Genomic DNA, 115,343 nt, shown 5'->3' with positions numbered 1-115,343 from the left:
AAAGTGTTCGCTATATTTTTGTTGCTGGTGGCGTTTGTCCCTACCGTACAAGCCCAGCGCAACGAAACCCCTAACAGCATCGGCATCCGCCTGGGCGATCCCCTGGGCGTGAGCTACAAGCGCTACCTGCCTGCCAACAAGGCTTTGGAGTTTGTACTCGGTTCCGGTGTTCACGGCTGGTACCGCTCTTACTATAAGAATTCGTTCGATCATTTTTCCCGCTACGACGGCGATCGTTACCTCAGCCACCGGGTGGAATCCACCTTTACCCTGCTGGGGCGTTATCTGTTCCACTATAACATCCCCATGGACCCGCCGGCCTCAGAGGGTACAGTCGAATGGTATTGGGGCATTGGTGCTATGCTGCGCAGCGCAAAAGTACGATATCACTACCAGGAGAATGCTCCGCCGCAGTTGGTTAAGAACGACACCCGCAACGACATTACGTTCGGCCCCGAGGGCATCATCGGTATGGAATATACCTTTGAAGATATACCCCTCACGCTTTTTGGTGAGGTCAGCTTGCTCATCGAAATTGCCGACCGCCCGGGTGCTGTAAAATTCTCTGGCGGTACCGGCGCCCGGGTTAATTTCTGACATCCAGGTCGGCATCGGCCTTCTTCGCCTCGCGCTCTTGCAGCACCTGCTTGTCGTATAGCTCCTTGTACACGCCGTTGTGCGCCAGCAGCGACTCGTGCGAGCCTTCTTCTGTCACCCCACCGTCTTCCAGCACGATGATCTTGTTGGCCAGCTTGGCCGATGAGACGCGGTGTGAGATGATGATGGTGGTCCGGCCTTTCATGATCCTGCGCATGCTGCCGAGAATGTTGTTCTCCGTCTTGGTATCGACGGCCGACAAGGCGTCGTCCAGCATCAGGATCTTCGGCTCACGCACAATGGCCCGGGCGATAGACACCCGCTGTTTCTGCCCACCCGACAGCGTAATGCCGCGTTCCCCCACGCGGGTTTCAAAGCCCAGCGGAAACTCGACGATGTTATTATATACGTCCGCGTCTTTGGCGGCTTGCGTGATGCGTTCTGCATCCGGATTCTTTATACCAAAGCCGATGTTGTTAAAGATCGTATCGCTGAACAAGAATACATCCTGCGGCACATAGCCGATCTGGCTGCGCAGCGAGGTAAGATTGTAGTCGGCAATCGGCACATCATCGATGAGGATCTGTCCGTCGCGCGCATCATAAAGCCGCGATACGAGGTTGGCCACCGTGCTTTTGCCCGAGCCGGTCGTACCGATGATCGCCAGCGACTCGCCGGGGTTGATGGAAAATGAAACGCCTTTCAATGCGCGAATACCGGTATCCGGATAGGTAAAGACCACATCTTTGAACACTACTTTCCCCTGGATCTCGCGCACCAGCTCTTTCTCCGAAACGATGTTGGTCTGCGTGCGCAGAAACTCGTTGATCCGCTTCTGCGAAGCTTCCGCGCGCTGCACCAGGCTGCTGGTCCAGCCCAACGACGTTACCGGCCAGGTAAGCAAGTTTACATAGATGATAAACTCGGCAATATTGCCAAAGGTCAGGTTGCCATTGATCACTTCCGTGCTGCCCGCATATACCGTCAGGATCGTGCTGATGCCGACCAGGCCCATAATGATCGGGAAGAACAAGGCCTGAATGCGCGTGAGCTTGAGCGATTGATGTTTATAGGCCTCCACCTCTTTTTCAAAACGCCCCATCGACTCCTGCTCGCGGTTGAACGACTTCAACACGCGTATACCACTGAAGGCCTCTTGTACGAACGTCGATAGCCGCGACTGGTGTTTTTGGATCTGCTCCGACCGGCGCTCGATTATGTTGTTGACAAAAAAGATGCTGATGGAAAGTAACGGCAGCGGGCTGAGCGCATACCACGTCAGTTTCGGGCTGATGCTGAACATGATCGGGATCAGCATCATGAAGAGCGTGAACAACGTCAGCCCATACATGATTGCCGGGCCGAGGTACATCCGCACCCGGCTTACATCTTCTGAAATGCGGTTCATCAGGTCACCCGTATTGTTCTTGCGATAGAAGCTCAGCGGCAGTGTTTGATAGTGTTCGAATACTTCGTTCTTCAGGTCGAATTCGATCAACCGTGACATGACGATGAGCGTCTGCCGCACGAAGTATAAAAATATACCGCGCAGAAAAGCCATCACTAAAATAAGGCCCGCGTAGATCAGGATGCCGAAGGCAAAGACCGAGAAGAAATCCTGCTGTACATCGGTATGGCCCAAGCCCCGGTACATGCGGATGTTGTCTACCACCAGGTCGATCGCATCGCGCACGAGCTGTGCCGGAATGATTTGAAAGACGTTGGAGAGGATGACAAACACCAGGCCGAGCACCAGATGCCACTTGTATTTATACAGGTATTTATTGATGTACTTCAGTTCTCGCATGCAAAAAAATTTGGCGACCCCCCGGTTAAACGAAATATCCTTCCAATAGTTCCTGCAAACGTTTGAAACTGGCTAATTTTGCTTAAATCCTGGCCGAAAGGTATCCCAAGAACGGGGGATTAAAACTACAATAATCAAACGTAAATGTAATCCGCATGGAGATCAAAGAACTGGAAAAAGTGCAAGAAGGAAGCATCTTTGGAACCCTCACACAACTGGGTCACGAGCAGGTTGTATGGTGCCACGACCAGGCCACCGGTCTGAAGGCCATCATTGCCATTCACAACACCGTACTCGGTCCGGCACTGGGCGGTACCCGTATGTGGCATTATGCTTCGGAACAGGAAGCATTGACAGACGTATTGAGATTATCACGCGGCATGACTTTCAAAGCCGCCATCAGCGGCATCAACCTGGGCGGCGGAAAGGCCGTCATCATGGGCGACGCCAAGACCATGAAGACGGAAGCATTCCTGCGCCGCTTCGGCAAATTTGTCAATAGCCTCAACGGCAAATACATTACGGCCGAAGACGTAAACATGAAGACCGCCGACATGGAATATATTTCCATGGAGACCAAACACGTTACCGGTCTGCCCGAATCGATGGGTGGCGGTGGCGACCCTTCACCGGTAACCGCCTACGGTGTATACCTCGGCATGAAAGCCGCTGTGAAAAAAGCCTTTGGCAGCGACAGCCTCGCCCATAAAACCATCGGCGTACAGGGCGTAGGCCAGGTAGGAATGCACCTTGTCGAGCACCTGGTAAAAGAAAATGCCAATGTGTTCATTACCGATATCTCTGAAGACCGCATGAAGGAAGTGGCTGCCCGGTATGGTGTGCGCACCGTGGGCCAGGAAAAGATCTACGACCTGGACATGGACATCTATGCACCCTGCGCGCTGGGCGCTTCGATCAACGACGAGACCATCGGCCGCCTGAAGTGTCAGGTCATTGCCGGTGCCGCCAACAACCAGTTGAAAGATGACGTGAAGCATGGCTACATGCTGGTAGACCGCAGCATAACCTACGCCCCCGACTTCCTGATCAACGCCGGCGGTCTGATGAACGTATACCACGAGCACCTGGGCAACTACAACCGTAAACGTGTGCTGGAGCAAGCCGAGAACATTTATGCCACGTGTTTGAACACGCTCTCGTTTGCCGCACAAGAGAAACTTTCGCCGCAAGAGGCTGCCATGCAACTGGCCGAAAAGCGCATCCAGGACATCGGACGCCTCCGCATGTCGCGTTAAGCACGACAGGAAAGACACAAAAGACCCCTCCAGGCTTCCGGTGGTATACTGGCCATCGGGAGCCTTTTTTTTGATCGGCCGGTATTTGAGTTGCCCAACCCCCCGCGATATTCTATTTTTGCGCCTCAGATCACTAGAAGTCGTTCTTTACCATGCTCAACCGAAGAAGTCTCCGTATTAAAGTTATGCAAAGCCTGTTCGCGCTCGAGCAGTGCAAAGAGGCCAACTACGAACTCTGCCTCGAACAGATCAGCGATGCTTTTGCACCCGATCTGAACTCCATGGAAGTTCAGGACAAGGCAGCTCTTACCCAACAAAAGAAGACCGCCACAAAGCTTTTTGAAAAAGCCTTTAAGCAATTCGAGAGCTCGGTTGACCACGAAGACCCGCGCATCAAGAAAGCGGTGAACGATTGCTTTATCTTCTACAACAAGCAGGCGAAGAAAGACACCGACTTCTTCCTGAAGAACACCATCAGCGAGATCGAAAAGATCTACGACCACTACATCGCCGTGCTCAGCCTGCCCCCGGCCTTTGCCGAGCTGGCGGAAGCCGACAAAAAAGTGAGTCACAAAAACTTTGTCAGCAACTCGTGGATCAACGCCCTGCGCCAGCACGAAGGCCTGCGCAAAGACGCGCTGAAGCTCGGCCGGCACTGGCAAGACAAGCCCGACAAGATCAAGGGCTGGTTCCGCGACGTGGTGCGGCAGGATAATGAATATCTCAATTATCTGGATAAAAAGAGCCCCACGCTGGACGACCAGAAAAAATTCATCAACCACCTCTTCAAAAAGGTGATCCTGGGCAAGACCGTCATCAACGAATTCTTTGAAGAAGAAGTGCTGCGGTGGGCCGAAGACAAAGAGATCGTCAAAGGCCTGGTGGAAAAGACGGTGAAATCGTATGACGGCACACCCGCCAGCGCGGTGCAGCTGCACACCCTGTCGATCAACTGGGAGGAAGACCGCGAGTTTGTGGAGAAGCTGTACAACAAGGCCTGCGACCTCGAGCAACCCTACAAAGAGCTGATTGCAAACAACACCCGTAACTGGGAAGTCGACCGCCTGCCGCTCACCGACCGCATGATCCTGGAAATGGCTATCGCCGAGCTCCTGGAATTCCCGGGCATTCCCGTGAAGGTCACCATCAACGAATACATCGAGCTCGCCAAAAACTACAGTACGCCGAAGAGCCGCCAATTTATCAACGGCATTCTGGACGTGATCGCTAAAGAGCTGAAAGACACTGGCGTAGTGAAGAAAAGCGGCCGGGGTCTAATGGACAATAAATAGAGGCTGCCGCACTGAAAATTATCGTGGCCCTTTGTTAAAAATTGTTAAAATTTTGAATTTGCGCGAAGTCGATAACTAACTTTGAAAGTGCTATGAGCAAAAAGAGTGGAAATTTTCTGATGGCGTTCCTGGCTGGCGCCGCTACCGGTGCAATTTTGGGCATCCTGTACGCGCCCGACAAAGGATCAAACACACGCGAGAAGTTGTCTTTCCAACTGGACAAATACCGCAAGATCCTGCAAGACCTCATCAACGATTTTGTCGATGGCAAAGAGACCCCGCTGACCAGCGAAGCGAAATCGCAGGGCCAGAAGGTGGTGGACGAAGCCAAAAACAAGGCTGAGCGTCTCCTCGAAGACGTAGACGATCTGCTGGAACAGATCCGCGGCGGCCGCAAAGAATAAGCACATTCAAAAAAATCAATAATCAAGAAGGCAGGGATATGAAAACAGCAATCTTTAAATCGATGCTATTTTTCGCAGCGGTGTTGGTATGCTTTACGGCATGTAAAGATCGCGCCAGCGAAAAGCGAATAGCAGAACTGGAAAGCCGACTGGCAGAAGTAGAAGGCAAGAAGGCCGCCGGTACGACCGTACCCGCACCGAACCCGACCGTTGCAGCCCCCGAAGAAAAACCCGAAGGCCCGCTACCGGTCATCCAGTTTGAAACCACTGAACACGACTTCGGCACCATCAAAGAAGGCGACATCGTAGAATACACGTACAAAGTGAAAAACACCGGCGAAGCTCCGTTGATCATTCAGGGCGCACAACCCTCTTGCGGTTGCACCGTACCGGATTTTTCAAAAGAGCCGATCCCCGTGGGCGGCACAGGCTATGTAAAGGCCAAATTCGACAGCAACGGCAAACAAAACGTTCAAAACAAAACCATCACGGTAACGGCCAACACCTGGCCTAAACAAACCGTGCTGCGTTTCAAGGCGATGATCACGCCGAAGGCTGGCAACGCCCCGGCTGCACACTAAGAAATTTTAGTTCAATACTATCAAAAGCCATTCGCCAGCCAGCGAATGGCTTTTTTGTAGTATCATCTCCCAGGCCAAAGCCCGGTTACAGCATAGATAAAGCACTGCCTCAGGATCGTTGAACCAGTGTTAGACCGGCGCACGCATTTATGGGTCGCTATATCCGTGCCGGAACTCTGCCGCAACAGTGCTACAACACTGCTACAACCGTGCCTTTGATACGCCTCTGAGGTACTGGCCGTGCCTTTGGATACAATCCGATAGCCTTTATATAGTGCTTCGATAGCACTTTGATAGGGGTTTGATACGGGTAATCCTCCGGAAAGCCCGCTCCATTCCCAGGCTTCACCCGGGCCAACGCCAGGGATTACCCGTATCAACCTTATCCCATAGCTATCCATGACATATCCCCGACATACAGCAACCTTATACAAAGCTTGCCCCAACCCGCAAACTTCCCGTACTTGCACGGATGTCCATCCTGATCCCACCGCCCTTAAAACCCGGCGCCCGGGTCGCCCTCGTCGCCCTCAGCCGCAGAGCCTCCGAAGAGCACGTAAGCCATGCCCGCCGGGTACTGACCGCCTGGGGCCTGACCGTTGTCCCCGCCAATAATTTGTTAAGCCAGGCCCATGCCTACCTGGCCGGCACGGACGACCAGCGCCTTGCCGACCTGCAAGCCGCCCTCGACGATCCTACGATCGACGCCATTCTCTGTGCCCGCGGTGGTTATGGCAGCGGCCGCATCATCGACCGCGCGAACTATGCCACCCTGCAGCAACACCCCAAGTGGATCGTCGGCTTCAGCGACGTCACCGCCCTGCAGCTTAAGCTGCTAAGCCTCGGCATCGCCAGCATCCACGGCACCATGCCCGTACTCTTTGCCAACCCCGCCAGCATACCTTCCATCGAAAGCCTGCGCAACGCCCTCTTCGGAAAACCCGATGCCATCACAGCACCGGCAGCACCCGCCAACAAACCCGGCCGCGCAGAAGGCGTACTGGTCGGCGGCAACCTGTCGTTGTTAGTGGATAGCCTGGGCACCGCCAGCGAGCTGGATACAAACGGGAAAATACTGGTGATCGAAGAGATAGGAGAGTTGGTCTACCGCGTAGACCGCATGGTCAACCAGTTGAAGCGCGCCGGCAAGCTGGCGAACCTGGCAGGACTCCTGATCGGCCACATGACCGACATCAAAGAAGATCCGAGCCTGGCCTTCGAGGAGACCCCCGAGCAGATCATCCTGAACCATACCCGTGCGTACCACTATCCGGTTGCCTTCCGCTTTCCTTCCGGCCATGAGAACCCCAACCTGGCGTGGGTACAGGGAGCCCGGGTGTCGTTGGAGGTGACCGCAGCGCAGTCGATCATTACACCCCTTGTATAACCGAAGCGAGATACTGTCCCAGCGCATACAATCCCAGGCCTGTCAGTAACAACCCCGGTAGCCGTCGCAGCCAATGACTTTGCTGCACATATACCGCGAGCCGCCGGGCCAGATGCGCCAGCAGGAATAACAACGCAAAGGCGCCCAGCGTCACGCCGGCGAGATAGCTGTGCAATGTAACGGTGCTGGAAAGATCGATCCACTGCTGACCCTGCAGGTACGTGGATATGCCGAGCCAGTATATAAATGCCAGCGGGTTGAGGATCCCCAGTACGATGCCCTTCCGAAAGCCGCTTTTGGGCGAGCGCTGTACACGGGCCGGCGGCGTTGACGCCGACACGATGCCACACACACCCAGCGTGATCATAACCAGTGCCGTAGCCAGGCGCAGCTCGTTCAGTCCGCCGGTGGACGTCGTGATCCATTCACCCGAGACGGCCGCGAGCCATGCATAGGGATACTCCACCAACGCCGCGGCTATTGCAAACCGACGCGCCGCCACGAGGCGATGCTCCAGGCCTAACTGTATAATGGTCAGGTTCAGCGTGCCCGGCGGTATAGATCCTGTAAAGCTAAAGGCAAAGGCCACCAGGAAGGCGACAAGGGCTTCCATCAGACTATCGGCGTCGTTTTTTGTTTGAACTCCCGGTAATATGCCACGGCTTGTTTCCAGGGCATGTAGGAAACACCGCGCGCCGTATTCTCCCGCGCGATGCGGAAGATCGTATGCCAGTGCCTGAACAAGATACGCAGTGCCCGTGACAACGGGAAGCCGGGGTGGTATATATGCGCCGGCTCGGCGCCACAGCCGTTCAGCTCCATCACCAGGAAACGTCCCGCATACAGGTCTTCCACCGTGGCGCACCGCAGATCGAACCGTCCGAAGTAAAAGCCTTCAATCTGTTTACTCACGGTATCGAACGTTTCCGACAAACGGTCATTGATCAAATGTGTACCGTCCAGGAACTTCGTCCCCAGGCAATGATTGCCGATCGATACCAGCTCGATGGATTCTCCCGCAGGGACCACGTCGGACAAACGCCCGGCAAAACGCTGTTGCAACGCCGGCCACTGCAGCCGCGCCCTGTCTTTTTGTAGTATCAGTGCTTGCAATGTCTGTACGCCGTCTCCCGTGACCGAAAGCATTTCTTTTATGACCACCGAGTTGACATGCCCCTGGCCCGCCGAAGGCAGGCGCACATAAAAAACACCCATCTCCACGGGCAGGTCTACCAGGTCCTGGATAATAAAATCGTGCGGCATCTGAGCCAGGTATAGATCGATCTCTGCCCGCGAGGAGATACGCTTTACCATAAACCCGCGTTCGCCGATGTCGGGTTTGAAGATCACCGGAAGGGAGAAACCATATTCTTCCAGGCAGTGTACAACCGTTTCTGTGGTAGCGGGACCTTTCACGCGGGCCGTCCGGGGCCGGTTCGCGGCCGGCACTTTCATCAGTACGTCATATTTGGACTCTCCAAACATACCCCCCATGGTAATGCCGGGGTTCGACGCTGTAAAGAAGGTGAACGACCGGGCGCGCAGTGCCAGCCAGCCATAGTATATGAACAGCGGAAACTGTACAATGCCGAACGGCCAATACTCCCAATGCCGGGCTTTCGTAAAAAAATTACTTTGCGCGATACGCGACTTCAACGCCATAAAAGAAGATCTAATGAGAACATCACGCCACGGGCACAAGGTCTTTTACCAGGGGCCAGACCAGGTCCGGCTCAAACCCCTTTTGAATAGCATAGCGGGCCAGCTTATCGCGCGTTACGAAGGGGTTGGTCACATCGAGCTGGGCGAGCTTGCGTGCCAACACATCGTGGAGCACGCGCTGGTAATCTTCCTCGTCGATCTCTTTCAGACCCAAGTTGATGCAGTTCTTCGTCAGGCCGTGTGCTTCGAGCTCGTGCACGATCTTTACCCGTCCCCAATGTTGCATGCGGAACTTGCCCCCGGCAAACGCCTTGGCAAAACGTTCTTCATTCAGAAAGCCTTCGGTAATCAGGTGTGACAAGATCTCGTCGACGTCGCTGGTATACAGGCCGTATTCGTACAGCTTGTCGCGTACCTCCTGATGTGACCGTTCCTGGTAAGCACAGTAGCGGTATATCTTTTGTTTGGCAGCCGCGGGAGTGAGTCTTTTTCCGTGCTCCATACAGCGCGCTGCTATTTCTTCGGCTTCACAAGTCCTTTCTTCTCGAGGATGCTGGCGACAAATTTCCGCTCGTTATCGGTATTAAAGATCTTGAAGGGCCAGTAGATGATCTGCGCCTTGTTTACGAACAGGGCAAAAAAATCTTCGCCGATCTGCGCTGTTTGAATCTGCTCCCACTTCAACGGCATGCCTTCGCGCGGATTGATCTTCATCAGGATCTGCTGGCTGCTGATCTCGTAGTGGAACTTCTCGAAGAGCATCTTGCCTTGCTCCAGCTGCGTAACGCCGTAGAACTGTACCCACCAGAACAACAAGTATAAACCTAACCCGACAAAGGCGACGATAAACCACCAGATGCTGGCGATCCATATATAGAGCAGACAGATGGCTACGGCCGCGGCCGCGGCGATCCATCCCTGCTTCTTGAGCACGCTTTTCAAGGCCAGGCTGATGTACGTCTTCTTTTCGAGCTTGTAATTTTTGGTTTTAACGATCATATGCTAAGTCACTATATTCAGTTCAAACGTATTGTCTAGGCAATCGCCTTCAGGCTTAAGTCCATGCTTTTCATGGAGTGGGTCAACGCACCGACCGATATAAAGTCCACGCCGGTCAGGGCGATGTCGCGAATGGTCAGCTCGGTCACGCCACCGCTGGCTTCTGTTTTACACCGGCCGCCGATCAGGGCCACCGCTTCCTGCATGGCCGCGAGGCTCATGTTGTCCAGCATGATAATGTCTGCGCCACCCACGCGAAGGACTTCCTTCACCTCGTCCAGGTTGCGGGTTTCCACTTCGATCTGGAGCGTTTTATTGCCGGCGCGAAGATACTCTTTTGTTCGAATGATTGCCTGTTCGATGCCGCCCGCCATGTCAATATGATTGTCCTTGAGCATGATCAGGTCGTAAAGGCCCATGCGGTGGTTCTGACCACCACCGATGAGCACGGCCCATTTCTCGGGCAACCGGAAGTTGGGTGTCGTTTTACGGGTGTCGAGCAGACGGACGGAGGTGCCGGCCAGCAGGGCCGTCAGGTTGTGCGTCTTGGTGGCGAGCGCGCTCATGCGTTGCATGCAGTTGAGCACGAGGCGCTCGGCCAGCAGAATAGACCGCGCGGGACCGCTCACCACAAAGGCTACGTCGCCCGGTTTTACCGCGGCACCGTCGTGCAGAAAGACTTCGATCTTCAGGCTCCTGTCTACCTGGTGGAAAATTTCCAGCGCGAGCTCCACGCCGGCCAGAATGCCCGCCTCTTTTACGAGCAGGTGGGCGCGGTGCGTGGCGGTGGCCGGAATGCTCGCCAGTGACGAATGATCGCCTTCACCGGCATCCTCTGCCAGGGCAGCGGATATGAATGTTTTCAGGAAATCGGGGGTGATGTAGGCTGGTCTCACCCTGCAAAAATAGGCGAGTAATTCAGAGTTATCACTCTTTCACAAAGGATATCTCGTGTACGAGCTGCTGGTTGCCGACGGTTTTGATCTTCATAAATACCCGGTACGTCTCGGCGCCGCTTTTGTACTGGCCGATGGCAAAGGGTTGTCCACCCTTGGACGATCCCTGGTGGATGATGTTAAACTCGTTGGCCGGATGCTGACGGAAAAAATCACGGAAAATAAACTCCGCCTGCGCCTTGCTGTAGGGCTGCATCTTGTCATCGATGGTTACGTCTACCGTCTGATTCAGGTATTTCGAAAGTTCCTTGGCGCTTCCGGCCTTAATGGTTTCTTTCACCTGGCTGATGACGTCGCTCTGGGCAAAAAGCGTGATCACCTGCAAACAAACCAGCACCAAGACTAAATACGTCGTATTTCTGTTCACCTTCATGGCAACTTTTATTGGGGCCAAAATTGTGCCACGTCTGCAAGATAAGGAAATTATTATGGTAACATGATGCGTCTAAATCGTTTACAGTACATTGAAAAAATACCGCCATTCGCCTTTTCCACCCCCGCAAGCTGCAAATCCTCGTTATATTTGCGCCGCATATTACATCGCGAACTAAAAAATCGATTTCATGAACAAGAAAGTACTGCTGATGATCCTCGACGGCTGGGGCATCGCCACCAATAAGGCTGTATCGGCTATCGACAAAGCCAAAACCCCCTTCATCAGCTCACTCTACGGCAAGTACGCCAACAGCAAACTCGAGGCCTCTGGCCTGGCCGTGGGCCTGCCCGCCGGCCAGATGGGCAACTCCGAAGTAGGCCACATGAACATCGGTGCCGGCCGCGTGGTGTACCAGGACCTGGTGCGCGTCAACAAAGCCGTCGAAGAAAAAGAGCTCGACAGCAACAGCACGCTGCTGGACGCCTTTGCCTATGCTAAAAAGAACAACAAGAATGTGCACTTCATCGGCCTGGTTTCCGACGGTGGGGTACACGCACACATCGAGCACCTCAAAGGCCTGCTGACCATCGCGCAGAACAACGGCCTGCAGAACGTATTTGTTCACGCTTTCACCGACGGCCGCGACACCGATCCCAAGGGCGGCCTGGGCTACCTCAAAGACCTGTTGGCCCATATGGAGAAAACTTCTTCCAAACTGGCCAGCGTAGTAGGCCGCTACTACGCCATGGACCGCGACAAACGCTGGGAGCGCGTCAAGCTGGCGTACGATCTGCTCGTAAAAGGCGTAGGGGAAAAATCAACGGATGCCCTGAAAGCCGTTCAGGCATCCTACGACGCGGGTGTGACCGATGAGTTTATCAAGCCCATCGTGATGGTGAACGCCCAGCAACAACCCGTCGCCACCATCCAGGAAGGCGACGTGGTGATCTGCTTCAACTTCCGCACCGACCGCGGCCGCCAGATCACACAGGCGCTGACCCAACAAGACTTTCCCGAGCAAGACATGAAGGCCCTGCGCCTGGATTATATCACGCTGACGAACTACGACGACTCGTTCAAAGGCGTGAAAGTGATCTTCGACAAAGACAACCTGGAGAAGACCCTGGGTGAAGTCGTATCGCTAGCGGGCAAGAAACAGATCCGTATTGCCGAGACGGAGAAATATCCGCACGTGACGTTCTTCTTCTCGGGCGGCCGCGAGACCGTCTTCGAGGGCGAGTCGCGCATCCTGTGCCCGTCACCGAAAGTAGCCACGTACGACCTGGCGCCCGAGATGAGCGCCAACGACCTGAAGGATAAGATCATTCCCGAGCTCAACAAAAAAGAGCCCGACTTCATCTGCCTGAACTTCGCCAACCCCGACATGGTCGGCCACACCGGTGTATTCGAAGCGGTCGTAAAAGCGGTCGAGACCGTAGACGCCTGCGCACAACAGGTGACGGAGGCCGCCTTGAAGAACGGTTATACCACCATCATCATTGCCGACCACGGTAATGCCGACATGATGATCAACGAAGACGGTACTCCCAACACGGCTCACACCACCAACCTGGTGCCGTGCATCCTGGTAGACGACAGCTACAAAGGCAAGCTCAAGAACGGTAAGCTGGGCGACCTGGCGCCGACTATCCTGACGTTGATGGGGATACCGGTGCCCGCCGAAATGAGCGGCCACATATTGTTGGAGAACTAAGATCGTGACACGACAACGTTTTGTTACCGGGTGCCTCCGGCTTCTGGTCGCCGCCGTACTAACGGGGGGCCTGTTCGCCTGCTCGCAGCAGGCGCGCACGCCCGCGCGGTACTACGCGATCGACAGCCTGGTACAGGCGCAGATCCGGTTCCTCGCGGCGCGCCATGCCGTCCTTACAAAAACGGCGACGCTGGGCGCGCAGCAGGACACGGCCACGTTTGTCCCGGCCGACTCGGTGGCCTGGGCCAAAGAGCTGGACCTGTTCCTGGAACTGAAGACCCTGAACAAACCGACCAACGTGGGCGCCTATACGGTCACCGACGACCTGCCCGACCCGCACAGCAACCTGCGCATCAAATCCATCGAAACACAGCAGTCACTTCCCGTGCGCTCCCTGAAAGTGTTCTACCACGGTACGCCTGCGCGGGTGCGTCGCATCGAAGCCCAGTTTCAGGAAGACAATTCGCTGTACCACAGCGCACGCTTCCTGACCATGGAATTTTACGCGCTGCACGAGCAGCCGGTCTTACAGGCCTATGCCGTTACCGGCGGGCAGAAGATCTTTATGGGTGACACCGTGGCCTATACTGTTTCTGCAAAAGTTTCCTTACCGAATTAATACTAAACAACGCTTCCGCCCCGGCGGTGGAATGGACGACGAACTATGGCAAAACAAGTTAAAGAGCCTTTGAAAGAGGAAGACAAGCGGAAGCTGAACAAGGCCAACCTGAAGAACCTGGCCAGCGTGCTCCGGTTCATGCTGCCGTACAAGGGACTTTTTATTCTTGGACTGGTTGCACTGGGACTCTCCACGGTTACGCTGCTCGCCTTCCCGCGTCTGTCGGGCGAGTTGCTGGACATCGCCAACGGCAAGCCCACATACTTTCAGACGATCAACCAGGCGGCCGTGGCGCTGATCGTCATTCTGCTCATACAAGCCGTCTTCTCATTCATCCGCGTATATACCTTTGCGATCGTCAACGAGCGAAGCATGGGCAGTATTCGCAAAGCCATCTATGAGAAGGTCATTTGGCTGCCGCTTACATTCTTCGACAACCGCCGCGTGGGCGAGATCATGAGCCGTCTCACGTCTGACATCAGCACCCTGCAAGACACGTTCAGCACGACGCTGGCCGAGCTTTTGCGCCAGATCCTGACGTTGGTCTTCGGCACTGCCATTCTCTTTTACATGACACCCAAGCTGGCAGCGTTCATGCTCCTGACGTTTCCGGTATTGGTTATCTCCGCCCTGATCTTCGGCAAATTCATCCGCAAACTATCGGGCAAGACACAAGACAGACTGGCGGCGGCCAATGTTATAGTAGAAGAATCGTTGCAATCCATCCCCGTGGTGAAAGCCTTTACCAACGAAGCCTTCGAGACCAGGCGTTATAGCAATGCCATTGAGGAGTCGATGCGCATCGCCATCTACACGGCACGTTACCGCGGGTTCTTTATCTCCTTTGTCATCTTTGTTATCTTCAGCGGCATCGTAGCCGTAGGTTGGTATGGAGCCAGCCTGGTGCAGTCGGGTGAAACCACGACGGGCGAGCTGTTCTCCTTTGTACTATACACCTCGTTCATCGGCTTCTCCATTGCCGGCTTGGGCGACATCTATACCCAGCTGCAGCGGTCCATCGGTGCGTCCGAACGGGTGTTAGACATCCTGCACGAAAAAGAAGAGGACACCTCGCGCACCACGGCGCCTCCCATCAAACTGTACGGAGGCATCCGTTTCAACAATGTATCGTTCGCATACCCCACGCGGCCCGACAACACGGTGCTGAGTGGCCTAAACTTCGAGATCCGCCCGGGCGAAAAGGTGGCGCTCATCGGCCGCAGCGGCTCGGGCAAGTCTACCATTATTAATTTGCTGTTACGCTTTTATCCGTTGTCGGAAGGAACGATCACCATCGACGGTCAGAACATCGAAGGGCTGAACCTGTCGGCTTACCGCCAGAACCTGGGCATCGTGCCGCAAGAGGTCATCCTCTTTGGCGGCACCATCCGCGAAAACATTGCGTACGGCAAGCCGGGCGCGACCGAAGCCGAGGTGCGCGAAGCCGCGCGTCGCGCCAACGCGCTGGAGTTCATCGAGCGCTTTGACGACAAGTTCGATACCCTGGTGGGCGAACGCGGCGTGAAGCTATCGGGTGGTCAGCGGCAGCGCATCGCCATTGCCCGTGCCATCCTGAAAGACCCTGCCATCCTCATCCTCGACGAAGCCACCAGCTCGCTGGATGCACATACGGAGGCGCTTGTGCAGGAGGCCCTGGAGAAACTGATGGAAGGCCGCACGACCATCATCATTGCTCACCGCCTCAGCACGGTGAAGAAAACCGACCGCATTTTTGTGATCCAGGATGGCGCCCTGGCGGAAACCGGCTCGCACACTGAACTTACTCAGCACGAAAACGGTATTTATAGTACCTTGCTGAAGCTACAGCTGCAATAACTACCCGTATGAATGTTGCATCCGATCGGCTCCTGAAAAACTTCCGGCTGCGTTCCACACCCACCCGGCAGGAGATCCTACACCTCTTTCTCCGGCGTACATATGCCCTTTCGCATGGCGACATCGAGAAGGAGATCAACAACGATTTTGATCGTGTAACGGTTTACAGGACACTTAAAACCTTTCTGGACAAAGGGCTTATCCACAAAGTACTGGACGATGAGGGGAGTCTGAAGTACGCCTTGTGTAACGAAGCCTGCAACACGGCCGGGCACCATCACGACCACGTGCATTTCAAATGTACGGCGTGTGGGCAAACCAGCTGCCTGAGCGTAGAGATCCCTGCGGTCAAGCTGCCCAAAGGCTACCGCGCCAGTGAGCAAAACCTGTTGATACAAGGGGTTTGCGAACGTTGCTCGAAATAGTGTTAACAGCCGTACGGTTTTTTTAAAACGGTTATAAATTCCAGAAGGCTAAGTTTTTGAGATTGAAATATATTTGTAGTTTTGGCATTCACAAATTGCCAAAGATGTGATTTTTTGATGTTTATAAAAGCTTTTAATCATTAACCGGAATACTCCCCCTTGTTATCAGCCCTGAACATACTCCTTTTCTCCCTCTTCAGAAATCAGAGTGAACGGGAGACCATTCTTTTTGGCGTCTTTGCTATCATCATCATCCTGTTCCTGGTGCTTGATCTGGGGCTCTTTCACAAACAGGCCCGGCGCATTTCCACCAAATCGGCGTTGTATCAATCCATTTTCTGGGTTTGTATCTCCACCCTCTTTGGCTTCTTCATTTACAAATACGACGACAGCGGTGCAGAAGGCGCCGTGGAATACTTCTCGGCTTACCTGACCGAGTATGCGCTTTCCGTCGATAACATCTTTGTCATCCTGCTTATCCTAAAGTACTTCCGCGTAAAGGAAGAATATTATCACAAGACACTTTTCTGGGGGATCCTGGGCGCGATCGTGTTCCGGGGTGTATTCATCTTTGTGGGTGCGTACCTCATTCACCAGTTCCACTGGATTCTGTACATCTTTGGCGTGTTCCTGATCTATTCCGGCATCCGCATCTACTTTGAAGACGGCGACGAGAAGATCGAGCCGGAGAAGAACCCCATCATGAAGTTCTGTCTGCGCTTCCTGCCCATGACCAAGAACGAGCACGGCGGCAGCTTCGTGGTACGCGAGAACGGGCGGCTGGTGTTCACCCCGCTGTTCCTGGTGATCGCCCTGGTCGAAACCACCGACCTGATCTTTGCGGTAGACTCCATCCCGGCGGCGTTTGCCATTACGCAGAACGAATTCCTGATCTATACTTCCAACATCTTTGCCGTGATGGGCCTCCGGGCGATGTTCTTCCTGTTGGCCGGCATCATCGACAAGTTCTATTTGCTGCAGAAAGGACTCTCGATCATCCTGTTCTTTATCGGTGCCAAGATGTTGCTCGAGATCTTCGACATCGACGTGGGTGTATATACTTCGTTCTCGGTCATCATCGCCACGCTGACGCTGTCGATCATCTTCTCCGTACTGGTACCGCGCAAAGATGAGCCGGAAGAAAAGGATGAGGTGAGCAGCTGATCACAGCGCGCTCCTCCACCCCTTCGTTTCCATATCTTTCGCCGTAGTTTCTACTTTCACTTTCAGCGATTCCTTAAAGGCATCGATGCGTTGCCCCAACGCCGCATCGGCGGCCCCTACGATCTGCGCCGCCAGTATACCGGCATTGCGCGCGCCGTCGAGCGCTACGGTGGCCACGGGTACACCCGCAGGCATTTGCAGGATCGATAAGACCGAGTCCCACCCGTCGATGGAGTTCGATGATTTTACCGGCACACCAATTACCGGCAGCGACGTAAGCGACGCCACCATGCCCGGCAAATGCGCGGCACCACCGGCGCCGGCAACGATCACCTGTATGCCCCGGCCACGCGCCGCGGTGGCGTACTCTACCATGCGCAGCGGCGTACGGTGCGCCGATACAACGGTGACCTCATAGGCCACTTTCAATTCGTCTAATACTTCGGCCGCCTCCTTCATGATCCGCAGATCGGACTGGCTGCCCATAATGATCCCTACGACAGGTTTACTCATACTTATGATGCAATAACTTTTAAAGTCTCTTTTACAAACATGGTCTTCTCGCGCAGGCGCGCCAGGTCGTTATCAACGATCGTTACATGCCCCATCTTGCGAAAGGGCTTGGTAAAGCGTTTGCCATACAGGTGTACATGCACCCCCGCGAGCCTGGCTACCGCTTCAAACCCCTGGTACTTCGCCACGCCTTCGTGGCCCGGCTCTCCCAACAGGTTTACCATCGCCCCGGGGATCACCATGGATGTATCGCCCAGCGGCCAGTTCAGGATCGCGCGCAGGTGCTGCTCATATTGCGACGTGATGTTGGCTTCTATGGTCTGGTGGCCGCTGTTGTGGGGGCGGGGCGCGATCTCGTTCACGAGCACTTTGCCGTCTTTCGTCACAAACATTTCCACGGCCAGCAGGCCTACCATCTTCAGGCTGTCGATGATCGTGCGGGCGATCGCGTCGGCTTCTTTTGCAATCGCCTCGGGCAGCGCTGCCGGGGCGAATAAATATTCCACCAGGTTCTGCACGGGGTGAAACACCATCTCCACCACGGGGAAGGTTTTTACTTCACCCTGTTCATTGCGGGCCACGATCACGGAGATCTCCTTCTCAAAGTCGATCAGCTTCTCCAGCAGCCCGGGTGCATCAAAGGCGTTGGCCAGGTCTTTCTCCGAACGGAGGATCTGTACGCCGCGGCCATCGTAGCCTTCGCGGCCGAGCTTGTTCACGGCCGGCAGGAAGTCCGCATGCCGGCGTACGTCTTCGGCATTTTCCGTCAGCACAAACTCGGCGGTGGGGATGCCGCTGTCGCGGTAGAAGATCTTTTGTGTACGCTTATCCTGTATCAGCTCGATGACGTCGGGCTGGGGAAAAACCTTCTTGCCTTGTTTGACAAGCTCTTTTAAGGCCGCCGTATTGACGTTTTCAATCTCGATGGTGATGATGTCGCAGGGCGCGCCGAACTTCATGACCGTGTCGAAGTCCGTCAGCTTACCCGTCTGAAATTCCGCCAGGGCCGAGCACGGCGCCTGCGGGTCGGGGTCGAGAATGGAGAACGGGATATTAAAGTCTATTCCCGATTGAATAAGCATACGACCAAGCTGGCCACCGCCCAGGATGCCCAGCTTGAAGTTCTGTTGAAACGAAAGGCTCAAAACGCGCTGTTTTTGACGCAGCAAGGTAGAAAGGATAACCTTACGGCACCAGCGCAATACGCACTATCTGGTCGCCCACCTCCACGGTATCGACCACGTCCATGCCCGAGACAACTTCTGCAAAGATCGAATAGCGACCGTCCAGGTGCGGCGTGGGCGAGTGGGTGATAAACCATTGCGTGCCCTCGGTATCTTTTCCGGCCGATGCAAACCCTACACTGCCGGTAGTATACCGGCGGCCCGAAAACTCCGAGCGGATGGAGTAGTCTTCGCTCCCCCAGCCATCGCCGCGGTTACATCCGGCCTGGATCACAAAGTTGGGCACGACGCGGTGAAAGAATTTTTTGTCGAAGTAACCTTGTTGTAACAGCGCCACGAAGTTTGCCACCGAGCCCGGCGCTTCTTCGACCAGCAGCCGCACCACGATGTCACCCTTTGTTGTTTGAATGCGTACCTTTTGATCGCGCGCGATCGTCCCGACCAATGCCCAATCGATGGGGTGGTTAAATTCATTTTTCACCGCCGGCGCTTTACGTCCTTCGAAGTGTGCCAGCGCTGCTTCCAACGGTTGGATCGCCTCGTTGTCGCGTGGCAGCGACAGCTTCTCCCGCGCCGCGCGCAGGAAAGAAAAATCTTTCACCACTTGTTTATACCCCAGCGCAGAGTCTGCCAGCACGCCGGCCACGATTCCGATCACGGCGGCATCGCCCGTGTTGATGGCATCTTTATACAGGCCGGCAAACACAGGCTTTAACTTCGCCGGGAAGTCTTTGTGATCATTCAAGCCTATCAGTGCTTCCGCTGCCGAAGAACGCACCACGGGTGTATCTGCCGCGAGCAGCTGCTGGTGCAAAAAGGTATAGGCGGTAAGCGACTGCCCCAGGGCACCTATCAAAAATGCTTTGTGATACGGATCGCTTTCTTTCTTTGCCAGCTCCATTACTTCCTGCAATACTTTATCACCGGCACCTGCCACGAGCGCTGCCTCGTATAGATTGGCTTTCACGCGCGCATCTCGCGCGGCCCGCGCCGACTCTGCGATCACCACGGCTTGCTGTTTGGCCGCTACCGCGATCATTACCTCCGATGCCGCTACCTGCACCTGCAGTGACTGATCCAGCAATGCATTTTGCAACGCCGGCCAGGTGTGCTCCAACGGAAACGCCTGTAATGCACGCACAGCGCTTACGCGCACGCGATAATCTTTATCAGCGGTAATAATACCGGTTAATACCTTTACGATGGTATCGGCTTTTGCTTTCTTTAATGCCAGCGCGGCCGACATGCGCACAAGCGCGTCGGGATCGTGTTTAGCCGCTGCTATGAGTCGGTCGGTATACCGGCCGGCAGGTGTTGTCGGCCGTGAGAAATATTGTGCGGCACCAAACCGCGCCCACGTCGGCGCGCCGGCTTCCAGTAAATTATAGGGTATCACACTGTAGGTGGTATCGACCTTATTCCGGACCGCCGCGCGGTACAACGACCACACCATGGCCGAACCGAGTGTAGTAGTGTCACGAAAAGCCTGCGGATCTTCCAGTGCCTTATATCGCGCGGCTACTTTGCCATATGCTTCCAGCATCACGGCCCGCACGCTGTCATCTTTTTCATGTATGAAGCCGCTTAGTAATTGCGCACTTCCCCGCGACACCGTCTGCCCCAACGCATACGCTGCCGCCAGGCGCACGGACACTTCGGCATCCTTCAGGCTTGCGCCTAACTTCTCTACCGCCGCGGAATCCTGCACAGAAGCAAACGCCAGTGCCGCGGCCTGGCGGTATCCCGCGTGGTCATGCGCCAGGTATACCAGCAAACTGTCGGTTTGCCGCCGGTCCTGAAGATCGGCGATCTTCACGAAAACAGGGTCGGTGAATTTATTGACGGACGTGTCGGGTGATTCTACGCCACGTGTACAACCTGCCAGCGCGACGGCGGCAGCGAGGGAAAAAGAAACTATACGCATACAAGGCTCGATAACTTACAGGATCACCGGCATGGCCTTCGCCACATTTACCACCGCATCAAATTCAAGCCCCGCCGTTTTAATGGAATTCAACAGTAACCGTATTTCTTTCAGATGTACCCGGCCGTCTACTTCCGACAGGCGATACAACACACCGAACGTACGCAGCTTCTCTTCGTAGCTACACGCGTTGATCAGGTCGATGCCCGCGGTGTATAACTCCTGGTACGACAGGCCCCGCGCTTCCTCCTCAAATTGTTCAAAGATCTCTTCCGGGATGTTTTCGCGGTCTTTGATGGCCTGCAGGGCGGCAAGCTCCATGGTGTCGGTAATGCCGTCGGCATCGATCAGCAGCCTTACCAGGTAAAGCAAGCCCAGGTGGTAGTTAGCGGTCATGGGGAGAGGGTTGTTTAGCCAACGAAGATAATCATTTCCTTCATCCTTACCGCAATACCTGGTACACGATAAATGCCGATACATACGCCAGCGCGGTCATATATGCAAATTGCAGCAAGGGCCATTTCCAGCCCTTCGTTTCGCGGTATACCACGGCAATCGTACTCATACATTGCATGGCAAACGTGTAGAAGATCAACAGCGAAAAGCCTACCGCCGGCGTAAACCGCGCCTCGCCTGTTTCGGGATTGACCTCTTCGCGCATGCGTGTCTTGATGGTCGTTTCGTCTTCGTCGCCCGCGCTGCCGATGCTATAGATCGTGGCCATCGTACCCACAAACACTTCGCGGGCCGCGAACGACGTGATCAGCGCGATGCCGATCTTCCAGTCATAGCCCAGGGGCCGGATCACCGGCTCGATGGCCTTGCCAATAATACCGGCATAGGAATACTCCAGCTTGCGCGCCGCGATGCGATCTTGTAAACCTTCTTCGGTCAGACGAAGGTTGGCAGACTCCTGCTGCACCGACGCCGTCGCACGGGTGGTAATATCACCGGGGCCGTAGCTCGCCAGCACCCACAGCACGATCGAGATGGCCATGATCACCTTGCCGGCTTCAAACACAAAGGCCTTTGTCTTTTCCAGGATGGTATAACCAACGTTCGACCACTTCGGGATTCGGTACGTCGGCATTTCCATCACGAGGTAGCTACGCTCGCGCACGCGGATGATCAGGTTCATGATCCATGCCGACGTAATGGCCATGACAAACCCCAGCAGGTAGAGCGCCATCAGGGCGAGGCCTTGCAGGTTGAAGAAACCAAGGGCGGTTTCGTCCGGCACGATCAAGGCGATGATGATCGTGAAGATGGGAAGGCGGGCGGAGCAACTGATCAGCGGCGTGATCATGATCGTGATGGTACGCTCCTTCCAGTTATCGATCGTGCGGGTTGCCATGATGGCCGGGATAGCACAGGCTACGCCCGAGATCAGCGGCACCACGCTCTTGCCGTTCAATCCAAAGCGGCGCATGATCTTGTCCATCAGAAACACCACGCGCGCCATATAACCCGATTCTTCCAGAATAGAAATAAACGCAAACAAGATCGCGATCTGCGGTACAAAGATGACAATGCCACCGAGGCCCGGTATTATACCTTCCGCCAGCAAGCTGGTAGCGGGACCCGCGGGCAACGCAGAACCAACCCATTGGCTGAGGTCGGCAAACACGGCATCGATAAAATCCATCGGTACCGTGGCCCAGGCAAAGATGGCCTGGAAGATGAGCAGCAACAGTCCCAGGAAAATAAGATACCCCCACACCTTGTGGGTGAGGATCCGATCCAGCTGGTTCGAATGTTTCTTCCACGAGTGATCGGTTGCCCGCAACGTAATGTCGTTCAGCAGGTCTTGTATGAAGCTGTACCGCTGTATCGTCTCTGCGCCCTGAAACTTGCCGGGATGGAATTTGTGCGCCGTACGGATACGATCGACGTTGTTCTTCCGGTCTGCCGGCAGGAACTTGAGCGAGTCGGGTTGCTCCAGGAACAGGTATGCTTCGTAGTCGTTGTCGACACCCAGCGTGTCGCGCAGCTCTTTTACCGGTGCCTTCGCTTCTTCCCAAATGGTAAAGCACGGCCGTTGTGAGACGGCCAGCGGCTTGCTCAATTGTTCCTTGAGCTCTTTGATGCCTTCACCCTTGCGCGCGTTGACCGCTACTACCGGTACGCCCAGGCGCCGGGACAGCGCGGTGAAGTCGTAGCTGATGCCCGCCCTGGCCACGAGGTCCATCATGTTTAAGACCAGCATGACGGGCAACCCCATGTCGACGATCTGTGTGAGCAACAGCAAGCTGCGTTTCAGGTTCGTGGCGTCGGCCACAACGACGATCTTATCGGGAAGTGCCGCCGAGCGGTGATCCAGCAAGATCTCCGACACGATGCGCTCGTCGAGACTGCGGGGATAAATACTATAGATGCCGGGCAGGTCTACAATCTCTGCAACGGTACCGTCAGGCAACGTCGTGAAGCCGGATTTTTTGTCGACCGTAACGCCGGGAAAATTTCCAACCTTTTGGTTGAGACCGGTAAGTTGATTGAACAGTGATGACTTGCCCGAATTTGGATTACCGACTAACGCAATCTTTGTTTTGGAAGCAGACGCCATTAATTGAGGATTGAAATGGTAGCCGCTTCTTCCAACCGAAGAGAGAGCTCGTACCCGGCTACGCTGATACAAATAGGATCGCCCAGGGGGGCGGCAAAATTAAATCGAACGGGAGCACCCGGCAAGCAGCCCATCTCCATCAGCTTGATTGACAAATGATCATCGGTAAAGCCCGACACCACACCCACCTCTCCAGGCTTCATCTGCGCTACATTCCTGACCAGCTCCATGCTCTATTTAGATCAATTTTAAACAAGGCAAAGATATACGCGGTTCCCCTGCTGCGCAATGATTTTAGCAGATTATGAGGTGGTTGATTTTACACGCGGCGGCGACGATCTTTGATCGTATGAAAAAGAAGAAAAAAGCAGATATGAAGCCCCAAAAGGCGGAAACACCACCGGCGGCCCCGGCGCCACCACAGGAACAGCCGGAAGAAAAGCCGTTCGACTTTGGCGGTTTGCCGACGCGCGACTTAAAGAAAAATCTGGGTTGTGGATAAAAGGTCTTACCAGCTGGTCACGCTCTTGACGATGATGCGCACGCTGACGAGGATCACCATGATGCCCACGAAGATCATCATCTTTTTCAACCGCAGACGGCTGGAGAGGTATGCCGCGATGGGTGCTGCAATAACGCCGCCCGCAATGAGCCCGGCGATGATCTGCCAGTGGCTGATGCCGATCACGGCAATAAAGGTGAGTGAGCTGGCCAATGCCACGAAGAATTCCGTGAGGTTCACCGAGCCAATGGTGTAACGCGGGTGCCGGCCACCGGCAATAAGCGTGGAAGAAACGATCGGGCCCCAACCGCCACCGCCGATGGAGTCCATGAAGCCACCGAACGTGGCCAGTTTGGGAATGTTCTTGGTCTTGATCTTGCTACGGCTACCGGTGATCGCCTTGCGGATGATGACAATGCCCAGGTACAGGGTGTACACGGCAATTACGGGCTTGAGGTAGTTGTTGTATTGCTCCAGCGACGATAGCACGTACGCACCCAGCGCCGCGCCTACCACGCCCGGAATTAAAAGCGTCTTGAAAAGCTTTTTATTGACATTCTGAAAGCGCAGGTGCATCAGGCCTGATACCCCGCTGGTGAAGATCTCGGATGTATGAATGCTGGCGCTCGCCGCGGCGGGCGGAACACCAAACGAAAGCAAAAACGTAGAAGCGCTCACGCCGTAGGCCATGCCCAGGGCGCCGTCGATCATTTGCGCAATAAAGCCCGCCAGCATAAACAGGTAAAAGTCGTTATCCAGCGATTTCACCCACCCCCCCACAACATCCAGCAGATTGTAAGAATAGACGATCGTAGCGGCCGCAACGAGCAAAACAAGCGTGATCAGCGTTATGTATGCATATCGCCAGCCAACGGATTCTTTTTGCTCAACCTCAAACGATCCTGGAGTCTTTTGTATCAGCTCTTCACCTTCCATGCTAAAACGCTATACGGCTATATTCTCTATTGAAATAATAGACAAATATGCTACGGCAAGTCCAAAACCCCAAAGAGAAAACCAAAAAAGTGATGAAAATGGCCAAAAGTGGCATCAGAGGCGCATAAACCGCCACGAGGGGTAGCTTTTTCAGATGCCCTCGGCGACAAAAATGCGTTTTATGCGCTCGCGGGTATTGGTCAGGATCTCGTACGGAATGGTACTGATGCTCCGGGCGACCTCCTGAATGGGCAGTGCCCCGCCAAAAAGGATCACCTCGTCACCCTCCCGGGCGCCGATACCGGTCACATCCACCATGGTCATGTCCATGCAGACATTGCCGATGACGGGGGCGCGCCGGCCGCGGATCAGCACCTTGCCTACACCGCGGCTGAACGCCCGGCTGAAACCGTCCGCATAGCCAATGGCGATCGTGGCCAGCGTCATATCGGCCGTAGCCCGGCCACGGCGACCATAGCCAATGCTTTCGCCGGCGCGGATGTGCTTTAGTTGCGAGATGATGGTTTTTAAGGTGGCCACCGGGCGTAGCCCCTGGGTGCCTTCTTCCGTCGGGTCGATGCCATAGAGGCCGATGCCCAGGCGCACCATGTCGAATTGCAGTTCGGGCAGGCGCAGGATGCCCGGCGAATTCAGCATGTGCAACACCGGCTTCTGACCGATCGCGTCGGCCACCGTCGTCGCCCACGTTTTGAACTTGTCTGCCTGTTCATGTGAGAAGCTGTCGTGCTCGTGCTCATCGGCACCTGCCAGGTGGCTGAACATCGTCGCCACCGTCAACTGCGGATTGGCTTTCAGGATCGTGATGAGCTCCTCCAATTCGCCGCCGTCAAAGCCCAGGCGACGCATGCCGGTATCGAGCTTCAGATGTATCCGGCACGGTTTGTTGTTAAGGAATTTGAGCAATGCGGCCAGGATGCGGAAGCTATAGATCTCCGGCTCGAGATTATACGCCAGCAAGGTCGCAAAGCTTTCTTCCGAAGGATTCATGACCATAATGGGCAATGTGATGTTGTTACGCCGCAGCTCTACGCCTTCGTCCGCATAGGCCACGCCCAGGTAGTCTACCTTGTGGTATTGCAACATGTTGGCCACCTCGTTGCTGCCGCTGCCATAGGCAAAGGCCTTTACCATCACCATGATGCGGGTCGCCGGTCGCAGCCGTGCGCGGAAGAAGTTCAGGTTGTGTACCAGGGCGCCCAGGTCTACTTCCATGACCGTGCCGTGCACTTTGCGCTGCAGTTGGTTGACGATCCGCTCGAACTGAAACGGCCGCGCCCCTTTCACCAGGATGATCTCCTCGTACAGCGTAGAGGTATCAAACTGTTCCAGGAAGTCTTCGGTCGAAGAATAGAACAACGAACCCGCGGGAAACAGCTGCTGATAGGCGTGGAACATCGGTCCGACGCCGATGAACTGTTGTATATGATGTTTCGCCAACAGGTCGGATACCTGCTCGGCCAGCGTCGCCTCGGCCAATCCGGATTCGAGAATGTCGGAGAGTATCACGCGCTTGCGCGTGCGCTGGTGCTGGTGCGCCAGGAATTGAAGACTGATCTCCAGTCCACCCAGGTCGTTGTTATAGGTATCGTCTATCAGCTGGCAGTGATTGATGCCTTCTTTGAGCTCCAGGCGCATCGGCACAACCCGCAGGCTGTTGATCGCCTCCTGCACCTGGTGCAGGCTATAGCCCATCCACACCATCACGGCCACACAGTGAAAACAGTTCTCCACAGACGCCTGGTCGGAAAACGGCAGGCGCAACTCGCCGACCTGGCCACGATAGGAAACCGCATAGCCCCCTTGCTCCGACGGCACCACGAGTATGTCCACACCCGACGAGCGCCCCCAGGAAAAAGTCGTTCTATGCAGCGGTGTGATGGCAGCGTCTATCGCCTCGTGATCTTTACAATAGACGATCACCGAGGCATCGTTAAACAGCCTGAGCTTCTCGTGGATCTTCTCCGTCATCGAAGCAAAGCCTTCGTCGTGCGCAGGACCGATGGTCGAGAACACACCGATGGTAGGCCGGATGATCGCGGCCAGCCTTTCCATCTCACCGGGACGGGAGATGCCCGCCTCGAAAATGCCAAGTTGGTGATGCGCCTGCATCTGCCATACCGACAACGGCACACCTACCTGAGAATTATAGCTGCCGGGGTTCTTTACGATGCTGAGATACTTCGACAGCATTTGAAACAACCACTCTTTAACGATCGTCTTGCCGTTGCTGCCCGTGATGCCCACTACGGGTATCGGGAACTTCGCGCGGTGATGCGCCGCCAGTCGCTGCAAGGCGTCCACCGCTGCGGGCACCTGTATGATATTCGCTTCCGGGAAAGCGTGTGTCGCTACGGGCTGCTCGACTACAAATTGTCGAATGCCCTTTTGGTAGAGCTCAGCCAGGTAGACGTGGCCATCGTGGCGTTCGCCGCGAATGGCAAAGAAGAGCGTGCCTTTACCGGGGATAGCCTTGCGGCTGTCGAGTGTCAGAAGTGTTATGCCTGCATCTTCCGACAGCTGCAGGACGGTGCCGCCCAGCAAGGCCGGAAGCTCGGAGAAAAAGATCATGGTTTAAAAGAGACGTGCACCGTTGGGCACTTTTTTATCAATACTACTCAAAACAACATTTTTTTGTTCGTCCGGAAAACCTGTCACCAAAACTTCCGAGATAAAATTTGCGATCTGTTTCGGTGGGAAATTCACTACGCAGATCACCTGCCGGCCGATGAGCTCTTCCGGTGTATAGTGCGCGGTGATCTGTGCGCTGGATTGTTTTATACCGAGCGCTGCACCCAGGTCGACCCAGACCTTGAACGCAGGTTTTTTTGCTTCTTTAAATGGCTCCGCCCGGACGATGGTTCCCGCCCGGAAGTCTACTTTGGCAAAGTCGTCCCAGCTGATCATGCTGCAATTTGTTATTGAAATGTTAAAAAGTATATAAATACCTCCATTTTGGCCATAAACCGACAGAAGTTATCTCAAATAGCTGGCAATCCAAGTTTTATTTTGTACTTTGAGCCGGAACAAAAAATTATATTCGGACGTTACCTCAGACATCTGGACAAGGAACATGAAGATCAGTTTGTACCATATCGTCTTCACCTTAAGTCTGGCCATTCTGACTCCTTCCGGAATCGTTTGCATAAACGCTCAGGACTCCGGGTACTTCAACGAAGGCGGCAATGACAGTGACAGCGAAACGAAAGAACGCAGCCACTACAGCCCCGGTGGAGAAGGAGAATCGATGACCAGCGGCACCACCCGTGTGCACACGCCTGTCCTGTCCCGCGACTCTGCCCGCACCGCGCCGATCAAATCCCTGGCAGTACCTTCCAGCAGCACCGACGCCAACAAAAACACTGCCCGTCAGAGCAACGACGAAGACGACTCCGTGCTCTCGTTCAATTTCCTGTATTACATCATCCGGAAGTACAAGCTTCAGGATATCATGGATTGATCTAGATCTCTCCGCGAAGCGATTTGGAGATCACCTCCGCCTTGCCGTGTACGTGCAGCTTGCGATAGATATTCTTGATGTGGAAGCGCACCGTTTCGATGCTGATGTCCATGCGGTCGGCAATAAGCTTGTAGCTCAGACCGTCTACCAGGCCTACCACAATCTCTTTCTCTTTGGCCGACAACGGTGATGCTGCTTCTTTCTTTTTCTCCGGCTGACCGAAGTATTCAATCACCTTGCGGGCGATCTGCGGCGACATGGGCGAGCCCCCGTGGGCCAGCAGCTCGATGCCTTCCTTGATCTCTTCCAGCGGCGTGTTCTTCAGCAGGTAGCCCGTGGCACCGGCGCACAGCGAATCGAAAATGCGCTTGGGGTCGTTGTACACCGAGAAGACAATGATATCGATGTCGGGATTTTTCTCTTTTACGAGCTTGATGCCTTCAATGCCCGACATGCCGGGCAGGCCCAGGTCCATGATGATGACGTTGGGAATGCTGCCCTGGTTGATGCCTTTCAACAACTCTTCGATGGAGCCGTAAACATGCTCGCTCGAAAAGCCGGGTTGACGACTCAAGAACGTCTGCACGCCCTTGCGGATCTGCTCATCGTCTTCTACTATACTGACTGATATCATAGTGCAAAGTAACAGAAGCCTGGTCTTGTCTGAAACACCTTCCAATCACATAAACATGTGGGAATCATTCCCACCACCGATCACTTACAGTTCTTCTTGATGATGGCCTTCACTTCAGTCGATCCCAGCTCTTCCGCTTTTTTGAAGTCAAGGCACGCGTCATACTTGTTGTTCATGGAAAGCTTTACAAGCCCACGTTGATAATATGTTTCCGGATCCGTGGGATACAGCTCGATCGAGGATGAATAATCTTCTACCGCACCCGCGTAGTCTTCTTTTTCCGTCTTGCACAGCGCCCGGTTGTCGTAATACACGGGATTGGTCTCATCCAGCTCGATGGCCTTGGTGTAATCGGCAATGGCGCCGTCGTGGTCTTCGAGGTTGAACCTGGCCACGCCGCGCAGGTTATAGGTCTCGGCCTGCGTGGCATCGAGCTCGATGGCCTTGTTAAAATCTTCCAGCGCCCCTTTAAAGTTCTCTTTCGCATTCTTCGCCAGCGCACGGTTCTCATACTTCAGCGGGTCTTTGGGATCGAGCTTGATCGCCTGATCATAGTCGGCGACGGCCTGGTCGAGGTTGCCGGTGTTGTAGTATGCCACGCCGCGGTAGTTATACAATCCCGCGTCGGTCTTGTCCAGCTCGATAGCTTTGGTATAGTCGTCGATGGCGCTGATGAACTCACCCAACTCCGCCTTTACTACGCCGCGGTTAAAATATTTGTCGGCGTCGGCGGGGCCCAGGTCGAGGGCCTTCGAGAAATCCTGGTAGGCGCCTTGCAGGTCTTCGATGTCGTATTTGGCCAGGCCGCGGTTGGTATAGGCCAGCACCAGTTTGGCGTTGAACTTGATGGCTTTGGTGAAATCGTTAATGGCGCTCTCGTCGTCGCCGAGGGCGATCTTGGCTTCGCCGCGGTTATTCCAGGCTTCGGCAAAGGTAGAGTCCAGCTCCAGGGCGAAGTTGAAGTCGCCGATGGCGCCGTAGAAATCTTCCAGGCCCATGCGTGCCTGGCCGCGCAGGTTCAGCGCCAGCTTGTTGCGTGGGTTGGCATCGATGAGCTTCGTAAGGTCTGTCTTGGCCCCGGCAAAATCATTTGCCTGGATCTTCTTCCTGGCACCTTCTACTTGCGCGTCCTGGGCACACACCGTTACGGCGACAAGGCAGCCCAGCACAAAAAATACCCATTTTCCCATGAGGTCGTGTTAATATCACGGCAAGGTAAAAATAAAGCCTGACATCAGCTTGCTGCCCGTCATCAAATACCGGCCGGTGACTGTAGACTTTTTCGTGTATTTTCACGCAAAAAGCTTTTTATGATGACGAGAATATACCCGATAGCCTGGGCCGCGCTCTGCAGTATCACCGTGGCGTGGGCGCAGGAAAAACCGTTGGACCAGAAAATGGACTTTGAAGAATACGATCCGCCGTCCACGCTGGTGGTGCCCGAGCATCACCTGACCCGGGCGAAGTTCCCCTTCATCGACGTGCACAACCACCAGTTCAACATGCCCAGCCAGGACCTCAACGCCCTGGCCAAAGAAATGGACAAGCTCAACATGCAGGTGATGGTAAACCTCAGCGGCCGGGGCCGCGGCAGCACCGAGCACCTCGAACGATCGCTGGAGAACGTAAAGAAAAACAACAGCGGCCGCTTCATTGTTTTTACCAACATGGACTTTGCCGCCATCGACGACCCGCAGTGGCAGGGCCGCATGCTGAAGCAATTGGAGGATGACGTGCGCAAAGGCGCCAACGGTCTGAAGATCTATAAGAGCCTGGGCATGTTCACCGAAGACAGCAAAGGCAAGCGTGTACACATCGACGATCCGCGCATCGATCCTATCTGGGAGAAGTGTGGTCAGCTGGGCATACCCGTGCTCATCCACGCGGCAGACCCTAAGCAGTTCTGGCAACCCATCGACGAGAACAACGAGCGATGGCTGGAGCTCAAGCTGCACCCGGGTCGCCGGCACGACAGCGACCCCGTGTCGTGGGAAACGATCATCGCCGAGCAGCACAACATCATTCGCAAACATCCCAAGACCACCTTCATCGCCGCCCACCTGGCCTGGTATGGCAACGACCTGAAGAAGCTGGGCGAGCTGCTCGACCAGTTCCCCAACATGTATACCGAGATCGGCGCGGTGATCGCCGAGCTGGGCCGCCAGCCGCGTGCCGCCAAAGCCTTTCTGACCAAGTACCAGGATCGCGTATTATTTGGTAAGGACTCGTGGGTGCCGGACGAATATGAAACGTATTTTCGCGTGCTCGAAACGGCAGACGAGTATTTTCCGTATCACAAGCGTTACCACGCCTTCTGGCGGATGTACGGCCTCGATCTGCCCGACGACATCCTGAAAAAGATCTATTACAAAAACGCCCTGAAGATCATTCCGCACATCGACGCATCACAATTTCCGAAATAACACAACATTCATTTTTTATTCACACACATGAGCCAAGAAAGAGCTGATCTTGTTAATACCCTGATCCGGAACCGCCGTTCTGTTTTTCAACAACAATACACCGATGAGAAGGTGGACGACGCCATCATCCGCCAGATGCTGGAGAACGCCAACTGGGCGCCTACGCACAAACTGACGGAGCCGTGGCGCTTCATCGTCTTTACCGGCAACGGCATTCAAAAGCTGGCCGAAGAGCAGGCCGCGCTCTATCGCCAGGTCACTACGGCCAAAGGGACCTATAGCGAAGACCGCTATCAAAACCTGTTGACGAAACCCAAGCTCTCGTCGCACATCATTGCCGTGGCCATGAAGCGCGACGAAAAGAAATCCCTGCCGGAAATTGAAGAGGTAGGCGCGGTGTATTGCGCGATCGAGAACATGTATCTCACGGCCACCGCCTATGGCGTGGGTTGTTACCTGAGCACCGGCGGCATTACCCACTGGGAAGAAGCCAGGGCCCTGTTCAACCTCGGCCCGGACGACAAACTGATCGGCTTCCTGCACGTTGGCAAGATCAAAGGCGCCGTGCCCGACAGCCGTCGCAAGCCTGTCGACGAAAAGGTGACATGGGTTGAAGGATAAGCACCGCAACAATAAAGGCATGTGGAACGTGTGCGTGAGACCACACATTCTGCCGCCTTTGGTCGAACCCACCCGTTATGCACCGACCTCCTCGTGTTTTTGCCCCCAGGGTATCGATTTGTCTCCTACATTTGTCTTTCCGACGGTTACTATTCCCGTCGTTTAAGACATTCACTCCTAAACACAATTGTATGAAACACTTTGTACTGTCTCTCGTCATGATGATTATGGGTGTTGTGGCGCATGCCCAGGTCGTTGGCAAGATGTTTCCCGCCATGGAAGCCGAGAGTGTTGAAGATAAAAAAGTAAAGCTGCCCGACGACGTCAAAGGCAAGTATACCCTGCTGGGCCTGGCGTACTCCAAAAAATCGGAAGACGAGCTGAACTCGTGGTTCCAACCCGTGTTCGAGAAGTTCATTCAAAAGACTACCGGCCTGATGTCGGGGTTCGGCTATGATGTGAACGTATACTTCGTGCCCATGTTCACCGGCGTGAACGCGGCCGCTACCGGCACTGCCAAACGCAAGGCCATGAAAAACATCGACCCCCAATTGCTGCCCTACATCCTGTTCTATCGGGGCGAGCTGAAGCCGTACAAGGAGGCGCTCGACTTCGAGAAGAAAGACATTCCGTACTTCTTCGTGCTGGACGAAACGGGCAAGATTGTCTACGCCACGTCCGGCAAATTCTCGACCGCCAAGCTCGATAAGGTAGAAGAAGTCATCGAATAAAAGCCTTTTGCGTCTGTTTTGACTGGAATTGACGATTTAAGAGTACCTTGGGTCGTCAATTTCCTTTTAAATGGATCCTTTCAGCCTGCTGGCCCTGGCCGTCGCACCCGGGGTGGCCATTGGCCTGTACATATACTTAAAAGACCAACACGAGCGGGAGCCGGTCTCCCTGCTGCTGATCAGCTTTTTCTATGGCATGCTCAGCACGGTGATCACGCTGGTGATCAGTTTTCCGCTAAACATGTTCCTCGTCACGAAGTCCCACGATGTGGTAGGCGAGTTCTATAATGCATTCTTCAAAGTGGCGCTGGTCGAGGAGCTGAGTAAGTTCCTCTTTGTCCGTTTTGTGTTGTTCCATAACAAGAACTTCAACGAGCCGTTCGACGGTATTGTCTATGCCGTCATGGTGAGCATGGGGTTTGCCACGCTCGAGAACATTGTGTATGTCTATGACTTTGGTGTACGCACAGGCATCCTCCGCATGTTTACGGCCGTGCCTGCGCATGCCATCTTTGGCGTGTTGATGGGATACTTTGTAGGCAAGGCACGGTTTGCGCCCTACCGGCAATTCTACTACAGTGTGATCGGCCTTGGCGCTGCGGCGGTATTACACGGGGCATATGACTACTTCTGGTTCATGTCGCACCTGCCCGCCCTGTGGGTCGGCGGCGTGGCATCGCTGGTATTGGGTTTTGTGCTGGCGCGGAAGGCGATACGGCTGCATCAGCAGGCGTCGCCATTCTTAGTACGGGAGGAGTCGGAAGAAAAGCAGGAATAGGCGTTTCGCGCATCGGGCAATACCAGCCACCAATACCGCAGCCGTTATGGCGTCACCTGAATCCGTTTGAGAATAGCGACCTGTCTGAACTGGCCCTTTTTCAAAAGGCCGAGCAACTGCGCAGGGTTCGGGTCGATCTGGTATAATTTCTTGCCCCTGACAACCGACGAGTCTACCTTGATCTCGCGTCCAAAATTCCGGATGAACGCAGGAAATTCTTTTTCCTCCGCGCCCAGCATGAAGTAGGCGATGTCTCCGTTGGGCTCGAGCCGCATCGCGCGCACCAGCCATTCGGGGTTGTTGTACAGGTTGATGAAATAATATCCTTTATAGTAGCGCAACAACAGACTGTCGCCCAGCACGCGCTTGTCGCCCTTGTCGCTCAGGGCAAAATAGGTATGGGCCTCCACCACCAACGTGTCGCGTACGGCGCGGTTGTCTTCCGGCAGCAGGTAGTGTCCGCGCAGGGCCTCGGGTATCTCCGCCAGGGTGTTTACGCCCCTGGGCTGCGGCTCGCGGTACGTAATCTCCTGGCAACCGATGAGACCCAGGAAAAACAAGCTGATACAAAGCACTCTCATAAGAGTGAAGGTACAAAGCTTTGGCGGAAGTGTATAAACTAAAACGATTGAAATTTCATTATAACAACCGCAATGCTTCTTCCATCCCCGCCGCCAGCGACGGTGTTTCTCCGTTCGTACCGTGCTCCTCGGGGGCGACGGCTATGCGCAGGGCGCGCAAGCCCGTGGCGCCGGGCAGCGGCTCCAGCTCCAGCACTTCCACCACGCCCTCGATCAGGTTCCGGGCCCGCAGGTAGTGGAAGTACCGCTCGTATTCATCTTCGATCTTCACCTGGTTATATACAATGGCGATCTTGCCGGGTTGGGTCAGCCGCTCGCCGGTGTTTTTGATACAGGCTTTATCGATGCGTTTCTTGACGATCTCGTAGCGGATGTCATACGCACCGTCTACGTCGAACTGGCGCTCGTCTGGGCGGAACCGGATCGACAGGGGCTGGTCGTGCACCAGGATGAGCTGCGTAATATCCAGCTGTGCCTTCAGGGTGGCTTTTAGCGATGTCACCTTCCGCGCGATGTCCACCATCGTCAGCAGCTGCCACAACCGGAAGTTCTGCAGGCTATAGGTGTCGAACTGCCGGTCTTTCAGCAGCGAGCTGCCCAGGTATAGGGTGAACTCCACCCCGTCGGTTTTATACTTTTCGAAGTAATGCGGAAACATCTTTTGCGCCTCGTCGTCGGCATCGTCCAGGCAGGCCCCGATGGTATGGTTGATCTGTTGCAGGCTTTCTTCAAACGCCTGCCGGCGCGTGTATACCACACCAAAGAACGGATCCAGCTGCGCGCGGTAATGCCCGATGGCGGGCTGCAAGGAGGTTTCGCTCTCAAAGCGCGCCAACAGCGGGTGGATCTCCTGTTTCAAAAAGTCGAGCACATCGCTTTCGTCGCTCGATACCAGCCCGCGGCTCAACCGCGCAAAATGTTCTTCTATCTTTACCTGCGCGGCATCCAGCAACGGCAAGGTCATGTGCTCCTGGAACGTGTGCAGCAGTGTGCCCGCCAGCACCAGGTTCTCTTGCAGATCGCGCTGAATGGCGACGTTCCGCTCGATGGAAGAATTGCGCACGTCGGCCATGCCGAACAGTGGGTATACATCTTTAAAAACGATCTCTTCCAGAACGGCCTTGTCGTTTGTGCGGCGTTTGTTCATCAGGTTTACACCCGCCTCAAAGAAACGCCACTGCACCGTGGCGTGTATGGCCGTACACTCTTCCTGGATCAACGCACGCACTTCTGTCGACAGCTCTTCCTTCACACGCTTTACGGCCGTGGTAAACATCGGCAACACATGTTCCATTTTGTGGGCACTGACGGGGTTAAGCTGACCCGGTGCGGGCGATACAAGCTCCAGCATACCGATCGTTTCTCCTTCGTCTACCAGCGGCGCCAGCAGGACACTCCGGACACCCTCTGCGAGCAAATCCTCTTCGATGCGCGACCGGAACGGATACTCTTGCAAGTTCTCCACCGTAATGTTGCGCTGCTCGCTCCAGCTGCGCTCGTACACCGACCCCGACCGTTGCGTTCCCTGCAGGTCGCTGACGGTATGGAGCAGCGTCGTCCACCGCTCGGTAGCGGGGTAGCTGATCACCATGCGATTGCTGGGATCGAGATACGCTATATTCATGCGAATGTCGGGCAGGCCAAACAATGAACGCACTTTGTACTCGATGCGATTAAAGCTCTCCGGTTGCATCAGCGCCTGGCGCTCCAGCAGATCGTACTTGATCGACGACAACATCTCCTGTTCGGTCACATCGATCATGCGCAGGATCAGGAAGCCCTGAAACGTATAATCTCCCGGCCGGAAATATTGCAGCCACAGATCGACGTCGTAGAGCTTTTCGATCAGGAATTTGATAATGCCTTTGTCGATCGGCTCGGGCGTTATGTGGGGTATGATCTCGCAGAACTGATGACTCAGCTCTGCCTTGTACACCCGGTCCAACCCCGTAACGTTATCTTTCAGGGTGACGAGCACCGGCTTGGGGTTACTCGACACGATGCGGCCGTCCTGGTATTTTTCCAGGATCATGAGGCAGGCCCGCAGGGTTTTTCCCAGGGTTATGCGACCGCCCGGCACATTGGCTACCGCCTGCTCTTCGAAGTTGGCCAGGTCGACGTGGGCGTTAAAGGCCGGCGTGGTATAAATGGCCCTGAAGTTAAACGGCTCAACCACCGCCATCAGGTCCGTAGAGGCGGTGGCCAGCGGAATGGCCGCCGTCATCAGGAAGTTGATGAACGTGCGGTGCTTTTCCAATACCGCATAGTCGTCAATAGGCTGACGCAATTCGGGGGCCTGGTTGATGTACGCCAGCAGCTGCTCGGCAAAGGCAGGCACCTCGCCGCTCCGGATGCGCTCCTCCCAGTATTCCACCAGCAGCCGCAGGCTTAATACGGTTTTAAACGGGAATGCACGGTGGTGGGCGCTCGACATAAAGGGAAGGTTTCGCAGGTAATACGCGACAGCGTGTGCAGGGTTCTGAAAAAGAGCCGGAAAACACGATCGGTCTGTTATGAAATATGTATGAAATGACACGTATGGGTTGCCAAAAAATGCTCCAAAACCTTATTTTTGAGGACTTTGCAACCTAAAAGTGCGTGCATGTGTCTATACAGACAACGCAGGAAAAGGACAATGAAGTCGAGAATTTTTATGATCTGGGTAGGTATGCTGTTGGCAGCATGCGGCGTCGTAGGCGAGCCGGAGCCGGCCGATAGTGGGCTGGTGATCTCTACTTTTTTATTTGATTTCAGTAAGGAGCAATACGACTGGCAGGCAGACTTTGCCGATTATCCCGTCGATTCCGCCAAAGCCGCCCAATATGAGCTCAGCTCGCAATATGCAGCCCGCCCCGAAAACCTGGGCAACGTCAGCGCCATCATGCTGACCGGCAACAACCAGGGCGAAAAGCTTTTTATGTACATCAAGAAAAAGATCACCGGGCTGGTACCCGATGTGAACTACACCGTCATCTTCGATATCGAGCTGGCCTCTGAGCTTCCCGCAAGAGGATTGGGGAAAGATGTGTCGCTGAAAGCCGGCGCCACCTATTCCGAGCCTAAAACGCTGATCGACAACGGCAACTATGTACTGAACGTCGACAAGGGCGAAGCCTATTCACGCGGCGAAGATATGATCCCGATCGGCAACATCGGCACGACGGAAGGCACCAAAGATTTTCAGCTCATCACACGTTCAAATGGGGAAACACCCGGCCCCTTCATCGCCAAGACCAATAGCAAAGGCGAGCTGTGGCTCATGATCGGAACCGAAAGCACCTTCCAGGGCGTCACCACTGTATACTACAGCAAAGTGAACGTTGTGCTGAGCAGCAGCAACGCGCAGTAAGCAAAGGCTGCACGATGTATACTACCGAACAAAAGTAAGCCCACGTACCGTACACGGTTGTGATTAAATTTCCCGCCGGGTGCTGAGAAGTCTCCGAAAGTATTCTGATTTTCACATCTCAGAACCTAATCGGTTACTATATGAAGCATTCAAAAATAGCCATCATCGGAGGCGGAAACCTGGGCGCGGCCATTGCCGAAGGCTTACTTAAAAGTAAGTTCATCACGCCCGACCACCTGACGGTTACACGCCGGAACACCGATGCCCTCGGTACCCTCGCCCAGCAAGGTGTACACACTACCAGCGATAACAAAAAAGCCATACACGACAGCGAAGTCATTATCGTGGCCGTAAAGCCCTATAACGTTCGCGAGATCCTCGAGAGCCTGAAGGAGAACTTCGACCCCGCGCGCCACATCGTGATCAGCGTGGTAACGGGTGTATTCCTGAAAGACCTGCAAGGCATTGTTAAAACAGGCGTACCTATTTTCCGCGCCATGCCCAACACAGCCATCGCCATTCAGGAGTCGGTCACCTGCCTCTGCCACCAGGGCGCCAGCGTCGAGCAGGTATCCTATGTCACCGAGTTGTTCGATCAGCTTGGCATCACCATCAGCATCGACGAGAAGCTGATGGATGCGGCTACCGTGCTGGGCGCGTGTGGCATTGCCTACGCGCTGCGCTTTATCCGCGCGTCTACACAGGGCGGTATCGAGATCGGCTTTGATGCTAAGACCGCGAACCTCATCGCGGCGCAAACGGTGAAGGGCGCGGCCGAGCTGCTGCTCAAACTGAACCGACACCCGGAAGAAGAGATCGACAAAGTAACAACGCCCAAAGGCTGCACCATTGTGGGCCTGAACGAAATGGAACATCAGGGCTTCAGCTCATCGCTCATCAAAGGCATCGGCGCGTCGTACGATAAGATCGTAAAATAAAAACGGAACGGTCCGCGGCTTAGAATCTGACGCGGACCTCGTCTTTATACTTGACCGGTACTTTTAGCGGAAAGCCATGATAGTTCACCTTGAGCATGCCTTCGTAGCGCACTTCGAACTTCTTTCCTCCCAACACGCTAAAGATCGTATCCAGGAAGCCTAGTTCCTGCATGGCGAGCTTTACTTCCAGCGGCACGGTAAACTCGCCCCTGGCGGGAATGATGGTGTTCAGCTCCTGGTCTACGGTGCCTGCCTTTTTGCCGTCGACAAAGATCTCGACGTTGATGCGCTTCAACTTGCCATGCTGGGGGTTGGGGTTAAAAAAGATGGCCTGTGCTTTCAGCATGGGTGCCGTGGTGCCGTCCACCACAACGTCTTTGATCTGGCGCAGGACAATGTCTTCCTTGGGCGTTTTACACGACGATGCCAGCACCATCAACAGGCCGGCCACCAGGAATTTTAACGTAGCTCTATACATAATAAACAAATTCGTAACATACTACCCGCAGCAAGGATCGAACCATATCGGGCCGTTTACCGTTAGAAGGTGTGTAGGGGCTTCCCCAGCCTGACGATTTACCGTTGCAATCAGTTGTTGATAATAATTGATTCCGCCGACCCATTCCATGTTTAATGAACCATGATCCGGGCAAGCACAGCGATATTTTTTGAATATAGCGGCCACAAATATGCAGGAATTGGCTGAATTGCTGATATTTAGATGTCAAAATAACCTGGGGCATTTTTTTTGACTCCTACACCCCAACTAAAACAAGCTCACCATGAGCAAAAAGACAAAAAACACAAAGATCAAATCTCCGAAAGGAACGAAGACTCCCAAAGGGACTAAAAAAGCGAAAGGCAAAGACCTTCGGAAATTCTTTCAACAGGCCATTCTCAACATGCTCGATAATTCGGGCGAACGGGGTTACAGCATCAAGCAGATCCTGAAAAAGCTGGACCTCAAAAAGCGGGACGATATCAAACTGGCCACGCTCACCATCTATCAACTCGAAGACGACGAACAGATAAAAGAGCTCAGGAACGGCAGCTTTGTCAGCAACCGTGCACAGGAAGAACTCACGGGCATTGTTGACCACGTCAGCTCACGCTTCGCCTACATCCGCCTGGGTGAAGGCAAGGACGATATCTATATCAATGGCCGCGACCTCGGCGGCGCCGTGGACGGCGATACCGTGAAGATCACGCTGCTGGCAACACGACATGGCGACCATCAGGAAGGCAAAGTGACGGAGGTCATACGCCGCAGCCGTACACGCTTTGCCGGTAAGATCGAGATCTCCAAGAACTTCGCCTTTGTTAAGCCTGACTATCGCAAGATGCACCAGGACTTCTTCATTTACCCGGAGAACGTCAACGGTGCCCGTACGGGCGACAAGGTGATCGTAGAGATCACTTCGTGGGCCGCAGACGACCGGAAGCCCGAAGCCAAGGTCATCGAAGTACTCGGCCGGGCCGGCGAGAACGAAGCCGAGATCCACTCGATCATGGCGGAGTTCGGGCTGCCATTCCGTTTCCCGCAGGAAGTGGAAGCAGAGGCCAACAAGATCAAAGAGGGTATTACCAAAGAAGAGATCAAAAAACGCTGGGACTTTCGCGAGATCACCACGTTTACGATCGACCCGTTCGATGCAAAAGACTTTGACGATGCGCTGTCGTTTCAAACGCTGCCCAACGGCAACTATGAGATCGGCGTGCACATTGCCGACGTGACCCACTATGTAAAGCCCGACTCCGAGCTGGAAAAAGAAGCATACGAGCGCGCCACGTCGGTATACCTGGTAGACCGTACCATTCCGATGTTGCCCGAGCACCTATCCAACGGGTTGTGCTCGCTACGGCCGCACGAAGACAAGCTTACCTTCTCGGCGGTCTTTGAAATGGACGCCTCGGGCAAGATCAAAAAAGAGTGGTTCGGGCGTACCGTCATTCACTCCGACGTACGCTTTACCTACGAAGAAGCACAGGAGATCCTGGAACGCGGCATGGGCAACCTGTCCGAAGAGCTGAAGATCCTGAACGACATTGCCAAGAAGCTGCGCAAGCAACGCTTTGCCAAAGGCGCCGTGAACTTCGAGACGACGGAAGTGAAGTTTAAGCTTGACGAAAAAGGCAAGCCGCTGGCCGTTATTCCCAAGGTGCGCAAGGATGCCCATAAACTGATCGAAGAGTTTATGCTGCTGGCCAACAAACGCGTGGCCACGCATGTATACGACCTCAAGAAAGGCAAAGACAAGAACACCTATGTATACCGGATCCACGACTCGCCCGATCCGGAAAAGGTTCAGGATTTCGCCACATTCGCCAAACAGTTTGGTCACAAGATCAACATCGACGACGCATCCATCAGCCAGTCGCTGAACAAGCTGATGACCTCCATCGAAGGCAAGCCCGAGCAAAATATACTCGAGCAGCTCGCCATCCGTACCATGGCCAAGGCCAAGTATTCTACGGAAGCCAAAGGACACTTCGGACTGGCGTTCGATCATTACTCGCACTTTACGTCGCCGATCCGTCGTTATCCGGACATGATGGCACACCGTCTGCTGCAGCACTATATAGACGAAGGCAAGTCGGTCAACAAGAACGAGTATGAAGAGAAGTGTGTACACTCCTCCGAACGCGAAAAGCGTGCTGCCGATGCCGAGCGGGCGTCTATCAAATACAAACAGGTAGAGTTCATGGCCAACGCCGAGGACCGTGTGTACGAAGGCCTGATCTCCGGCGTGACCGAATGGGGCCTGTATGTCGAGATCGTCGAGACCAAGTGCGAAGGCATGATCCGCCTGGCCGATCTTTCCGACGACTTCTACGAGTTTGACGAACGCAGCTACCGTGTGATCGGCCGCAAGACAAGGAAGATCTATACACTGGGCGACAAGGTAAAGGTGAAGGTGAAAAAGACCGACATCGACAAACGCCTCATCGATCTGGTCTTCGCCGACGGCCGGGCCGAGAAGGGCGACAAGGGTGAAAGAGCCGACAAAGGCGGACGACCCGAGAAAAGTGGAAGACCCCGGAAAGGCGGAAGAGCCAGAAAGGGTAGCAAAAAAAGGTTTGAAGATTAGCGTATAATTCGCTCTCTTAGCAGCCTGGTAGCCTGTGCTACCAGGCTTTTTTTATACGTATACGCATGGAGCAACAGGTAAAATCGTACTTGGCATTACTGGAAAAGGAAATAGCCCGCCACAACTATGGCCGGCAGCCTGCCTCGCTGTACGAACCCATACGGTACCTCATGGGCCTGGGCGGTAAACGACTGCGCCCCATGCTCACGTTGCTGTCGTACTCGCTGTACAAAAGCGACGTCAAAAGTATTCTGCCCTATGCCGCTGCGGTAGAAGTATTTCACAACTTCACCCTTATGCACGACGATATCATGGACAAGGCACCGCTGCGCCGCGGCCATGCCACCGTGCACGAGAAGTGGAACACCAACACCGCCATCCTCTCGGGCGACGTCATGCTCATAAAAGCATACGAGATGTTTATGGGCCTGGAGCCTGCCGTGCTGAAGACGGTACTCCGGGCCTTTAACCAATGCGCCGCGGAAGTATGCGAAGGGCAGCAATGGGATATGGAATTTGAGACCAGCCCTACCGTAACGGAAGCGGCCTACATTCAAATGATCCGGTTGAAGACGGCCGTGCTGCTCGGGTTCGGGTTAGAGCTTGGCGCCATCCTGGCCGACGCCCCCGAACAAGACCGTAAAGCGCTCCGTGCGTTCGGCACCAGCATCGGCATCGGCTTTCAGCTGAAAGACGACCTGCTCGATGCGTATGCCGACCCGAAGAAGTTCGGCAAGCAGGTTGGCGGCGACATCATTGCCAACAAAAAAACATTCCTGCTCATCAAGGCCCAGGAGCAAGCCAAGGGCAAACAGAAAAAAGAGCTGCAAGCCTGGCTGGAGGCAACACGCTTCAGCAAGAAAGAGAAAGTAACGGCGGTCAAAGCGATCTACGACGATCTCTCCATTCCGACACTTACCGAAAAGAAGATCAACAGCTTCTTCACCAAGGGCTTTAATCAATTGGAAAAGCTCTCCGTGGCCGCCGCGGCCAAAGACACGCTGCGGGGATACACGCAAGCGCTGATCGAACGGCAGTCGTAGCGCACAACACACACGCGCACAACGGTCGTTGGGCACAATAAATTATGCAAGTGGTCTTCGTTGCTACGGAGCATCCCTGTATCTTTCTAGGCTCGTAAAATTAATCCGTCCTATGAGGTCTACTGTCTTTGTTAAACTCTCCGCCATGATGCTCCTGGAGTATTTTGTGTGGGGCGCCTGGTACGTTACAATGGGAACGTACATGTCTACTGTCCTTAACGCCAGCGGCGTGCAGATTGGCGCGGCCTATAGTGCCCTGGCCATCGCCACGATGATCTCGCCGTTCTTTGTCGGCATGGTGGCCGACCGGTATTTCGCCGCGCAACGTATCATGGGCGTGCTGCACCTGCTGGGCGCCGTGCTGCTGTTCTTCGCTACGAAGATCACCGACAACACCGTTTTCTATTGGATCATCCTTTTTTACTCCCTGCTGTACACACCCACCATCGCCTTGTCGAATAGCATCGCCTTCCAGCAGATGACCGACCCCGGGCGACAGTTTCCGTGGATCCGCGTGTTCGGTACGGTGGGTTGGATCATTGCCGGTCTGCTCATTGGCTACCTGGCGTTAGAGAGCTCGGCTGACAAACTGCCCTTCACGTTCCAGATGGCCGCCGGTGCATCGGCCCTGCTGGGTGTCATCAGCTTTATACTGCCCAACACACCGCCGAAGGGCAAGTCGTCTGATGCCAGCGCCTCTAGCGCACTGGGCTCCGACGCATTTGTTCTGTTCAAAGACAAACCCTATCTCATCTTTTTTATCGCGGCCATCCTGGTATGTATTCCGCTATCATTCTACTACGGCTTTGCCAACCTCTTCCTGAAGGAAGTCGGCATGAACGAAGCCGCCGGTAAAATGATCCTGGGTCAGTTCTCGGAAGCCGTTTTTATCCTCGCGATCCCCTTTCTCTTTAACAGCATCGGCGTGAAGCGAATGCTGCTGCTCGGCATGGTGGCGTGGATCCTGCGCTACATCTTCTTCGCCTACGGAAACTCCGACGCCAACCTTTGGATGCTCTACGCCGGCATCGTGCTGCACGGCATCTGCTACGACTTTTTCTTCGTGACCGGCTATATGTATACCGAAAAGAAAGCCGGTGAAAAGATCAAGAACGCTGCACAAGGCCTGTTCACCTTTGCTACCTATGGTGTAGGCATGTTCATCGGCACATGGTTCTCCGGCTTTACGGTCGACCACTATACCTCCGCCGACAAAGTACACAACTGGACGGGCATCTGGTTCGTACCCGTGTACATCGCCGTGGCCGTAGTACTCTACTTCATACTCTTCTTCAAAGAGAAGAGTGAGATCAAGCAATCATCCTAAAACAAAAAAATATACCGCACTATGAATATCGCCATGCTCGGCTCTGGATTTATCGGGAGATTTTATGCCGACTCCCTGCAAGGTTACCGGAGCAAAGACAAAGTCGTCACCATCTATTCGCGCCGCGAAGAGAGTGCTAAGAAATTTGCCACCGACTACAACGTGGCCTTCGCCACCACCAACATGGAGGCCGCCATCAACCGCCCCGAAGTAGACGTGGTTTGTATCTCCCTGCCCAACAACCTCCACGAAGAGGCTGTCATGCTATGCTGCAAGCACAAAAAGGCCGTGATCACCACCAAGCCCCTGGGCCGCAACGCCGAAGAAGCCAAGCGCATGCTCGAGGCCGTAGAGAAAGCCGGTATCTTTAACGGCTACCTGGAAGACCTCGTGTATACCCCCAAGTTCATCAAAGCCCTCGAGAGCGTAAAGAACGGTGCCCTCGGCCGCATCCTCTGGGCCAAGTCGCGCGAAACACACCCCGGCCCGCACAGCGACTGGTTCTGGGACATCGAGCAAGCCGGCGGCGGATGCATCCTCGACCTGGGCTGCCACTGCGTGGAGATCACCCGCAGCTATATCGGCAAAGACATCAAACCCGTAGAGGTAATGTGCTGGGCCGATACACAAGTGAAGCCCATCGACGCAGAAGATCATGCGATCGGACTGGTAAAATATGAGAACGGGGCCATCGGCCAGTTCGAAGTGAGCTGGACGTTCCGCGGCGGCCTCGACCTGCGCGACGAGGTCATGGGCAGCGAAGGCACGATCTGGATCAACAGCTTCCTGCGTACGGGCTTCGACATGTTCACCACGGGCAAAGGCGCCGACTATGTAGCCGAGAAAGCCGAGAGCAACTCCGGCTGGTTATTCCCCGTGGGGGACGAACTGAACGAGCTCGGCTACAATCACATGTTCATGGACATGTTCGATTCGATGGAGAAAGGCATGGCGCCGAAAGAGACGTTCTATGATGGCTACGTCGTAAATGCCATTCTGGATGCCGCCTATCGTTCTGCCAAGTCTAAAATATGGGAGCCGGTAAAACTCGACATCTGGCGCGGCAAAACCGGCGTGACAAAAGACAGCCACCTCACCGAGTATGACGCCGATCATTACCTCGTGAAGGAAGAGGTGACACACTACGGCGCGAAGAAAGTCATTGTCAAGAATAAAGCCACCGGCAAGATTTCGGAGAAGGTATTGGAATAGCTATGAGACAATATATAGTATTCGCGCTTAGCATACTGGCGATCACGTCTTGTTCTATTAAACGCACCGGCGAGAAGGCTGGCGAAGTTGTAGGCGAGTTTGTAAAAGGTGCGTCCAGCGGCGTCCAGCGACCTTTTAAAGTCGAGGTAAAACTCAGTGACCCGCTGAAGCAAAAGGGTCTGACCCTCGGCAAAATACTCATCGCCAGCGACACCCTGGGCGTAGATAATCTGGTCAGTGTATACTGTATCTTCAAAGAGAACTTCCAGGACACGTTGGTATTAAAAGCCTTCGACAACGATGGACTCGAAACCGGCCGAAGCAGACTTCCCATCACCGCGCAAAAAGGTGGGGCAGGATATTATGATTTCCCCTTCGACCGTCGCACCAATCTCGATGCCACCGACTGCCAACTGGTTTTAGAACAGCAGTAAATGTAGCGTCTGGTTCAAGTCGCCCTTCGGTCGGAAGACTTGGAACTACACAAATGGTAGTCTTCAGACTGCCGACATAGATGCAAAAAAAACAGAGGCTCCACTCAAGGGAGCCTCTTTTCATTTATAGCACTCTATAAATTTAAATACAACCGCCACGTGAGTCTCCACACGTTTCATTATTTTAGTGCTGTAACAAAACCCTCTAAACATGATACAAAAAAATTTCCCCTGGCGCGAGGTATTTCTTGAATTGGCAGTACGATCACTACGAAGATTAAACTACGAATTTGCTCCATGGACCATGGGCCAAAGTCTTCACCTGGATGTAACCCCTCATTTAGGTATGATCAATAGCAGCGATGGACTTAAATATGTATTGGAAACGGAGGTATGCTCTGCCATTACACTTGAGTTTATGTACTCAGGATTTACCAATGGAGCATGGCTTTTTGAGGACGTCAAACGATACGCCGTAGATAGAGAAATTTTAATTGATGGCAAACGAATTGACCTATTTGTAAACAGGTACAAAATCAACGAGAAAAAGCAAATAGAATATTCTGCCCATCCTGTTCTAATTGAAGCGAAACGCGTTGATTATTTTACCCCTAACCTTAAAGAGGGAGAAAGCCGAGGGTCCAGCAATTATGAAAGCATTAAAGATGATATTAACAAACTGAGATCCGTAAGAACCTTTGTGGAAGCTAGAGGAAAGATGAAAGGATATGAAGATTTTGATTTTGAAGGAGCCTTCATACACGCGATGTTTTGGGGATTAACCAAAAACCCAAAAGAATTGCGATCACAAATTATCAGTAAACTGGAATGCTCGGAAGACGATTTTAAAAAATGTATCATAAAGTACTTCCCCAGTAAATGGGACGAGAATCAGAACGGCCCCGAAGTAACGGAATGGGGCTGGGTTTGCCTCTATGAAATTGACCCGCCTACACCCATTCAACCGATCTTTAAGATACTGGAAAAAAAAGAGTTATAGACCTGCGAGTACGTTGGCCGATTTGAATTCAAATAAAAGATATGAACTAGGAATTCATTTAAAAAAAAGGCTCCCATCAAGAGCCTCTTTTCTATTTACAGCATAAAAGCCTACAAATTCTCCACACATAATCATACATCATCGTATAAAGGTGTAGACCCACCCTGAATACCATGGTGCTTATCCGGATAATAGAATGACCGGAACTTCTTACCCGCATCAACCAGAGCCGCAGTAGCAACACTCCTTACGCCGGCACAAGCTTCGTCACGATCCCGATCCGATTCCAAACATTAATCGTAATAATCGCCAGAATTACCTGCGCCAAATATGTTTCATCAAGGACTTTAGCCGCTTGCGCATAGGTTTCATCAGATACCTGATTGCTGATAAACGTCACCTCCTCCGTCAGCGCCAGAATTGCACGCTCCTCGTCAGAAAAGAATGTCGTGTCCCGCCACGCATTCAGTGCATAAATGCGCTGCTCTGTCTCACCGGCCTTGCGCGCTTCTTTGGTGTGCATGTCGATACAAAAGGCGCATCCATTTAGTTGGGAAGCCCGAATCTTAATCAGGTCCTTGTGCTTTTTTGTCAAGGGTGTACTTTCGATAAATTTTTCGAGGCCTAGCACCGCGCTATAGCCTGCCGGTGCGATCTTGTCAATTCTAATTCGTGTGCTCATAAATCATGTATTAAGTCTCTTACTTTTTGATGCGACCGGTCTATAGATTCTTTTAAGTTTTCGCGGTCGGAAGACACGCCGTTGATCGCCACAATGTGAATATCCCGGATGCCGATGATGGCAAAGACGGTCTCTAAATATGTGCTTTGAAAATTCATATGCTCGTTATACCCCCCCGGTTCATACCCTTGAGAGCCCCGCGAAAGCAATAACACCAACGTTTTATTTTCGAGCAGCCCGACGTACGGGTTCAACGGATCGGTCGGATTGACTTTCCAGGTCTCGTTGACGCGGAGTATCTGGTCGATATATGCTTTCAGCGCGCTGGGAATTGACCAATTATACATGGGCGCACCCAGTACGATAATATCCGCTTCGCGCAATTCTGAAATATAGGTGTTGCTTAGGCTCAGGGATGCCGACTCGTCGGCAGACCGGGCAGCTTCGGGTTTGAACGCCGCGGCAATCCATTTTTCGTTAATGTGCGGTACGTTGGTATTTCCCAGGTCACGAAACCTGATCCGGGTGTCGGCGTACACACGTCTCCAGTGCTCGACAAACACTTCCGTCAGCCTTCTGCTTTGCGAACGAAACGTTCGCGCACTCGAATTAATGACCAATAGTTTCTTCATCGCCGTATTTTTCTTCAAAAGTATACTGCCTCCGGGCTACCTTTGCAGACCAGATTTCATAAAAGCCACAGCCCAGATGTTGCCCTACAAATCATTGATCCAGATCGACCGGCATGCGTCCGTCGCCCTGCACGTGCAGGTGTGCAATAGTTTCATATCACTGATTACAAAAGGCACACTTTTACCGTCAGAAGCCTTGCCCAGCTCGCGCATCCTCGCGGAGCTGATCGGTATCAACAGAAACACGGCGAAGCTGGCTTATGAAGAGCTGATCAGCCAGGGATGGGCCGAATCTATCGAGCGAAAAGGTGTATTTGTACTCTCGAACCTACCCATCCTGGAAAAGATAGCGTTGCCAAAAAATGCTTTCGACACCAGCCATAGCGCATTTTCCTGGACAAATCATTTTGCAAAGGCCGTACTCAGCAAGAGCCTTCAAAAAACCAAACTGGCGATCGACGACGGCTTCCCCGATGTTCGCCTGGCGCCGGTTGATGAGCTTATGCGAGAATACCGCAGCATGGCCCGGAAGTTTTATGGAAAGGGATTCCTGAAATACGGCAGCGCCAAAGGATCGGAAAAACTTCGCGCGGCCATTAGCCGCTATCTCTCCGACACCCGCGGCGTGACGGCGTCGTCCGATCATATCCTCGTGACAAAAGGCAGCCAGATGGGAATCTATCTGGCGGCTCAACTGCTGCTAAGTCCAGCTGACACCATTGCCGTGGGGAATTCAAACTATCGGCTCGCCGACGATGCGTTCCGTCATACCAACGCCGCCCTTTTGCGCATTCCCGTCGACGATAGCGGAATGGATATCGACTACCTGGAGAAGGCTCTTCAGCACCAGAAAATAAAAGCGGTATATGTCATACCCCATCATCACCTCCCAACCACCGTCACCCTCAATAGTGAACGACGACTAAAGCTCCTGGCGCTGGCCCGCGAACATCGCTTTGCCATTATCGAAGACGACTACGATTTCGACTTCCATTACAACAACAAGCCCTACTTACCTCTGGCCAGCATCGATCACCATCAGAACGTGATCTATATCGGCTCGATCTCCAAAACCTTTGCCCCCGCATTGCGCATCGGTTTTATGGTAGGCCCTCCCGTTTTTATAGAAGCTGCCGCCGCCCTGCGCGAGCTGATCGACCGGCAAGGCGATACCCTGATGGAAGAAGCTTTTGCCGTGATGTTCGACGACGGCGAGGTAGATCGGCACTTTCGGAAATCATTAAAAATCTATAAACAACGCAGGAATCTATTCTGTGAAGTGCTCCGAACCAGCTTTGCCGATGCGATAAGCTTCAAAACACCCGAGGGCGGACTGGCTGTATGGTCGACGTTTGATAAAAAGATCGACCTCCAAAAAATGTCCGATGCCGCGTTACAGCACGGATTATTTATCGATAACGGTGATTTTTATAAGAACGAAAGTTTCTCCACGAATGCCATGAGAATGGGATTTGCATCGCTCGACGAAGACGAGATTATCAGAGCCCTGGAGATCTTGCGAAAGACTATATAGTCGACTGTCTGGGCTACCCCTTATTTTCATGTTGGCCTGGTCCGCATAAAACCGGCCGCGCTAGGTTTGTAAGAAAAAGCTATGAACAATGCCTATCACATTAAGCCGGTTAAAACGCCTGGTGAAATTCAGCAATGCTGGGAAGTTATATCGTTACTGCGACCGCATCTGAATAAAGATACCTGGATCGATACGGTCTCGCGGATGATGCAACACGAGCAATATTTCATCGACGGAATTTTTGACACCGGTCGGTTCGTTGCCTTTGCCGGATATCGAAACATGACAACGCTACACACCGGCAACTTCATCTACCTGGACGATCTCTGCACGCTGAATACGTATCGCGGAAAAGGATTAGCCTCTCTGTTATTAGAGCATGTAAAAGCCGTGGCCATCAAAAATAATAAAGATGCCGTTGCGCTGGATACCGACTTTACAAACAACACCGCCCAAAAAGTATATCTAAAAAACGGGTTTAAACTCGCCGCTATTCACCTTTTATGCGATGTTAGAAGGTAGGATAAAGGCATACTGGTGACTGCCGGAAAGGGTCACGTAAATTGCGGCAATCTGCCAGGAAGAAGCTTCCATTAGGAGCCTCTTCCTGGCGATAACTTTATGTTTTACTACAAGCTTTCCAGCACGTAGTCACACATCATCGTATAAAGATGCAGACGCGTCGGCCCGCCCAGAATGTGGTGATCTTTGTCAGGATAATAGAACGACCGGAACTTCTTGCCGGCGTTGATCAACGCTGCTTCCAGCACAACGGAGTTTTGAAAGTGCACATTGTCGTCACCGGTACCGTGGATCAGGAGGAAGTTGCCTTTCAGATTCCCGGCGTACGTTGACGGTGAGTTGTCGTCGTACCCCGAGGCATTCATCTGCGGTGTCTGCTGGAAGCGCTCGGTATAGATGTTGTCGTAAAAGCGCCAGTTCGTTACCGGCGCAACGGCAATACCCATCTTGAAAACACCGGCCCCTTTGGTCATCGCCAGTGATGAAATATAACCGCCAAAGCTCCAACCCCAGATGCCGATGCGGGCCGGATCGATATACGGCAGGCTTGCCAGGTATTTAGCGCCCGCCAGGTGATCCTCTAATTCATATTTGCCAAGCTGCTTGTAGTTGATCTTTTTAAAGTGCTCACCCCGGGCGCCGGTACCCCGCGGATCGATAACCGCCACGACATATCCCTTTTGCGTCAGGATCTGGTGGAAGATGAAATGCCTGCCGCCCCAGGAGTCGGTTACTTCCTGTGAACCCGGTCCGCTGTATTGATACACCAGCACCGGATACTTCTTGCTGGCATCGAAGTTGCGCGGCTTCAGAAAGAATCCGTCGAGCGTCGTCGTGCCGTCGGCCGCTTTGAAAGAGAAGAATTCCTTGTTCGCAAAACCATATTCCTCCTGCGCCTTCGCCAGCGTTTCGTTGTTCTCCAGCACTTTCAGCAGGGCATTGCCTTTTGTTTTATACAGGCTTACCACCAGCGGCTTGGCCGACTGTGAGTAATAATCGATGTAGAACTGATAGTCGCTGCTCATGTTGATGCGGTGCGTACCCGGCGCGGCAGTAAGACGCGTTTTCTTCTTACCGTCAAAGGAGAGCGAGTAAAAATAACGCTCGCGCGGCGATACTTCCGTGGAAGTAAAATAAAGCGTTTTACCCTTTTCATCTACACCCACAACGTCGGCAATTTCGAAGTTGCCTTGTGTCAGCTGACGTACCAGCTTGCCGTTCATGTCGTATAGGTACAGGTGTTTATAGCCACTGCGCTCGCTGGCGTGGATGAACTGTGTGCCGTTGTCGAGGTATAGCAGGTTGTCGATGAAGTCGAGGTCCACGTAGGTGTCGCTCTTTTCGTTCAGCACGACACGCGAGGCACCGGTGGCAGCGTTTACGTGCAGCACGTCGAGGCTGTTCTGCAAGCGGTTGAGGCGCCGCACCGAAAGCAGTTGGGCGTCGTGTGTCCACTTGATGCGCGGTATATAAATATCGGTTTCGGTGCCGATGTCCGCTTTTACTTTTTGTTTAGAGGCTACGTCGTACAGCCAGATCTCTACGATGGAGTTGGCTTCGCCGGCTTTGGGATATTTAAAGCGATAGTCGGTGGGGTATAAGGTTTTGCCCCAGCGCTGCAGGTTGTACTCACGTACGCCCGATTCGTCAAAGCGATAGTAGGCCAGCTTCTTGCTGTCGGGCGACCACTGGAAGCCGTCGACAAAGCTGAACTCTTCTTCATATACCCAGTCGGTCGTACCGTTGATGATGTGGTTGAACTTGCCATCGGTTGTTACCTGTACTTCCTGCATGTCGGCCAGCGTGACGTAGAAAACGTTGTTGCCGCGTACGAACGCTACTTTGCTGCCATCGGGTGAGAAGGCGGCGTACGATTGCTTGCCGTTGCCGGACAACGGCTTTACGGTCTTCTGTGCGATATCGTATACAAAGTACTGCGCCGTGAACGAGTGCCGGTATATACTTTCCACGTCTGTCAGCAGCAATACTTTCGTCTCGTCGGCGCTCAGGGAATAGTCATCGATCTGCAACGCCGGGCTGAGGCCGGCGCCGTCTACGATGGTCTCCACCGGCTGCCCCGTGGTGATGCTGTACTTAACAACCTTGTTGTTTTGCAGCGATGAATAGAACTGGCCGTTCTTCATCCAGTTGATGCCGTATACGGACTTTTGCCCAAACGTATTCCGCACGGTAAAATCCTCTACCGCGATCTGGCGTTGCGCGCCGGCGGCGTAGAAGGCTACGACTAAACAGCTTATCAGAAATAGTCTCATAAATAGGTTAATAGGTTAATTCGTTATTCTGTTACAAGGATAAGAAAGTTAGCAGTAAACTCCTTGGCGAAATATTCCGGGCACGCGAAGAAAATGATGAAAAGCTGCGCCCGCGTGGTGTTTTCTGCCATCTTTGCCAATCATGCAAGACACCTACGACCTCATCATTATCGGGGCCGGGCCCATTGGCCTGGCGTGTGGCATTGAAGCCCGGAAAGCGGGGCTGCGGTACCTGATCATCGAAAAGGGATGCCTGGTCAACTCGCTCTATCACTACCCGCTCAACATGACGTTCTTCTCTACGTCCGACCGGCTGGAGATCGGCGGCGTTCCCTTTGTTTCCCATCAACCCAAACCCAACCGCGCAGAGTCCCTGGAGTACTTTCGCCGTGTAGCCACCAGTTGGAACCTGAATGTGCACCTATACGAAGAAGTGCTGTCGGTAACACATTCGCCCGACGGCCACCACCACACGGTCACGACACCCAAGGCACAATACAACACCCAGGCACTTGTACTCGCGCTGGGCTTTTACGATCGCCCTTACCTGTTAAATGTACCGGGCGAAGAGCTGCCGAAAGTACGCCACTACTACGACGAGCCGCATCCTTACTTCGCGCAGAAGATCGTCGTTGTCGGCGCCGCAAACTCTGCCGTGGATGTAGCCCTCGAAACATGGCGCAAGGGGGCCGAGGTAACGATGGTCATTCGTGAGAACGGCATCCGCGACAGCGTGAAGTATTGGGTGAAGCCCGATATCGAAAACCGCATCCAGGAAGGATCGATCAAAGTATATTTTCGCTCGACGGTAAAAGCGATCACCCCCACGGCGGTACAGATCGCAACACCCGAAGGCGAGGTGCTCGTTGAAAATGATTTTGTGCTGGCCATGACAGGCTACGAGCCACCCTTTGCTTTTATGCACGACATGGGCATTGCGTTTCAGGACGACGGCTTTCGCACGCCGGTGTATAACGAAGAGACGATGGAGACCAACGTGCCGAACCTTTACCTGGCGGGCGTGGTATGCGGCGGGTTAAAAACCAACAAATGGTTTATTGAAAATTCGCGTGTGCATGCCGATATGATTATGGCCCACATACTGAAAACAAAAAAAGCCGCTCGATGAGCGGCTTTTTTTATATCGTTGTTGTTGCGAGTTCTTAGTAGTTCGAACCGGCACGGATCATCGCGCAACGGAAACCGATGGTAGCCGTAGCAGAGTCCTGATCCAGGAAGCGACGCGTACCGGGTGACATCCAGTAGGCTACGTCTTTCCACGAACCGCCTTTGAATACGCGGGCCTTGTCGGTAACAAGCGAAGTGAAAGATTCCGGGTTCTTTTCCGAGTCGCTGTTGTAACCCGCAGAAGGATCGAGGAAACCGTCACGACGGATCGGGTTCAGATCGTCAAAATCTTGATAGGTAGTAGGACGGTAGATGTCTTGCACCCACTCGCTTACGTTACCGGCCATGTTATACAGACCGTAGTCGTTCGGGGGGAATTCGTAGATGTACGAAGTGATCAGCGCACCGTCGTTCAGACGACCGGCGATACCGGCATAGTCACCACGACCGCGTTTGAAGTTCGCCAGCATGAAGCCCATTTGCTTACCGTAAGGGTTACGCACGGCGTGACCGTCCCAAGGGTAGATGCGTTGGTGGGTTTGCATTTCTTCCAGCCACTGCGTGCCGATGAGGGCTTGAGCGGCGTACTCCCATTCTGCTTCTGTCGGCAGGCGGTACGCCGGTACAACGATACCCGATTCCAGGGGAATACGGCCGTCGCTTTCAGCATACTCTTCACCGGCGTTTTCAGCCAGCTTAATGTTCACCGCGCGGGTTCTCCACACAGCGTATTTGCTGGCCTGGTTCCAGGTTACACCCACGACAGGGAAGTAACGGAAGCCCGGGTAACGCAGGTAGTGATCTACGTACGGATCGTTGAAGGCCAGTTTACCCACCCACACCGTGGTGTCGGGAAGGGCTGCCTGGTAAGCTTCCTGCGACGAGTCCTTTGCCAGGTAGTGCAGGTATTCCAGCCAGTGAATATTAGCGATCTCCGTTTCGTCCATATAGAATGACGCCACAGAAACTGTTCTCTCAATGTTGTCGCGATAAGACATAACATCTTCCTCGAAAGAGCCCATGACGGCACGGCCACCTTCGATGAATACCATGTTCGGCGCATCCGGCTGCCCTTCGTAAGGGTTGACCATAAAGCCGCCCTGATCTTCGTCATTATAAGCCAGGCCTGTTGCCGAACTCATCTGACCGGGGTTTTGGGCTGTAGGCTTGCCGCCCTTGCCTCCAAAAAGTGAGCAGGAAGACAGTGCCACTGACCCTCCGGCTACGAACAAAAGAACCCTGAAAGAATACTTTATTTTCATTTTCTGATATTAAATCAAATGCTAATTAAAAGGATAATACCATGTTTTCCAAGTAGTCGCAAGTTATTCGTGAATCTTTGATAAAAGCCAGCGAGTATGTTTTATGGACGTTTTTGATATGTTTTAAGAACGTTTAAAACAGCCTGGAATTGTTTCGGGAATACGGCATCCACTTTTGGGAAGGCCAGCCGTCAAAAGCACGGTTTAGTGAACAAATTCAGCGGTTCAAGAAATGGCACACTATTTCGAACAGTAGCGTGCAAAAACCAACCATGTTAACACTAGACGATTTTCGTGTAATGCCTTTTGAGCGAAAATGCGACGTAATTACCTTCCATGGAAATTACCTGATGCAACGCGTGCTCGCCGACTGCAAAGTGTTCCTGTATTTCACGGAAGGATTCTTCATCGAGGTGTTTTATTCACCGAAACACCAGAAAGTACTGATGATCAATGCCTTTGACAACACCCAAGGCCTGAAGCCTTATTTGGACAAGATCTCTTTGGCCGACCTGCTCTCCTGACCGGCCATCCGGCCGAGCAGGTCGATCGCTGCATCGACCGTTTTGATCGCATCCACGATAAGCATCGCTTTACCACCGCTATCTTTCATTTTACACTGCTTCGAGTTCTTTTGGACGAACGAAAGGACCTGCCCGAAGATATCGGAACTGAAATACGTGTCGTTCGTGGAGATGAAATAGGCCCGCAGCTTTTCACTTTTCAGGCTTAGTTTCTCAAATCCCAGTTTCTCACCCAGCCAGCGTAGCCGCACCGTGTTGACGAGCTCTTCTACCGAAGCCGGTAAGGGCCCGAACCGATCGCGTACTTCGTTCGAAAACTTCGCCAGCTCGTCTTCATTCTTAATGTTGTCGAGCCGCGAATAGAGCTGCAGGCGCTCCGTCGTGCTGGCCACGTACGTTTCCGGGATCAGTATTTCCAGGTCGGTCTCGATCACACAATCCTGTACGATCAGCTTTGCCTTCTCGGCGAGGTCTGACGCAAACAGATCGCGGAAATCTGTTTCCTTCAATTCCTGGATCGCGTCGTCGAGGATCTTGTGATAGGTATCAAAGCCCAGGTCGGTGATGAAACCGGTCTGCTCACCGCCCAGCAGGTTGCCCGCGCCGCGAATGTCGAGGTCGCGCATGGCCACTTTAAAACCGTCGCCCAGTTCCGAGAACTCTTCCAGCGCACCCAGGCGCTTGCGCGAGTCGGCCGTGAGCAACGACGCCGGCGGTGTAAGTAAATAACAATAGGCTTTCTTATTCGAGCGCCCTACCCGCCCGCGCATCTGGTGCAGGTCGGAGAGACCGAACATGTGCGCCTGGTTGATCATGATCGTGTTGGCATTCGGAATGTCGAGACCCGACTCGATAATGTTGGTGGAAACCAGCACATCGTATTCGCCGTCGATAAACCGCGCCATCACCTTTTCCAGCTTGTCGCCTTCCATCTGTCCGTGGCCAATGCCAATGCGCGCATCGGGCACCAGCTTATAGATGGTATTGGCCATCGACTCGATGTCGCTTACCCGGTTGTGTACAAAGAAAACCTGGCCGCCGCGACGAAGCTCGTTGCTGACGGCGTCGCGTATAACCTCCTCGTTAAAGGTATGCAGCTCGGTCGTTACCGGCTGCCGGTTGGGCGGCGGTGTCGCGATCACGCTCAGGTCGCGTGCGCCCATGAGCGAGAAGTGCAGCGTGCGGGGAATGGGCGTGGCCGTAAGCGTCAGTACATCCACGCTTACCTTCAGTTCTTTTAAGCGGTCTTTTACTTTCACCCCGAACTTTTGCTCCTCATCGATGATCAACAACCCCAGGTCCTTGAACTTGACGTCCTTGCTGACGATGCGGTGTGTACCGATCAGGATATTCACTTTTCCTTCGCCGGTATCCTTGATGATCTCCTTCACGTCCGTGTCGCTCTTAAAGCGCGATACATAGTCCACCCGCACGGGGAAGCTGGCCAAACGATCGCGGAACGTGCGGTAATGCTGCATGGCAAGGATCGTCGTCGGCACCAATACGGCCACCTGCTTTCCTTCCGAGGCTGCCTTGAACGCTGCGCGCACGGCCACTTCGGTCTTACCGAAGCCCACGTCGCCACATACGAGGCGGTCCATGGGGTGGGGGTTCTGCATGTCGCGCTTCACGTCTTCTGTCGCGCGCGCCTGGTCGGGTGTATCTTCATAGATAAACGACGACTCCAATTCCGCCTGCAGGAAGCCATCGGGCGAATACGCAAAGCCCGGCGCCGACTTGCGCTTGGCATACAGCTCGATCAGCTCCTTGGCAATATCCTTGACACGCCGTTTTACTTTCGACTTTTTCGTCTCCCACTCTTGCGTGCCGAGCTTGCTCATGACCGGCGGCGTACCTTCCTTGCCGGAATACTTCGAGATCTTGTGCAGCGAGTGGATGCTGATATACATCAGGTCGTCGTCGCGGAACACGAGGCGGATCGCCTCCTGCTCGTGCCCGTTCACATCGCGCTTCTCCAGGCCGGCGAACTTGGCAATACCGTAGTCGATGTGCGTGACAAAGTCGCCGGGCTGGAGCGTTTGCAACTCGCGCAGGGTGAGCGCTTTCGACTTGGTGAACTTCTCCTTGGCACGGTAGCGGTGGAAACGCTCAAAGATCTGGTGGTCGGTGTAACACACCAGCTTCAGGTGCTGGTCGACATAGCCCTGACGCAGCGCAAATTCCAGCGGCTGGAACTTCAGGCTGATGTTGATCTCCTCCAGAATGCCTTTGAGGCGGTCCAGCTGACGCGGCACATCGGCCGCGATAAAATTACTATAGCCCTGGCCCTGCTGATCGTACAGATCCGTGGCCAGCATTTCAAAGTTCTTGTTGAACGACGGCTGTGCCGACGAGGCATAGTCGAACGTAGCGGTATGGTGGAGGATCGCGCGGCTGCCGAACTCTACACGCACAAACGAATCGATGCGCTTCAGAAAGGCGTCGCGCGTATCAAACAGCTTCTCCGGCGCGCTGACAACCTGGGCGCCACTCGCACGAATGATCTTGTCGAACGAGCCCGCCGCTTTTTCAAAGCTCTTCTGCACGATGTCCGCCGTGAGCTGTACATCCTTAAACCACACGCGGGTTTCCGGCGGCACAAACTCAAACAGTGACTGCCGTTCCTCCTGTACGAGCTTGGTCTGCACATTGGGAATGATGCTGACCTTGTCGAGCTGATCCACCGACAGCTGCGAGCCCGGCTCGAACGTACGAATGCTGTCCACCTCGTCGCCAAAAAGCTCGATACGACACGGCAGCTCGTTGGCGAACGAAAATATATCGATGATACCGCCACGGATGGCAAACTGCCCCGCTTCGTATACAAAGTCGGTCTTCTCAAAATCGTAGGTGTGCAGAAAATCCTCCAGGAACGCGATGTCGAGGTTCTCCTTCAGCTTGATCGTAAACGTATTCGACGCCAGCGAGCGCTTGTTGATCACCTTCTCGCTCAGCGCCTCCGGGTAGGTAACGATAATCTCCGGCGCGGTCTTATTGGCAATGCGGCTCAATACTTCGGCGCGCATCAGGATGTTGGCATTTTCGGTTTCGTCGTATTCGTAAGGACGGCGATACGACATGGGAAAGATCGGCACCTCGCGGTCCAGCAGGCTCTGTAAATCGTTTTGAAAATACGCCGCCTCTTCGCGGTCTTGTAAAACGATGAGATAATCCTGCGGATGGAGCTTGAACGTGGCCGCCACCATGACGGCGTCCAGGCTTCCGGCCAGTCCTTTGATGCGTACGGCTTGCGCCTGAGACGCTTTTATCCCTGCGGCAACGGTCTTGACAAATCCATCCGCCTTGTAAATACTTATGAAATCGGTCGCCCTCACTGTATCCTGAATCCGTAGATCGTTAAAACGTTTGTTTCTGAATGTTTTGCCTGCAACGTGGCCCTTCGGTAAAAACGAAGTCGCAAAGATAATGGCTTCGAAAATTTTGTGCCAGCGCCCGCAAGTGATATTTTTAAGGCCGCGTGCGTATGTTTTTTATCCGACAGCTTCTTCTGTACATCAGCATCACCGCCGGTCTGTTCCTGCTGATCGGTCTTTACCGGCCGTGGGTCATGCTGTGGTGGGAAGACGTGCAAAACCGCCGCAAGGTTATTAAGCTGTACGGCAGCGTGGCTGTAACGGCCTATCTCGTATATTGGTTCACCATTTTTTTTGTATGATAAAACCCGCAACACTCTTCCTGGCAACGTTCCTGCTGACAGTTATGTCGTACGCACAGGTCGCCTCCGATCTGCCTGCCATGCACGTTACCGGGCTCGACGGCAAAAACTTTTCCGTCAAAAGCCTGAAAGGCAAGACCGTGGTGGTGATGTTTCAACCCGACTGCGACCACTGCCAGCGCGAAGCGACACAGATCCAGGAGAACATCGCCGCGTTCAAGCCCTACCAGCTATATTTTATTACCACCGCTACGTCTGCCGAGATCAAAAAGTTCGCCGCCGAATATAAATTGAACACGTACGCCAACGTGCACTTCGGCACCACCACGCTCGGCGACATCCTCGGCACATACGGCCCCATCGAAACACCGTCGTTGTACATCTACAACGCAGACGGCCGCCTGGTTAAAAAATTCAACGGCGAGGCCAACATCCACGTGGTAAAAAAACATTTGTAGCCATGGCGGGCACGTTCCTGACCGCCGAGTGGAGAAAGCTGCTGATGGCGAACTACGTGGTAGACCCCGCCATACTGCAACGTCACGTACCCGCCGGCACCGAGCTCGACCTGTGGCAGGACCGCTGCTACGTAAGCGTAGTGGGCTTTATGTTTGTCAACACACGCTTGCGCGGCGTTCGCATTCCCTTTCACAGCAATTTCGAAGAAGTGAACCTGCGCTTCTATGTGCGCTACAAACATCCCACCGATGGCTGGCGCCGGGGTGTGGTGTTTATCAAGGAGATCGTGCCGAAACCCGCGCTGACGTTTGTGGCCAATACCATCTACCGCGAGAATTATGAGACCATGCCCATGGCCCACCGATGGGAGATAGCTGACACCACCCTGACGGTGGAGTATCGCTGGCGGCATAAAGAGTGGAATTCCATCAGCCTGACTACGGCCAACACACCGGCCCCGCTACGCCCCGGCAGTGAAGAGGAGTTCATTACAGAGCACTACTGGGGGTACACACGCATCGGCGCAGCCCGCAGTGCCGAGTATGGCGTGGAGCACCCCGCGTGGCTGGTATATCCGCCCGCAAGCCAATACGCGATCAGCGTTGATTTCGGGCCGCTTTACGGGGCCGAGTTCGCACACCTGGCAACTGCCGCGCCGGCATCGGTGTTCCTGGCAGAAGGATCGTCTATTACCGTAAAAGAGGGACGGAAGCTGCCGGGCTAACCTCGCGTCAACCCTGTATAGCACTTTGATACGGCTTATGTAGGGGTAAAGTAGGGCTTTGATACGGGTAATCCTCCGCTAAGCCCTCCGCGTGACTGGTCACTGCCCGGGGGTACGGTAGTGTTTAACGCAACGTATCCCCCAATGCAGCTGCCTATCCAAACAACGGTTCGTTTTCTGTGCGGGCGCACGGGTGTGACGCGTTGAAACAAATCCTAAAAATCACCCAATTTGCGCCAAACTTAAAGAGGATTAGTTCCGTAACGGAGGGTATAAATATGGAACAATCGTATCCCCACCCCATGCGGTCTAACCATGATGTAAAGGAGTCTGCGAATAGAAGTCTTCGACGCCTGCGTATCCTGTTATTGATCTGGTTGATTTCGTTAATGGCTACGGTGCTTTGGTTTTCGCTTAGCGTCTAGACGTAAACGGCCTGCGGCCTTTGTTGTAGCTACTCCTTTGTTCTGGCTTTCATCTAACACCAGCCAGCGGTTGGAATGTTAAATCTATAGTATCTTCTACGGCGCTCATAGCCATGTCAAACCTATCGCTGAAACAGGTTGTCACCATGGATCACCCAGGGATTACCCGTATCAAAGCTATACCATAGCTATACTTGCGCTATCCCTGACATACACATGACATATGCAGGACTCGGGATCTCCCCAACAAAAACCACCTGATCATTCAACTTTCCGGCAACCTTCTGCATCTTCCAGAAATCAGCCCAAAACGGTCAAAAAACCGTTTGAAAAGATCATTGAACCAAAATCCGAAAAGTTTCGTAGATAGTACTACTGCATAAAATCTGCAAAAAAGTCTCGCCCGAAAAAGGAAGTGCTGACAAAATTTCTGACGAGCGCTTGTTGCCTGATTTTTGATATGTATGAACCGCTAATAAAAACGTGATTATGAAAAGATTCGCATCTCTTTTTTTAGCCGCTGTGCTCGGAAGTGCCAGCACCGTGGCCGTCGTCCAGTGGCTTGACAACAGCAAGCCCGTGAAGTTGGAGTATATGAGCAACGTTCCCACCACGCAGGTGGCTTATAAGGTCGACGAAAATGGACAAGCCGTTCCCCTGGATTTCACACAAACAGCCGAGGCGGTAACGCCCGCCGTCGTATTCATTCAGTCTACGCAAGACGCACCGCGTCGCACCGAAGCGCCCGATGCGTATGATCCCTTCCGTGAGTTCTTTGGTCCCCGCGGCCCGCAAGGCCCGAGCCAAAGCTCCGGTTCGGGTGTGATCATCAATGAAAAGGGCTACATCGTTACCAACAATCACGTGGTGCAAGACGCCGACGTGGTAGAGGTAACGCTCTCCGACAACCGCACCCTCAAAGCGGAGGTTGTCGGTACCGACCCTGATACCGACATCGCGTTGATCAAGATCGAGGCAACCGGTTTACCGCATCTTTCTTTTGTCGATTCCGACAAAGCCAGGGTAGGCGAGTGGGTGCTGGCCGTGGGTAATCCCTATAACCTGAATTCCACCGTTACCGCCGGTATTATCAGCGCGAAGGGGAGGAATATCAACATTTTGCAGCGCAACTCGCAAGAGGGGAACACCGCCATCGAGTCGTTTATACAGACCGATGCCGCCATCAACCCCGGCAACAGCGGTGGCGCGTTGGTGAATCTGAGCGGCGGCCTGCTGGGTATCAACACCGCTATCGCCAGCCCCACCGGCTCCTACTCCGGGTATGGTTTTGCAGTACCGGCTAATATCGTCAGCAAGATCACCGAAGACCTCATTCAATTTGGAGTGGTGCAGCGTGGCTGGTTGGGTGTCTCGATTGCCAGTGTGAACAGCGCGCTGGTAAAAGAAAAAGACCTGACGGTAAATGAAGGCGCATACGTTTCGGCCTTTGCCGAAAAGAGCTCCGCCAAAGATGCCGGTTTGAAAGAAGGTGACGTGGTCGTGAAAATTGACGAGACCCCGATCCGTTCCAGCGCAGCGCTGATCGAATACATCGGTCGTCACCGCCCGGGCGATAAAGTGAATATGGTAGTGAACCGCCATGGCAAAGAGGTCACACTGCCGGTAACATTAAAGAACCGCGACGGCAATACCGTCGCGGTAAAGCCGGAAGAGCGTAACGGATTTGCGGCGCTGGGACTCGAGGTTGAAAATATTGATGGAAATGTTCTAAAAAAATTGGATATTGAGAGCGGTGTTCGCGTAAAAGAGCTCGGCAACGGCAAACTCGCCAAGCACACCGACATTCGTGAAGGCTTCATCATTACGAAGGTCAACGAAGTGCAGGTGAAAACCGTTAAAGACTTTAACGAACTATTGAAAAAGAAAAAACCGGGCGAAATGGTAATTCTCTCCGGCATCTATGAAGACCTGCCAAGAGAGTTTAATTACGCCTTTAGAATGTAATCTTTAGGTAACACATATGAGTAGACTTTTTAAAAAAGGCGAACGTGTTCGCAGCAAGATTGACGGGAAAGTAGTCGAAGTTTTAAAGTACATCAAAAACAACTTCGTTGAAGTAAAGTGGTTTGATCTCGAGACAAAGGAGATTCACACCAACACGATCAAAGAAGATAAGCTCTCCAAAGCTGCATAAAAACAATCGTCATTACCCGTTAATAGCCACCTGAGAGGATTTTATCCGAAGCAACTATTAACGGGTGATGACTCCGTTTTTTACCCGCAACATCCCTAACTTTGCAGTTAGAGTAAAAGCTATTTGTTATTAAAAAGTTCGAAATTCCCGCGTATTACCGGTCTTCCATCACGGGGAAGATCAAAGAAGCACGCCGAATAAAAGACCTGCGCAAGCAGGATTTTACCCCCACCGTGCTGGACTTTGGACCGGTTCAATTCTATATCGCCCGCCATTTTGGATTCTGCTATGGCGTGGAGAACGCCATCGAGATCAGCTACCGCGCCCTGGAAGAAAACCCGCATAAACGCGTGTTCCTGTTAAGCCAGATGATCCACAACCAGGAAGTGAACAACGATCTGCAAAGCCGCGGCATCGAATTTATCATGGACACCGACGGCCGCCAGCTCATTCCCTGGGACGCCCTGCGTCCCGAAGACGTCGTGATCATTCCCGCCTTCGGCACCACCGTCGAGATCGAGCACCTGCTGCTTGACAAAGGCATCGAAGTACAGAAATATAATACCACGTGCCCGTTCGTGGAGAAGGTCTGGAACCGCTCGGAGAAGCTGGGCAAGGATCATTATACCGTCATCATTCATGGAAAGCCGCGCCACGAAGAAACACGTGCCACGTTTTCGCACAGCGCGCAAAATGCACCGTCGGTTATCGTCCGCGACATGGAAGAAGCCCATGCCCTGGGCGAATATGTGCTCGGCCGGAAACAGGCGGCAGAGTTCTACGAAGAATTCAAAGACAAACATTCCGCAGGGTTTGATCCTGCAAAAGACCTGCGCAGCGTCGGGGTGGTCAATCAAACCACCATGCTGGCCACGGAAACGCAGGCCATCGCCGACTACTTCCGCAGCCTGATGAGCGATGTATACGGCACGGATACGCTCCGCGAGCACTTTGCCGACACCCGCGATACCCTGTGCTACGCCACCAACGACAATCAGGATGCGACCTATCAGTTGCTCGAAACCGATGCCGACCTGGCCCTTGTGGTGGGAGGGTACAACAGCTCTAACACATCACACATCGTGGAGCTCTGCGAGCGTAAATTCAACACTTATTTTATTAATTCGGAGCAGGAGATAAAATCGCCCCAGGAGATCCATCATTACCACTACCACGCGAAAGAGAAGGTGGTTACAAACGATTTTTTGCCCCCTAAAAGCCCGGTAAAGATCGTGTTAACCAGTGGGGCGTCTTGCCCAGATACGCTGGTAGACCGGGTTATGCTGCGGATATTGGCGTTTTTTCCAGGCATACGGCCCGTGGAGGCCGTATTACAAGATTTCGAAAGAAAATAAAAAGCCGCCCTCGGTCAGGCGGCTTTGGATAAGCTTTTCTTCTTTTTAGCGCTGGAAGCGCTGTCTTCAACCTTTTTACCATTGCGGTGTTCACCCAGAATGACGACATCCTTGGTGTTTTGATATTGACGGGCAGCCTGCATCATCGCTTCTTCCGTATCACGAATGATAACAATCCCCGTCTTGGCTCCTTTGTTTCTCAACTCGAGCCAGAATCCGTCCTTTTTCTTCTTCGGTAATACTGGAGGTCTTCCCATGATAATACGTTTGTTAATTATACTGTTATAACCAGATAATGAGGCATTTGGTTCTGACCATCTATCAAAAACCCTGCCGATACAACCTAATTTGCGTTATCTTTCCCTTCTATTCGAATACAATGATACGCTGTTTTATTATCTTTTTATGTACGACGCTCACCCTTTCAGCCGTTGCCCAGCATGAAAACACGTCGGCGGATACAACCCGGGTGCTTGGAGAGGTCACGATCCAGGCCTATCAATACGACCGGCCATTGTCTGAGATCCCTGCTTCCGTAGCCTTCCTGGGCCAGCGTGACCTGGCACGATTCAATGACGCTTCCCTGCTTTCTTCGTTAAATACTGTACCCGGTGTACGCATGGAAGAGCGTTCGCCCGGCAGCTACCGACTGGCCATCCGCGGCAGCGCCGTACGTTCACCCTTTGGCATCCGCAATGTAAAAGTATATTGGAACGACCTGCCTTTTACCGACGCCGGGGGCAATACATACCTGAATTTATTCGACCTGCAGGCTGTGCAGCAAGCCGAGGTCATCAAAGGCCCCGGTACAAGTGTATACGGTGCCGGTACCGGCGGCGTGCTGATGCTGAACAATGCCCCGCCCGTGCAAAGCGGTGTAGATATTTCTACCCTCGTGGGCAGCTATGGCCTGCGCCGGTACGACGTGCAGGCACGCGTGAAATCAGACAAGGCCTATAGCCGCCTGCTCTATGCCCACCAGGAAGCCGACGGCTATCGCCAGCAGACCGGTATGGCGCGCGACGCGGTACAGCTGCAAAGTAACTTTTCGCTGGACGACAAGTCGTCGCTGGCGGTATACATGCTGTACTCCGATCTGTTATACCAAACGCCGGGTGCGCTTACCAAACAACAATACGACGCCGACCCCCGGCAGGCCCGCCCCGCCGGAGGACCTAACCCCGGCGCGATGGATCAGCGCGCGACGATCTATAACAAGACGTTCTACTCGGGCCTGAGCTACCAGCACCAATGGAACACCCGGTGGTCCAATCGCACGGGCGTTTACGGCACCCTGACGCAGTTCGACAACCCCACCATTCGCAATTACGAGCGCCGTGCCGAGCAGGGCTTTGGCGGCCGCACCAGCACCGCGTATGCCTTCACCAAAGGCAAGCTCACCTTTGGCGGCGAGTTTCAACACAGCTTCTCCCCCGTGCGGGTGTACGACAACAATCAGGGCCAAAGCGGCGCCCTGCAAACCGACGACGAGATCGCCATCACGACATATTTTGCTTTTGCGCAAACAGAGTTCTTCCTGCCGGCCGATTTTTTCCTGACGATCGGCGGGAGCGTCAATAAACTGAAGGTAGATTTCAAACGCTATTCCGACGTGCCCAACGTAACCGGCGACAGCGACTTCGACGCCGTATTCTCACCGCGCATTGCCCTGCTCAAAAAACTGAACGATAACCTGTCGCTGCACGGCAGCTTCAGCCAGGGCTACTCGCCACCCACCGTACAAGAGCTTTACCCTTCCGCCGGCTTCTTTGATACCCGGCTCAAGCCCGAGCGCGGCACGAACTTCGAAGCCGGCGTGCGCGGCGCGTGGTTCAGCAAAACGTTGTCGGTAGACGCCGTGGTGTATGACTTTGGCCTGCGCGAAACGATCGTGATCCGCCACACCGAAGACGGCGGAGAATACTTCATCAACGCCGGCAAGACCTCGCAGCAAGGCGCGGAAGTCGTGCTTGCGTGGGCGCCGAACCTCAACCCGTCGTCTATGCTTTCCAACATACGCCTCTGGACCAGCCTGACCTGGAACCACTATACGTTCGAGGACTACGTAAAAGACAATGTGAGCCTCGACGGTAACGATCTGACCGGCGTATCGCCCAATGTGCGCGTGCTGGGCTTCGACGTTGCCCTGCGTGCCGGCCTCTATCTGCATGCCACCGGCACGTATACCGACCGCATTCCGCTGGACGATGCCAACACCGCGTACGCGGACAGCTACATGCTGATCGGCGGTAAGCTGGGCTATAAAAAGACCTGGAATCAGCTGGCGCTGGACGTCTTTACCGGCATTGACAACGCCCTGGACGAGCGTTACAGCCTGGGCAACGACCTCAATGCGGTAGGTGCGCGCTATTACAATGCCGCCATGCCGGTGAACTACTACGCCGGTGTAAAGCTCGGCTGGAGCTTCCTGTAAACATGACGATCAACCTTCCCAACGACGTTCAACGGGGCGCGACGACCCTCCTGCGGAAGGCCTACCAGGGCGGCCGGGGATATACCGGCGATATTGTGTTAAAAGATTTTATACCCGTCGGCGGTGGCTGCATCAACCACGGCGGCAAGCTCACGACATCCGCCGGCACCTTCTTTCTGAAGTGGAACGATGCCCACGCACTGCCCGGCATGTTTGCGGCCGAGGCAAAAGGGCTCGACCGCCTGCGCGCCACGCGCACGCTGTACGCGCCGGACGTAGTCACCACGGGCGAGGAAGCCAACCTGCAATTCCTGCTACTGGAATACCTGCAGCCGGCACCTCGCGGGAAAGATTACTGGGAGCGCGCGGGACAGGAGCTCGCTGAGATGCATGCCACTACGGCGCCGGCATACGGGCTCGATCACGCCAACTATATCGGCTCGCTGTCGCAGACCAATACCCATCACGATTCGTGGGTGCAGTTCTTCATTCACCAACGCCTGCAGCCGCAACTGACGCGTGCCCGACAGGCGGGCCTTGCAGACGCTGCACTGGTAAGCCGGTTCGAAGCATTATACACGCGGCTGCCCGACCTGCTGCCCGAAGAAAAGCCCTCGTTGCTGCACGGCGACCTGTGGGGCGGTAACATCCTGGCGGCGCAACAGGGTATACCCTGTCTCATCGACCCCGCCGTTTATTTCGGACATCGCGAAATAGACCTGGCCATGACCACGCTCTTTGGCGGGTTCGAACCTGCTTTCCTGGACGCCTACCAGGCCGCCTGGCCGCTCCAGCCCGACTATCACGATCGTTTCGAGCTGTATAATCTATACCCGTTGCTGGTGCACGTTAATCTTTTTGGGGAAAGCTATCTTTCCCCGATAAATTCTGTGCTCCGACAATTCCTTTCGTAACCGCGATCGCGTAAATTCGTTGTTCCGCATGGACATACCGTGAACCTGAAACACGCATCTATACTGTTCTTATTTGCCGTCGTGCTACCCTTGCATGCCGCGGCGCAATCCTTCCGGTTTGATCATATCACCGGCCGCGAGGGCCTTTCGCAGTCGCAGGCCTACTGCATGCTGCACGACCGCGACGGCTACCTGTGGATCGGCACACAAGACGGCCTCAACCGTTTTGACGGAAGCGAGTTCAAAGTGTTTAAGAACGACCCGTTCGACAGCACCACCCTGACGCACAACTGGATCTGGAGCATGGACGAAGATCGCCTCGGCGACGTGTGGATCGGTACCTTTCAAGGGCTCTGTAAGTACGTTCGCAAAGAGGACCGTTTTGTGCAGTACTACAACAACCCCAACGACTCCACCACGGTTAGCGGCAACCGCACGAACTATGTGCTGCGCGACAGCAAGAACCGCCTGTGGGTCTCTTCCTGGGGCAACGGCCTAAGCCTGTATAACGACAAGACCAACACCTTTCGCCAGTTCCGGCACGACGCAGCCAACCAGCGCACCCTGAGCGACAATTATGTACGCGCGCTCTTCTGCGACCGTGAAGGTACCCTGTGGGTTGGCACATGGAACGGCGGCCTGAACCGTGTGATCGAAGACGCCCACGGCAACATCTCCTTCCAGCATTACCGCTCGACGGAGAACAATATGTTCCAGGGGGGCAACCAGATCACATCCATTGCCGAAGACAAACAAGGCATCCTGTGGATCGGCAGTTACCAGGGCGGGCTCTTTCAATTCAACAAAAAGGAAGATCAGTTCCGGCGCGTGCCCGAGTTTGTCGCCAACGACATCAACAAGATCATGTGCGACGCGCAAGGCAACGTGTGGATCGGCACCAACAACGGCCTGAAGTTCTGGGATGCCGCCGCGCAGATCTTTCGCACGTATCATCACCACCCCAACCAGGCCGCCAGCATCAGCAGCAATACGATCTATGCCTTGCTGGAAGACCGCCACGGCATCGTATGGGTGGCGGGCAACGGACTCGATAAATACGATCCGCGCAAGAATATCTTCCGCTCGTATGAAAACGAACCGGGCAATCACAACAGCCTGGGCGAGAACAGCGTGTGGTCGTTCTGCGAAGACGACGAGGGCAAGATCTGGATCGGCGGCGAAAGCGGCCCGTTAAATGTATACGATCCCGTCACGGGCACTTTCCGCAAGATGACCATACACGACGACCGGGGCAACCTGGCCATCAACGTACAACGCCTGATCTATGCCGACAGCGTCTTTTGGATCGCGTCGTTCAACAACGGCCTGATCCGCTACGACAGCCATACCGGCCGCGCGCGGTTCTTTCTCGGCAGCCATCCCTCGGCCCTCGGCAAGACGGCGTTCATCAAAGAAGTACTGCGCGACCGCGACGGCACCTTGTGGGTGGGCACCTATGACGAAGGCCTCATTCACTACGACCCGCGCACGGATGCCGTCCGGCATTATCGCATGAGTAAGACAGACCCCAACACCATCGCCTCCGACTTTATCAACTCCATCATGCAAGACCGCCAGGGCAACCTCTGGATCGGCTTTATGGGCGGCGGCATCAGCGTGTATGATAAAAAGTCTTCGCGTTTTACACACTACCGATACGACCGCAAAAACACCAACGGCCTCAGCGACCAGATGGTGTCGAGTGTTACGCAGGAGAGCGACAGTATCTTCTGGATCTGTACCCACTCGGGTATAAACCGCCTGAACGTCACTACCGGCAAGTTCCGGCACTTCTTTGAAAAGGACGGCCTGGCCAACAACGTAACCTATGAAATGCTGCGCGACCCCGCCGGCAGCTATTGGATCAGCACCAACAAAGGACTCAGCAAACTCGATCCACAGACCTATACTTTTCGCAACTATACCAAAGAAGACGGCCTTCAGGACGATGAGTTCAACGCCAATGCCTCCTTGCGCAGCCGCCGGGGTCTGCTCTACTTCGGCGGTGTGAAAGGCTTCTCGGTATTCGATCCCGCGCAGATCCAACCCGACACCGTGCCACCCCGGCTAATCATCCAGTCGTATGCCGTCTTTGACAAGGCCTTTGCACCCCAGCCATCGTTGTCGCTGGACTACGATCAGAACTATATAACCTTTCGCTTTGCCGCATTGGAATTTTCGTCACCGGAGAAGATCCGGTATCAGTACAAGCTGGAAGGCATCGACCCCGACTGGGTCGACGCCGGCACCACCCGCCTGGCGCACTACACCAACCTCGACCCGGGGCACTACAGCTTTCGCGTAAAAGCCGCCAACGAAGACGGCTACTGGACAGATCCCGGGGCCACCATGAGCCTGGTCATTCATCCCCCCTTTTGGAAAACGGGGTGGTTCATGACGCTAGCGGCGGTCGCGTGCGCGTTGTTGATCTACGCGGCACACCGCTACCGCCTGGAGCAGTCGCTGAAAATAGAGCGCCTGCGCAATAAGATCGCCAGTGACCTGCACGACGAGGTGGGCTCCAGCCTCACGCGCATCTCCATCTACTCGGAGCTGGTGCAAAACGGCACGACCGGCGGCGCGGAAAGCAGCAGCTATCTGCGGAACATCGGCACGCTGAGCCGCGAAGTGGTGACCACCATGAGCGACATCGTCTGGTCGATCGACAACCGGTACGACACGGTCGAAGCGCTGCTGCTGCGCATGAAAGACTTTGCCGGCGAAATGCTGCAGGCCCGCAACATTACACTGGAGTTCCACACGGGCAAGATCGATCCGGCCAGGACCCTTGACCCCGCCACCAAGCAGAATATATACCTCATCTTCAAGGAGGCTGTCAACAACATCGTCAAGCACGCCCAGGCCACCCGTGTTGCCATTCTCTTCAGCGACGACAAAGGTGCCCTGACGCTGACGATACAGGACAACGGCAAAGGGTTGCCGTCCGAATCCTCAGACAAAGGCCATGGCCTGCGCAACATGAAGCGGCGGGCCGCCGCGATCGGCGCCACCCTTACCTTTGCGCACGAGGGTGGTACGACCATCCACGTATGCGGCCGCAGCCTGTACGGGTTGTAATTTGTTAACGTTTACATATTTTCGCCGAATGAACTTCTTCCGCTCCACAAAGTACCTGCTCACCCTTACCGTGGTAGGGTTATGCCTGGCGGCCTCCGCGCAAACACGCCTTCAAAGCCCAGGTGAGTTTTTAGGATATGCGCTCGGCGACCGCTTTACCTATCATCATCGCGTTGTGGAATACTATCAGCACGTAGCGGACGCACTGCCCAACGTAGAAGTAGTACAATACGGCGAGACCTATGAGCATCGCCCATTGATCTATGCTATCGTCACAGCGCCGGAGAACTTCGCACAGCTCGAACAGATCCGCACCAGCAACCTGCGGCGTACGGGCCTGGCCGACGGCAAGCCTGCGGGGGATAAAAAAGCCATTGTGTGGTTTAGCTACAACGTGCACGGCAATGAAGCCAGCGGCACGGAAGCGGCGCTGGAGACGCTTTATGAATTGAGCAATCCGCAGAACCAGCAAACACAGGCGTGGCTCAGGAATACCGTTGTGATCCTCGACCCCTGCCTCAACCCCGACGGCCGCGACCGGTATGCCAACTTCTACAATCAATACGGCAACTTCCCGCCCAACGCTAATCCCGAAGCACAGGAGAACCGCGAATCCTGGCCGGGCGGTCGTCCCAATCATTACCTCTTCGACCTGAACCGCGACTGGGCGTGGGCCACACAACGGGAAACACAGCAACGCATTAAAGTATACAATGCCTGGATGCCGCATGTCCATGTCGACTTCCATGAGCAAGGATATAACTACCCGTACTTCTTCGCCCCCGCGGCCGAGCCTTTTCATGAAGTGATCTCGGGCTGGCAACGCACCTTCCAGGGCATGATCGGGAAAAACCATGCTAAACATTTCGACGAGCATGGCTGGCTTTACTTCACCAAGGAAGTGTTCGATCTATACTATCCCAGCTACGGCGACACCTATCCGACCTACAACGGCGCCATCGGCATGACCTATGAGCAAGGCGGCCAGCGCGGCCTGAGCATCTACACCCGCGACGAAGATACCCTTACGCTGCACGACCGTCTTATCCATCACGTCACCACGGGACTCTCGACGGTGGAAGTAACGTCGCAGAACGCTACACGCGTCGTGGACGAGTTCGAAAAATACTTCCGCGATAACAATACGGCGCCCGCGGCGCCCTATAAAACCTACGTCGTCAAAGCAACCAACAATGCCGACAAGCTCGGCCAGCTCACGCGTTGGCTGGACATGCACGGCATTCGCTATGGGCAGGCCGGCGCCGGTCGAAACACCCGCGGCTTCGACTTTCAAACACAAGGCAACGGGGCAGTGACCGTCGCCGCCGAAGACCTGGTATTTAACATTTATCAACCCAAGTCCCGGTTTATAACCGCGGTGTTCGAGCCGCAGTCCAGGCTGACCGACTCGCTGACGTACGATATCACGGCCTGGAATCCGTTCTACGCCAGCAACCTGAAAGCCTATGCGCTGTCAGAGCGCCTGAATATAGGGAAGCCTTACAAAGCACCGGTGGTGTCGCCGGCCGTGCCCGTGGGCAAGCCATACGCCTATATCTTCAAATACCAAAGCATGCAAGACGTGGCCTTTCTGTCGGCACTGATGCAGCACGGTATAAAAGTGCGCTCGTCTGCCTTGTCGTTTAGTACCGGAGGTCAGGATTTCGAGCCGGGCACGCTGATCGTCACACGCAAGAACAACGAAAAGGTAGAGCATTTCGACAGCCTGGTGGTAGACCTGGCCAACCGCATGGGCCGTCGCCTCTTTACCACGTCCACCGGCTTTATGGATCGCGGTAAGGACATCGGCTCGGTGTTCGTACATTACCTCAAGCCTCCGAAGGTGGCGCTTCTCACCGGCGATGAAACCTACTCGCTTTCGACGGGCCAGGTATGGCACTTCTTTGAACAACAGCTGCACTACCCGCTCACGCTGTTGCACACGAGCTACTTCAAGCGTACAGACCTCAGCAAATATACCGTGCTCATCATACCCGAAGGATCGTACGCGTCGATCGACGAAAAATACCTCGAAGTACTTTCCGCCTGGGTGGGCGAAGGCGGCAAGCTGATCGTGATCGGCAATGGCCTGCCCACGTTTGAAGACAAGAAAGGCTTTGCCTTAAAGACCTTTGCGTCCGACGAAGAACGCGAGGCTGCCGAGAAGTCGGAAGAGAAACAGGAAAAGCAGGATGCCTTGTCGCGCTTCGAGTCCGTAGAGCGCCGCGATATTTCCAATATCATCTCCGGCGCTATTTACAAATTGCCGCTCGACAACTCACACCCGCTGGCGTTTGGGTTGGAGCCCGTGTACTATTCACTTAAAACCAACGAGTTGCACTACGCCTACCTGGAACGCGGCTGGAACGTAGGCGTACTGCCCGCAAAAGCCCGCCCCGTACAAGGATTTGCCGGCGTGCGCGCCAACCAACGGGTGACCAACAGCCTGGTGTTTGGCGTCGAAGAGCGCAAACGGGGCAACATTGTATACCTGGTGGACGACCCGCTGTTCCGCAGCTTCTGGGAAGATGGAAAAATGTTGTTTGCCAACGCTGTTTTTCTCGTCGGACAATAGCCGGGTGGTATGTACATTTGCACCCATGAATGAGACTTTGGAGCGCATCGTAGACGGGCTGGCAGAGCAGGGGTATGCCGTCATCGACAATTTTCTCGACCCGGCAGAAGTAAAAGCGATCCTGGGCCTCGAGGCCTTCAGCGATGCAGCCGCCTCGTTTAAAAAAGCCGGCATCGGCAAAAACCAGGATCTGCAGATCAACGAGGCCATCCGTGGCGACTATATCCAATGGGTTGACCGCAGCACGGCGCCCGCACCGGTAAAAGTATACCTCGATAAGCTCCAGGCCGTGATCCAGGCCGTGAACCAGGGGCTCTTCCTCAGCCTGAAAGACTACGAAGTGCACCTGACCGTATACCCGCCGGGCAGCTACTACAAACGCCACCTCGACCAGTTCAAGAAAGACGACCACCGTAAGCTGTCGGTGATCTGCTACCTCAACGAAGACTGGCGCGAAGAGCACGGCGGTCAGCTGCGCATGTACCTGCCCGATGAAACCCGCGACTTCCTTCCGCTGGCGGGCCGGTTGGTGTGTTTCCGCAGCGACCAGATCGAGCACGAAGTGATCGCCGGTACCCGCGAGCGCCGCAGCCTGACCGGTTGGATGCTCGATCAGGTCGCCGAATTGCGGCATCTGTAATACACGCATCTGTAGCGATTTTCGGGCGTTTTTTATTTCCAGCCCCGGTCGTGATTATTTAACCATCTTTCCCAACTTTGCAGGATATGAGTAGCCCTGATAAAAAACTCTTCCTGCTGGATGCCTACGCGTTGATCTATCGCGCGCACTTTGCTTTTACCAAAACACCGCGCATCAACTCCAAGGGGATCAACACCTCCGTACCGTTTGGTTTTACCAACACCCTGCTGGAAGTATTGCAAAAACAAAAGCCGACACACATCGGCATTGCGTTCGACACGCCGACCAAAACCTTTCGCGACGAGATCTTCGCAGAATATAAAGCCAACCGCCAGGAAACACCCGAGGACATCCGGTATGGCATTCCTAAATGTAAAGAGATCATCCGCGGCTTTAACATTCCCATCCTTGAAATGGACGGCTACGAAGCCGACGATGTGATCGGTACGCTGTCGTACCAGGCCTGCCGCCAGGGCTTTGAAGTGTACATGATGACGCCCGACAAAGACTACGGTCAGCTGGTGAACGAGTGCGTGTTCCTCTATAAGCCCGCCTACATGGGCAACGCCGTGGATATACTCGGCGTGAAAGAGGTATGCGAAAAGTGGGATGTCGACAACGTGGCGCAGGTCATTGATATGCTTGGCCTGCAGGGCGATACGTCCGATAACATTCCGGGTATTCCCGGCTTCGGACCGAAGACCGCCGCCGCGCTGCTGAAGAAATACGGCAGTGTGGAAGGTATCATCGCACACGCCGACGAGCTGAAGGGCAAGCAGAAAGAGTCCGTCATACAGTACGCCGAGCAGGCGCTGCTCTCGAAAAAGCTGGCCACCATTATTACCGACGTGCCCATTGCCTTTGACGAAGAAGCGCTGCGCTACAAAGGCCCCGACGTGGGCGCGCTAAAGCCCATCTTTGACGAGCTGGAGTTTAAGAATATCGCGCAACGCGCCTTTGGCGAAGCCGTTCCGGCGGCACAGACCGCCGGCAAGCCGCAAGCCTCGCAGCTCTCGATGTTTGGCGGCAGCGCAGACGCCGAAGTGGCCGCCGACGCGCCCACCGAAAAACGCGCGCTGGCGCAAGGCGCCGTACAATACCTGGTAATCGAAACCAGCGAGCAACAAAAAGCACTGGTCGAAAAGCTCAAAGATCAACCGGCCTTTGCGATTGAGACCATTACCGACGACCTCGCAAACTTTGACTATACACTAAAGGCCGTCGCGATCAGCTACCGCGAAAACGAAGCATACTTCGTGCAAGCCGGCACAGACGAGCAACGCGACGAGGTGATCCGGAACTTCCGGGAAATTTTACAGAACGACAAGATCCTGAAAGTCGGTCACAACATCAAGCACACCATTCTGGCCCTGAAGAAAGCCGGCGCCGAAGTAAAAGGCTCGTTGTTCGACAGCATGATCGCGCACTATCTCATCGAACCCGAAGCCTCGCACGACCTGCACAGCCTCTGCTCGTTATACCTGAACTACGACATTCTGCCCGACCATCATACCGACCTGCGCGAGCGGCTGTGTGAGCGCGCCGATCTGTTGATCCAGCTGCGCCCCAAGCTGCGCGCGGCGCTGGAAAGCCGGCGCCACATCAAGCTCATGGCCGAGACTGAAATGCCCCTGGTACTGGCGCTGGCGGCCATGGAATACGAAGGCGTAAAGGTCAACACCGATGCCCTCGGTAAAATGTCGGACGAACTGCGCCAGGAAAGCGAAAAGGTGCAACGCGATGTATATACACTCGCCGGCACCGAGTTTAATATCGGCTCGCCCAAACAGCTGGGCGATGTGCTCTTCGAAAAGATGAAGCTCATCGAGAAGCCGAAGAAGACCAAGTCGGGTCAATACGCTACCGGGGAAGAAATATTATTGACGCTGGCACCCAAGCACGACATCGCACGTAAGATACTGGACTACCGCGAGTTCGAGAAGCTACGCTCTACCTATGTAGATGCATTGCCCAAGATGATCAGCAAGACCGACGGCCGTATCCACACCGACTACCGCCAGGCAGTAGCCGCCACGGGGCGCCTGAGCTCGAACAACCCCAACTTACAGAACATTCCCATCCGCACGGCCAAGGGCCGTCTGATCCGTCAGGCGTTTGTAGCACGCGGTGAAGATTATCGCTTTATGTCCGCCGACTACTCGCAGATCGAGCTCCGCATTGCCGCCTCGTTTGCCAGGGACCAGATCATGATCGACGCCTTCCGCAACAAGCGCGACATTCATACCACCACGGCCGCGAAGGTCTTTAAAGTAACGCTCGACCAGGTTACACCCGACATGCGTCGGAAGGCGAAAGAGGTGAACTTTGGTATCCTCTATGGAAGTACAGCCTTTGGGTTGTCACAAAACATCGGTATTTCGCGTACAGAGGCGGCGGAGATCATTGACTCGTATTTCGCCGAGTTCCCCGCCATCAAACAATACATGGACAACGCCATCAATACCGCGCGGGAGAAAGAGTATGTGGAAACCTTGCTGGGCCGCCGCCGGTACTTGCGCGACATCAACTCGCGGAACGTCACGACCCGGCAGTTTGCCGAGCGAAACGCCATCAACGCGCCCATCCAGGGCAGCGCGGCGGATATCATTAAGATCGCAATGGTCAACATACACCAATGGATGGAAAAAGAAAAATTACAGTCGCGCATGATCATGCAGGTACACGACGAACTGGTCTTTGACGTACACAAAGACGAAGTGGACCGGGTAAAAGAACGCGTCGTCTATTTGATGAAACACGCTGTAAATCTTGAAGTACCGATGGAAGTAGAGGTGGGTATTGCCGGCAACTGGCTCGAGGCACACTAGTGTTATTTATATTCTGTATATACAATACAGGGGTATAGGACGCACGAACGATTATGGGAGTTTTATTCGCAAAGCATTTGCAGGAAACAAAAAGCCTTTATATTTGCGTCCCAACAAACTTACACTAAGTAAAAACTATGACGAAAGCTGAATTAATTAGCAAGATTGCTGATGACGCTGGTATCACCAAAGTAGCGGCAGGCACTGCCCTGTCTTCTTTCATGGAAGCTGTTGAAAAGACGCTGAAGAAAGGCAACAAAATTACCCTGACGGGCTTTGGTACTTTCTCTGTGTCGAAGCGTGCCGCCCGCAAAGGACGGAACCCTTTCACCGGTGAGACCATCAAGATCAAAGCTAAGAAAGTTGCCAAATTCAAAGCCAGCAAAGAGCTTTCCGGCAAGCTGTAATCGAGCTAACACGAATAGAAAATGCCCCGGCCACAACCGGGGTATTTTTTTGCCATTGTGTTTCAATAAAACCTGAAAGTTTCGAAACTCTTACTATCTTTGGTACGTATGAAATACACAGAAGCAAAGGAAGAGCTGATCCAGGCATGGGGCAATCTCGGGTATAGCTGGGGCCTCAACAAGACCATGGCGCAGATACACGCTTTGCTCATGATCTCGACCAAACCCCTCTCTACCGAAGAGATCATGCAGGAGCTCGCCATCTCCCGCGGCAATGCCAACATGAACATCCGGGCGTTGCTGGACTGGGGCATCGTCTCCCGTATCTCCATACCCGGCGAACGAAAGGAGTATTTCAAATCCGAAAAGGATGTATGGAGCCTGGCCCGCCAGGTAGCCCGCGAACGGAGAAAGCGCGAGCTCGAACCGATCCTGAAGGTACTGCGCGAGGTGAGCGAGGTCTCCAACGACGGGTCGGAAGAAACAAAAGAGCTTCGGAAGGTCGTGAAAGAGCTGAAAGGCTTTGCCGAAAAATCAGACAACCTGCTCGAGACGTTTATCAAAGCCGAAGAAAGCTGGTTCTGGAATTCGATCATAAAGCTACTCAAGTAGCTTTTTATTTACCTTATTCTTTCATTAAATATTGAAAGTTTGAAAACATTGAACACTTAAATATTTTTGGTATGCGTCTTTATTGGAAATATATCGACCTTGTCGTGCAAAGCCTGTGTATATTGGTGGCGTTGGTCGTCCTCACCGCCGTAGCGATCGAATCCAATCCCCATGATGGCGACTGGCCACTGGCGATACTGTTTATTCAGTTGTTCCTGGGGCCCTGGCAGCTGATCGGCTCGCTGGCATCTGTTTTTCGGAAGACAAAATTCTCAAAGCCCAAAAGCATACACCTCCTGGCATCCCTGCTGTACCTGGCTGTTCTGATCCTCCTGTTCCAGGCAGACATCGCGAATAGACGCACACTTCTGCTTTTCACGACGATACCTGCATGGATCCTGGCACTCGGCTACTATAGTATCACCTGGTATGAGGTCCTGAAAAGAAGCGAACGGGGCAAAGGCTTTCTTCCGCACCTGGGCTTTTAGAAAAGTTTATGGGGAAAGGCTATTAGATACAGAATTTGTTTTCGAATTTCCGGGTCTGAAAGGTGCATGGAAAGACTGGAAAGACAATACTTTATTGCGATCATCCCACCGCCCCCGGTGTCTGACGATGCGTTACGACTGAAACACTATTTCCGCGACCAATACAACAGCAAAGCCTCGCTCAACTCGCCGCCGCATATCACGCTGCACATGCCTTTCAAGTGGAAGGAAGAAAAAGAAGGCGACCTGATAGAGGCATTGGAACAATTCGCCACGGGCCGCGAGGCCCTCAAGATCGAGCTGATAAACTTCAATGCTTTTCCACCGCGGGTGATCTTTATCGAAGTAGAAGCCAACCCGTTGCTGCATGCGCTGAACAAGGATCTGCATCGTTTTTGCAAACGCAGTCTCAATCTCTTTAACGCCGATTACAAAGACCAGCCCTTTCATCCACACCTCACGCTGGCGTTTCGCGATTTGAAGAAGCCCATGTTTGCAAAGGCCTGGGAGGAGTTTCAACAACGCACCTTCACGGCACGCTTTCACGTGGGCGGCTTCTTTTTGTTAAAACACAGTGGCAAGATCTGGGAGCCCTTCCGCGAATTTTTATTCGACCCCACCGCTTCGGCAGGAGATGAGCGGCCGGGTCCGATCGAGCTGCATCAATAACCGGGAGCCTATTTCCCCGTCGGCTCGCAGAACGAGCCCCGGGCGATGTATAGCTTTTTATATTGCACTTCAAACAGCCCCTCTTGTATGCCCGGGTCGGCTTCGATCACTTCGGGTTGTACTTCGCCTTTCATGACCAGGATGCCCGTGTCGTGCTCCCCCAATATACCATAGGTGACGACGTTGCCCGTCGTGGCCAGCTTCCGGACATACTCTTCGTGGCGACGCAGGATGTCGGGGTAATTCTGTGCCGTAAATTTAGTGACGACCATATCGAATCGCACAAAGGCATAGCTCACCATTTCGTAGGGTTCCTTGACGGCACAGACCGAACCGATGAAAGGCTTGTAGGGATATAGCGTTACTTCCCACCGGCGCGCAAGAATGCCCGGATCGGAGCTGAGCCACTCCCGGGCCTGATCGGTCGAAGCAGTGCGAAGGATAAAAATACCGCCGCCGCCGTCAAAGGGTCCGGCCGCGATAAGCTTGCCCTCGGCCGCCAGGCGGCTGATGTTGGCCATGTGCCCTTTCATGAGCGAATCCAACAAAGATTGCGTGATTTTATCGGCGTTAGCGTTTTTTGTCAGGAAAACAAACGTGTACGCATCCTGCTGGGCCCATCCGCGGTAGGCGGGAGCCAGTAGCAGCAAACAGAAAATAAACCGTTTCAGGCACATAGCGGTGTAGTCAAAAACCTTCTATAAAGCTACTAATTTGGAATATCTGTTTGTGAATATTACATCATGATTCTTTTTTGACCGGTCGCTACTTTTCACCGGCTATACTCCGTAACTTTGACGCACGTGGCTTTGTATGAAATTTACTGTGTTCACCTTTCTGCTGCTGGCTTCGCTTCAGCTTTATAGCCAGACGGGCAATTATTTCCTTTCGCACTATACACCTGGTGAAGATCGGTTTGACGAAGTGTGCTTCGATATCGCCCAGGAAAAAAGCGGCCTGGTATACTTTGCCACACGCCGCGGTATACTCGAATTTGACGGCCGTAACTGGAACACGCTGCTGAACGACGGCGCCGTATACTCCATTCAACTGGCGCCGTCGGGCGAGCTCTACTGGGCAGGCGCCGCCGGCTACGGCACCGTGGCCACGCGCAACATGGGCCACCGCACAACCACGGTTATCTCGCCCAAGGGTGTTACCGATGTCTTTCAATGTCTGCTGCAGGAAAAGAAATCCTACTTTGTCGGCGAGCATGCCCTCTACATTGAAACCCCCGGTCAGGCAACGCTTACCGTAAACGCTACCAAACAAACCGGCACCTTCGGCAGCCTCTTCGAGATCTTCGGCGCAGTATACATCAATACCGCCCACATGGGCCTGTTTAAGGTCGACGGCAACAAGCTTGTGCGGTCGCGGCTCAACTTCTCGGATACCGAAGAGGTCGTCTTCTCGCAGGGCTACGACAATCAATACCTCGTGGGCCTCTCCGACAACAGTGTATACCTGGTAGGCGAAAACCTCAAGCCCCGCCTGGTCGTGCTGGAAGACGACGCCTATGCCGCTGCCAGCGTGATCGTGAGCGGCACATGGGTGAACAAAGATCTGTTTGTACTGGGCACCCTGCGCGGCGGCCTGATCTTCGTACAAGCCAGCACCGGCAAAACGCAGGAGATCGTAAACTATAACACCGGCCTGCCCGACAACGAAGTATACGCGTTGATGAGCGATCAGAGCCAGTGTATCTGGGCGGCCCATGAATATGGTTTTACACGTGTGTCACCGTATATGCCGTTCCGTTCCTTTAGTCATTATAACGGCCTGGCCGGCAACCTGCATTGTGCCCGGGCCTTTCAGGGAAGTGTTTATGCGGGCACTTCGCTGGGACTCTTTAAGCTGGAAAAGGAAGATCTCTACGATGAGATCACGTACTTTATCGAGGTGGCGGAGGTCCAACCACAGGCAGGCGCAACACCATCGGCCACACCGGCGCCCGCCACACAAACGATGCCCACGGCACCGGCTGACGAGACAACGCAACCCGCGGGGCCCAAACGAAAAGGGTTCCTTCGCTTTCTGAAGAAGAACCGCAACAAAGAAAGCGCACCGATCATAACACAATCCGCCCCTGCGGAGGCTGGCACGGCGCTCCCGCCGACCGCCGCAACACCCTCGGCTACGCCGCACGCCCGGACCGTCAATCGCCGAATTAAAAAGACCGAGCGCGTGCTGCGCACGACAACCTACCGGTATAAAAAGGTGCAGGGTATAAATGCCAAGATCACGCAGCTGGTGATCGTCGACAATAAGCTCATCGCCGTAGGTCTCGGCGGCGCCTTCGAGATCGAAGGCCTGACCGCCCGACCCATTCTGGAAGAGCCGGTGCGTATAGCCTATGCCTCCCGCAACCTCGGGATGCTGCTGGTGTCCACATACGACGACGACGTACGCGCCTTTGCACCGGGCGCCAAAGGCTGGACACCGTCGTCGACCCTCAACACGATCAACGACGACATCGAAGCCATAACCGACGGTAACAACCACGACCTCTGGCTCTGTGCACCCGACAAGGTATACCACGTGGACATGGCCGCCGGCACATTAAAGAATGTCGATGAGCTGCCCATCAGCAACCCCACGCTCAACAAGATAGCCTGCGTGCGTTGGAACAAAGAGATCGTGCTGGCCCACAAAGATGGCTTCTTCCGGTTTGACCCGGCCAACCACACCTTCGTGCGCATCGACTCGCTGCCCAAACCGGCACTACATTTCTCCGACGGCGAAGACATACTCTACAACGACGGCCACACCTGGAACATCCTGGGCAAAACACACGGCCAAAGCAACCTGCAGTTGCTGAACCTGCAACAAAACCTGCGCTTTGTAACCATCGATCAGAACGGCGAGAACCTCTGGCTCGTAACCGGCAACAACGAGCTGTATAAATTCTACGGCGAAAAGCTGACACCCTACGAGGTCGGCAACAAGCCGTTGCTCAAGGCCGCCCGCAACGAAAACGAAGCGATGGACCTGCGCGACTTCGCCCTGGACGAAACCAGGAGCTCGCTGACCTTTGACGTGATTCAGCCCGACTACCTTGCACCACAGTCCATCGAGTACCGCTATCAGCTGGCCGGTCTGGAAGACGAGTGGTCCGACTGGTCTGTCAGCAACAACATCATCAACTTCGCCTACCTGCCTTCCAACGACTATGTGTTGATGGTACAGTCCCGCGATATCTTTGGCAAGATCCGCGAGCTGCCCACCGTGGCCTTTGAGGTATTGCCACCGTACTGGAAGCGTCCGTGGTTCTATGCCCTGGAGTTCCTGGTCTTTTCGGGCCTGGTAATGCTTTCGATGCGCCTGAGCAGCCGCTTCCGCATCATCAGCCGCGTGCTCTCGCTGCTCACGATCATCATGTTGCTGCAGTTCATTCAGACAGTTATCGGCAAAACCTTTGAGACCCCCACCAGCCCGGTGCTCGACTTTTTTATACAGGTGGTGGTGGCCTTTATGATCCTGCCGGTCGAAGGCTACCTGCGCAACTTCATGCTCAAGGAGGGTTCGCTCACAGGCAGGCTGCAGCGCTTCCTGACACCCGAGGCCGCACCTGCCGACGACAAAAAAGAATAAGGGCCCCCGCCGGCTTCCCGTGTTCAGGTCCTTTTGTTATTTTTGAACATGGCAAGACCAGATCTATCGGCAATTCCCGAGGGCTACAAAGGTTATGTGACCCTGGCAAAAGACTACGACTTTCTCGATGCCCTCGACATCGCGCGCAAGCGCATGGCCGGGCTGGTACAGTCTCTCCCCGAAGACAAAGGCGAGTATCGGTATGGTCCCGACAAGTGGACCATCAAAGAACTGCTCTGCCACCTCGTCGACGCCGAACGCATCTTCACCTACCGCGCCCTGCGGTTTGCCCGCAACGATAAGACGGCACTGCACGGCTTTGAAGAAAATGACTATGCGCCGCAAGCCAACGCCCACGGCCGCACGCTGGCACAGATAGCACGAGAGGCTGCGAACCTGCGACAGTCGACGATCGATATGTTCCAGAGCTTTACCCCCGAGATGTTGCAACGGTCGGGTTCGGCGAACGGCAAGATCTTGTCGGTCTTCCACCTGGGCTACGTCATTGCCGGCCACGAAATGCACCACTACAACATCCTCCGGGAGCGATACCTGCAATAGTCTGGTATGCAGCACACGGTACGCCATTTTTTTTTAGTAATGATCGGCGCGGCGCTTTACGCGTGCTCGCCCGTGTCACCCAGGGCACTGCAAAAAACCTTTCGCCAAACAGAAGCCGCGCTGCAGGAGCATGTGGGATTTGTTCTCTATGACCCGCTCAAAAAAGAAAAGCTCGTTGACTACAACGGCAGCACCTACTTTACTCCTGCATCGAACACCAAGATCTTTACGTTCTTTACCAGCCTCAAGCTGCTGGGCGACTCCATTCCCGCGTTGAAGTATACCGTGCGCGGCGACTCGCTCATTTTCTGGGGCACCGGCGACCCGTCGTTTTTATACCCTTGGGTGTATACCGATGGCACCGTCTATACCTATCTGAAAGGCGCACCGCAGCAACTATATTTTGCGGCGGATAATTTTCCGACCGCTTTTTACGGCCCCGGCTGGGCGTGGGACGACTATAACGACTACTATGCCTCCGAGCGAAGCGCCTTGCCGATCTATGGCAACCTGGCCGCCTTCACTACCGCCGGCAGTACCGCGCAGGTAGTGCCTCCGTTCTTTCGCACGAGCATCCTGCCCGGTATTATTCAGAAAAAACCCGCCGTCATCCGCGACCTCGACCGCAACCAGTTTGTCTATCACCCGGGCGTGCAGGCTTCGACAAAGACCTTTACCATTCCCTATAAGACCAGCCCCATACTAACGGCGCAACTACTGGGCGATACGCTCAAGCGGGTGGTGACCCTGCTGGAAAAGCCTGTTGCCCGCCTCGGAGCGCAGACGCTAAAAGGTATCCCGACCGACAGCCTGTACCGCGTCATGATGCAGGACAGCGACAACTTTATCGCCGAGCAGTTGCTCCTGGCCTGTGCCGGTGTGCTGAGCGACACGCTGCAGCCGGAGATCGCCATCGACTACATGAAAAAGCACGACCTTCGCGACCTGGCGGACGTGCCGGTGTGGAAAGACGGCTCCGGGTTGTCGCGTTACAACTTGTTCACACCCCGCTCTATCGTGCAGCTGTGGGAGAAGATATACCATACCGTGCCGCGCGAACGGCTCTTTCCACTGCTGGCGATCGGCGGTTCGAAAGGCACCATCCGAAACTATTTTAAAGGCGATGCGCCCTACATCTATGGCAAGACCGGTACGCTCAGCAACAACCATTGTCTGAGCGGATTCCTGGTCGCGAAGAGCGGCCGGCTGCTGATCTTCTCGTTCATGCATAATAACTATACCGCATCGACTGCCATCATCCGGCAGCACATGCAGGAAACCCTGAAGAAAATCCATGAGAACTATTGAGATGAAAAAACACATATCCTACCTATGCTTGTGCCTGGCAGCGTTGCTGGCAGCCCCGCGTACCTACGCACAAACTGACAGCCTCGATATCAAGATCGGGCAGATGATCCTGATCGGCTTTCCGAAAGCCGATGTCGATCCGGAAGTACTGCGCGAGATCCGGCAGGGTAAGGTGGGCTCGATCCTTATCTTTGAAAAGAACATTCCGCAGAAAAATTCCTTTAATGCACTGAAGAAGATCACGTGGACGTACCAGCAGGCCGCTCCGATTCCGCTGTTTATTACCATCGACCAGGAAGGTGGGAAGGTGAACCGGTTGAAAGACAAATACGGCTTTCCCAGGTCGATCACCGCGGCCGAAATGGCCAGGACGAAAAACCTCGACTCCGTGCGGTTCTATAGCGAGTCAACGGCCTCCACGCTGGCCGGTCTGGGCATCAACGTAAACTTTGCGCCCGTGGTAGACCTCGCGTCAAACCCCACCAACCCCATCATTGCCAAACACGGCCGCGCTTTCTCGGCGAACGAAGACACCGTAGCCTGGATGGCCAAAGAAGTCGTAAAGATGCACCGTCGTTACGGCGTGCTTACCTCCCTCAAACACTTTCCCGGTCACGGCAGCTCGAAAGACGACACGCACCTGGGCATGGCCGATGTAACGAACACCTGGAATGAAAAAGAGCTGAAGCCCTATAAAACGCTGATCGACTCCGGCTACGTAGACGCCATCATGACCTCGCACATCGTAAACCGTAACCTCGATAAGAACGGTTACCCCGGCACGCTGTCGGCCGATGTGCTGACGGGCCTCTTGCGCAACCAGTATCACTTCAAAGGTGTGATCTTTACCGACGACATGCAGATGCAGGCCATCACCAAACACTACGGCTTTGAGCAAGCGATCAAGATGGCCATTCTGGGGGGTGTCGATATCATGACGTTCTCCAACAACATCGCCGGCAGCGACCAGCGCACAGTCGACAAAGTACACACCATCATTCGCGGCATGGTAGAACGCGGCGAGATCCCGCGCCAGCGCATCGACGAAAGCTTCCGCCGCATTATGACGCTGAAGAAACGCCTCTCGCAAAATGCCCTGGCCGCCAACGAGCAGCAGCAGCTCGGCAAACTAACCGCCGAGCTGGCCAAGGCCCAGGACGCGCTTCGCCTGAAGACGCAAGCGCTGGAGCAAGCACAGGCGGCGTTGCAAAAAGCTATGCAGGAGGGGCAGCGCAAGCAAAGCGAAGAGTCGTCATCGAAGAAGAAAAAGAAAAAACGCAAGTCTGAACGTTAAGCACGTATGGATGCTTTCACCATTCACCCGGCCGAAGGAGAAGAGCTGCCCATTCTGGTCAGCGTGCCACACTGCGGCGTAAATTTTCCCGACGACATCAAAGACCAGTATAAGTCATCGCTGATCGAAGCGCCCGACGACACAGACTGGTTTGTGGACAAGCTCTATGGCTTTGTGCCGTCCCTGGGCATTACCATGGTCACGGCAAACTACAGCCGCTGGGTGATCGACCTGAACCGCGACCCCGACAGCAAGCCGCTCTATACCGACGGCCGCATCATTACCGCCTTGTGCCCTACGACAGACTTCCTCGGCAACCCACTCTATACCGACGAGCGCAAAGACGTCGCCGCCGGCGAAGTGGCGCGACGCCTGGATCTATACTATAGGCCGTACCACCGCCAGCTGGACGAGCATCTGACGCGCCTCCAGGCCCGGTTCAAAAAAGTATTGTTGTGGGACTGTCACTCCATCCGCCAGATCGTACCGACGATCCAGCCCGACGCTTTCCCCGACCTGATCCTCGGAGATGCCGACGGGCACGCGGCCGATGTGAACCTCACGCAGGCTGCGCTGGAATCGCTTCGCCGCGGTGCTTATCAGGTGAACCACAACCATCCCTTCAAGGGCGGAACTATTACCCGGCACTTCGGCGCCCCCACCAACGGCCGCCATGCACTGCAGCTGGAAATGACCAAGGTGCACTATATGGATGACACCCAGCTGCGCTACGATCTGCAACGGGCCACCGCCATGCAGAAGCTTTTAAAACGTACCCTTCAAAATCTTGCCCTACAGCTACAAACGAAGGCATGAAGCACGATCTGAAATATTATCAATTCACCGGTCTGCTGGTCCGGGGCGGCTGGCTCTCGCCGGCCGTGGTGGGGGTGGATGCGCAAGGCGCCATTCAATACATGGCCGATAAGGCTCCGCCAGAACCCGTAGCCATCGAAGCGGTACAAGGTCTGGCAATACCGGGCTTTCAGAATGCACACTCGCATGCCTTTCAATTTGCCATGGCCGGCATGGCGGAAAAACACCCGGCGGGTTCGAAAGACGATTTCTGGAGCTGGCGTGAAGCCATGTATCGCTGTGCGCTCACCCTGGACCCCGACCAGCTGGAAGCCGTCGCAACGATGCTCTACGCCGAGCTGCTCAAACGTGGATACACCCATGTAGCCGAGTTTCATTACCTCCACCACGATAAGAACGGCAAGCCGTATAGCAACCTGGCCGAGATGGGCGAACGGCTGGTCGCTGCGGCAAAGACCACCGGTATTAAGATCACACTCGTACCCGTCATGTACCAGAAGGGCGGCTTCGGCGCACCGCCACAACCTCGGCAGATCCGGTTCATCTCGGCCAGCACAGATGAATATTTTCAGTTGCTGGATGATTCGGCCCACGCGGTGGCGGCCTATCCGCAGGCGCGTCTGGGCTTTGGCGTACACTCGCTACGCGCCGTAGAAGCGCCGGATGTGATCCGCGTCATGCAGGAAGGCCCTCGGAATATCCCTTTCCACCTGCACGCCGCCGAGCAGCGCAAAGAAATAGACGACAGTATAGCACACCTGAAACAACGTCCCGTGGAATGGTTATTGAACAACCTGCCGCTGAACGAACGGGTACACCTGGTACACTGCACGCACCTGAGCGACGACGAAGTAAGCCGCCTGGCCGCCAGTAAGGCAAACGTTGTTCTTTGTCCCGGCACCGAAGGCAACCTTGGCGACGGCATCTTCCGCCTGACAGACTTTGCCGCACACGGCGGTAGCTGGTCCATCGGCACCGACAGCCACATCAGCCTCAACCCGCTGGAAGACCTGCGCTGGCTGGATTATGCCCAACGCTTCACCACGCATAAACGAAATACATTTGACGATGGCGCAGCCACGCTGATCGATAAGACACTGATCGCCGGCCGTCGTGCCATGGGCGTGGAAGGCCGGGACTATTTTGCAATAGGTCAACCCCTGGATGCCGTGGTATACAACGCCCGCACACCCCTGTTGGCACAGGCCGGGCGCGAACACTGGCTGCCGACCATTATATATACCTCCGACAGCTCGATCATATTGGGCACGTTGGTGGATGGCCAGTGGAAAGTGAAATCACATCACCACGTAGAGGAAGCACGTATACTCCGCACATTTCTGAAATATAGTAGCGTGTAGTTCACAAAAGAAAGCGGCCTTCGAGCCAAGTATATAACACAAACGAATACATAGCCCTGAAGGGGCGAGATATATCAGCCCAGGCTGAAGGCCTGGGTCTGTCATGCAAGCAAAAGCGCAGCCCTGTAAGGGCGAAACAGTTCGGGGCGTGCATGTCTCGAAGTGTTTCGCCCTTTCAGGGCTTGAATATCGTCTATGCTATCTGTTTACCCAGGCCTACGCTACGCTCCAACCTGGGCTAATGAGTTACACCCTTACAGGGTTGGCTGGAACATTCAAAAACCGGTGTCTGCCAATCCGCTCACTAGAACCCGTCGTCTTCCTTCTTCGGTTCCTTCTTCTCCTCCTCCGCGGGTTTCTCTTTAGCTACCGATGAGCCTTCGCTTAGGCTATACGGTATGTCAATACCGTAGTACTGTGCGCGGAAGCGGTTGATGAAAGCAAGCGTCTCGTCGTCGCTGCCGGGAATAAAGGCTACCTCGCCAACCTTGGCCTTGCCGGCATTGCTCTTCTTCGAGATGATATTATTGAAGTCGCTGTTAGACGAGTGCACCATCAGACGGTTGTCCTCAAAACCGAAATAGTACCAGGCATCCGGCGACGCCTTAAAGAAGATATGGGCTACGGGGGCGCCGTCTTCGTTCTTGCGGATCTCGATGAAACCTTCAAATGCCCCGTTGATGTCGTTGCGGCCGATGTTGGATATACCGATCGTACCTTCGCTATAAAACGCCTTCCGCTTCTCCGACCACTTCATGTTCACATTGGAAATGACGAGCGGCTTGGCCAACGCGGCGATGGTGCTCAGCGACACATAGCCTTGCAGGCTGCGTTGCTCAAAATCTTTTACCACCTTCTCGCCCACGATGTCGGCGATCTTATACAACAGTTCCGTCTGGTCGCCCAGGCCTTCGTCGGCACCCTCGTTCTTAATAACCTCCTGGATCTGTTTCCCCATGAGATCGAACGCGCCCACGGGCACGTTGCTTTCCATCATCATGAAGGTGTTCATGCGAATCTCGTTCGTTTCCATATTGCCCTGGCCGAGCGCCGTGGTGACGAGATTGAAGTCTTTCATGCCGGGGAAGAGCTTGACCGGCCCTTCAAAGCGCACCTGCATGTTATCATCGTTGTACGCAAATACTTTTCCCGAAAGCGACGTGCCGGCTGCTTTCTCCAGGCTTTCGATCTTAAACTCATGCGACGCCGTATCGTAGTGGAGCGCCCCGCTGGGTGTAAAAAAGTCTTCGTCTTCTTCGCTCTTCTTGTCGTTGACGAACGTGATATACAGGTCGTTGTCTGTCGAGAAGTGCAGGCCGGCGTTTATTTTCTTTCCATCTTCGGTTATGGCGTTGTCGAAGTCAATGTGCACATCGGTTTCATCACCGGTCTGGGTATACTCGATCCACGTGTTATAGTTCTTGATCTTTTTGATGTCGAGCTTCACAAAGCCGGTAAGCTGCAGCGCGGGGCGCGTAGCATACATGGTCATGTTGCCTTTGTAGAACATGCCGGCACCCAACACCAGCTTCTCCTTATCCTCCACGGCGCCGGTAGCCACGGTCTGCTGCGTGGCGACCGAGTTCTTACGCGACTTCGACCGGCGCGAGGTTTCTTCTACCGCGATCGGCTCGAGGTGGAAGTCCGTCATCTTGATGGCGAAGGTATCCCGCAGGAAGTTTACATACTGATACGTCGCATAACCGCTGAACCGCTTCCGCGAAATAATGTCCACGACCCCTTCCGTCAGACGGTGATACCCGTTGAGTGTGTCGAGGATGATGGTAGTATTCTTAAGCGTACCGATCTTGGCGTTCTCGAGAATGAGCACTTCGTTGTTCTCGGGCGTGATCTTCGCATCGGCCACGGTGATGTAGGGAATGCCGCTTACCTTCAGCTCCTGCGTCTTCAGGTTGTACTCGGCACGCTCGGCGTTGAAGTGCAACGAGTCCAGGTCTTTGCGTGTGGTATAAAAGTAAGACTTCTCGATGGGCACATCGGGGTCTTTGCTCATAGAGATCTTCTGCTCGTCAAGATCCCATCGCATTTTGGGGATAGAGGTCTTGAACTGCGCAAACGGGAACGCAATGGCGGCCACACCTTCTACTTCCGGGCTGACATCGGCATAGTTCTCTTTCAGGTTAAACTTCATCCGCACATCCACACCGTACAACAGCGGCTTGTTGGGGTCTTCTGACTTTACCGTAAACCGCGCATGGCGCGCGCTGAAGTCGTCGGCGGTAAAGTTCATGTTGCGTGAGATCAGTTCGCTGCCGCGTGTCTCGAGCTTACCCGTACCGGCAACGCCTTGCTTGGATATCGTTAGCGTACCACGCATCTGCGCCGTGGAATCGTAGAAGTTAAACGGCGACTTCTGGTTCTTGAGCCGCATCTGATCCTGCTTGGGCAACCACTTCATCTCATAGTCGGGCAGCGACGCCTGCGGGAAACGCACGTCGCCAAATTGTTTTTCAGAGATCGTCGCGCGCTCACCCCGGCCCACGACCGAGTCGGGATAAAATACAAAGTCGTGTGAAGATACCGTGGCCGCCAGGTATTCGATCTTACCCGTACCACGCAGACCGCGGTTGTTCAGCGTCAGCGCCCCGTGCATCTTACCGTCGCCGTTGTACATCTGGTAGCCTCCGCGTGGTATATAGTGCTCAAAACCGAGTGACTTGTCGGGCTGCGAGTGCAGTTTCTCTTTAAAGGCCGGGAACATGCCGTTGGACACGAACGTACCGTCGAAGTTGATGGACGCCGGGTCGGCGTCGTTCAGGCTGTCGAGCTTAAACGGCGGCACGGCAAAGAACATGGAGCGATCGTACACGCCACCCAGTACCTCGGGCCTGTCAAAGTAGATCGCACCACCCCCCGACGCGTCCAGGCGCGGATAGTTGGGGATCTTACTCATACCCGACTTGTTGCTGGCTTTGCTGATATACAGCGTACCCGACTTCTGCGACGCATCGCCCAGGCCGCTCACCTGGGCCGTGGCCGAGTCTGCCCCCACCATGTTGTTGTTCAGCTTTCGCCGTACCATGACTCCTTTGGCATTCCGCTCCATCACAAAGAAGTTGATGGAGTCGATGCGCGTCAGGTCAATATAGAAGCCCTGGTAATTCAGCGTAAAACCTTTGCCGCTGATCTCGAAGTTACCGGCGTTGATCGTACCGTCGAATTTGATGTCGCGATTCTGTAACAGCGTAATGACAGCGCTGTCGGGCTGGATCCGCACGTTCAGCGAGTCACTTACTTTAAACTCTTCCACACCACGCACCGTCATATACCCTTTTTCAAAGTTCAGGCTGGCGTTGGCCGAGCTGTCGATGACGGAATGGATCTTGAGGTTGTCATAGTCCATCTCGCCTTTAGAGGCTTTAAAGCTCAGGACGGCCTTTTCTTTTACACGTACCAGGTCGGTCTTGGGGTCGTATGACACCAGGCCCTTCTCGCGCAGGAACTCGATCGCCGCTTTGATGTCGCGCGCCTCCTTGCCGGAAAAACTTGCCAGATCGCCCGAATAGAACTCGCGCGTCTTATTCTTGACACAATAGTTCGCTACCAGGCCCAGCGGATGGAAAGAAAAGCCTTCGCCTTTCAGCAGGCGGAAATCTTCCTGGTCGTAGAAGTCCGCGGACTCGATCACCATCGGCACCGTGTTACGGCCGCCGTCGGTATAGATGTCGAGGCTGTCGGAGAACAAATCCCAGCGGATCACGTCTGCCGCAAAGTCTACTTTAAAGAAAGAAGACGAGTAGGGCGTGTGCTTCATGCTGCCCTTGTCTTTCTGGATGACGATCTTCTGCAAGCTGTCGCGGCCGAACGCATAGCGTACCCGTACGGCCGGGTGCGTAATGGAGTCGCCGCGCTGCTGCAGCACCACCGACGCCTTTTTAGATATGATCGTGGAGTCGGTAAAAAGAAATTCAGACGAGCGCGCCGTAAGCTTTTTATCGCCGTTGTGCGAGATCTCGATCAATGCCGGATCGCCGCCCACCGAGGCACTGGAGATCTTGCGGCCGGTAAGCGAAAAACCCCCGCGGTATTTCACATTCTCATCGCCCACGCCGGTGATGTTCAGATTGCTTTGATAGGACTTAAAACGCGGATAGCTGGACGCCACCGAGTCTTTGCGTGTAACAGACTTGAACTCGAAGGTACCGGGGATCAACCCCGGCGTGTAGCCGGTATAGTTAAACTGAACGAGGTCGGATCTGAACTCGGACTTGTTAATGGGGAAGTTGTAGCTGCCCAGATTACAGTATACACTGTCGGGGCTCAGCAGCGCGGGCGTCCAGTCGACCGTGCCCGACTCGCCCACGAACAACCCGTTGCGCATCGAGACCACGCCCTTGGTATTCTTGACAAAGATGGAATCGTACTTCGTGACAAAGTTCAGGGTGACCCGGTTGAACCGCAGCACGGGGCCTTCTACGACAGGCGGGGGAGGAGGGTTCATCCAAAGCGGAGCCTCGGAAAAGATCGAGTCGGCGCCGCCACCGGCATCAAAGTTTTGATTCGGATCTGGCTGCGCGGGGTCTACGTATAGCTGGTCGGCGTTGGACGACGCCATGGAGGTCGTGTCGTTCATGTCGAACGCAGGCGCGGGCGCGATGTACTCAAACGTATAGTCGTCGTCGCGGGCATACAGCCGGAACGGACGCTCGTAGTTCAGCGCATGGTATTGAAAGAACGTACGGCTGAGGCGAAAGAAGTTTTGGGCTTTGGCGGACGACTCCTGGGCAATGACCTGCCCGGCCACGGTGAGGTAGGCCGTGAGCTTGGCGGGGTCGGCATGCTCTACGGTGACGGCGTTGGCAATGGCCCCGAAATAGTGGATCATCGCCGGCTTGAGCGGGTATTTCTTTTTGCGCAGCTGGAAGGCCTGGCGGTGTACCATGTCCTGCTGGTCGGGCGACAGGCTGCCCCATGCAGAGGCAAAGCTGGCACCGATCACAGACGCGTCCATATTGCGGGTGTTTTCAAACACCACCCGGATACTGTCGGGGAAACTCAGCGGAATAGCACTTTCTGATCTCTTCTGGGCCGACACCACAAGGGCGGACAAAAAAGACAGGAGAAAAAAATATGATCGAACCTGCTTCACAAAAAACTAAACCTTGAAATTCGGAAATAATAGTTGAATAATAAACTAACGCTGGACTAACCGGGGTTAGTTTTTCCACCGGTTAACAAAATACAGGATCAGCGAAAGCAGCACGCTGAGCAACAAAGACGTCATGATCGGGAAATGAAAGCTGTAGTTCTCGCGTTCGATCCGGATGTCGCCGGGAAGGCGTCCGGGCCACAGATGCTTGGGCCCATACAAAACCACCAGGCCCGCGATAATACAAACTAAACCTACAACGATCAGGATTTTGCCCATACTGCCATTTTCTTACGAACTTTGCGCTTCCGTCAGCTAAAACACATGAAAAAAGGCGTCCTGTACCTGGTTCCCAGCAGCATAGCAGAAGAAACCCAACAAACCGTTATTCCGGAGCACGTGCGCCAGGCGCTGCCCGGCATACGCCATTTTCTGGCCGAGGACGTCCGCACGGCCCGCCGCTTTCTCAGCAGCCTCAAGCTCTATGCCTCCATTGAGCCGTTGCAGTTCGAAGTTCTGAACAAAGATACAAAACCGGCCGAACTCAAAGCCCTTTTTCAACCCCTGCTGGAGGGACATGACCTGGGTGTGATCTCCGAGTCGGGCTGCCCCGGCATAGCCGACCCCGGCGCGTTGGCGGTGCAATACGCGCATGAACAGGGCATACAGGTGGCCCCGCTGGTAGGCCCCTCGTCGCTGTTGCTGGCGTTGATGGGTTCGGGCCTGAACGGCCAGCGCTTTACCTTTCACGGCTACCTGCCGATCGATGGCAAAGAAGCCGCCAACGCCATTAAGGCCTTAGAGAAGGAATCGCGCAGCCGCCAGCAAACACAGCTCTTTATCGAAACACCTTATCGCAATAACACCATGCTGAAAAACCTGCTGCAGAACCTGCACGACGATACACGTTTGTGTATAGCGGCAGACCTTACCGGCAAGGACGAGAGCATTAAAACGTTTACGGTGAGTAAATGGAAAAACCTGCGGCCTGAATTGCCCAAAGTACCGGCCGTATTTTTATTTTTGGCCTAGAGCCGTTTGATTTGATTTCTTATACAGTTTCAACCAAATTTGCCGCTAAATTTTAAAACCCCAGTGTAATCCTTATGCCGTATTTATTTACCTCCGAGTCGGTATCCGAAGGCCATCCCGACAAAGTTGCAGATCAGATCTCTGACGCCCTTATCGATTACTTCCTTGCCTACGATCCTGCTTCCAAAGTCGCCTGCGAAACCCTCGTAACCACCGGCCAGGTAGTACTGGCAGGAGAGGTAAAATCAGAAGCTTACCTGGACGTTCAAGACATTGCCCGCGAGGTGATCCGCAAGATCGGTTACACCAAGAGCGAGTACATGTTCGAAGCCAACTCATGCGGTATCCTTTCGGCTATCCACGAGCAGTCGCCCGACATCAACCAGGGCGTTGTACGCAAAAAGAAAGAAGACCAGGGCGCCGGTGACCAGGGTATGATGTTCGGTTATGCCACGAACGAGACCGACAACTACATGCCCCTGCCGTTGGAGCTGGCCCACTTGCTGCTCCGCGAGCTGGCCATCCTTCGTCGCGAAGGCAAAGCAATCAAATACCTGCGTCCGGATGCCAAGTCGCAAGTGACCATCGAGTACAGCGACGATAACAAGCCGCAACGCATCGACACCATCGTAATCTCTACGCAGCACGACGACTTCGCCAAAGACGCCGTCATGCTGAAGCAGATCAAAGACGATGTGATCAACATTGTGATCCCCCGCGTTAAGAAGAAGCTGCCGAAGCACGTGCAGAAGCTTTTCAACGCCGACATTCAATATCACGTCAACCCTACCGGCAAGTTCGTGATCGGTGGTCCTCACGGCGACACCGGTCTGACAGGCCGCAAGATCATCGTTGACACCTACGGCGGCAAAGGTGCCCACGGCGGTGGTGCCTTCTCGGGCAAAGACCCTTCAAAAGTCGACCGCTCGGCAGCCTACGCCACCCGCCACATCGCCAAGAACCTGGTCGCCGCCGGCCTGTGCGACGAAGTACTGGTACAGGTAGCCTACGCCATCGGCGTGGCCCAGCCGGTAGGCCTGTACGTAAACACCTACGGTACGTCTAAAGTGAAACAGAGCGACGGCGAGATCGCCCAAAAGGTTGCGAAGATCTTCGACATGCGCCCGTACTTCATCGAGCAGCGCTTCGCCCTCCGCACCCCCATCTACGCCGAAACCGCAGCCTACGGACACATGGGCCGTGAGCCGCAGGTGGTAGAAAAAATCTTTAACAAGGGTAAAGTTTCTGAGAAAAAAGTAAAAGTAGAACTGTTTCCCTGGGAAAAGCTCGACTACGTAGACGCCGTGAAGAAAGCCTTCAAACTGGCTTAAGTCATACGTGTTATAATAACGCATAAGGCCGTCCCGGGATCGGGGCGGCTTTTTTTGTTGGTATTGGTTGCACCACTGACGGTAATCCGATCCGGAATTCCCGGCACAGGTAGCGCACCTCCGTTAACGCTTGGTGCCTATACCTGGCGTTAGCAAACGAATATTGAGATAGGTATTTAATAGCCCTTTAAGACTATTTTAATTCTATTTCAATGCTATTTCAATTCTATATCGATACTATTATATATCCGAAATAAACCCGCCTTTTGCTGTCCATTCCGTGGACCGTAAGCCTGCCAGCAGCGATCAAATTCACCGCAGCTGCTTAAAAAACTCCCAGGTTACAATCCCCAGACAAACTGAGACATTCAAAGAATGCTTCGTCCCCCCCTGCGGAATTTCCAATGCCAGGTCCGTCAGCGGCAGCACCTCCTCACTCACCCCGTTCACCTCGTTCCCAAACACCAAACAATAGCGGATATCCGCCGCTGGCCTGAACGTCTCCAGCGAAACACTTTCCGTCGTCTGCTCTACCACCACGATCGTATAGCCTTCCTCCTTCAACTTCCGCACGGCATCCACGGTTTCCGCCACATATTCCCATTGCACAGACTCGGTCGCGCCGAGCGCCGCCTTCTGAATTTCCCGGTGCGGCGGCGTGCCCGTGATGCCCGTCAGGTAGATCTTGCCAATGCGGAAAGCGTCGGCGGTGCGGAACGCGGCGCCCACGTTGTGCAGGCTGCGGATGTTGTCAAGCACCAGGCATATGGGCAGTTTGGGAGCTTCCTGAAACTCCGCAACAGACATTCTTCCAAGTTCTTCCAGTATTAGCTTCTTCATAGATCAGACAGGGGAAACCTGCCGCAAACAAAAGAAAAAGTATTTAATTTGCCCCATGGCCGAAACCAAGACCTCCGCTGAAACACCGTTGATGAAACAATACAATGCCCTGAAGGCGAAGTATCCCGGTGCAATCCTCCTCTTTCGTGTGGGCGACTTTTACGAAACCTTTGGACAGGATGCCATTGCGGCCAGCAAGGTACTCGACATCGTCCTGACCAAGCGCGGCAACGGCTCGGCCTCTGAAACGGCCCTGGCCGGCTTCCCCCACCACGCCCTCGACACCTACCTGCCCAAGCTGGTGCGCGCCGGCAACCGCGTGGCGATCTGCGACCAGTTGGAAGACCCGCGGTTCGTCAAAGGCATTGTAAAGCGCGGAGTGACCGAGCTGGTAACACCCGGCCTGTCGTTCAACGACAACGTACTCGACCGCAAGCAAAACAACTTCCTGGCGTCTGTCTTTTGTACAAAAGACGCCTTTGGCGTAGCCTTCCTCGATCTCTCCACCGGCGAGTTCTATGCCGCGCAGGGCAACGAGACCTATATCCTCAAGCTCATTCAGGGCTTTGCGCCGTCAGAAGTGATCTATTGCAAGCAGTTCCGTGCCAAGTTCGACGGACTCTTCAGCAACGACTACAGCACCTATGCGCTGGAAGATTGGGTCTATGGATACGACTATGCGTACGAGAAGCTCACAACGCATTTCAAGACTACGACGCTGAAAGGTTTTGGCGTGGAAGACTATACCGAAGCCATCGTCGCCGCCGGTGCCATTCTGCATTACCTCGAAGACACCGAGCACAAAGATACATCGCACATCGCGTCGATCGCCCGCATCGACGAAGACCGTTACGTGTGGCTGGACAAGTTCACCGTACGCAACCTCGAGATCGTTACCTCCCAGCAGGACGGCGGTGTGCCCCTGATCGACATCGTCGACCGCACGGTCACCCCCATGGGCTCCCGCCAGCTGCGCAAGTGGATGATTCTGCCGCTGAAAGAGAAGGATGCCATTGAAGAACGCCTGGCTGTAGTCGATACCTTTTATGCCGATACCAACCTGACCGAAGCGCTAATCGAGCCGCTCAAGCAGATTGCAGACCTGGAGCGCCTCATTTCCAAGGTGGCCGTAAACCGCATCAACCCGCGCGAAATGCTGCAGTTGAAGCGCTCGCTCAAGGCCATCGAGCCCATACGCCACGAGCTGAGCCGGCAGACCACGCCGGGTTTACAACGGTTGGCCAGCCAGCTGCACCTGTGCGACACGCTGGTGGCGAAGATCGAGCAGGAATTGCGCGAAGACGTTTCCATCGCCACCAACCAGGGCAACCTCATTAAAGAGGGCATCGATGCCGAATTGGACGAGCTGCAGAAGATCGCGTTCTCCGGCAAGGACTACCTGCTGCAGATCCAGAAGCGCGAGGTGGAACGCACAGGCATTGGCTCCCTGAAGATCTCCTATAACAAAGTGTTCGGCTACTACCTCGAAGTAAGCAACGCCAACAAAGACAAGGTACCGGCCGACTGGATCCGGAAGCAAACCCTGGTGAATGCCGAGCGCTACATTACCGAAGAGCTGAAGGTATACGAAGAAAAGATCCTGAATGCAGAGGATAAGCTGATCGTGATCGAACAGCGCATCTTTAATGGCCTCATCGCGGCGGCCGCCGCGTTTATTCCACAGATCCAGCTCAACGCACGTGTGCTGGCACAGCTCGACTGTCTGCTGTCCTTTGCTGTCGTGGCCCGCGCCAATCGCTACGCCCGCCCGCAGATCAACGACTCATACATCGTCGACATCAAAGCAGGCCGCCACCCCGTCATCGAAAAACAGCTGCCGGTCGGCGAGCCGTATATCCCCAACGATATATACCTCGACAGCGAAAAGCAACAAGTGCTGATTATTACCGGTCCCAACATGGCGGGTAAATCGGCGTTGCTACGCCAAACGGCGCTCATCGTGCTGCTTGCCCAGATGGGTAGCTTTGTGCCGGCAGACGCTGCCGCCATCGGCATTGTCGACAAGGTATTTACCCGCGTGGGCGCGTCCGACAACCTGTCGAAGGGCGAGTCGACGTTCATGGTGGAGATGATCGAGACCGCCAGCATCCTGAACAACCTCAGCCATCGCAGCCTGATCCTGATGGACGAGATCGGCCGCGGTACGAGCACCTACGACGGTGTGTCTATCGCCTGGGCCATTGTCGAATATTTGCATAACCACAAAGACTTTAAACCCAAGACACTTTTTGCCACCCACTACCACGAGCTGAACCAGCTTGAAGAAGACCTGACGCGCGTGCGTAACTTTAACGTGTCGGTAAAAGAGGTGGGCGATAAGATCATCTTTATGCGCAAGCTGAAAGAAGGCGGCAGCGAGCACAGCTTTGGTATACACGTGGCACAGCTGGCGGGCATGCCCAACCGCATTGTATTGCGCGCAAACGAGATCCTGCACTTCCTCGAAAAGGATAAGCACAAGAACGAAGACAAAAAGCGGATGGAAAATATACCGGTAGCCACACCGCAGATGAGCCTGTTCGCCGCCGACCCACGCTTTACCGAGATCGAAGAAAAGCTGGGCAAGATCGACATCAATACCATCAGCCCCGTGGAGGCGTTGCTCAAGCTGAACGAGCTGATCACCGTACTAAAAAAATAAAGGGGCTTACGCCGCCCCTTTGTTTTCTGTATTGCCTCCGGCATTGCCGGTATTTCTATTGTCTCCTCCTCCGCGGTTTCCGCCTCTGCGTCGCTTTGGACGCCGACGGTCGCTTTTCTCGCCGCCGTTTGCATTGGCGTTCGCACCATTGCCATTGGCTTCCCCACGCGGCCTGCCGTGACCCTGTCCCTGTCCACCACGACGGCCACCGCCGCCCGGACGACCACCGCCACCGCCACGGCCGTGACCGGAGATGTTTTTCTTTTTCTGCGGCTCGTAGGCCGGGCCTTCGCCCGCTTCTGGCGGCAAGGGCAGTTTAGGAATAACGCTGTCGATCAGCGTTTCGATGCTGTAGAATTTGCGCTGGTCGCGCTCGTTGATAAGCGTCACCGCGGTGCCGGTAGTTTCGGCACGGGCCGTACGGCCAATGCGGTGCACATAATCTTCTGGATCGGGCGGCACGTCCCAGTTGATCACCAGGCTGATGCCTTCCACGTCGATACCACGCGAAAGCACGTCCGTACCGATGAGCATGTTTACCTGCTTATTCTTAAAGGCGCGCAGGATTTCCTCACGCTCTTGCTGTTCGAGGTCGGAGTGGAAAGCACGGGCGTTCAGGCCCCCTTTTTGAAACACCACGTCAAGTTTCTTCACCGTCTCTTTGGTGGACGCAAAGATGATCACGCTCTTCCAGGGCACGGTCTTGAGCACATGCTTCAGCACGGCACCCTTCTGCGCATCGTGCACCACATACGCTTGCTGCAAAATGCCCGCCGCGGGCTTTGCAATGGCGATATTGATCTCTTTGGGCTCGGTCAGGATCTTGTTGGCCAGCATGCGGATCTTGGGCGGCATGGTGGCGGAGAACAGCAACGTCTGCCGCTTCTTGGGCAGGTAGTTGATGATCTTCACAATGTCGTCGTAAAAGCCCATGTCGAGCATGCGGTCGGCCTCGTCGAGCACCAGGTGCTCTAAGTGATCGAATTTAATGGTGCCGGCGGCCAGCAGGGCGATAAGCCGGCCAGGGGTGGCAATGATGATGTCGGCGCCTTGCTCCAGGGCCTTTCGCTGCTGGTCCCACGTAGCGCCGTCACCGCCGCCGTATACGGGAATAGAGCTTACACCCAGGAAATACGCAAAGCCTTCGATCTGTTGGTCGATCTGCTGTGCCAGCTCGCGCGTAGGCGCGATAACGAGCGTATTCAGATGCCGGTGATCCGCGTGCAGTACTTTGTTCAGGATGGGCAGAATATAGGCTGCCGTCTTACCCGTGCCCGTTTGTGCGCAGGCTATCAGGTCGTGATTCTCCAGGATCATCGGAATGGCCTGTCCTTGAATCGGCGTGGGCTTCGTATAGCCCATCGACGACAGGCCGTCCAGCAGCTTCTCGTCGAAATTAAAATCCTCGAAGGTCAAGAAAAAAAGTTTTTACAGTTCAGTGTCAATCTTTACAAAACAAAATAATGGCAGGCGTCGGGGCTGAATGCTTATGCGATTTACTGCAATTTTTCCATCCTGCCAAGTTCTTGCTATCTCTGGCACAATTTTTCGTAGTTTTAACGCAACAAACCAGCTTTATGCAGACGCTTTGTCGACTAACCACCGTACTGACCCTGGCCTTGCTCACGGCCTGTGCCTCGAGTCCTTTCGGATCGAAAGTAAAAGAGCCCTTTCAAAGCAACGCGTACCAATCCAACAATCGCTTCTGGCGGGCCTCCGGCAAGGGCGTAAGCTCGCAGGATAACATCGCCAAAGGCAAAGCCGACATTGACGCCAAAGCCGAGCTGGCCGGCCAGATCAATACGACCATGAAACAGGTGGCCGATCAGTACCTCGGCCAGACCGAAAATGCCAATGCCGCCGACGTGGCCGACAAATTCCAAAGCCTCGTGCGGCAGGTGATGAACACCAACATGGCCGACCTGCGCAAGATGGACGAGAAAAAGTACTACAACGACAAGACCAAAGAGTATACCGTCTTTATCGCCTACGAGATCAAGAAGAACGCCATGCTGCGTTTTATGAAAAAGCAGGCCAAAGTAGACAAGACGATAGACGAACGGCAGCGCGAAGTCATCGAGAAGATCGTTGACGAGGAGCTGGAAAAGGCAGATGCCGCCGATCACGACTAAGGCACAACGATTTTTATTTACAGGTTAAAGACACCCGGCCGGGCTTTATGCCCGCCGGGTTCTTTTTTTACCCCAGGCCAGGCAACCCATTTCCGCGGGCGGGCTGGTATGTTTGTGGTAATTAGGATACCTTTGAGCCCTTAAAAACTATTAATTCTTATGTTTTCAATTCTGTTACAAGCACAAGGAGGACCCCAATGGCAGTCTTTTATTGTTTTCGGCGCGATCATCATCATATTCTATTTCTTCATGATTCGCCCGCAGCAAAAGAAGCAAAAGGACCAAAAGAAATTCGGTGAGGAAATTAAGCGCGGCGACTATGTTATCACCATCGGTGGTGCCCATGGCACAGTAGCCGAAACAGAAGGCGATACGTTTATTCTCGAAGTTGAAAAAGGCGGCCGCATTCGCTTTAACAAATCAGCTATCTCGATGGAGGCAACCAAAGCCTACCAGACCAAGAAGTCGTCCTAACCCGTTGACGTTACCACCCGGTCGATACCCGCGCCGGGCACGGGTGTTGCAGGAGTATTGCGCAAAAGAATGAGTGTCATCAATTCCATATTCAATCTTTTACGGTTTAACCGGAGAAACTGGAAGCCCGTGGTATTATGCCTTTTCGCTGCCACGGTCTTCTGGTTTTTTAACGCGCTCAACAAAAAGTATACAACCAACATCAGCTTCCCCCTGGCGTTTGACTATGCCGAAGAGGACTACGTAGCGGTGCATCCACTCCCCAAAAGCATTCGTATCAATGTTACGGGTCCAGGCTGGGATCTCTTTCGCCGCAGCCTGGGACTGAAAGTACCGCCGCTGGTGATCCCGCTGGAGCGCCCGTCGGAGGTGAGAAAGATCGTAGGCAGTACGCTGCCCCCGTTGTTCGCCAATCAACTGGAACGTTTCGAGATCAACTTCGTATTGTCCGATACACTGCGCATTGCCCTGGAGCCGAAAGGTACACGCTGGATCAGCCTCGCCCTCGACTCGCCGAATATTCTGTTCCGCAAGGGTTATGCCATGACGAGCGACGCTACCATCGCACCGGATTCGATCTTCATCGAAGGCCCGTGGAAGCTGGTGATGGCGCTGTCGGAACCGGTATACCTCAAGCTGCCGCAACGCAACATCGACGAAAACTTTTCGGAAGATGTAGAAGTGAAATTTGTAAACGGCGACCTCATTCGTCGCGACCCGCCCACCGTGACCGTACGGTTCAATGTCGACCCGCTCACGGTCATCAAAGACTCTATCACCTTAACGATCATCAATCTGCCAAAGGGCGCCCGGCCGTCGCTGGGTGTGCGGCAGCTTCCGTGTACACTTGCTATTCCCCAGCGCTTTTTGAAAAGCTATAACCATGACTCGGTCAATGCCGTTGTAGATTTGAAGAGCTTCTCGAAAGGTGTTAAGCGGGTGCTACCGGTTATACAGGGGCTGCCGCCGTACAGTCGGGTGCTGGCCGTAGATTCCATTGTGGTTAAATTCTAAGTTTGTGCATAAACCTCTGCAGATCGGCATTACCGGCGGCATTGGCTCGGGAAAAACCCTGGTCACTAAAATCTTCGCATGTCTCGGAATTCCCGTGTATGATGCTGACAGCCATGCGAAAGAACTAATGACCACCGATGGAATTCTCATATCGCAGATAAAGAAAGAATTCGGTGATTTGTCGTACTTAACTGATGGTACGCTGAACCGCAAATACCTGGGCGAAGTGGTCTTTAACCAGCAAGAGAAGCTGGATATACTCAATAGCCTTGTACATCCGCGCGTGCGGCAGGACTTCGCTCAATGGACGGATCGATATAGAGAAAAGCCCTATGTCATTCGTGAAGCGGCGCTGTTATTCGAGACCGGTGTGTACCGGTTGCTGGACCGCACGATTGTTGTATACGCGCCGGAAGATGTACGCATCCGCCGGGTAATGAAACGCGACAACAGACCCGAGGCACAAGTGCGGGCTATTATCCGGAAGCAACTGTCAGAAGAAGAGAAGAAGGCCCTCGCCGACGATATTATTTACAACGATGACTCGATCCTTGTCATTCCTCAGGTGCTCGAACTACACCATCGCCTTTTACAGGGGAATGCCTGACCGCGTGCACACTTCCGCTCCGGCAGGATTAGTGTGAAGACCGCCAACAGTACTACAGACACCAACAGCATGAAACGTAATATAGCAATCGTATTGATCGCCGCAGCCCTTATCGCCGGTGCCTGCCATTCGAAGAAGCAAGAAGGCCCTGCCGGTGGCGGACGCCAGCGCAACAGCGGCCCTGTACTGGCCGATGGCTTTCTGGTGGGCGTAAGCTCTGTGAGCGAAAAGATCGAAGTACCGGGCTCGCTGCTGCCCTTCGAAGAAACGCAGATCCGCGCAGAAGTGGACGGCCGCATTGTGAAGATGAACATTCAGGAAGGAAGCCTGGTAAGCAAAGGCACGCTGCTGGTAAAGCTCTTCGACGAAGACCTGCAGGCGCAGCTTCGCAAGCTCGAAGTACAGCTCAAGATCAAAGAGAAGACGGAAGAACGTAACCGCGAGCTGGTAAAGATCAACGGCATCAGCCAGCAGGACTACGACCTGGCAGCTCTCGACGTAGAGAACCTCAAGGCGGATATTGAATCTACCCGTATCGCTATTGCCAAGACAGAAATCCGCGCGCCCTATGCCGGGCGCATCGGTCTGCGCACGGTCAGCCTGGGCGCGTTTATTGCACCGACCGATATCATTACCACGCTACGCCAGGTGAACCAACTCAAGCTGGAGTTCTCTGTGCCTGAAAAATATGCGAAAGAAATAAAAAAAGGGTATACCGTACAGTTTACCGTGGACGGTGGCAAACAAGCACATAAAGCTACGGTGCTCGCCACCGAAAGCAGTGTAGACCAAAATACCCGCACCCTCAAAGTACGCGCAGTGGTAAATGAACAACACCCCGAGCTGGTGCCCGGCGTGTTTGCACGTGTCAACCTGCAACTGGGCAAAAACAACCAGGCGCTGATGGTACCGTCGCAAGCGATCATACCGACGGCGCGCAACAAGCAGGTGATTGTCTTGAAGCGCGACAGCGTGCAGTATACGGTGGTAGAAACCGGTCTGCGCGACTCTGCCTACGTGCAGATCCTGAGCGGCGTCAAAGCCGGTGATACTATTATCACATCAGGACTGATGGCCATACGGCCTAACTCGAAAGTGAAGATTGGAAAGGTTAAGACGTTCTAACACGGCTCCACGCAATGAACATTTCTGAAATAAGCCTGCGCCGGCCAGTACTGGCATTTGTGATGAACATCATCCTGGTGCTGTTTGGCGTCATCGGCTTCAACTTTTTGGGTATACGCGACTACCCCGCGATCGACCCACCCAACGTAAACGTCAGCACCAGCTACTCGGGTGCCAACGCCGACATCATCGAATCCCAGATCACCGAGCCGCTGGAGAAGTCCATCAACGGCATCGCCGGGATTAAGAACATGACCTCCATATCCAGCATGGGCCGCAGCAACATCAACGTTGAGTTCGAGCTCGGTGTGGACATGGAGGCGGCCGCCAACGACGTGCGCGACAAGGTATCACAAGCCAGCCGCTCGCTGCCCGATGACCTTCCCGGTCCACCCATCGTATCGAAAGCCGATGCCAACTCAGACGCTATCATTACCATGACGGTGCAAAGCAATACAAAGAATCCGCTGGAGCTGACCGAGTATTGTAACAACGTGCTGGTGGAACGTCTGCAAACTATACCCGGCGTCAGCAGCATTCAGATCTGGGGCGAGAAAAAATATGCCATGCGCATCTGGCTCGACCCCGGCAAGCTCAGCGCGTATAGCCTCACGCCCCTCGATATACAAACCGCCCTCAACAAAGAAAACGTAGAGCTGCCGTCGGGCAAAATCGCGGGCAATGCCACAGAGTTAACGGTACGTACCTTTGGTCGGCTATATACCGAAGAAGACTTTTCCAACGTCATTGTACGCTCCACCCCACAAGGGGACATACGCCTGAAAGATGTAGGCCAGGCCGTACTGGGACCCGAGAACGAAGAGTCGGTCTTGCGCGAAAGCAATATACCCATGGTAGGCTTGGCCATGGTGCCGCTGCCGGGGTCGAACTATGTAGAGATCGCCGACGAGTTCTACAAACGCCTGGAGCAGATCAAAAAAGAGGTGCCGGCAGACATTACGCTCTCCATCGCCATGGACCAGACCGTATTCATCACGCGTTCGATCTCTGAAGTGGAAGAAACACTGCTGATTTCCTTCCTGCTGGTCGTCTTGATCATCTACCTGTTCTTCCGCGACTTTATCATTGCCATCCGCCCGCTGATCGATATACCGGTCTCACTCGTGGCCACCTTCTTCATTATGTACCTGTGTGGCTTCTCGATAAACGTGCTGACCATGCTCGGCATCGTACTGGCTACAGGCCTGGTGGTGGACGACGGTATTGTCGTGACGGAGAACATCTATAAAAAGCTGGAGCAGGGCATGAATAAATACCAGGCGGCCGCGGAAGGTTCGAAGGAGATCTTCTTCGCCGTTATTGCCACATCCATCACGCTGGCGGTGGTGTTCCTGCCGGTCGTCTTTATGCAAGGCTTTGTCGGCCGGTTGTTCCGTGAGTTCGGCATCGTAGTAGCCGGCGCCGTGCTGGTTTCCTGCTTTGTGTCGCTTACGCTTACACCAGTACTCAGCGTTAAGCTGACGCGCACCCACCACGAGCACTCGTGGTTCTATCGCGTAACGGAACCTTTCTTCACCGGAATGGAAGAAGGATATAGACGCATCCTGGCCAAATTTATGCGCGTGCGCTGGATGGCAGGCATTATCGTGTTTGCCTGTATCGGTGTCTTTTTCCTGATCTTCTCGACCATCCAATCGGAGCTTGCCCCGATGGAAGACCGCAACCAATTCCGGTTGACGTTGCAGGCGGTAGAGGGCACGTCATACGACTTCATGGATAATTACGTGCAGCAGATGGTAACGTACATACAAGACTCCGTGCCTGAGTATGAAACGGCCCTGTCTGTTACCGCACCCGGCTTCTCAGGTGCCGGCTCAGTCAACAGCGGTTTTGTGCGTGTTACGTTAACCGATCCAAACGAGCGCACGCGGTCACAACAGGAGATCGTGGACGCCGTGAGCAAGAACCTCAATAAGTTTCCCAGCGGCCGGGCCTTCGCCATACAGGAGCAAACCATCGCAGTAAACCGTCGCGGCGGTCTGCCGGTACAATTCGTCATTCAGAACAACAACTTCGAGAAACTGCGCGAGGTGCTGCCCAGGTTCCTCGAAACGGCGGCGGCAAACCCCGTGCTGCAAGGCATAGATTCAGACCTCAAGTTCAACAAGCCCGAGCTGCGCGTTGCGATCAACCGCCTCAAGGCTACACAGCTGGGCATTAGTGTACAAGATATAGCGCAGACCTTGCAGCTAGCCTATAGTAACCTGCGCTTCGGGTACTTCACCAAAGACGGTAAGCAATACCAGGTGATGGGCCAGGTCATGCGCATCGATCGCGACGATCCGGACGACCTCAAGAACCTCTATGTACGCACCGGCTCGGGCCAGCTGATCTCGCTCGACAACGTGGTATCGGTAGTAGAGTCTACCACGCCGCCGGCGCTCTACCACTTTAACCGCTATAAATCTGCTACGATCTCGGCAGGCCTGGCGCCCGGCAAAACCGTGGGAGACGGCATCAACGAAATGCGGAAGATCGCCGACGAGCTGCTCGACGAGACCTTCACCACCTCGCTCTCCGGTGCTTCGCGTGACTATGCCGAAAGCTCGGGTAATACTTCTTTTGCGTTGATCCTGGCGTTGCTGTTGATCTACCTCATTCTGGCGGCGCAGTTTGAAAGCTTTATCGACCCGCTGATCATCATGATCACCGTGCCGCTCGCATTCTGCGGCGCATTCCTGTCGCTCTATATCTTTGACCAGACCAACAACATCTTCTCTCAGATCGGCATGATCATGCTGATCGGCCTGGTGACAAAAAACGGTATCCTCATTGTAGAGTTTGCCAACCAGAAACGAGATGAAGGTATGAGCAAGATCGAAGCAGTGCTGGAAGCATCGCGTATGCGCCTGCGCCCCATTCTCATGACCAGCCTGGCCATGGCGCTCGGCTCGCTGCCGCTGGCCCTATCGTTGGGAGCAGCCTCTACGAGCCGCAAGCCGCTGGGTATCGTTATCGTCGGTGGTATCATGTTCTCGCTCATTCTCACACTGTTTGTTATTCCGGCTGTCTACTCGTATTTCTCACGTGCCAGAAAGCACGTAGAGTTTGGCGCCAACACACCCACAACACCTTCGCATAAGGAACTGGTATATGAAAATTAAACTTCCGGCCTCGCTCTTAACCTATATCATCTTTACAGGCTGCCTGTATGCACAGCAGCCGACCGCGACGCAGCCTGAGCAAGTAACGCTGGATCAGGTAATAGGCATGGCGCTCGAGCGAAACTTCGACGTTATCCTCGCCCGCAATACCGCCGAATCGTACTCCGCCGATCGCCGGTACGCAAATGGTGCTTTCCTGCCGCAGCTGAACGCGCAGGGGGCGATAACCTGGAACAATAACGAGCAAAGCCTTCGCTTTGAGGATGCTACACGCAACAACAGCGGTAAAGCCGAATCAAAAAACACATCTGCATCTGTCGCACTCAACTGGACATTGTTTGACGGTACCAAAATGTTTGCCACCCTCGATCGTATCAAAACCCTGGAGGCCATGGGCCAGTTGGCGGTCAAGGACCAGATGGTGAACACGATCGCCGACGTCATCGTCAGCTACTACGACATCGTGCGGCAGAAGCAGCAGCTCAAAGCTATCCAGGAGCAAATGGCCGTCAGCGAAGAGCGCGTAAAGCTGGCTGACCGCAAGCTGCAGGTAGGTACCGGCGGCAAACCCGAATTGCTGCAGGCGCGCGTAGACTACAATGCACAGCGCACCCAGGCGTTGCAGCAGGAAGCCGCCATCGCCAACCTGAAAGAGCAGCTCAACACCATGGTGGGGCAGCAACTGCCGCCGGTATACGAAGTAGCCGACACCATTGTGGTCAATCTCGAGCTGAGGCTCGAGGATATTCAAACCAACCTCGAGGCCACGAACTTCGCACTCCAGACATTGAACCTGAACACAGAAGCCGCCCGCCTGTCGCTGCACGAACGCCGCGCGGAGATGTCGCCTGTGCTGGCATTTAATGCTGCTTATAATTGGTCAGAAACGAATAATATACGTCTTATCAACCCGTTCTCAGCCCTCTTCAGCCGCAGCAATGGCTACAACTATGGCTTTACCCTGACGTTGCCAATCCTCAACAACTTCGTCACACGCCGCAACATCCGACAGGCCAATATATTCCTGGACCGCCAGCGTGTGCTCTACGATCAGGCCAAGGTGACAATAGACTTTGGCGTGCGCAACGCGTACGTAAACTACGACAACGCACGCAAGGTTTTGCTGGTGGAAGAGGAGAACATCCTCTTTGCGAAAGACAACGTGTTCATCGCCCTGGAGGGCTTCAAACGCGGCATCATTACATACATCGAATTACGTACAGCGCAGCAAAGCCTGGCCGACGCGTATACCCGCCTGATCAACGCACGCTATCTTTCCAAGGCCGCCGAAACAGAACTGCTGCGATTGAAAGGCGCGCTACTGAAATAAGTGGCAACAGAAACTTTGAAACAACCCAATTAAATCAGCCGGCTCGTTCCCTTGGGACGGGCCGGTTTTATTTGATGAATATACGGATGCTTGGCGGCGTCTGGCGCCGGTGTTAAGCACCCCAGCGAAGCGGCAGTGCGTCAACCGGTGCCCGGTATGGCAGCGGTCTCCGACCACCTTCCACACCCTGCCCTACGCCGGGATGTCATTAACTCGCGCGCGAGCTATCCCCGTGACTCCAACGAGTAGCCGATACGTAATAAATCATGCTATTGACTGCTTGCCCACTGGCCGAGCCGCGAACCAAAAAGACATAAAAAAACCCGAAGGAAATCCTTCGGGTCTTTGATATTCTCTAACGCGGTAGCTTACACCGTAGCCGCAGAAGACTCTTCGAATTTGCCGGAGATCTTCAGTGTAACAGTTTTCTTAGCCTTGTAGCCGCAGTAGCCGCACTGATAGTGCTTCAGCAGCTCGCCTTCTTCTACCGGTGAAGGGTTCTTCAGGATCTCTTCGCGAACTACTTTAAAGGTCTGGTAGTTACACTCAGGGCATTGCAGCGCGTGCAGGTGACCCGAGTAACGCTCGATTTTCACGTAGCCGGTCTCTTCGTCTTTCCATACGTCGTAGTCGATGGAGAATACGTTCTCTTCCGCCTGCATACCTTCGTCGAGGTAAGCATCTTCTTCTTCTTCGCTCAGCAGCTTCATAGCCTTGCCGGTTTTCGGAGAAACCCGCGGCTTGTAACGCAGTACTTTCAGGCGCTTTTCGATAAAGAACGGATAGTAGAATTTCAAAAGATTCTGAATGATCAGGGCCACGATCATACCCATGGCAAAGGTCGTGAAGCCACGCACGAAGATCCACAGCGGGCTCAGCTCAACGATGTTGGCGTTGGCATAGAAACAGCAGCCGATGACCAGGATGACAGCTGCGATCCACAGCGTACGGATCTCACTTTTGTTGATGTAATCATACTTCGACTTGGCATCGCTCATCGTCAACAGACGGACCACATGATACAAGATGATCAGGATGGCAATCACCCAGCCTAAATAGGCAATATTACGGGCCATCTCATTCCAGGAATCATACTGGTGTGGATCTACTATTTCGTTCATGATTATCGGTTGGTTATTATTGTTCCTGATAGCAAATATATAAGCCGGTTTTTATTAAACCTAACACGAAAAGTGCGTAAGAGCAGAAATCAATACAATTTAATACAGTTTTAACGAATTTAGTAGGATGAGCGGAAAAATGATTAGCCGGCCTGACGCATCTCTTACGGATGTACTAGCGCGACACTAATTCCAACATTTCGGCGACCGCGCGTTCGATGCCCGCCACATCAAAACCACATTCGTGGTGCAGCTCGGACTGCTCTCCATGTTCCACCACCTTGTCGGGGATACCCAGGCGCCGTACCTCTGCGTTGTAATGATGGTCGGCCATGAACTCGAGAATGGCACTGCCGAAGCCGCCGGGCAGACAGCCGTCTTCGATGGTCAGCACTTTTTTGTAACGGGCAAAGATGGTGTGTAACAGCGCTTCGTCCAGCGGCTTTACAAACCGCATATCATAATGGCCAATGCGGATGTTCTGTTCGGCCAGCGCGTCACAGACCTCCGTGGCATAATTGCCGATATGGCCGATCGACAGGATCGCCAGGTCATGGCCTTCGCGCAACATGCGCCCCGTGCCGATGGTAATGGCTTTCATGGGCGTACGCCAGGCCGGCATCACACCCTGTCCGCGGGGGTAGCGGATCGAGAATGCTTGCGCTGCACGCGGCAGCTGGGCGGTGTATAACAGGTCGCGTAGTTCTTCTTCGTTCATCGGCGCCGCCACGATCATGTTGGGCAGACACCGGAAGTATGCCAGGTCGTAGGCACCGTGGTGCGTGGCACCGTCGGCACCGGCAAAACCGGCACGGTCCAGGCAGAAGTTCACGGGCAGGTTCTGAATACAGACGTCGTGAATGACCTGGTCGTAGGCCCGCTGCATGAACGAGCTGTAGATGTTACAAAATGGAATCAGCCCCTGCGTTGCAAGACCCGCCGAAAACGTCACGGCATGCTGTTCGGCTATGCCCACGTCGAATGCGCGGTCGGGCATCTCTTTCATCATGATGTTCATCGACGAACCCGAAGGCATGGCTGGCGTAATGCCCACGATCTTGTCGTTGGCGCGCGCCAGCTCCACCAGCGTGTGACCGAAAACGTCCTGGTACTTGGGCGGCTGCGGCACGTCCTGTACTTTCTTAAAGATCTCACCGGTGATCTTGTCAAAGGTGCCGGGCGCATGCCAGGTCGTGGCGTTGCCTTTTTCGGCAGGTGCGTAGCCTTTGCCTTTTACCGTAACACAGTGGAGGATCTTGGGGCCCTTGATATTTTTGAGGTCCTCGAAGATGTTGACCAGGTGGTTCACATCGTGGCCGTCTACCGGACCGAAGTAGCGCAGGTTGAGCGACTCAAAGAAGTTGCTTTGGCTGAGCAGCGTGGACTTGATGCCGTTTTCAACTTTCGATGCAATCTCCTGGGCGCTCTTCCCAAAATTGGAAAGCTTGCCAAGCAGGTTCCAGACTTCATCCTTCAGTTTGTTGTAGGCCCGCGATGTGGTGATGTCGGTGAGATAATCTTTCAGCGCGCCCACGTTGGGGTCGATCGCCATGCAGTTATCGTTCAGAATGATCAGAATGTTGGAATCTGACACCCCTGCGTGGTTCATCCCTTCAAAGGCAATACCCCCAGTCAGCGCACCGTCTCCAATGACGGCAATGTGCTGGCGGTCTTCTTCACCCTTGTATTTGGAGGCCACCGCCATACCCAGCGCAGCCGATACCGACGTGGAGGAGTGTCCCACCCCGAAAGCATCGTACGGGCTTTCATAGCGGCGCGGGAACCCGGAAATGCCTTTGTAAACGCGGTTTGTGTGGAACTCGTCACGACGGCCGGTGAGGATCTTATGACCATAGGCCTGGTGGCCCACGTCCCATACCAGCTGATCGTACGGCGCGTTAAAAACGTAGTGGAGGGCGACGGTCAGCTCGACTACCCCGAGACTGGCGCCAAAGTGCCCGCCATAGACAGAAACATTGTCGATGATAAAGTGACGGAGCTCGTCGCTCAGCTGGACCAATTGTGCCTGGTCTAGCTTCTTTAAATCGTCTGGTGAGTTGATCTGCGCCAGAAGTTTTCCCGGAGTTATCAGCATAGAGGGAATTATAGACAAATTATAGCTCCTTTAACACGTAAAACGAAGATAAGGGTTTTATAACACAACCCCCGCGCTTTGACCGGAAACGGAAAAAAATGGGCCGGAATGCAGCTTTTGGAGGAAAACCTAACCACAAAATTAGTATTTCTTTTGGATCGGGGCTTTTTGTAGGATTATAAATAAATTTGCCGGCTACGCTTATGACGACACAGGAAAATTTTGAGGTGAAACTTCCCCTCTTCGAGGGTCCGTTCGATCTGTTGCTGTTCTTTATTGAACGCGACGAATTGGATATCTACGATATTCCAATTTCCAAGATCACGAACGACTTCCTGGCGTACATCAAGCAGATGGAAGAGCTCAACATCGAAGTTGCCAGCGAGTTTATTCTCGTGGCCGCCACGCTGATGCGCATCAAGTCAAAAATGTTGCTGCCGCGCCCGCAACTGGACGAACAAGGCAACGAGATCGACCCTCGCGAAGAGCTGGTACGCCACCTGCTGGAGTACAAAAAATACAAATCGGTCGTGGATATCTTCCACCAGATGGAAGAGACCGAGCTGCAGAAAGAAAAGCGTGGCAACCTCGTAAAAGAGCTCAAGTCGCTGGCCGAAAGCACCAACGTCGAAGCCGAGCTGCAGGACGTTACCGTCTTTAAACTGATGACGATCTTCGAGCGCGTATTAAAGCGCTTTGAAGCCGAAAAGAATAAACCCGTGCACCAGGTCGTGCAATATCCCTACACGGTCGATGGCCAAAAGAAATATCTGGTCACGGAAGTGACGAAACGCGGTCGCGTTTCTTTTGCCGAATTGCTGGAAACGTTTCCTACCCGGCTGGGCCTGATCTTTAACTTCCTGGCCATCCTGGAAATGCTGGCGCTGCAACTCCTGGCCATCCAGGTCGGTGAGGGGTTTAACAACTTCTGGATTACCAAATACCAGGGCGACCAGCTGGAAATTTCCAGCGCTGTAGAAGAGATCGAAGTCCCCTTCGAGCAATCCGACGTGATCGCTTCGGCCGACAGCGATGCGGTGCTCGACCACGAAAGCAGCGACGGCGATGAAGACGACGATGCCGACGAAACCGAACCGGAAGCCGACACCGATCGCGACAAGGCGTAATTACCGGCCCGCCTGAAACAGCTGCAACGCGCGCTCAAGATCGACATTCCCGCCCGACAGGATTATACCGGTGCGTTTACCCCTGAATACGTCACCTGCTTTTAGCACAGCCGCCACAGGCACGGCGCTGGACGGTTCGATTATAATTTTCATCTTTTCCCACACCTGGCGCATAGCCTGCACGATCTCCTCGTCGGTCACGGTAATGATCTGTTGTACATTTTCGCGTACGATGGGAAACGTCTTGTCGCCCAGCGACGTCAACAGCCCGTCGGCAATGGAGTTTGCCTGCGATACTTCGGGCTGTCCGCTGAGCATCGAGCGATAAGCATCATCGGCGCCCGCCGGCTCGGCCGCCAGCACTGCCGTACGGGGTGAAAAATACCGTGTAGCCATAGAGGTACCGCTAAGCAATCCGCCGCCGCCGACGGGCGCTATCACGATGTCGAGATCGGTTATCTCCTGGTATAGTTCCAGTGCAGCCGTCGCCTGGCCCGCCATAACGTCGTAGTTGTTAAAGGGATGTATTTCCGTGGCACCGGTCCTGGCGATGACATCGCGCAACATGCTTTCGCGCGCCTCCAGGGTAGGCTCACATTCAAAGATTTCGCCGCCGAACCCTTCTACACCACGTTTCTTTACCGCCGGAGCCGTACGCGGCATAACAATATAGGCGCGTATACCCAGCAGCTTGGCCGACCGCGCAATGGCCTGTGCATGATTGCCCGACGAGTGGGTAGCCACCCCCGCCGCTCGTTGTTCAGGCGTCAGTTGCAAGACGGCGTTCATGGCACCCCGGGCCTTAAAAGCACCCACCTTCTGGAAATTCTCACACTTGAAGAACAGCGACCCGCCCGCCAGCTGGTCCATGCCGGCAGAGGTCATGACAGGCGTACGGTGAATATAGGGCCGGATACGGGCGTGGGCGGTAAGAATAGTAGCAGAAGTGATCATGGAACAGGTATAAAGTGGGGGCCATAATAACATTTCTATACGTTTACCACAATCCAACTCCCTAATATTCTTTTGGCAGAAGCTTTCCCCAACCGGACCAAAAAAGACAGCCGCCGTTTAGTAAATTTGGCCTCCTCTTGTCAAATTTAGTAAGGGATAAATCATTAGGTATGAAAAAAGCACTGAAATGGACATTCATCATCATCGGCGGACTTGTCGTGCTACTCCTGGCGGCGGCGTTCATCGTTCCGATCGTTTTTAAGGACGATATCAAAGCCGCCATCGACAAAGAGATCGCGAAGTCTGTCAACGCCGACGTTTTGTTTGACATTGATAAATTCGAGCTGACACTCTTTAAGAACTTTCCCAACATCACCGCACAGATGCGCGAGTTCGGTGTAATAAACCGCGCGCCGTTCCAAGGAGTACCGCTTTTTGTTGCCGAGGAATTTGAAGTAGAGGTAAACCTGAAAGATATCCTCTTCGGCGACGAGCTGCGGGTGAAGGGTATATCCATTATCAACCCGATGGTAGAGATCCATGTACTTCAAGACGGCCGCGCCAACTACGACATTGCCATTCCGTCGACCGACACCACCACCACGACCGAAGAGCCCGGTGGCGATTTTTCCTTTGGCATCGACCACTGGGAAATTGTAAACGGCGAAGTGATCTATGACGACAAGTCGCTTCCGTTCCTGATGACCCTCAAGGGTCTGAACCACTCCGGCTCGGGCGACTTTACCCAGGACGTATTCGACCTGCGCACCAAAACTGTGGCCGATACACTTACCATGAGCTACGCCGGTGCCGAATATCTGAGCAATAAACGCGTAGAGATAGATGCTACCGTTTCCATCAGCGAGCAATACACCAAATATACCTTCAAGGAAAACACCGCCAGACTAAACGACTTTGCCCTGAGCTTTGACGGCTGGTTTAAAATGAACGAGAAAGACTTCGGCATGGATCTCAGCTTCAAAAGCCCCGAGACGGAGTTCAAAGACATTCTTTCCCTCGTGCCGGGTATGTATTCGGAAAGCTTCAAGAGCATCGAGACCAAAGGTGAGCTCGCCTTTAACGGCTTTGCCAAAGGTACCTATAGCGAAAACCAGATGCCCGCGTTCAACCTGAACCTACTCGTGAAGGACGCGATGTTTAAATACCCCGAGCTGCCCACACCGGTAAACAACATCAATGTAGACCTGCTGGTAGACAACAAAGACGGCGTGATCGACAACACCGTGATCGATCTCAAAAAGCTGCACCTGGACCTTGGCTCAAATCCCATCGATGCCAAAGCCCTGGTAACAAAAATGTACCCTACCAATGTAGACGCTACCGTATCCGCCAGGTTTAACCTGGCCGAGCTGAACAAGATGTTCCCCATGCAAGGCCTCGACATGAAGGGCAGCTATGCGCTGAACCTGAACGCCAAGGGCGTATATGATAGCCTGAAGAAAACCATTCCGGCGATCGACGCGACGATGTCGCTGGCAGACGGCTTTGTAAAATCAGCCGACTTCCCGATGCCCCTGGAAGACCTGCATTTCCAGTCGACCATTAAGAACACCTCAGGCAAAATGGCCGAGACCTTTATTACGGTAAAAGACCTGTCGTTGCTGCTGGACGGCGAACGCTTCAACGCCAACCTGGCGCTGGAAAACCTCGACGACTATACCTGGGACCTGAAAGCGAAAGGTGGCGTAGACCTCGAGAAGATCACCAAGATCTTCCCGCTGGAAGGCATGACATTGGCCGGTAAGGTAAAAGCCGATATCGAAACAAAAGGTAAATATTCGGATGTGCAAGCCTCGAAATACGATCGCCTGCCGACCAGTGGTAGCGCGTCATTGCAAAACTTCAAATACCTGACAAAAGATCTGCCGCCGGTAGACATCTCGCAGGCGTCGATGAGCTTCGACCCGAGACAAATTCAGCTGCAAAACCTCAAAGGCACGATCGGCAAGAGCGACTTTGCCGTAAGCGGTTCCATATTGAA

The 115,343-nt window shown here is 54.2% G+C and carries 97 protein-coding genes and 1 pseudogene (2 of these 98 running past the window's edge); 63 read left to right on the top strand and 35 right to left on the bottom strand.

The features are described from left to right. Window positions 1–597, top strand: partial view of a hypothetical protein gene (locus KK078_RS02340; protein ID WP_254088625.1) — the 3' portion only. The gene continues 18 nt to the left of window position 1, outside the view; the window shows 597 of its 615 coding nt (coding positions 19–615); its start codon lies off the left edge, out of view; it ends in the stop codon at window positions 595–597. Here the strand turns inward: KK078_RS02340 and KK078_RS02335 are convergent. Further along, window positions 587–2,404, bottom strand: coding sequence for an ABC transporter ATP-binding protein (locus KK078_RS02335; RefSeq protein ID WP_254088624.1), 1,818 nt, complete (start codon window positions 2,402–2,404; stop codon window positions 587–589). The two genes, KK078_RS02340 and KK078_RS02335, sit on opposite strands and share 11 nt — an antisense overlap. A 155-nt stretch (window positions 2,405–2,559) precedes the next feature. Here KK078_RS02335 and KK078_RS02330 point away from each other — a divergent pair, with 155 nt between their 5' ends. From KK078_RS02330 to KK078_RS02310, 5 genes are all read left to right on the top strand, one after another. Beyond that, window positions 2,560–3,660 (top strand): Glu/Leu/Phe/Val dehydrogenase dimerization domain-containing protein, encoded by a 1,101-nt coding sequence (locus tag KK078_RS02330; RefSeq protein ID WP_254088623.1) that lies wholly within the window; start codon window positions 2,560–2,562, stop codon window positions 3,658–3,660. Window positions 3,661–3,845: 185 nt separating this feature from the next. Continuing rightward, window positions 3,846–4,952, top strand: coding sequence for a transcription antitermination factor NusB (nusB, locus tag KK078_RS02325; protein ID WP_254088622.1), 1,107 nt, complete (start codon window positions 3,846–3,848; stop codon window positions 4,950–4,952). A 92-nt stretch (window positions 4,953–5,044) separates the two neighbouring features. Continuing rightward, the gene (locus KK078_RS02320) at window positions 5,045–5,356 is read left to right on the top strand and encodes a YtxH domain-containing protein (protein ID WP_254088621.1); all 312 of its coding nucleotides are present in this window, start codon (window positions 5,045–5,047) and stop codon (window positions 5,354–5,356) included. 38 nt (window positions 5,357–5,394) lie between these two features. Further along, window positions 5,395–5,937 (top strand): DUF1573 domain-containing protein, encoded by a 543-nt coding sequence (locus tag KK078_RS02315; protein ID WP_254088620.1) that lies wholly within the window; start codon window positions 5,395–5,397, stop codon window positions 5,935–5,937. A gap of 472 nt (window positions 5,938–6,409) precedes the next feature. After that, entirely contained in the window at window positions 6,410–7,324 is a 915-nt protein-coding gene (locus KK078_RS02310; RefSeq protein ID WP_254088619.1) for a S66 peptidase family protein, read from the top strand. Here KK078_RS02310 and KK078_RS02305 read toward each other — a convergent pair. From KK078_RS02305 to KK078_RS02280, 6 genes are read right to left on the bottom strand one after another with little or no spacing between them, the layout of a single operon-like run. After that, window positions 7,308–7,937: a LysE family transporter gene (locus KK078_RS02305; RefSeq protein ID WP_254088618.1), complete on the bottom strand. Its 630-nt coding sequence runs from the start codon at window positions 7,935–7,937 to the stop codon at window positions 7,308–7,310. The two genes, KK078_RS02310 and KK078_RS02305, sit on opposite strands and share 17 nt — an antisense overlap. Next, window positions 7,937–8,986: an ATP-grasp domain-containing protein gene (locus KK078_RS02300; protein WP_254088617.1), complete on the bottom strand. Its 1,050-nt coding sequence runs from the start codon at window positions 8,984–8,986 to the stop codon at window positions 7,937–7,939. Before KK078_RS02300 ends, KK078_RS02305 begins: the two co-directional genes overlap by 1 nt. A 22-nt stretch (window positions 8,987–9,008) precedes the next feature. After that, window positions 9,009–9,488 (bottom strand): regulatory protein RecX, encoded by a 480-nt coding sequence (locus KK078_RS02295; RefSeq protein ID WP_254088616.1) that lies wholly within the window; start codon window positions 9,486–9,488, stop codon window positions 9,009–9,011. 11 nt (window positions 9,489–9,499) lie between these two features. Next, a complete protein-coding gene (locus tag KK078_RS02290) occupies window positions 9,500–9,985 on the bottom strand; it encodes a hypothetical protein (protein WP_254088615.1) in 486 nt (161 codons plus the stop codon). Window positions 9,986–10,020: 35 nt separating this feature from the next. Then, window positions 10,021–10,881 carry a carboxylating nicotinate-nucleotide diphosphorylase gene (gene nadC, locus KK078_RS02285; RefSeq protein WP_254088614.1) on the bottom strand — a complete coding sequence of 287 codons (861 nt, stop codon included), beginning with the start codon at window positions 10,879–10,881 and terminating at the stop codon, window positions 10,021–10,023. Window positions 10,882–10,912: 31 nt separating this feature from the next. Further along, window positions 10,913–11,314 (bottom strand): DUF4783 domain-containing protein, encoded by a 402-nt coding sequence (locus tag KK078_RS02280; protein ID WP_254088613.1) that lies wholly within the window; start codon window positions 11,312–11,314, stop codon window positions 10,913–10,915. A gap of 190 nt (window positions 11,315–11,504) precedes the next feature. Between KK078_RS02280 and gpmI the strand changes: the two genes are divergently transcribed. The 5 genes from gpmI (at window position 11,505) to KK078_RS02255 (ending at window position 17,075) form a co-directional block, all read left to right on the top strand. Next, on the top strand, window positions 11,505–13,031 hold the full coding sequence (gene gpmI / locus KK078_RS02275; protein ID WP_254088612.1) for a 2,3-bisphosphoglycerate-independent phosphoglycerate mutase: 1,527 nt from the start codon (window positions 11,505–11,507) through the stop codon (window positions 13,029–13,031). A 4-nt stretch (window positions 13,032–13,035) separates the two neighbouring features. Further along, window positions 13,036–13,650 (top strand): hypothetical protein, encoded by a 615-nt coding sequence (locus tag KK078_RS02270; RefSeq protein ID WP_254088611.1) that lies wholly within the window; start codon window positions 13,036–13,038, stop codon window positions 13,648–13,650. Window positions 13,651–13,695: 45 nt separating this feature from the next. Beyond that, on the top strand, window positions 13,696–15,486 hold the full coding sequence (locus KK078_RS02265) for an ABC transporter ATP-binding protein (RefSeq protein WP_254088610.1): 1,791 nt from the start codon (window positions 13,696–13,698) through the stop codon (window positions 15,484–15,486). Window positions 15,487–15,494: 8 nt separating this feature from the next. Beyond that, a complete protein-coding gene (locus KK078_RS02260) occupies window positions 15,495–15,911 on the top strand; it encodes a Fur family transcriptional regulator (RefSeq protein WP_254088609.1) in 417 nt (138 codons plus the stop codon). 159 nt (window positions 15,912–16,070) lie between these two features. Next, window positions 16,071–17,075 (top strand): TerC family protein, encoded by a 1,005-nt coding sequence (locus KK078_RS02255; protein WP_254088608.1) that lies wholly within the window; start codon window positions 16,071–16,073, stop codon window positions 17,073–17,075. Here KK078_RS02255 and purE read toward each other — a convergent pair whose 3' ends face one another. Genes purE through KK078_RS02225 form a run of 6 tightly spaced genes read right to left on the bottom strand, consistent with a single transcriptional unit; the run spans window position 17,076 to window position 23,489 of the window. Then, window positions 17,076–17,588, bottom strand: a complete 513-nt coding sequence (gene purE / locus KK078_RS02250; protein ID WP_254088607.1) for a 5-(carboxyamino)imidazole ribonucleotide mutase — start codon at window positions 17,586–17,588, stop codon at window positions 17,076–17,078. A 2-nt stretch (window positions 17,589–17,590) separates the two neighbouring features. After that, a complete protein-coding gene (locus tag KK078_RS02245; protein WP_262898569.1) occupies window positions 17,591–18,733 on the bottom strand; it encodes a 5-(carboxyamino)imidazole ribonucleotide synthase in 1,143 nt (380 codons plus the stop codon). Between the two features lie 40 nt (window positions 18,734–18,773). Next, window positions 18,774–20,696 carry a peptidylprolyl isomerase gene (locus KK078_RS02240; RefSeq protein ID WP_254088606.1) on the bottom strand — a complete coding sequence of 641 codons (1,923 nt, stop codon included), beginning with the start codon at window positions 20,694–20,696 and terminating at the stop codon, window positions 18,774–18,776. Between the two features lie 15 nt (window positions 20,697–20,711). After that, a complete protein-coding gene (locus KK078_RS02235; RefSeq protein WP_254088605.1) occupies window positions 20,712–21,092 on the bottom strand; it encodes a hypothetical protein in 381 nt (126 codons plus the stop codon). Window positions 21,093–21,138: 46 nt separating this feature from the next. Next, window positions 21,139–23,259: a ferrous iron transport protein B gene (feoB, locus tag KK078_RS02230; protein WP_254088604.1), complete on the bottom strand. Its 2,121-nt coding sequence runs from the start codon at window positions 23,257–23,259 to the stop codon at window positions 21,139–21,141. Beyond that, window positions 23,259–23,489, bottom strand: coding sequence for a FeoA family protein (locus KK078_RS02225; protein ID WP_254088603.1), 231 nt, complete (start codon window positions 23,487–23,489; stop codon window positions 23,259–23,261). Before KK078_RS02225 ends, feoB begins: the two co-directional genes overlap by 1 nt. Before the next feature lie 119 nt (window positions 23,490–23,608). On the opposite strand from KK078_RS02225, the gene KK078_RS02220 reads away from it, so the two are divergent. Continuing rightward, entirely contained in the window at window positions 23,609–23,761 is a 153-nt protein-coding gene (locus tag KK078_RS02220; protein ID WP_254088602.1) for a hypothetical protein, read from the top strand. A gap of 6 nt (window positions 23,762–23,767) precedes the next feature. Here the strand turns inward: KK078_RS02220 and KK078_RS02215 are convergent, their stop codons facing one another. From KK078_RS02215 to KK078_RS02205, 3 genes are all read right to left on the bottom strand, one after another. After that, window positions 23,768–24,697, bottom strand: coding sequence for a sulfite exporter TauE/SafE family protein (locus KK078_RS02215; protein WP_254088601.1), 930 nt, complete (start codon window positions 24,695–24,697; stop codon window positions 23,768–23,770). Window positions 24,698–24,847: 150 nt separating this feature from the next. Continuing rightward, window positions 24,848–27,286 carry a bifunctional UDP-N-acetylmuramoyl-tripeptide:D-alanyl-D-alanine ligase/alanine racemase gene (locus KK078_RS02210; RefSeq protein ID WP_254088600.1) on the bottom strand — a complete coding sequence of 813 codons (2,439 nt, stop codon included), beginning with the start codon at window positions 27,284–27,286 and terminating at the stop codon, window positions 24,848–24,850. 3 nt (window positions 27,287–27,289) lie between these two features. Continuing rightward, window positions 27,290–27,622, bottom strand: a complete 333-nt coding sequence (locus KK078_RS02205) for a tRNA-binding protein (protein WP_254088599.1) — start codon at window positions 27,620–27,622, stop codon at window positions 27,290–27,292. Window positions 27,623–27,788: 166 nt separating this feature from the next. On the opposite strand from KK078_RS02205, the gene KK078_RS02200 reads away from it, so the two are divergent. Next, window positions 27,789–28,175, top strand: coding sequence for a hypothetical protein (locus KK078_RS02200; protein ID WP_254088598.1), 387 nt, complete (start codon window positions 27,789–27,791; stop codon window positions 28,173–28,175). Between the two features lies 1 nt (window position 28,176). Here the strand turns inward: KK078_RS02200 and KK078_RS02195 are convergent, their stop codons facing one another. After that, a complete protein-coding gene (locus tag KK078_RS02195; protein WP_254088597.1) occupies window positions 28,177–28,809 on the bottom strand; it encodes a response regulator transcription factor in 633 nt (210 codons plus the stop codon). A gap of 80 nt (window positions 28,810–28,889) precedes the next feature. After that, the gene (locus tag KK078_RS02190; RefSeq protein WP_254088596.1) at window positions 28,890–29,999 is read right to left on the bottom strand and encodes a tetratricopeptide repeat protein; all 1,110 of its coding nucleotides are present in this window, start codon (window positions 29,997–29,999) and stop codon (window positions 28,890–28,892) included. Between the two features lie 123 nt (window positions 30,000–30,122). On the opposite strand from KK078_RS02190, the gene KK078_RS02185 reads away from it, so the two are divergent. From KK078_RS02185 to KK078_RS02170, 4 genes are all read left to right on the top strand, one after another. Then, on the top strand, window positions 30,123–31,232 hold the full coding sequence (locus KK078_RS02185) for an amidohydrolase family protein (RefSeq protein ID WP_394370543.1): 1,110 nt from the start codon (window positions 30,123–30,125) through the stop codon (window positions 31,230–31,232). A gap of 27 nt (window positions 31,233–31,259) precedes the next feature. Beyond that, the gene (locus tag KK078_RS02180) at window positions 31,260–31,853 is read left to right on the top strand and encodes a nitroreductase family protein (protein ID WP_254088594.1); all 594 of its coding nucleotides are present in this window, start codon (window positions 31,260–31,262) and stop codon (window positions 31,851–31,853) included. Window positions 31,854–32,044: 191 nt separating this feature from the next. Next, entirely contained in the window at window positions 32,045–32,584 is a 540-nt protein-coding gene (locus KK078_RS02175; protein ID WP_254088593.1) for a hypothetical protein, read from the top strand. Window positions 32,585–32,654: 70 nt separating this feature from the next. Then, window positions 32,655–33,362, top strand: a complete 708-nt coding sequence (locus KK078_RS02170; protein ID WP_254088592.1) for a PrsW family glutamic-type intramembrane protease — start codon at window positions 32,655–32,657, stop codon at window positions 33,360–33,362. A 44-nt stretch (window positions 33,363–33,406) separates the two neighbouring features. Here KK078_RS02170 and KK078_RS02165 read toward each other — a convergent pair whose 3' ends face one another. Beyond that, a complete protein-coding gene (locus tag KK078_RS02165) occupies window positions 33,407–33,943 on the bottom strand; it encodes a hypothetical protein (RefSeq protein WP_254088591.1) in 537 nt (178 codons plus the stop codon). Between the two features lie 58 nt (window positions 33,944–34,001). Continuing rightward, window positions 34,002–36,377, bottom strand: coding sequence for a GAF domain-containing protein (locus KK078_RS02160; RefSeq protein WP_254088590.1), 2,376 nt, complete (start codon window positions 36,375–36,377; stop codon window positions 34,002–34,004). Window positions 36,378–36,578: 201 nt separating this feature from the next. Here KK078_RS02160 and KK078_RS02155 point away from each other — a divergent pair, with 201 nt between their 5' ends. Together KK078_RS02155 and proC are read left to right on the top strand one after the other, a co-directional pair. Continuing rightward, on the top strand, window positions 36,579–37,292 hold the full coding sequence (locus tag KK078_RS02155) for a hypothetical protein (protein ID WP_254088589.1): 714 nt from the start codon (window positions 36,579–36,581) through the stop codon (window positions 37,290–37,292). A gap of 140 nt (window positions 37,293–37,432) precedes the next feature. Further along, on the top strand, window positions 37,433–38,230 hold the full coding sequence (gene proC / locus KK078_RS02150) for a pyrroline-5-carboxylate reductase (protein ID WP_254088588.1): 798 nt from the start codon (window positions 37,433–37,435) through the stop codon (window positions 38,228–38,230). A gap of 19 nt (window positions 38,231–38,249) precedes the next feature. Here the strand turns inward: proC and KK078_RS02145 are convergent, their stop codons facing one another. Beyond that, window positions 38,250–38,708, bottom strand: coding sequence for a hypothetical protein (locus KK078_RS02145; RefSeq protein WP_254088587.1), 459 nt, complete (start codon window positions 38,706–38,708; stop codon window positions 38,250–38,252). A gap of 304 nt (window positions 38,709–39,012) precedes the next feature. On the opposite strand from KK078_RS02145, the gene rnr reads away from it, so the two are divergent. The 6 genes from rnr to KK078_RS02115 all read left to right on the top strand — a co-directional run bounded on the left by rnr (window position 39,013) and on the right by KK078_RS02115 (window position 46,335). Continuing rightward, complete coding sequence (gene rnr / locus KK078_RS02140; protein WP_254088586.1) at window positions 39,013–41,319, top strand: ribonuclease R; 2,307 nt, start codon at window positions 39,013–39,015, stop codon at window positions 41,317–41,319. Between the two features lie 65 nt (window positions 41,320–41,384). Further along, window positions 41,385–42,362 carry a polyprenyl synthetase family protein gene (locus tag KK078_RS02135; protein WP_254088585.1) on the top strand — a complete coding sequence of 326 codons (978 nt, stop codon included), beginning with the start codon at window positions 41,385–41,387 and terminating at the stop codon, window positions 42,360–42,362. A 112-nt stretch (window positions 42,363–42,474) separates the two neighbouring features. After that, window positions 42,475–43,689 carry a nucleoside permease gene (locus KK078_RS02130; RefSeq protein ID WP_254088584.1) on the top strand — a complete coding sequence of 405 codons (1,215 nt, stop codon included), beginning with the start codon at window positions 42,475–42,477 and terminating at the stop codon, window positions 43,687–43,689. Between the two features lie 21 nt (window positions 43,690–43,710). Next, a complete protein-coding gene (locus KK078_RS02125; RefSeq protein ID WP_254088583.1) occupies window positions 43,711–44,901 on the top strand; it encodes a Gfo/Idh/MocA family protein in 1,191 nt (396 codons plus the stop codon). Window positions 44,902–44,903: 2 nt separating this feature from the next. Then, a complete protein-coding gene (locus KK078_RS02120) occupies window positions 44,904–45,335 on the top strand; it encodes a hypothetical protein (protein ID WP_254088582.1) in 432 nt (143 codons plus the stop codon). Window positions 45,336–45,546: 211 nt separating this feature from the next. After that, window positions 45,547–46,335 (top strand): hypothetical protein, encoded by a 789-nt coding sequence (locus KK078_RS02115; RefSeq protein WP_254088581.1) that lies wholly within the window; start codon window positions 45,547–45,549, stop codon window positions 46,333–46,335. Window positions 46,336–46,582: 247 nt separating this feature from the next. Here the strand turns inward: KK078_RS02115 and KK078_RS02110 are convergent, their stop codons facing one another. Both KK078_RS02110 and KK078_RS02105 read right to left on the bottom strand, forming a co-directional pair. Next, on the bottom strand, window positions 46,583–47,017 hold the full coding sequence (locus KK078_RS02110; protein WP_254088580.1) for a carboxymuconolactone decarboxylase family protein: 435 nt from the start codon (window positions 47,015–47,017) through the stop codon (window positions 46,583–46,585). Beyond that, the gene (locus KK078_RS02105; protein WP_254088579.1) at window positions 47,014–47,649 is read right to left on the bottom strand and encodes an FMN-dependent NADH-azoreductase; all 636 of its coding nucleotides are present in this window, start codon (window positions 47,647–47,649) and stop codon (window positions 47,014–47,016) included. Before KK078_RS02105 ends, KK078_RS02110 begins: the two co-directional genes overlap by 4 nt. A 76-nt stretch (window positions 47,650–47,725) precedes the next feature. Between KK078_RS02105 and pdxR the strand changes: the two genes are divergently transcribed. After that, window positions 47,726–49,183, top strand: a complete 1,458-nt coding sequence (gene pdxR, locus KK078_RS02100) for a MocR-like pyridoxine biosynthesis transcription factor PdxR (RefSeq protein ID WP_254088578.1) — start codon at window positions 47,726–47,728, stop codon at window positions 49,181–49,183. Window positions 49,184–49,264: 81 nt separating this feature from the next. Beyond that, window positions 49,265–49,705 (top strand): GNAT family N-acetyltransferase, encoded by a 441-nt coding sequence (locus tag KK078_RS02095; RefSeq protein ID WP_254088577.1) that lies wholly within the window; start codon window positions 49,265–49,267, stop codon window positions 49,703–49,705. Between the two features lie 107 nt (window positions 49,706–49,812). Here KK078_RS02095 and KK078_RS02090 read toward each other — a convergent pair whose 3' ends face one another. Next, a complete protein-coding gene (locus KK078_RS02090; protein ID WP_254088576.1) occupies window positions 49,813–51,978 on the bottom strand; it encodes a S9 family peptidase in 2,166 nt (721 codons plus the stop codon). A gap of 142 nt (window positions 51,979–52,120) precedes the next feature. Here KK078_RS02090 and KK078_RS02085 point away from each other — a divergent pair, with 142 nt between their 5' ends. Beyond that, window positions 52,121–53,107 (top strand): YpdA family putative bacillithiol disulfide reductase, encoded by a 987-nt coding sequence (locus KK078_RS02085; protein ID WP_254088575.1) that lies wholly within the window; start codon window positions 52,121–52,123, stop codon window positions 53,105–53,107. Between the two features lie 34 nt (window positions 53,108–53,141). On the opposite strand, the gene gldJ is transcribed toward KK078_RS02085, so the two are convergent. Further along, window positions 53,142–54,368 (bottom strand): gliding motility lipoprotein GldJ, encoded by a 1,227-nt coding sequence (gene gldJ / locus KK078_RS02080; protein WP_254088574.1) that lies wholly within the window; start codon window positions 54,366–54,368, stop codon window positions 53,142–53,144. A gap of 272 nt (window positions 54,369–54,640) precedes the next feature. Between gldJ and KK078_RS02075 the strand changes: the two genes are divergently transcribed. After that, the gene (locus KK078_RS02075; protein ID WP_254088573.1) at window positions 54,641–54,892 is read left to right on the top strand and encodes a hypothetical protein; all 252 of its coding nucleotides are present in this window, start codon (window positions 54,641–54,643) and stop codon (window positions 54,890–54,892) included. Here KK078_RS02075 and mfd read toward each other — a convergent pair. After that, window positions 54,853–58,227 carry a transcription-repair coupling factor gene (mfd, locus tag KK078_RS02070; RefSeq protein ID WP_254088572.1) on the bottom strand — a complete coding sequence of 1,125 codons (3,375 nt, stop codon included), beginning with the start codon at window positions 58,225–58,227 and terminating at the stop codon, window positions 54,853–54,855. The two genes, KK078_RS02075 and mfd, sit on opposite strands and share 40 nt — an antisense overlap. Window positions 58,228–58,376: 149 nt before the next feature. On the opposite strand from mfd, the gene KK078_RS02065 reads away from it, so the two are divergent. The 6 genes from KK078_RS02065 (at window position 58,377) to KK078_RS02040 (ending at window position 63,686) form a co-directional block, all read left to right on the top strand. After that, on the top strand, window positions 58,377–58,568 hold the full coding sequence (locus tag KK078_RS02065) for a hypothetical protein (RefSeq protein ID WP_254088571.1): 192 nt from the start codon (window positions 58,377–58,379) through the stop codon (window positions 58,566–58,568). Further along, the gene (locus tag KK078_RS02060) at window positions 58,565–59,026 is read left to right on the top strand and encodes a peroxiredoxin family protein (RefSeq protein WP_254088570.1); all 462 of its coding nucleotides are present in this window, start codon (window positions 58,565–58,567) and stop codon (window positions 59,024–59,026) included. Before KK078_RS02065 ends, KK078_RS02060 begins: the two co-directional genes overlap by 4 nt. Window positions 59,027–59,028: 2 nt before the next feature. Further along, a complete protein-coding gene (locus tag KK078_RS02055; protein WP_254088569.1) occupies window positions 59,029–59,751 on the top strand; it encodes a YqjF family protein in 723 nt (240 codons plus the stop codon). A 914-nt stretch (window positions 59,752–60,665) separates the two neighbouring features. Then, complete coding sequence (locus KK078_RS02050) at window positions 60,666–62,141, top strand: Do family serine endopeptidase (protein ID WP_254088568.1); 1,476 nt, start codon at window positions 60,666–60,668, stop codon at window positions 62,139–62,141. Between the two features lie 16 nt (window positions 62,142–62,157). Then, window positions 62,158–62,331 carry a hypothetical protein gene (locus tag KK078_RS02045; RefSeq protein WP_254088567.1) on the top strand — a complete coding sequence of 58 codons (174 nt, stop codon included), beginning with the start codon at window positions 62,158–62,160 and terminating at the stop codon, window positions 62,329–62,331. Between the two features lie 128 nt (window positions 62,332–62,459). Continuing rightward, complete coding sequence (locus KK078_RS02040; RefSeq protein WP_254088677.1) at window positions 62,460–63,686, top strand: 4-hydroxy-3-methylbut-2-enyl diphosphate reductase; 1,227 nt, start codon at window positions 62,460–62,462, stop codon at window positions 63,684–63,686. 14 nt (window positions 63,687–63,700) lie between these two features. On the opposite strand, the gene KK078_RS02035 is transcribed toward KK078_RS02040, so the two are convergent. Further along, the gene (locus tag KK078_RS02035; protein ID WP_254088566.1) at window positions 63,701–63,943 is read right to left on the bottom strand and encodes a hypothetical protein; all 243 of its coding nucleotides are present in this window, start codon (window positions 63,941–63,943) and stop codon (window positions 63,701–63,703) included. 122 nt (window positions 63,944–64,065) lie between these two features. Between KK078_RS02035 and KK078_RS02030 the strand changes: the two genes are divergently transcribed. From KK078_RS02030 to KK078_RS01985, 10 genes are all read left to right on the top strand, one after another. Further along, window positions 64,066–66,120: a TonB-dependent receptor gene (locus KK078_RS02030; RefSeq protein WP_254088565.1), complete on the top strand. Its 2,055-nt coding sequence runs from the start codon at window positions 64,066–64,068 to the stop codon at window positions 66,118–66,120. Between the two features lie 2 nt (window positions 66,121–66,122). Next, a complete protein-coding gene (locus tag KK078_RS02025; protein ID WP_254088564.1) occupies window positions 66,123–67,034 on the top strand; it encodes a fructosamine kinase family protein in 912 nt (303 codons plus the stop codon). A gap of 39 nt (window positions 67,035–67,073) precedes the next feature. Further along, window positions 67,074–70,112, top strand: a complete 3,039-nt coding sequence (locus tag KK078_RS02020) for a two-component regulator propeller domain-containing protein (RefSeq protein WP_254088563.1) — start codon at window positions 67,074–67,076, stop codon at window positions 70,110–70,112. Window positions 70,113–70,140: 28 nt separating this feature from the next. Further along, the gene (locus KK078_RS02015) at window positions 70,141–72,687 is read left to right on the top strand and encodes a M14 family metallopeptidase (RefSeq protein WP_254088562.1); all 2,547 of its coding nucleotides are present in this window, start codon (window positions 70,141–70,143) and stop codon (window positions 72,685–72,687) included. Window positions 72,688–72,712: 25 nt separating this feature from the next. Continuing rightward, a complete protein-coding gene (locus KK078_RS02010; RefSeq protein ID WP_254088561.1) occupies window positions 72,713–73,327 on the top strand; it encodes a 2OG-Fe(II) oxygenase in 615 nt (204 codons plus the stop codon). An 86-nt stretch (window positions 73,328–73,413) separates the two neighbouring features. Then, a complete protein-coding gene (gene polA, locus KK078_RS02005) occupies window positions 73,414–76,155 on the top strand; it encodes a DNA polymerase I (protein WP_254088560.1) in 2,742 nt (913 codons plus the stop codon). 137 nt (window positions 76,156–76,292) lie between these two features. Continuing rightward, on the top strand, window positions 76,293–76,562 hold the full coding sequence (locus KK078_RS02000) for an HU family DNA-binding protein (RefSeq protein ID WP_254088559.1): 270 nt from the start codon (window positions 76,293–76,295) through the stop codon (window positions 76,560–76,562). Window positions 76,563–76,670: 108 nt separating this feature from the next. Continuing rightward, window positions 76,671–77,174: a GbsR/MarR family transcriptional regulator gene (locus tag KK078_RS01995; protein ID WP_254088558.1), complete on the top strand. Its 504-nt coding sequence runs from the start codon at window positions 76,671–76,673 to the stop codon at window positions 77,172–77,174. A gap of 71 nt (window positions 77,175–77,245) precedes the next feature. After that, complete coding sequence (locus tag KK078_RS01990; protein WP_254088557.1) at window positions 77,246–77,662, top strand: hypothetical protein; 417 nt, start codon at window positions 77,246–77,248, stop codon at window positions 77,660–77,662. 66 nt (window positions 77,663–77,728) lie between these two features. Beyond that, window positions 77,729–78,331 (top strand): 2'-5' RNA ligase family protein, encoded by a 603-nt coding sequence (locus KK078_RS01985; protein ID WP_254088556.1) that lies wholly within the window; start codon window positions 77,729–77,731, stop codon window positions 78,329–78,331. An 8-nt stretch (window positions 78,332–78,339) separates the two neighbouring features. Here KK078_RS01985 and KK078_RS01980 read toward each other — a convergent pair whose 3' ends face one another. Then, entirely contained in the window at window positions 78,340–78,981 is a 642-nt protein-coding gene (locus KK078_RS01980) for a YciI family protein (RefSeq protein ID WP_254088555.1), read from the bottom strand. Between the two features lie 163 nt (window positions 78,982–79,144). Between KK078_RS01980 and KK078_RS01975 the strand changes: the two genes are divergently transcribed. From KK078_RS01975 to hutF, 6 genes are all read left to right on the top strand, one after another. Further along, window positions 79,145–81,922: a triple tyrosine motif-containing protein gene (locus tag KK078_RS01975; RefSeq protein WP_254088554.1), complete on the top strand. Its 2,778-nt coding sequence runs from the start codon at window positions 79,145–79,147 to the stop codon at window positions 81,920–81,922. 48 nt (window positions 81,923–81,970) lie between these two features. After that, window positions 81,971–82,483 (top strand): DinB family protein, encoded by a 513-nt coding sequence (locus KK078_RS01970; protein WP_254088553.1) that lies wholly within the window; start codon window positions 81,971–81,973, stop codon window positions 82,481–82,483. A gap of 72 nt (window positions 82,484–82,555) precedes the next feature. Then, a complete protein-coding gene (locus KK078_RS01965; RefSeq protein WP_254088552.1) occupies window positions 82,556–83,791 on the top strand; it encodes a D-alanyl-D-alanine carboxypeptidase/D-alanyl-D-alanine-endopeptidase in 1,236 nt (411 codons plus the stop codon). Further along, on the top strand, window positions 83,778–85,085 hold the full coding sequence (locus tag KK078_RS01960; RefSeq protein ID WP_254088551.1) for a glycoside hydrolase family 3 protein: 1,308 nt from the start codon (window positions 83,778–83,780) through the stop codon (window positions 85,083–85,085). Before KK078_RS01965 ends, KK078_RS01960 begins: the two co-directional genes overlap by 14 nt. Window positions 85,086–85,091: 6 nt before the next feature. Further along, entirely contained in the window at window positions 85,092–85,901 is an 810-nt protein-coding gene (locus tag KK078_RS01955) for an N-formylglutamate amidohydrolase (protein ID WP_254088550.1), read from the top strand. Then, on the top strand, window positions 85,898–87,262 hold the full coding sequence (gene hutF, locus KK078_RS01950) for a formimidoylglutamate deiminase (RefSeq protein ID WP_254088549.1): 1,365 nt from the start codon (window positions 85,898–85,900) through the stop codon (window positions 87,260–87,262). Before KK078_RS01955 ends, hutF begins: the two co-directional genes overlap by 4 nt. A gap of 304 nt (window positions 87,263–87,566) precedes the next feature. Here the strand turns inward: hutF and KK078_RS01945 are convergent, their stop codons facing one another. Both KK078_RS01945 and KK078_RS01940 read right to left on the bottom strand, forming a co-directional pair. Then, on the bottom strand, window positions 87,567–92,234 hold the full coding sequence (locus KK078_RS01945; RefSeq protein ID WP_254088548.1) for a hypothetical protein: 4,668 nt from the start codon (window positions 92,232–92,234) through the stop codon (window positions 87,567–87,569). 204 nt (window positions 92,235–92,438) lie between these two features. Then, window positions 92,439–92,651 (bottom strand): DUF2905 domain-containing protein, encoded by a 213-nt coding sequence (locus KK078_RS01940; RefSeq protein WP_254088547.1) that lies wholly within the window; start codon window positions 92,649–92,651, stop codon window positions 92,439–92,441. Window positions 92,652–92,696: 45 nt separating this feature from the next. Here KK078_RS01940 and KK078_RS01935 point away from each other — a divergent pair, with 45 nt between their 5' ends. After that, on the top strand, window positions 92,697–93,404 hold the full coding sequence (locus KK078_RS01935) for an SAM-dependent methyltransferase (RefSeq protein WP_254088546.1): 708 nt from the start codon (window positions 92,697–92,699) through the stop codon (window positions 93,402–93,404). 74 nt (window positions 93,405–93,478) lie between these two features. Continuing rightward, window positions 93,479–94,735, top strand: coding sequence for a methionine adenosyltransferase (metK, locus tag KK078_RS01930; RefSeq protein WP_254088545.1), 1,257 nt, complete (start codon window positions 93,479–93,481; stop codon window positions 94,733–94,735). 312 nt (window positions 94,736–95,047) lie between these two features. Here metK and KK078_RS01925 read toward each other — a convergent pair whose 3' ends face one another. Continuing rightward, complete coding sequence (locus tag KK078_RS01925; protein WP_254088544.1) at window positions 95,048–95,575, bottom strand: RNA methyltransferase; 528 nt, start codon at window positions 95,573–95,575, stop codon at window positions 95,048–95,050. 55 nt (window positions 95,576–95,630) lie between these two features. On the opposite strand from KK078_RS01925, the gene mutS reads away from it, so the two are divergent. Next, a complete protein-coding gene (gene mutS, locus KK078_RS01920) occupies window positions 95,631–98,237 on the top strand; it encodes a DNA mismatch repair protein MutS (RefSeq protein ID WP_254088543.1) in 2,607 nt (868 codons plus the stop codon). 6 nt (window positions 98,238–98,243) lie between these two features. Here the strand turns inward: mutS and KK078_RS01915 are convergent, their stop codons facing one another. Then, complete coding sequence (locus tag KK078_RS01915; protein ID WP_254088542.1) at window positions 98,244–99,653, bottom strand: DEAD/DEAH box helicase; 1,410 nt, start codon at window positions 99,651–99,653, stop codon at window positions 98,244–98,246. A 161-nt stretch (window positions 99,654–99,814) separates the two neighbouring features. Between KK078_RS01915 and KK078_RS01910 the strand changes: the two genes are divergently transcribed. From KK078_RS01910 to KK078_RS01880, 7 genes are all read left to right on the top strand, one after another. After that, window positions 99,815–100,369, top strand: a complete 555-nt coding sequence (locus KK078_RS01910) for a hypothetical protein (protein ID WP_254088541.1) — start codon at window positions 99,815–99,817, stop codon at window positions 100,367–100,369. A 159-nt stretch (window positions 100,370–100,528) separates the two neighbouring features. Further along, on the top strand, window positions 100,529–100,843 hold the full coding sequence (gene yajC / locus KK078_RS01905) for a preprotein translocase subunit YajC (protein ID WP_254088540.1): 315 nt from the start codon (window positions 100,529–100,531) through the stop codon (window positions 100,841–100,843). A gap of 129 nt (window positions 100,844–100,972) precedes the next feature. Then, on the top strand, window positions 100,973–101,857 hold the full coding sequence (locus KK078_RS01900) for a YbbR-like domain-containing protein (RefSeq protein WP_254088539.1): 885 nt from the start codon (window positions 100,973–100,975) through the stop codon (window positions 101,855–101,857). Window positions 101,858–101,861: 4 nt separating this feature from the next. Beyond that, window positions 101,862–102,464: a dephospho-CoA kinase gene (coaE, locus tag KK078_RS01895; RefSeq protein ID WP_254088538.1), complete on the top strand. Its 603-nt coding sequence runs from the start codon at window positions 101,862–101,864 to the stop codon at window positions 102,462–102,464. Window positions 102,465–102,533: 69 nt separating this feature from the next. After that, window positions 102,534–103,589, top strand: a complete 1,056-nt coding sequence (locus tag KK078_RS01890; RefSeq protein ID WP_254088537.1) for an efflux RND transporter periplasmic adaptor subunit — start codon at window positions 102,534–102,536, stop codon at window positions 103,587–103,589. 14 nt (window positions 103,590–103,603) lie between these two features. Continuing rightward, complete coding sequence (locus KK078_RS01885; protein ID WP_254088536.1) at window positions 103,604–106,714, top strand: efflux RND transporter permease subunit; 3,111 nt, start codon at window positions 103,604–103,606, stop codon at window positions 106,712–106,714. Continuing rightward, complete coding sequence (locus KK078_RS01880) at window positions 106,704–108,044, top strand: TolC family protein (protein ID WP_254088535.1); 1,341 nt, start codon at window positions 106,704–106,706, stop codon at window positions 108,042–108,044. The genes KK078_RS01885 and KK078_RS01880 overlap by 11 nt, the downstream gene beginning before the upstream one ends. A 368-nt stretch (window positions 108,045–108,412) precedes the next feature. On the opposite strand, the gene KK078_RS01875 is transcribed toward KK078_RS01880, so the two are convergent. Both KK078_RS01875 and dxs read right to left on the bottom strand, forming a co-directional pair. Further along, window positions 108,413–109,165 carry an MFS transporter gene (locus tag KK078_RS01875; protein ID WP_254088534.1) on the bottom strand — a complete coding sequence of 251 codons (753 nt, stop codon included), beginning with the start codon at window positions 109,163–109,165 and terminating at the stop codon, window positions 108,413–108,415. A gap of 175 nt (window positions 109,166–109,340) precedes the next feature. Continuing rightward, window positions 109,341–111,260 (bottom strand): 1-deoxy-D-xylulose-5-phosphate synthase, encoded by a 1,920-nt coding sequence (dxs, locus tag KK078_RS01870; protein ID WP_254088533.1) that lies wholly within the window; start codon window positions 111,258–111,260, stop codon window positions 109,341–109,343. 203 nt (window positions 111,261–111,463) lie between these two features. Here dxs and KK078_RS01865 point away from each other — a divergent pair. Then, window positions 111,464–112,207, top strand: a pseudogene (locus KK078_RS01865) (segregation and condensation protein A); the annotation flags it as partial. 180 nt (window positions 112,208–112,387) lie between these two features. Here KK078_RS01865 and KK078_RS01860 read toward each other — a convergent pair. Continuing rightward, on the bottom strand, window positions 112,388–113,341 hold the full coding sequence (locus KK078_RS01860) for a pyridoxal-phosphate dependent enzyme (protein WP_254088532.1): 954 nt from the start codon (window positions 113,339–113,341) through the stop codon (window positions 112,388–112,390). A gap of 170 nt (window positions 113,342–113,511) precedes the next feature. Here KK078_RS01860 and KK078_RS01855 point away from each other — a divergent pair, with 170 nt between their 5' ends. Further along, on the top strand, window positions 113,512–115,343 hold the 5' portion of the coding sequence (locus tag KK078_RS01855; protein WP_254088531.1) for an AsmA family protein. The gene runs 1,141 nt beyond the window's last position; 1,832 of the gene's 2,973 nt are visible here — the first part of the coding sequence; its start codon is at window positions 113,512–113,514; its stop codon lies off the right edge, out of view.

Source organism: Dawidia soli (assembly GCF_018598185.1).
GTDB lineage: Bacteria > Bacteroidota > Bacteroidia > Cytophagales > Cyclobacteriaceae > Ohtaekwangia > Ohtaekwangia soli.
The sequence above is the reverse complement of the archived record's forward strand: the minus strand, read 5'-3'. Positions and strand labels throughout refer to the sequence as shown.

Bases quoted from the DNA above. Each gene is read 5' to 3' on its own strand.
- KK078_RS02335 (WP_254088624.1), bottom strand. From the start codon at position 2,404: ATGCGAGAACTGAAGTACATCAATAAATACCTGTATAAATACAAGTGG.
- KK078_RS02330 (WP_254088623.1), top strand. From the start codon at position 2,560: ATGGAGATCAAAGAACTGGAAAAAGTGCAAGAAGGAAGCATCTTTGGA.
- nusB (WP_254088622.1), top strand. From the start codon at position 3,846: ATGCAAAGCCTGTTCGCGCTCGAGCAGTGCAAAGAGGCCAACTACGAA.
- KK078_RS02320 (WP_254088621.1), top strand. From the start codon at position 5,045: ATGAGCAAAAAGAGTGGAAATTTTCTGATGGCGTTCCTGGCTGGCGCC.
- KK078_RS02315 (WP_254088620.1), top strand. From the start codon at position 5,395: ATGAAAACAGCAATCTTTAAATCGATGCTATTTTTCGCAGCGGTGTTG.
- KK078_RS02310 (WP_254088619.1), top strand. From the start codon at position 6,410: ATGTCCATCCTGATCCCACCGCCCTTAAAACCCGGCGCCCGGGTCGCC.
- KK078_RS02305 (WP_254088618.1), bottom strand. From the start codon at position 7,937: ATGGAAGCCCTTGTCGCCTTCCTGGTGGCCTTTGCCTTTAGCTTTACA.
- KK078_RS02300 (WP_254088617.1), bottom strand. From the start codon at position 8,986: ATGGCGTTGAAGTCGCGTATCGCGCAAAGTAATTTTTTTACGAAAGCC.
- KK078_RS02295 (WP_254088616.1), bottom strand. From the start codon at position 9,488: ATGGAGCACGGAAAAAGACTCACTCCCGCGGCTGCCAAACAAAAGATA.
- KK078_RS02290 (WP_254088615.1), bottom strand. From the start codon at position 9,985: ATGATCGTTAAAACCAAAAATTACAAGCTCGAAAAGAAGACGTACATC.
- KK078_RS02280 (WP_254088613.1), bottom strand. From the start codon at position 11,314: ATGAAGGTGAACAGAAATACGACGTATTTAGTCTTGGTGCTGGTTTGT.
- gpmI (WP_254088612.1), top strand. From the start codon at position 11,505: ATGAACAAGAAAGTACTGCTGATGATCCTCGACGGCTGGGGCATCGCC.
- KK078_RS02265 (WP_254088610.1), top strand. From the start codon at position 13,696: ATGGCAAAACAAGTTAAAGAGCCTTTGAAAGAGGAAGACAAGCGGAAG.
- KK078_RS02260 (WP_254088609.1), top strand. From the start codon at position 15,495: ATGAATGTTGCATCCGATCGGCTCCTGAAAAACTTCCGGCTGCGTTCC.
- purE (WP_254088607.1), bottom strand. From the start codon at position 17,588: ATGAGTAAACCTGTCGTAGGGATCATTATGGGCAGCCAGTCCGATCTG.
- KK078_RS02240 (WP_254088606.1), bottom strand. From the start codon at position 20,696: ATGCGTATAGTTTCTTTTTCCCTCGCTGCCGCCGTCGCGCTGGCAGGT.
- KK078_RS02235 (WP_254088605.1), bottom strand. From the start codon at position 21,092: ATGACCGCTAACTACCACCTGGGCTTGCTTTACCTGGTAAGGCTGCTG.
- feoB (WP_254088604.1), bottom strand. From the start codon at position 23,259: ATGGCGTCTGCTTCCAAAACAAAGATTGCGTTAGTCGGTAATCCAAAT.
- KK078_RS02225 (WP_254088603.1), bottom strand. From the start codon at position 23,489: ATGGAGCTGGTCAGGAATGTAGCGCAGATGAAGCCTGGAGAGGTGGGT.
- KK078_RS02220 (WP_254088602.1), top strand. From the start codon at position 23,609: ATGAAAAAGAAGAAAAAAGCAGATATGAAGCCCCAAAAGGCGGAAACA.
- KK078_RS02215 (WP_254088601.1), bottom strand. From the start codon at position 24,697: ATGGAAGGTGAAGAGCTGATACAAAAGACTCCAGGATCGTTTGAGGTT.
- KK078_RS02210 (WP_254088600.1), bottom strand. From the start codon at position 27,286: ATGATCTTTTTCTCCGAGCTTCCGGCCTTGCTGGGCGGCACCGTCCTG.
- KK078_RS02205 (WP_254088599.1), bottom strand. From the start codon at position 27,622: ATGATCAGCTGGGACGACTTTGCCAAAGTAGACTTCCGGGCGGGAACC.
- KK078_RS02200 (WP_254088598.1), top strand. From the start codon at position 27,789: ATGAAGATCAGTTTGTACCATATCGTCTTCACCTTAAGTCTGGCCATT.
- KK078_RS02195 (WP_254088597.1), bottom strand. From the start codon at position 28,809: ATGATATCAGTCAGTATAGTAGAAGACGATGAGCAGATCCGCAAGGGC.
- KK078_RS02190 (WP_254088596.1), bottom strand. From the start codon at position 29,999: ATGGGAAAATGGGTATTTTTTGTGCTGGGCTGCCTTGTCGCCGTAACG.
- KK078_RS02185 (WP_394370543.1), top strand. From the start codon at position 30,123: ATGACGAGAATATACCCGATAGCCTGGGCCGCGCTCTGCAGTATCACC.
- KK078_RS02180 (WP_254088594.1), top strand. From the start codon at position 31,260: ATGAGCCAAGAAAGAGCTGATCTTGTTAATACCCTGATCCGGAACCGC.
- KK078_RS02175 (WP_254088593.1), top strand. From the start codon at position 32,045: ATGAAACACTTTGTACTGTCTCTCGTCATGATGATTATGGGTGTTGTG.
- KK078_RS02170 (WP_254088592.1), top strand. From the start codon at position 32,655: ATGGATCCTTTCAGCCTGCTGGCCCTGGCCGTCGCACCCGGGGTGGCC.
- KK078_RS02165 (WP_254088591.1), bottom strand. From the start codon at position 33,943: ATGAGAGTGCTTTGTATCAGCTTGTTTTTCCTGGGTCTCATCGGTTGC.
- KK078_RS02160 (WP_254088590.1), bottom strand. From the start codon at position 36,377: ATGTCGAGCGCCCACCACCGTGCATTCCCGTTTAAAACCGTATTAAGC.
- KK078_RS02155 (WP_254088589.1), top strand. From the start codon at position 36,579: ATGAAGTCGAGAATTTTTATGATCTGGGTAGGTATGCTGTTGGCAGCA.
- proC (WP_254088588.1), top strand. From the start codon at position 37,433: ATGAAGCATTCAAAAATAGCCATCATCGGAGGCGGAAACCTGGGCGCG.
- KK078_RS02145 (WP_254088587.1), bottom strand. From the start codon at position 38,708: ATGTATAGAGCTACGTTAAAATTCCTGGTGGCCGGCCTGTTGATGGTG.
- rnr (WP_254088586.1), top strand. From the start codon at position 39,013: ATGAGCAAAAAGACAAAAAACACAAAGATCAAATCTCCGAAAGGAACG.
- KK078_RS02135 (WP_254088585.1), top strand. From the start codon at position 41,385: ATGGAGCAACAGGTAAAATCGTACTTGGCATTACTGGAAAAGGAAATA.
- KK078_RS02130 (WP_254088584.1), top strand. From the start codon at position 42,475: ATGAGGTCTACTGTCTTTGTTAAACTCTCCGCCATGATGCTCCTGGAG.
- KK078_RS02125 (WP_254088583.1), top strand. From the start codon at position 43,711: ATGAATATCGCCATGCTCGGCTCTGGATTTATCGGGAGATTTTATGCC.
- KK078_RS02120 (WP_254088582.1), top strand. From the start codon at position 44,904: ATGAGACAATATATAGTATTCGCGCTTAGCATACTGGCGATCACGTCT.
- KK078_RS02115 (WP_254088581.1), top strand. From the start codon at position 45,547: ATGATACAAAAAAATTTCCCCTGGCGCGAGGTATTTCTTGAATTGGCA.
- KK078_RS02110 (WP_254088580.1), bottom strand. From the start codon at position 47,017: ATGAGCACACGAATTAGAATTGACAAGATCGCACCGGCAGGCTATAGC.
- KK078_RS02105 (WP_254088579.1), bottom strand. From the start codon at position 47,649: ATGAAGAAACTATTGGTCATTAATTCGAGTGCGCGAACGTTTCGTTCG.
- pdxR (WP_254088578.1), top strand. From the start codon at position 47,726: ATGTTGCCCTACAAATCATTGATCCAGATCGACCGGCATGCGTCCGTC.
- KK078_RS02095 (WP_254088577.1), top strand. From the start codon at position 49,265: ATGAACAATGCCTATCACATTAAGCCGGTTAAAACGCCTGGTGAAATT.
- KK078_RS02090 (WP_254088576.1), bottom strand. From the start codon at position 51,978: ATGAGACTATTTCTGATAAGCTGTTTAGTCGTAGCCTTCTACGCCGCC.
- KK078_RS02085 (WP_254088575.1), top strand. From the start codon at position 52,121: ATGCAAGACACCTACGACCTCATCATTATCGGGGCCGGGCCCATTGGC.
- gldJ (WP_254088574.1), bottom strand. From the start codon at position 54,368: ATGAAAATAAAGTATTCTTTCAGGGTTCTTTTGTTCGTAGCCGGAGGG.
- KK078_RS02075 (WP_254088573.1), top strand. From the start codon at position 54,641: ATGTTAACACTAGACGATTTTCGTGTAATGCCTTTTGAGCGAAAATGC.
- KK078_RS02065 (WP_254088571.1), top strand. From the start codon at position 58,377: ATGTTTTTTATCCGACAGCTTCTTCTGTACATCAGCATCACCGCCGGT.
- KK078_RS02060 (WP_254088570.1), top strand. From the start codon at position 58,565: ATGATAAAACCCGCAACACTCTTCCTGGCAACGTTCCTGCTGACAGTT.
- KK078_RS02055 (WP_254088569.1), top strand. From the start codon at position 59,029: ATGGCGGGCACGTTCCTGACCGCCGAGTGGAGAAAGCTGCTGATGGCG.
- KK078_RS02050 (WP_254088568.1), top strand. From the start codon at position 60,666: ATGAAAAGATTCGCATCTCTTTTTTTAGCCGCTGTGCTCGGAAGTGCC.
- KK078_RS02045 (WP_254088567.1), top strand. From the start codon at position 62,158: ATGAGTAGACTTTTTAAAAAAGGCGAACGTGTTCGCAGCAAGATTGAC.
- KK078_RS02035 (WP_254088566.1), bottom strand. From the start codon at position 63,943: ATGGGAAGACCTCCAGTATTACCGAAGAAGAAAAAGGACGGATTCTGG.
- KK078_RS02030 (WP_254088565.1), top strand. From the start codon at position 64,066: ATGATACGCTGTTTTATTATCTTTTTATGTACGACGCTCACCCTTTCA.
- KK078_RS02025 (WP_254088564.1), top strand. From the start codon at position 66,123: ATGACGATCAACCTTCCCAACGACGTTCAACGGGGCGCGACGACCCTC.
- KK078_RS02015 (WP_254088562.1), top strand. From the start codon at position 70,141: ATGAACTTCTTCCGCTCCACAAAGTACCTGCTCACCCTTACCGTGGTA.
- KK078_RS02010 (WP_254088561.1), top strand. From the start codon at position 72,713: ATGAATGAGACTTTGGAGCGCATCGTAGACGGGCTGGCAGAGCAGGGG.
- polA (WP_254088560.1), top strand. From the start codon at position 73,414: ATGAGTAGCCCTGATAAAAAACTCTTCCTGCTGGATGCCTACGCGTTG.
- KK078_RS02000 (WP_254088559.1), top strand. From the start codon at position 76,293: ATGACGAAAGCTGAATTAATTAGCAAGATTGCTGATGACGCTGGTATC.
- KK078_RS01995 (WP_254088558.1), top strand. From the start codon at position 76,671: ATGAAATACACAGAAGCAAAGGAAGAGCTGATCCAGGCATGGGGCAAT.
- KK078_RS01990 (WP_254088557.1), top strand. From the start codon at position 77,246: ATGCGTCTTTATTGGAAATATATCGACCTTGTCGTGCAAAGCCTGTGT.
- KK078_RS01985 (WP_254088556.1), top strand. From the start codon at position 77,729: ATGGAAAGACTGGAAAGACAATACTTTATTGCGATCATCCCACCGCCC.
- KK078_RS01975 (WP_254088554.1), top strand. From the start codon at position 79,145: ATGAAATTTACTGTGTTCACCTTTCTGCTGCTGGCTTCGCTTCAGCTT.
- KK078_RS01970 (WP_254088553.1), top strand. From the start codon at position 81,971: ATGGCAAGACCAGATCTATCGGCAATTCCCGAGGGCTACAAAGGTTAT.
- KK078_RS01960 (WP_254088551.1), top strand. From the start codon at position 83,778: ATGAGAACTATTGAGATGAAAAAACACATATCCTACCTATGCTTGTGC.
- KK078_RS01955 (WP_254088550.1), top strand. From the start codon at position 85,092: ATGGATGCTTTCACCATTCACCCGGCCGAAGGAGAAGAGCTGCCCATT.
- hutF (WP_254088549.1), top strand. From the start codon at position 85,898: ATGAAGCACGATCTGAAATATTATCAATTCACCGGTCTGCTGGTCCGG.
- KK078_RS01945 (WP_254088548.1), bottom strand. From the start codon at position 92,234: ATGGACGCGTCTGTGATCGGTGCCAGCTTTGCCTCTGCATGGGGCAGC.
- KK078_RS01940 (WP_254088547.1), bottom strand. From the start codon at position 92,651: ATGGGCAAAATCCTGATCGTTGTAGGTTTAGTTTGTATTATCGCGGGC.
- KK078_RS01935 (WP_254088546.1), top strand. From the start codon at position 92,697: ATGAAAAAAGGCGTCCTGTACCTGGTTCCCAGCAGCATAGCAGAAGAA.
- metK (WP_254088545.1), top strand. From the start codon at position 93,479: ATGCCGTATTTATTTACCTCCGAGTCGGTATCCGAAGGCCATCCCGAC.
- KK078_RS01925 (WP_254088544.1), bottom strand. From the start codon at position 95,575: ATGAAGAAGCTAATACTGGAAGAACTTGGAAGAATGTCTGTTGCGGAG.
- mutS (WP_254088543.1), top strand. From the start codon at position 95,631: ATGGCCGAAACCAAGACCTCCGCTGAAACACCGTTGATGAAACAATAC.
- KK078_RS01910 (WP_254088541.1), top strand. From the start codon at position 99,815: ATGCAGACGCTTTGTCGACTAACCACCGTACTGACCCTGGCCTTGCTC.
- yajC (WP_254088540.1), top strand. From the start codon at position 100,529: ATGTTTTCAATTCTGTTACAAGCACAAGGAGGACCCCAATGGCAGTCT.
- KK078_RS01890 (WP_254088537.1), top strand. From the start codon at position 102,534: ATGAAACGTAATATAGCAATCGTATTGATCGCCGCAGCCCTTATCGCC.
- KK078_RS01885 (WP_254088536.1), top strand. From the start codon at position 103,604: ATGAACATTTCTGAAATAAGCCTGCGCCGGCCAGTACTGGCATTTGTG.
- KK078_RS01880 (WP_254088535.1), top strand. From the start codon at position 106,704: ATGAAAATTAAACTTCCGGCCTCGCTCTTAACCTATATCATCTTTACA.
- KK078_RS01875 (WP_254088534.1), bottom strand. From the start codon at position 109,165: ATGAACGAAATAGTAGATCCACACCAGTATGATTCCTGGAATGAGATG.
- dxs (WP_254088533.1), bottom strand. From the start codon at position 111,260: ATGCTGATAACTCCGGGAAAACTTCTGGCGCAGATCAACTCACCAGAC.
- KK078_RS01860 (WP_254088532.1), bottom strand. From the start codon at position 113,341: ATGATCACTTCTGCTACTATTCTTACCGCCCACGCCCGTATCCGGCCC.